The sequence below is a fragment of the Achromobacter sp. CF-sbj1-Ac2-l genome (assembly GCF_052698165.1).
In genome coordinates this window covers 1,010,573-1,122,811 of sequence record NZ_CP199855.1, presented here as the reverse complement: position 1 = coordinate 1,122,811, position 112,239 = coordinate 1,010,573, and the positions used below count along the sequence as shown (strand labels likewise).

Here is a 112,239-nt window from a genome sequence, read left to right as displayed (position 1 = left end):
GGCGACCGCATTCCGTCCGCGCGCGCACTGGCCAAGGACCTGGGCGTGGCGCGCGGCACCATCGAGATGGCCTATTCGCTGCTGCACGCGGAAGGTTATGTGCAGCCGCGCGGCCAGGCCGGCACCGTGGTCACCCCCGGCCTGCAGGCGCAGGCCGCGCCCCGGCCACTGCCGCCACCCGACAAGGCGGACCCCGACACCTGGCGCCAGCCGCCGACGCTGTTGCCGTTCCAGATGGGCCTGCCGGCGCTGGACGCCTTTCCGCGCAAGATCTGGGCGCGGCTCGGCGCCCGTCACCTGCGCGCCACGCAGGCGGCCGACCTGTCCTACCCGCCGGCCGATGGCCTGCCCGCGCTGCGCACCGCGATTGCCGCGCACCTGCAGGTCGCGCGCGGTATCCACTGCTCGCCGGCACAGGTGTTCATCACGTCCGGCTATCGCGAGAGCCTTAACCTGGTGATCCAGGCGCTGCTGCAGCCCGGCGACGAGGTCTGGGTGGAAGACCCTGGTTACCCGCCGACGCGCGAACTGTTGAAGCACTCGGGCCTGGCGCTGGCGCCGGTGGAAGTCGATGCCGAAGGCATCGTGGTGTCGCAAGGCATTGCGCAGGCGCCAGAGGCGAGCGCCGCGATCGTCACGCCCGCCCACCAGAGCCCGCTGAGCGTGACGCTGTCATTGACGCGCCGCCAGGCGCTGCTGGAATGGGCCGAGCGCAATCAGCGCTGGATCGTGGAAGACGACTACGACGGCGAGTACCGCTACGTCAGTCGGCCGCTGCCGGCGCTCAAGAGCCTGGACCGCCATGGGCGCGTGCTCTATGCCGGGACGTTCAGCAAGGTCATGTTTCCCGGCATCCGCCTCGCCTATCTGGTGGTGCCCGAGGCCCAGGTGCGGCGCTTCGAGGACGTGAACCGGGTGCTCGGCAACGGCATTCCGGGCCTGACCCAGGCGCTGGTCAGCGCCTTCATGCTGGAGGGTCATTTCGCGCGCCACATCCAGCGCATGCGGCGGCTCTATTCAGAGCGCCGCAACGCCACCGCCGCGGGGCTGGCCAAGGTCTTCGGCCCCGCCATGCCGATCAATCCGCAACCGGGCGGCATGCACCTGCTGGTGCGGATGCAGGGCCACCAGACGGACCGCCCACTGGCGCAGCGCATGGTCGAGCACGGCATCTACGCGCACGCCCTGTCGCGCTGGACGACCCGCGCGCCGTGCGGCGCCGGCCTGCTGATGAGCTTCACCAACATCGAGTCCCAGGAGCGCGCCGAGCAACTCGGCCGCCGCATCCTGGAACTGATGTAGCGACGGCACGCGCGCAACCGCCCGCGGACAAGGCGCCGCCGCCCCCTTCAATCCGGCTTACCTCAACCCAGCCTTATCCAGACCGAAAGCCGCGTCGGCGGAACCCGGTTCGGTGCGGAAGGCGACGTTCAGACGATTCCAGCCATTGATGCCCACCACCAGGAAGGTGAGGTCCGAGATTTCCTCTTCGGACAACTGGCCGCGGACCTGCTCGTACACCGCATCGGACACGCCGTGCGGGTGCAGCGCGGTCAACGCCTCGGTCCATTCCAGCGCGGCGCGCTCGCGCGGACTGAACAGCGTGGATTCACGCCAAATGGCGATGTGGTGCAAGCGCAGCTCGCGCTCGCCGCCGATCTTGGCCTGCTTGATGTGCATGTCCAGGCAGAAGCCGCAGCCGTTGAGCTGCGAGGCGCGGATCGTCACGAGATCATTGAATTCCCGGATGACGGCCTTCTTCTTCAGCGCGGCGCTGAAGTCGAGGTAATGCTTGGAGAGTTCGGCGGAAACCTGGAAGTAATTCAGACGCTGGGTCATGTCACGGACACCTTGTAGAGGGAATTGCGGACGACATCGCCGCACACCCACATAGTGCCGCCTGCAACCGCGGCGCAAAAGCGCCAAGAATCGCCATAGGGTCTGGGCCATGATGCCGCATGCCATGCGCTCCCTCGCGCCGCGTCCGCTTGCCCTGGCCGCAAATTACGGTATACTCTCGCCTCTTCGCAGTACAGCAGTATCCGCGCGGGAGTAGCTCAGTTGGTAGAGCGCAACCTTGCCAAGGTTGAGGTCGCGAGTTCGAGACTCGTCTCCCGCTCCAGCAGATGCGCCGTTTCACGAACGTCGCCGCATTGTTGGAACAACCGCCGGATCTCCCGACCAAAACGGATCGCCATCGGCTTGATCGGCGCCGCTTGCCTTCTCGACAGATTCCTGTCGCCTCCCCCGACATTGCCGTGATGTGCGCTTCGATGCCCGCATCGTCATTGCCCCGCATCCAGCCCGAGTGCACGATGCTGCCGCGCCGCCCGCAAGGTGCCGCGCTCGACACCATCTGGCAACTTTTTTTCTCGGACGCCCGGACAGACCCGCACAAGTCCTAAAAACTGTGTATAATCGCTGTCTTTGGTGGACACGGCCTCTTTCAAAAGAGACCGACAAAACAGGTTCATCAAACGCAGTGCCCACGCGGGAGTAGCTCAGTTGGTAGAGCGCAACCTTGCCAAGGTTGAGGTCGCGAGTTCGAGACTCGTCTCCCGCTCCAAATACAAAAAGGAAGCACCGGCCTATACCGAGCTTCCTTTTTTCTTGCAGTACTGGCGCAATGGCAGAGTGGTTATGCAGCGGATTGCAAATCCGTGTACGTCGGTTCGATTCCGGCTTGCGCCTCCAGTATTTCCTCCCCAGCATCTCGTTACCCATCCCTACGCCCAGTCAATCGTTTGATTGCTAAGGTGACGCCGTTTTCATTTGACGACGATCCCATGTACAACAATCAAACCTCGCGGCGCGCTTCCTCCACCCTGCTGGCGTTGTCCGCGGCCACGCTGATGACGTTGGCGCCGCTGGCCGCGGAGGCGGACTCCGACCGCCACCACCATCGCCATGGCCATGGTCATGGCCGCGGCGAGTATAAAGAGAAGTATTGGGACGGCGCCTGTGAAGTCGAGCGCAAGTGGAAGCGCAACGGCGACTACCGCGAAAAGCGCAAGTGCCGCGACGACTACCGCTACGGCTACGCCCCCCAGCCCGTGCTGGTGCCGGCCATGCCCGCGCCCGCCATCATCATCAACCCGCCCCCCATCATCATCCGCCCCTGACCATGGATGCCTCGGTGAAAGACGCCATCGCCCGCTGGCCCGACGTGCCTGCGGTGTTCGGCTGGCTGTCGCTGGATCCGCGCGGCCGCTGGCGTCTGCATCCGCAAGGGCAGGCCGCCGCGGGCGGGCCCGGCGAGTCCATCACCAATGCCCAGATCCAGGGTTTCATCGACCGCAATTACGAACGCGACGACGCAGGCCGCTGGTTTTTCCAGAACGGCCCTCAGCGCGTCTTCCTGCGGCTCGATGCCGCGCCATACGTGCTGCGTCTCGATGACGCCGGCCGCGCCCTGCTCACGCACACCGGCCAGGCGGTGAGCGCGGTAAGCGGCTGGTGGCTGGATGACGCCGGACAGTTGTACGCCATGGCGCCGCAGGGCCCCGGCGTGGTGCTGGACCGCGACCTGCCGCCCCTGATGGAGCGACTCGTCACGGAAGACGGCGCCGCCCTGCTGGACGCCATCGATCGCCTGGCCCCTGCGCGAGCACTGCGGATCGCGCTGCCGGGTATCTACGGCCCGGCGCCACTGCGCCTGATCGAACACGCCCAAGTGCCGGACGTCCTGGGTTTCCAGGCCAATCCAACCGCCTGATCCGGCGCGTTCGCGCAAGACGGCGCGCCAGCGGCAAGCCTCACGCCTCAGAACATGCCGTTGCTGTTGGCGGACTGTTCGGGAATTGGCTGCACCGCGTCCCAGTGTTCGACGATCTTGCCGCGCTCCAATCGGAAGATGTCGATGATGGCGTTGCCGCGCGTGCCCGGTTCGCGCACCGCGTGCACATGCAGGATCACATAATCGCCGTCGGTGAAGACGCGCTTGATCTCGCTTTTCGATTGCGGATATTTGTCGCGCAGGAAGGCGATGAACTTGCGGAACCCGTCGGGCCCGTCGGCCGCGTTGGGATTGTGCTGGATGTAGCGGTCGCCCAGATACTTCACGGCGGCGTCCGCGTCTTTCTGGTTCAGGCCCTTCTCATAGAAGGCCAACACGGCCGCCTTGTTGGCGGCCTCTTGTTCGGTCGAGGCCTGGACGGCGGGCGACAGGGCGGCGGCAAACAGGACTGCGCCGAAGACACGCGTGATGAACGACATGGAATCTCCAGAAAAGCCAAGGCGGCCGGCCCATTCTAGGTGCCGGCCGCCTGGCGGGCGATGCCCAATCCAGTTGACAGTTTGGTGCGCGACCCGGTCAGCCGCGACCGCTCTTGAGCAGCGCGAACTTGCCGTCACCCAGCAGCGCCAGGACCGCCGCGGCCACCGACAGGAACACCGGATATTCCCAACCGCCGTTGGGGTTGCTGAAGCCCCAGCCGTTGCCGAAGTGCACGGTGGAAGCGACGAACAACTGCACCGCCGCGATCACGGCGATCCAGCGCGGCCACACGCCCAGGATCAGCAGCGCGCCGGCGCCGATCTCGAAGAAGGTCACCGGATACGCCAGCCAGCCGGCAAAGCCGATCTTGGCGAAGAACTGCGCGGTGCCCGGCAGGGTGAACACCAGCAGCTTGGTCAGGCCATGGGCCAGGAACATCACGCCCAGCGCGATGCGGAGCAGGAGCGCGGCATAAGGCGCGGTACGGGTATCGATCATTGCATTCTCCGTGAGCGAATCGCCCAGAACGGGAAGATTCTTCATGGCCGCTATTCTTGCGATTCCAAAAACAAAGATAAACATGCAAAATCGCAACTTATTGTTCCCCATTAGGTAACAATCATGGACACCCACACTGCCATGCAGACCTTTGCCCGAGTCGTGGAACTGGGCTCGTTCGCGGCCGCCGCGGACAAGATGGGGCAGGCGCGCTCCGTGGTCACGCGCCAGATCGCATACCTCGAAGAAAAATACGGCGTGCGGCTGCTGAACCGCACCACCCGCAAGCTCAGCATGACCGACGCCGGCCGCGCCTTCTACGAGCGGGTGCGGCCGATCCTGGCGGAAGTGGCCGACCTCGAGCTGTCGCTGCAGGCCGAGGGCCAGGCGCCCAGCGGGCGCCTGCGCGTCAGCGCGCCGGTCTCGTTCGGCATCCTGCACCTGGGACCGGCCATCGCCGAATACCTGCTGCGCTATCCCGACGTCATCATCGACCTGGATCTGAACGACCGCGTCGTCGACCTGGTAGAGGATGGGTACGACGTCGCGGTGCGTATCGGCCCGCTGCAGGATTCGTCGCTGGTGGCGCGACCGCTGGCGCCGCAGCAGTTGCTGGTGTGCGCCGCGCCCGCCTACCTGGAACGCCATGGCGTGCCACAGACACCGGACGACCTGAAACAGCACCGCTGCCTGCATTACGCCTACGCCAGCACCGGCAACGAATGGCATTTCGAGAAGGACGGGGTCACCCACCTGGTGCGGATCAACGCCGCCCTGCGCGCCAACAATGGCGACGTACTCCGCACCGCGGCGCTGGCCGGGCACGGCGTGATCCTGCAGCCGGAATTCCTGGTGGGCGAGGACGTGCGCGCCGGCCGCCTGACCGCGCTGCTACAGGACTACGCCCACACCCCGATTTCCATGTACGCCGCCTATCCGCACCGGCGCTTCCTCTCGCCCAAGGTGCGTTCCTTCGTCGAACACCTGGAAGAACGCTTCGGCACCCGCGCGCCGATGGCGCCCGCGCGGCGCGCCAGCCGGCGCCACAGCCGTTAGAATCGTAGCCATGACCGCCAAATCGCCCCTCGAATACTTCCCCGCGCCGCGCCGTGCGAATTTCTGCAGCCAATGCGGCTCGCCCGTGAACCGCCGGGTGCCCGAGGGCGACAACCGCGAACGGGACATCTGCGACCACTGCGGCGCGATCCACTACCAGAATCCGCGGCTGGTGGTGGGCACGGTGCCGGTTCTGGACAACCGCGTGCTGCTGTGCCGGCGCGCCATCGAGCCACGCTACAACACCTGGACGCTGCCGGCCGGCTTCATGGAACTGGGCGAGAGCACCGCGCAAGGCGCCGGCCGCGAAACGCTGGAAGAATCCGGCGCACGCATCCGGCTGGGCGATATCTACACCATCATCGACGTGCCGCAGATCGAGCAGGTGCATGTCTTCTATCTGGCCGAGGTGCTGGGCCCCGAGCTGGATCCCGGCCCGGAAAGCCTGGAAGCCCGCTTCTACGACGAGGCCGACATTCCCTGGGACGACCTGGCGTTCCGCACCGTGGCGACCACGTTGCAACGCTATTTCGAGGACCGCAGGCGCGGCACGTTCGGCCCTCACCACTACACCCTAGAATCGCACCGTTGAAGCTGCCCTGGCTTGCCGCGGACACGCCGTTTCCACCGGCTGAATTCGCCCTGACGGATCCGGACGGCCTGCTGGCGGCCGGTGCCGACCTGTCCACGCCGCGCCTGATCCAGGCCTATTCGAACGGTATCTTTCCCTGGTATTCCGAGGGCGAGCCGATCCTGTGGTGGAGCCCGGATCCGCGCATGGTGCTGGCCTGTCGCGACTTCGCGCCCTCGCACTCGCTGCGCAAGCTGCTGCGCCAGATCGCCAGCCAAGAGCAGGAGGCCGCGCCGCGCATCGAGGTGCGGGTCGATACGGCATTCGCCACGGTGATGGCGCACTGCGCCGCGCCGCGCGATGGCCAGCCCGGCACCTGGATCACCGCCGCCATGCGGCAGGCCTACCTCGACTGGCACCGGGCAGGTTACGTCCACAGCATCGAAACCTGGATCGACGGCGAACTGGCCGGCGGCCTGTACGGCATCAACCTGGGCCGCATGTTCTTCGGTGAATCGATGTTCACGCGCGTGCCCAACGCCTCCAAGGTCGCGCTGGCCTACCTGGTGCGCTACGTCAGCGCGCAGGGCGTGCAATGGATCGACTGCCAGCAGCAGACCCGCCATCTCGCCAGCCTGGGCGCGCGGCCGGTGCCGCGCTCGCGCTTCCTGGAGCACATACGCGCCGCCACCGCGCAACCGCCGCTGACCTGGGGTCCGGGACGGCTGGACAGCGGGGGGCGGCTGCTGCCCCTGGCGCCGGGCGCCCCGGCCTGACGGCCTCCCCGCCGGGTGGCGCCGCGCGCCGCCCTCCCCGCACATCACCGGCCGTGTTAGGCGTTAATATGTAGTGGTCCCCGTCACGGACTTGGCGCCGGACGCCGGGATTCCACATGAGCCAGCTCAAAGAATTACCTTTCTCCACGCTGCAGTTCTACGCGACCGCTCCCTACCCTTGCAGCTATCTGCCGGGACGCCAGGCGCGGTCGCAGGTCGCCGCACCCGGCCACCTGATCAACGCCGGCACCTACTCTCAGTTGGTCGAGCAAGGGTTTCGACGCAGCGGCCTGTTCACCTACCGCCCGCACTGCGACAACTGCCACGCCTGTGTGCCGGTGCGGGTCGACACCGCCAGCTTCGCGCCCAACCGCAGCCAGCGCCGTGCGTGGCGAGACCATCGCAACCTGCAGTCGTTCGTGGCCGAATTGGCCTGGTCGCCAGAACACTATCGGCTCTATACCCGCTACCAGCAGGGGCGCCATCCCGGCGGCGGCATGGACGAGGACAGCCGCACGCAGTACGCGCAGTTCCTGCTAACCAGCCGCGTCAACACCCGCCTTGTCGAATTCCGCGATCCCGCGGGGGTGCTGATGATGGTCTCGATCATCGACGTGCTGGACGACGGCCTGTCGTCCGTCTACACCTTCTACGACCCCGACGTGCCGGGCAGCCTGGGCACCTACAGCATCCTCTGGCAGATCGAGCAATGCCGCACGCTCAATCTCCCGTGGCTCTACCTGGGCTACTGGATCGCCGACAGCCAGAAAATGTCGTACAAGGCCAGCTTCCATCCCGCCCAGTATCTGGTCGACGGCGCCTGGGGAGAGCCGCCCGCGCCCGCCGCGTCCGGTCCCCAGGCCTGATCCGCGACCGAGCCTGGCCCGCAGGGCGGGCCAAAGACGCTTTACAATCCCGCTCCATGTCGATCCTCTTCCACGCCTATCCCCTGGCCCGCCCGGCGCTGTTCGCCATGGACGCGGAAACCGCCCACGAAGTCACCTTGTCGGGACTGCAGCGGGCCTATGACTGCGGCGCCACGCGCAAGCTGCTGCACGCCCAGCCCAAGGCGCCCTGCACCTTGATGGGCATGCGGCTGGCCAACCCCATCGGACTGGCGGCGGGACTGGACAAGAACGGCGCCTATATCGACGCGCTCGGCAATCTGGGGTTCGGTTTCGTCGAGGTCGGCACGGTAACTCCCCGGGCACAGCCGGGCAACCCCAAGCCGCGCATGTTCCGCCTGCCGCGCGCCAACGCGCTGATCAACCGCCTGGGCTTCAACAACCAGGGGCTGGACGCGTTCCTGGCCAACGTGCAGCGCAGCCAGTGGCGCAAGCAGGGCGGCATCCTCGGCCTGAACATCGGCAAGAATGCCGACACCCCGATCGAGCGCGCGGCCGACGACTACCTGATCGGCCTGGCCGGCGTGTACCCGCACGCCGACTACGTCACGGTGAACATCTCATCGCCCAACACCAAGAATCTGCGCGCCCTGCAAGGCGGCGACGAATTGTCGGCCCTGCTGGCGCAACTGGCGGACAAGCGCCGCGCACTGGAAGACCAGCACCAGCATCGTGTGCCGATGGCGGTCAAGATCGCCCCCGACCTCACCACCGAACAGATCGACGCCATCGCCGACGCGCTGCCGCGCCATGGCATCGACGGCGTCATCGCCACCAATACCACGCTATCCCGCGACGCGGTCACCGGCCTGGCGCACGCCGAGGAAGCGGGCGGCCTGTCCGGGGCGCCGGTGCATGAACTGTCGCTGGCGGTGATCCGCAGGCTGAAGGAACGCCTGGGCGACAGCCTGGCGATCATCGGCGTGGGCGGTGTGCTGTCGGGCCGCCAGGCCCTGGAGAAAATGCAGGCTGGCGCCGACGCGGTGCAGCTATATACCGGCCTGATCTACCGCGGCCCGGCCCTGGTGGGCGAGTGCGTGCGGGCCGTCGCCCGCTGAACGCCGGCGCGCCCCGGAAAACGGGCAAAAAAAGAGGCCACCCGAAGGGTGGCCCTAATTCCAGCTCTGCTCTGTCACTCAACAGTACTACATTACTGCGATTTGCGCAGCATCACGCGCCAAATACTCAGGCGCTGCGACGGCTACGGCTGGCAACCTTGGTGGCGGCGTCGGCGGCATCCGTCGCGGCCTTGAAGGTTGCGTTGGCGGCGGCATTCAGGTTCGACTCGGCGACCTCGGCGGCCTGCTTGGCGGCCTTGGTCAGGGAATCGTAGGCGCTGTTGGCGGTGGCCAGCGAGGACTTGATCAGGGCGACCGCGCTTTCCGAACCCGTCGGCGCGTTCTTGGAGAACTGCTCGACGGCTTCGCTCAGTTGCTGCTGGCCTTCGGCGATCTGTTCTTCGGTCAGCTTGACCAGATTGCCCTGCACGCCAGCGACGATGTCATACACGTGCTTGGTGTAGGCCAGGGCCTTTTCGGCGCCCGGCTGCAGCAGGCCGGAGGCGAACGCCGCGGCTTCCTGCGGGTCCTTCACTTCAGCGGCTTGCTGCGACTTCTGGGCGACTTCGTCCAGGGTGGCGCGCACGACCTTCAGATTCAGCTCGACCAGCTTTTCGAAGCCGGCGAACACGGCCGACTGGGCGGCCACGAAAGTGTTGATGCTGGCTTTTTGACGGTCCAGGACTTGTTGCGGGATAGCGCTCATAGAATTGCTCCTTTTAGGGGTAGCCGGAGGCTGTCCGGCGAGTAAGGATGGTGTCTGCGACGAAATAAGGAACGTGCGCGGAAACTGGTACTACAAGCTACCGCCGGCCCGTTTGATGCACTGCACAATTGATATTCTACGGGCCTAAAAAACCTTGTCAAGCAATATTGGTGCAACGCAACAACTATTTGCACATTAACAGTGCAGGCGCCGGTGCAGGATTGATCCAACTCAAGCATTTCCCATGATTCGGGAAATACCGGACATGACGGCGTATCAATTCTTTTCTACACTGCTTGCACGCTGATGACAGATAAACACAAACGATAAGTCAGCGGTCAAAAACACATCGCAGCAAGCAAAACCCTGCAATTGGAGACTTCATGACCCTCATCCCCCGCACGCTTTCGGCCCTGCTCGCGGCCAGCGCCATGCTCGCGGCCGGCGCCGCCCACGCGGAATTCCCGGAACGCCCCATCAACATGGTGGTGCCTTTCGCCGCCGGCGGTCCGACGGACAACGTCGCGCGTTCGCTGGCTGAAGCCATGCGGCATTCGCTGGGCCAGACCGTCGTGGTCGAAAACAAGGGCGGCGCGGGCGGCACGATCGGCACCACGCAGGTGGCCCGCTCGCAGCCGGACGGCTATTCCGTGCTGCTGATGCACGCCGGCTTCTCGACCGCGCCGTCGCTCTACAAGAACCCGGGGTACGACCCCTACAAGAGCTTCGAGCCGATCGGCCTGGTGGTCGACGTGCCCATGACCATCATCGCGCGCTCCGACTTCCCGCCCAACAACATCCAGGAACTGGCCGACTACGTCAAAAAGAACAAGGACAAGGTCTCGCTGGCCAACGCCGGCATCGGCGCCGCCAGCCACCTGTGCGGCACCATGCTGGTCGAGGCCCTGGGCGTGCAACTGCTGACCATCCCCTACAAGGGCACGGCGCCAGCCATGAACGACCTGCTGGGCAAGCAGGTCGACCTGTTGTGCGACCAGACCACCAACACCACGCAGCAGATCGACAGCGGCAAGGTCAAGGCCTACGCTGTCACCAGCCTGCAGCGCGTGCCCACCCTGCCCAAGCTGCCGACCATGGACGAGTCCGGCTTCAAGGGTTTCGAAGTGGGTATCTGGCATGGGATGTGGGTGCCGAAGGGCACGCCCAAGCCGGTGGTCGACAAGCTGGTCAAGAGCCTGCAGGCTGGCCTGGCGGATCCAAAGTTCCAAGAACGCATGAAGCAACTGGGCGCCACGGTGCTGACCGCCGACGCCAACCCGCAGGCCCTGGACGCCAAGGTCAAGCAGCAGGTCCCGCAGTGGGCCGAGCTGTTCAAGAAGGCCGGCGTCGAACAGCAGTAATTCAGGGCGGGCCCCGCCGGGCGGGGCCTGCGCTGTGCATCGCGCCTGGCGGATAGTTTCGCCACGGCCATGAAAAAGCCCCTCGGTTGCTGAAACCGGGGGGCTTTTTCATGGCCGCGGCAACGCAGGCGATCAGGTGCGCATCGCTTCCGCCGCCATACCCAGGCCGTTGAAGCCGCTGGATACCGAGGGCTCGTAGCCCAGCGCCTCGGAAATGCTGGCGGCCGTATCCACCAGGGCCTTGATCCAGTCGTCCTGCAAGCGTTCGGCGGGCGCCGAGATCGACAGACCGGCGACCAGCTTGCCGGTGTCATCGAAAATGCCCGCCGCGATGCAGCGCACACCCAGCTCCAGTTCCTCGTTGTCGCGGGCGTAGCCATGGCGACGCACCAGCGCCAGCTCGCGTTCGAGGCGGTCGAGATCGGTCAGGCTGTTGCGCGTATGGCCGGCCAGGCCGGTGCGCAAGGCGTAGGCGCGCACCTGGCGGGCGTCGCCGGTGGACAGGAACAGCTTGCCGGTGGAGGTCAGGTGCAGGGGCGCGCGGCCGCCGATGGCGCGCACCACTTGCATGCCCGAGCGCTCGCTCCAGGCGCGGTCGATGTAGACGATTTCGTCGCCCTGCTGCACCGACAGGTTGATCGTCTGACCCGTGAGCTTGTGCAGCGACCGCATCGCCGAAATGGCCGCCTCGCGCACATTCAGCCGCCCCTTGACCAGCGAGCCCAGCTCCAGCAGGCGCATGCCCAACTGATACAGGCCGTTGTCGACACGTTCGACATAGCGTCCCACGACCAGGTCGTTCAGGATGCGGTGCGCGGTCGAGGCATGCAGGCCGGTGGTCGCGGACAATTCCTTGAGCGTGACGGGTTCGGGCTGCGCGGCCAGCGCATCGAGCAGGCGCATGGCGCGCTCGATGACCTGAATGGCGATGGGACTGCCCGAAGCGCCATCGGCCTCGGCGTCCAGGGCATTACGGGTGGAAGAAGGACGGGACATAGGAAAGGAAGGGCAAGCGCGGCGCCACCGAAAGAGACCAGACTTGCGGCAACGCAGCAAACAGTTCTTTCCCGTATTGTGAAATTTACCGGGCCGTTTGGCAATCGTTTTTTGGCCTTGGAAACGGGGACATGCCCCGTTTTCCTTAGCGCTCCCGATTCAACCCGCGGGTGGCGCCAGCTTGCCTCCCAGGCGCAGCACTTCGGCCCGCAGGAACGCCAATGCCTCGGCCGCCGCCTCGGGCTCGCCCTTCACGCCCAGGTCGATGTGCGGCGTGCCGCCGGCTTCGCCGACGCTCGGCAGGCTGAAGGCGCGCACCCCGGGCCAGCGGCTCTCGACGGTTTGCATGGCCGGCGTGATGCGCGATTCCGGCATGCTGAACACCAGGAACGAATGCTCCGCGTGGCGGCGCGTATGCTGCAACGCACGATAACGCGTATCGAGGGTCCATTCGAGCATCGGCCAGGCCATCACGGGAAAGCCTGGCACGAAGGTATGGTCGCGGATGAAGAAGCCCGGAATCCTGTTGTACGGATTGGGCACAATCTCGCAGCCCTCGGGAAACACGCCCATCTGCAGCCGCTGCTGGTTCTCGGGCGCGCTCATGTCGGCCGTGCCCTGCCCCTTGGCCGCCATTTCGGCGGTGCGCAGCGCGATCGCCTGCTCGGCCTCGGGATGCAGGGCCAGCGGCAGGTCCAGGGCCGCCGCGGCGGCCTGGCGGGTATGGTCGTCCGGCGTGCCGCCGATGCCGCCACAGGAAAACACCACGTCGCCGGTGGCGAAGCTGCGCCGGTAGGCGGCAACCAGCACGTCACGGTCGTCGGGCAGGAACTCCGCCCAGGCCAGTTGCATGCCGCGCGCGCCGAGCAGCTCGACGACCTTGGAAAAGTGCTTGTCCTGGCGGCGGCCCGACAGGATTTCGTCGCCGACGATGATGAGGCCGATACGGCGGGAGGCGGATTCTGCAGCCATGTCCGGTTCCAGAGATTGGCGGTTGAATGAAGGCGAAGGCGCCGCGTCAGGCGACGTCGATGGTGCGTTCCTGGCGCAGCCGCTGGAGCGCGTCCAGGCCGTAGTGCGCGTAGACCAGTGCCGAGAACACCGGCAGGATAATCCAGGCAGGCGGCAGCAGGTTCAGCAACGAACAGATCAGGCCGATGATCCAGAAGCCGCCGTTGTGGCGCTCCAGGATGAGCTTGCGCTCGGCCGGGCTGGCGTGTTCGACGATGGCGTCGACCCGCATCATGCGCGAAAAGGCGAAGGTCCACCAGAAGATCGGCAGGATCAAGGCCATCGGCGGGACCAGCCACAACGGCATGGTGAACAGCCAGCCAAGCACGAACGCGCCCGATACCCAGATCGCGTTCCAGACGCTGACGGAGGTCGCCAGCTTGCCCTGCCGGCTGAGGCCGGCGTACTCGCGGTGGCCCACGTGGCGCAGCACCAGCGGCATGACGAAAACGGCGGCGATCGCCAGGCCCAGCACGCCCGACAGCGGCAGCAGGATCGACACCGCGATCACCGGCACCAGGTAGATCTTGAGCGAGAACAGCCCCATCGCCAGCAGCCATTCCTCGGTGCGGTTGATGAAGTCCCAATGCGAGGCCTGGGCGGCAAGCCAGTCGGTCAGGGGCGTCCAGAACAGCCAGAACAGCAGCACCACCCCGACCAGCGCAATCAGGAACGGCAGCAGCACCGCGAACAGCATCGTTGGATGGCATTGCGACACCAGGGCGCGCTTGAACGCCAACCCGACGCCGGTGGCGGCACGGGCGAAGCGGCCGGCTTCGGGCGGCGGGGAATCAGTGCGCAAGGCGGTCATCGCAGGACGAAAGGAAGGTGGTCATCCCGGGTATGATAGTCAAACACGCCCCCCTGCGCTCGTATGACATTACTTGTACCCGGCTCCGACCTCACCGCCCTGCGCGCCCAATTGGCGGCCTCGCCCGATGCCTGGCTGGTCGCCTGTTTCTGCGCCGCCTGGTGCGACACCTGCGAGGAATACAAACCCAAGCTGCGGGCGCTGTCCAGCGCGCTGCCGCAGCATGTCTTCGCCTGGATCGACATCGAGGATCATGCCGAATTGCTGGGGGAAGTCGACGTCGAGAACTTCCCGACTCTGCTCATCCAGATCGGCGGCCGCGTGGTGTTCTACGGCCCGATGCTGCCGCACATCGGCCATCTGGAACGTCTGTTGGAAAGCCTGGACGAACGCAGCGCGGCGGTCACCTCGGCGCTACCCGACCTGCCCCGCCTGCTCGCCGCCTGACGGCCACGCCGGGCCGGACATCCACGCCCCCCGGGGAGGCTCGGCCCAATGCGTCGTTATTGCTGCAACAAGGCGCCGATGGCTTGCGCCGCCCCACGCAGCAGCGGCACGATCTCACGCACCCGGGCATCCGTCATGCGGTTGTGAGTCGCGGCGACCGTGACAGCGGCCAGCAACAGGCCACTCTCGCCATACACGGGGACACCCAGCGCGCTGATGCCGGGCACCGCGCGGTTGGCGATGTGCGCGTAGCCAACCTTTGCCACCAGCGCGCAATGCGCGCGGACGTCGTCGGCGTCCAATTCCCCATATGCCCCGAGCCGCGGCGCAACGGCCTCGATGATGCGTTTCTGTTCCGCGGCCGGTAACGCCGCCAGCAGCGCCAGGCCGCCCGCGCTGACCCCCAGGGGTTGGCGGCTGCCCAGCGGCAGCGCCGGCGTCTGCACGGGATAGGTCCCCTGGATGCGATTGATGCAGACGGCGTCGTCGCCGCTGCGCACAAACAGGAACGTCGTATCGCCCGTCACGCGGGCAAGGTCCGCCAGGGTGGCCGTGCTCAGGTCGCGCAGATTGAAACGATGCGCCGCCGCCAGGCCCAGCTCGAACACCAGGGGACCCAGCCGGTAACGACGGGTCGCGGCATCCTGCACCGCCATCCCTTGCGCGACGAGCGCTTTCAGCAGCCGATGCATGGTGGGCCGCGTCAATTGCGCGGCCTGCGCCAGATCGACCAGCCGCAGGCCGACATCGGCCTGGCGCGCCAACAGTTTGAGCACCAGCACCGCCCGGGTAATGCCTTGGGCGCCATCGACCCGCGCGAGGGAATCATTCATACCATTCCAATTAGTGGAATTATTTTCGGTTGTGTTGCGAGTGAATTTATCGCAACGCTAGCATTTATCGCCAGTTGCAGGAGTATTTCACTGAATCATTGATCTCCATTCAATTCCAAATAATGGAATAAAACGTGAACTGCTCCCGCGTGTTTCCTCACATGGAGCCTGCCGATGAATCACCCCTCGCCCGTCTGGTCCGCTCGCGATCGCGTCGCCTACGAGCCGATTACCCAACGTCGCCCATTCGTCCTGCCCGACGGCGCGCGCGTTGCCGTCTGGACCATCGTCAACGTGGAAAACTGGCTGCCGCAACACGCGATGCCGCGCGCCGTCCTGCCTCCGCCGATGGGACAGCCGTTGCTGCCGGACATTCCGAATTGGTGCTGGCACGAGTACGGCATGCGCGTCGGCTTCTGGCGCTTCCTCGAGACCTTGGGCGCGCGCGGGCTGAAGGCCACGTTGGCGGTCAATGGCACCGCCTGCCGCGAATACGCCCAGGCTTGCCAGGCGGCGCTGGCGGCCGGCTGGGAATTCATGGGCCACGGCCATGTGCAGCAACCGATGCACCGGGTGGCGGACCAGGCCGCGGCGATCCGCGACACGATCGCGGCCATCCGCGATGTCACCGGCCGGGCGCCGCGAGGCTGGGAAAGCCCCGGCCTGACCGAGACGGATGACACGATCGATCTGCTGGCCGCCGCCGGCATCGAATACGTGGCCGACTGGGTGCTGGACGACCAGCCGGTGCCCATCAGGACACGCACGGGAAACATGCTGTCGGTGCCCTACACCGTCGAACTCAACGATGTCGTCATCTCCGCCGTGCAGCAGCACCGGTCCGAGGAATTGCTGATCCGCGGCCGCGACCAGTTCGACCAGCTCTACCGGGAAGGGGCGAGCATCCCGCGGGTCATGGCGATCTCGATCCACCCTTATCTGACGGGCGCGCCGCATCGCATCCGCTACCTGGCCGAGCTGTACGACCACATCCTGTCGCACCCGGATGTGTGTCTGTGCACCGGCGGCGACATTCTCGATATCTATCGGAATCAAGCCGACCAACCCGAGCAGGCCTAGCCCGGAGCCGAACATGGACCTTCCCCGCGTTCTCCTGCTGGCCACCGGCGGCACGATCGCCATGACGCCCGGCGCCGATGGCGGCATCGCGCCCGCATTGGACGCCCATGCCCTGGTCGCCGCCGTTCCGGACCTGGCCGCGGTGGCCAGCCTGGAGGTCATCGCATTCTCCAACAAACCCGGGGCGTCCTTGACGCAGCAAGATCTCGCACGGCTGGCGGCGTTGATCGACGAAGGATTCGCGCGCGGCTGCCAGGGCGCGGTGGTGGTCCAGGGCACCGACACCATCGACGAGACTGCCTTCGCCCTGGAATTGCTGGCGCGCCGCCCGCTGCCCATCGTCGTCACCGGAGCGATGCGCGGCGCGTCGGCGCCAGGCGCCGACGGCCCCGCCAATCTGCTGGCGGCGGTCACCGTGGCCGCCGCCCCCGCGGCGGCCGGCATGGGCGCGCTGGTGGTGCTTGGCGACCAGGTGCACGCCGCCCGCCATGTGCAGAAAGCGCATACCACGCTGCCGTCGGCCTTCCATTCGCCCGGCCGGGGACCGCTGGGCACGCTTTGCGAGGGGCGCCTGCATCTGCACGCCCGACTGACGCCGCTACCCGCGCTGCTGTCTCCGCGCCCATTGCAGGAAGCGCCCATCGCGTTGCTGCGTATCGGCCTGGACGACGACGGCAGATTGCTGCCCGTGCTACCTGACCTGGGCTTTCGCGGCACGGTCATCGAGGCGATGGGGGCCGGCCATGTGCCAGGCCACCTCGCCCCGCTGCTAGGCGACCTGGCGGCGCGGATGCCCGTCGTGCTCAGCACCCGAGTGGCCGCCGGTCCGGTGCTGCGCGCCGCCTATGCCTTCCCCGGATCGGAAAAGGATCTGCTGTCCCGCGGGCTGATCCATGGCGGCGCGCTGGGCGGCCTGAAGGCGCGCCTGCTGCTGCGCCTGCTGCTCGCCACAGGCGCTTCCCCGGAGGCGCTGCCCGCCGAATTCGCCCGACGCTGCGACGCGCTCGCCTAGGGCCCATCGACATTCAAAGGAGACTGCCATGCAAACGCGCCGCTACGCGCTCGGGATGTTCGCCGTACTGCTTTTCTCATATGTCATCAACGCCATCGACCGGCAGCTGTTTTCGGTCCTTGCCACCGATGTACGCAACGCCCTGGGCCTGACCTTGCCCCAGGTCGGCCTGGCGTCGACGGTCTTCACGCTGGGCATGGGCCTGGCCGGCATACCCACCGGCTATCTGCTGGGCAAGGTGTCGCGCAAGTCCGTCACGCTGATCGGGCTGGTCATCTTTTCCGTGGCCACCTTCCTCACCGCCTATGCGAAAGGACTGCCGGACCTGCTGGCCTACCGGTTCATTTCCGGCCTGGGCGAAGCCATGCAGCTGACGGCGCTGCTCGCCATTGGCACGAGCTACTTCCTGCGGCACCGGGCGGTCGCCGCGAGCTCGCTGAATTTCACATTCGGCATTGGCGCCATCATCGGTCCCAATCTCGGCGCGGCGATCCTGGCCGCGAGCCACTGGCAGATGCCCTTCATCGTTTTCGGCCTGTCGGGCATCATCGCCATCATCCTGATCGTGCCACTGGTCAAACCCTGGTTCAGCGAAGCGCAAGCGCTGCCGACGCAGGTCGAAGACACCGCCAGCCCGGCGGCCGGGACAAGCCTGTGGGCGCGCACGCCAGTCATGCTGGCCATCGCGACCGCGTTCGCCGGTCTGTCGATCTATGGCTATCTGGGCTTGTATCCCACCTACCTGCGCGAAGCCCTCGGTTTTAGCCCCAAACAGGCGGCGGGCGCAGTGAGCTTCTACGGCCTGGGCGCCCTGCTATCGCTGCTGGGAGGCTGGCTCGGAGACCGCTACGACTACCGCAAACTGTTGTTCGGGTCGCTGCTGCTGTCGGCGTTGGCCGGAGGACTGCTGTTCACCGACCTGGAGAAATCGCTGAGTGCGCACGCCGCCATGTCGTTCATCTTCGGCGCCGCCATCAGCGGCATGGTGTATGCCAACCTGTCGGCCGGCATCATCAAATCCGTCAGCCGGGCCAAGGCGGCGCAGGCCTCGGGCCTGTTCGTGGCCAGCCTGTATGTGCCCGCGGCCTTCGCCGGGTATTTGCTGGGCCAATTGAAATTGACGCTGGGTTGGACTCAGGCCGGCATTCTCCAGGTAACGGGCTGCGCGATCCTTGCGGCCTTGCTCTCGATCGCGGCCGGCGTGCGGCGCCCGGATCCGATCCCCACAACGACGGCAAGCGCCCCATGAACGTCGCATCACCGTTGTCTTGAAATAAAAAAGCGTCCATCGAGGACGCTTTTCCTTTGGCGCGGGCCGCATCGGCGATGCGGGCGCGCGGCGCTGCCACTACTTGCGGCTGCCGCCCAGCAGGACGGCGATCTGGCGCTTGGGCGCAGACGAGTTGCCGCCCTGGCGCGGCGCGTCGGGCTCTTCGGCCGGGGCCGACGACGTCGACGGCTCGTAGGGCTTGAGGAAGAAATCGTCCACCGGCTGGCGCGACGAACCGCCGCTCGAACGGCGTTCCGACGAACGGCCACGCTCGCGGCCGCCTTCGCGCGGCGACGCGGCGCGCTCTTCGCGGCGGCCATGGCCATGATGGCTGCGCGCGACCAGGTCGGCGGGCAGCTCCAGCGTGCCGCGCGGCACTTCGCGCTTGATCAGCTTTTCGATGTCGAGCAGGAAGCGCTCTTCGTCGCCGGTGAACAGGGCGATGGCTTCGCCCGTGGCGCCGGCGCGGCCGGTACGGCCGATGCGGTGCACGTAATCCTCGGCGTTGTAGGGCAGGTCGTAGTTGATGACGCAAGGCACGCCGGCCACGTCCAGGCCGCGCGCCGCCACGTCGGTGGCGACCAGCACTTCAAGTTCGCCGGCCTTGAAGGCTTCGAGCGCCTTCATGCGGTCGGCCTGGGTCTTGTCGCCGTGGATCGATTCGGCCTTGACGCCGTCGCGCTCGAGCTCGCGCGCCAGGCGCGCCGTGCCGATCTTGGTGTTCGAGAACACGATGACCTGCTTGAGGCCGCGCGACTTCACCAGGTGCACCACCGCGGCGCGCTTCTGGTCGCCCGACATCTTGTAGGCGATCTGCGTGATGGTGTTGGCCGTGGCATTGCGCGCCGCGACTTCGATTTCGACCGGGTGGTTCAGGTACGAACGGCCGAGCTTGCGGATTTCGTTGCTGAAGGTGGCCGAGAACAGCAGACCCTGGCGCTGCGCGGGCAGCAGCCGGATGATGCGTTCGAGATCGGGCAGGAAGCCCATGTCCAGCATGCGATCGGCTTCGTCCAGCACGAGGATACCGACCTGGCTCAGGTTCACGTTCTTCTGCTCGACGTGGTCGAGCAGGCGGCCGGGCGTGGCCACCAGCACTTCGCAGCCACGGCGCAGCGCTTCCTTCTGCGGACCGATATCGACGCCGCCGAAGACCACCGCGGAACGCAGCGGCGTCTGCTTGCTGTAGCGCTTGACGCTTTCGTAGACCTGGTCGGCCAGCTCGCGCGTGGGCGTGAGGATCAGCGCGCGCACCGGATGGCGGGCGGGGGAGGCGCTGGTGTTGGCCAGCGGCATCAGGCGATGCAGGATCGGCAGCGTGAAGGCCGCCGTCTTGCCGGTGCCGGTCTGGGCCGCGCCCATGACGTCGCGCCCCTCGACCACGACGGGAATGGCTTGCGCCTGGATCGGGGTGGGCGTGGTGTAGCCGGTTTCGGCGATCGACTGCAACAGCAGGGGATGCAGCCCGAAGTCGGAGAACGTGGGCGTCGGCGCGGGCGCTTCGGCGGTGGGTGCTGCGGATTGAGTGGATTCAGTCATCAGGGTTAGGCAAGTACCGGGACCAGTGAAAAAGAACAAAACGAGAGTGCTGCAAGCACTGCACTGCATATGCATCGGGACAACCGGAACGCGCGCCACGCTCGCGCGGCCACGTGCGAACCACCCGAAGCGCAAGCGCGTCGCGGGCAATCGGCACCCTGCCTTGCAGGCCAGGTGGCGCATTCTGGTTTCGATACTTATGAGGGCAGTACCAGGCCCGGATTGCTGTGGATAACTTAATTTTAGCGCAGCCGGACGCCGGGGCGGTCAAGCCACTGCCGGGGAGCGACTCCTTTGGCCTGACGGAAGCTCTTGCTGAAATGGCTCAGGTTGCCGAATCCGGTGGCCAGCGCGGCGTCGGTGACGCTGTAACCGGCCTCCAGCATGGACGCCGCGGCGTCCAGCCGGACCGATTTCAGATAGGCGTGGACCGAACGGCCGGCGACCTGGCGAAAGCCGGCCTTGAGCTTCTTTTCGCTCAGGCCAACCTCGCGCGCCAGCCGCGATACCGTCCATTCCTCGCCGTAGCGGGCTTCTATCAGGCGCCGCGCCTGCGCCAGCAGGCGCCGTTCGCGCGGCGCCACCGGCGGCTCCGCGGCCGCGTCGCTCATGGTTTCCAGCACGATGGCCAGGGCTTCGAGCGCCTTGGCGCGCATATACAAGCGGCGCGCGGTGGCGTCTTCGTGGCGGCAGTCCAGTACGTCCGCCGCCAGCCGCAACAAGCCTGGCGGCGCGGGAAAGCCCGCCATCAGCGATCCCGTGGCCGGCACGCTGTGATCGAGCACGAAAGCGCCGCGCAGCGCGGCCAGCGGCCTGCCGCCGGCGCGCAGCAGCCCGGCGGGTGAATAACGAATGTCCACCAGACGGACATTCTGCCTGCCCGGCATGTGAAACCAGCCGCGTGTCCCGCGCTCGCCGGTTTGCACCACGGCCATGCCCGGCCCCACCGCCAACGGCTCTCCCCCCTGGATCGACATGCGCGCACGGCCATCCAGGAAAACCGCGATGCAGAACATCGGCGGGCCTTCGGCGTTGACGTTGAGCCCGACCGCGGGCGTACCGCTCCAGACGGTCAGGGCCAGGTCGTCGTCACGCGACTCCATGCGCAGCATCGTCATCCACTCGGGCGGCATGGCCACCGCCGACAGCAACGGATGGTCGGCGCGCGCGATAGGCCCGGCGGCGGGGGGCGCGATAGCGCCGATGGCGAAATCCAAATTTAGACCCCGATTTGAACAACGGCGGCACCGAAAACGTCAGCGCGACGCCCATCAAACAACAATAATTCTCATTAATGATTCTACCGAAAGCCCGGGCCGACACCATGACGACTGCGTTCCCTTTCCGACACACCGCCCTGGCGGCCGCCTTGTGCGCCTTCGCGGCGCCCGCCGCGGCACAGTCCGTCAGCGAGCTCGCTCCCATCACCGTCACCGCCAGCAAGCAGGAACAATCGCTGCGCGACGTCAACGGCGCCGTGGTCGTCGTGCCGGCCGAGGCGCTGCAGGCCGCGCAGGTCGACAACACCATGCAGTTGTCGCGCGTGCTGCCCGGCGTGCAGATGTCCAGCAGCGGCTCGTTCCTGTACCCGGTGATCTCGGTACGCGGCATCACTTCCGCGCAGGACTTCTACAACCCCGCCCTGACGGTCTACGTGGACGGCGTGCCGCAATTGCCGACGTTCACCTCGCAACTGCTGACCGACGTCGACCGCATCGAGCTGCTGAAGGGCCCCCAGGGCACGCTCTACGGCAAGAGCGCCATGGGCGGCGTCCTCGACATCGTGTCGCGGCAACCGGGCGACGAACCCTATTTCCGCGCCAGCGCCGGCGTCGCCAGCCGGGACGGGTACCTGTTCAAGGCCAGCGGCGGCGGGCCGCTGGTCGACAACCTGCTGTACGGGTCGGTCACCGCCGTGGCGAACGACGCGCCCGGCCGGCTGGACAACGCCGCCACCGGCGCCAGCCACGTCGGCGGGGCCTCGGCCAATGCGGGCGCCGCGCGGCTGCGGCTGGCGCCCGCCGGCAGTCCGTGGGAACTGGGCCTGGCCGTCAGCGGCGAATGCACCCGCGCCAGCCAGGACGCCTACGTCCCGTTCGACGATCTCCATGCCAGCCACGCGCCCACTGCGCCGGGAATGCCGGCGTCGCTGGCGGATTTCTACCAGAAGCGCTGCGGCAACAGCCAGTCGCTGACCGGCCGCTACGACTTCGACGGCTGGCGCTTGAACGCGGTGGCGGCCTGGCAGGCCCTGCACTACGACCGCCACTACCCCATCGGCCCCAGCTACACCAGTCAGCCCGAGCGTTGGCGCCAGCAGGTGCAGGAGCTGCGCCTGTCCACCACCGGCAAGCGCGCCGTCGACGGCGTGTTGGGCCTGTATCGCCAGCGCGTCACCCAATCGCGCGCGGTGTTCAACCAGATGCAGGGGCCGATGCCGCTGGACACGCACCAGTCCGACTCGCGCAACACCAGCGAATCGCTCGCCGCCTATGCCGACGCCACCTGGCACGCCACCGACGCGCTCGACCTGTCGGCCGGCCTGCGCTATTCCCGCGACAAGGCCGCCACGCGCTATGACGGCCAGACGCTGGATTTCTCCACCTTCGGCCAGACGCCGTTCGGCGGTTCGGGCGCCAGTGCGGGCAATAGCGTGCTCGGCAAACTGTCGATCGGCTACCGGCTGTCGCCCGAGTGGCGCGTGTACGCCAACGCCGCGCAGGGCTACAAGCCAGGCGGCTACAACCTGGCGCCATCCAACCCCAGCGATGCCCGCCCCTATGGCAGGGAAAAAGGCCTGAGCTACGAGGTCGGCACGCGCCATGACGGCGACACGCTGCGCCTGGGCGCCGCCGTCTACCGCACCGACATCCGCGACGCGCAACTCTACGTCGGCGGATTGGGGCAGCAGCACCTGCAGAACGTCGGCAATACCCGCGCCACGGGCGTCGAGTTCGACCTGGGTTGGGACGTCTCGGCGCAGTGGACGCTGGGCCTGGACGGCTTCGTCAACCACACCACGTTCCGCAGCTTCAGCGATGCCTCCGCCTGCCAGGGCTGCGACGGCAACCGGGTGCCGTTCTCGCCGGGCTACGGCCTGACCGCCAGCGCCCGCGGCCGCTTCGACACAGGCATCGGGCGGCTGTCCCCGACCCTGGCCGTGCGGCGCATCGGCGCGCAGTTCTTCGATATCGCCAACACCCTGCGCCAGGACGCCTACACGCTGGTCGACCTCAGCCTGGCCTGGCGCATCCGACCGCAGGTCGAGGCGACGCTGTATGCCAACAACCTCACCGACAAGCGCTACCGCGCCTTCGCCTTCGCCGGCGGGCCGATGGGCAACTTCGCCCAGCTCGACCCGGGCCGGACGGTCGGCCTGAACCTCGCCTTCGAATACTAGGATCGGCTTCATGCGCCCAGACGTGCCCGCGCGCCTGCCGACGGCGCAGGTGATCGCCGCCATCGGCGGCATCTGCATGGCCCAGAGCCTGGTGAGCGGCATCGCCTTCCAGGGCGTGCCCGCGCTGCTGCGCGACGGCGGCGCGCCGCTGGCCCAGATCGGCCTGGCCAACCTGGCGTTCCTGCCTTGGGCATTGAAGTTCCTGTGGTCCCCCTGGATCGAACGCTACCGGCTGCCGGCGGGGCAGGCCGAGCGGCGCACCCGCCGCATCGTGCTGCCCGGGCAATGGTTGCTGGCCGCGCTGCTGTTCCTGCTGGCGGGCCTGGGCCAGCCCTCCATGCCCGTGCTGCTGGCCATCCTGGGCCTGATCTCATTGACCGCGGCCACGGTGGACATCGCCGGCGACGCGTTCGCCGTCGAACAGTTGGCAGAGAACCGGCGCGGCTGGGGCAACGCCACCCAGGTCGGCTCCAGCTACCTGGGCATGTTCCTGGGCGCCGGGCTGTTCGTCGTCCTGGCAGGCAGCCACGGCTGGCGCGTGGCGGCGGCCACCATGGGCGGACTTGTCCTGCTGTTGACGCTGCCATTCGCGCTGGTGCGCGAGCCGGCGCGCGCGGCCCACCCGTCCGCGCACCGTCCCAGCCTGGCGCATGCGCTGGGCCGTCGCGACGTGCGCCTGGGCCTGATCATCACGATCGTGTTCCAGGCCGGCTCCCGGCTGGCTTATGGCATGACGCCCCTGCTGCTGCTCGACCGCGGCGTGCCGCTGGCGTCGGTGGGCTGGATCAATGGCGCCGGCGCGGTCGTGGCGGGCCTGGCCGGCACCCTGCTCGGCGCCTTGATCCTGCAGCGCCTCGCGGCGGCGCGGGCGGTAGTCGTGGCCCTGGCCCTGCAGACCACGGCGCTGGCCATCTTCCTGGCCGCCGTGCTGGCGTCATCCTGGCTGCCGCATGCCGGCACGCAGTGGCTGGTGGCGCTGGCGTTGCTGAAAGCGGCGACGGCGGCAACCGGCTTCGTGGCCTTGTACGCGTTCCTCATGGGCCGGGCCTCGCCAGCGCAGGCCGGCGTCGACTTCACCCTGTTCCAGTGCGCGGACGCCATGATCGCCACGATCGGCGGCGTGGCCGCCGGCTGGCTGGCGCAGCACTGGGGCTATGGCGTCTGCTTCGGCGCGGCGGCGGCCTTCGGCGCTGCCGGGGTGCTCGCCCTCCCTGCCCTGATGCGGCGCCTGGCGCCGCCTTTTTCCCCGGAGAACGAACATGTCTGAACGCACCGTGGTTATCGCCGGCGCCGGTATTGCCGGGCTGGCCTGCGCCTGGTGGCTGACGCGGCACGGCTGGCGCGCCGTCATCGCGGAACGCGCCGCGCATCTGCGCGACGGCGGCTACATGATGGGCCTGTCCGGCCCGGGCCTGCTGACCGCGCGCCGCATGGACCTGGTACCGGCGCTGCGCGCGGTGGAGCGCGAGATCGGCGAAAACATCTACCGCGATCGCCGGGGCCGCGAAGTCATGCGGATCCGCTATCGCGAATTGTTGAAGGATCTGGACTGGATCACCTTGCGCCGCACGGACCTGGTGCAGGTCCTGCATGAGGCGGTGCGCGATCACGCCGAGATCCGCCTGGCGACCACTGTCGCCCACTGTGCCCAGGACCTCGGCGGCGTCGACATCACGCTGTCGGACGGCAGCCAATTGCGCGCCGCCCTCCTGATCGGAGCGGACGGCGTGCGCTCGGCGCTGCGCGCCCAGGTGTTCGGCGCCGACGATCTCCCGCTGTCCACGCTGGGCTATCGCTACGCCGCCTACGACACCGAGGACGACACCGGCATGGCGCGGGACTTCGTGTCCTACGCGGCGCCCGGCCACCAGGTGGAATACCACGGGCTCGGCGGCGGCCGCAAAGCGGCCTTGCACGTCTGGCGCAGCCATGAACACGGCTGGGTCGAGGCGCCGCAGCGGCTTGGCCTGCTGCGCGAACTGTCCCGCGGCACGCACGCGGAAGTCGGCCGGCAACTGGCCATGCTGGCGCAGGACACCCCCATCGTCATGGACGACCTGGCGCTGGTCGAGGTGCCCTGTTGGCATCGGGGCCGCATCCTGCTGGCGGGTGACGCCGCGCACAGTCTGTCCCTTATTTCTGGGCAAGGCGCGGGGATGGCATTGGCTGGCGCTTACGTGCTGGCCCAGGAACTGGGCCGGCTGCCGCTTGAAGAGGCGCTGGCGGCCCACGAACGGCGGCTGCGGCCCGTGATCAACAGCCTGCAGCAGCGCAGCCGCAAACTGGCGCCCGTCTACGTGCCGACCTCGGCATTCGCTTTCGGCCTGCGCAATACGGCCCTGCGGCTGCTGCCCAGGCTGATCCTGAAGCGCTATTTCCTCAGTGGCCTGAAGTCCGAAATGGAAGCGGCCGCCGCGCTGGGCTGACCGGCCTCAACCCGCCAGCCAGCGCAGGCCCCACAGCACCAGCATGCCGACCACGATGACCAGCACGGCGCTGCGGGTGCGCAGAAAGACCAGGATGGCCACGATGCCCGCCACCAGCTTGTAGTCAAAAATGGGGCCCAGCCCCGCCTTCCAGGGCAGCAGATCGGGCACCACGATGGCGGTGAGCGCGGCGGCCGGCGCATAGCGCAGGGCGCGCCGCACGCCATCGGGCAGCGGAATATAGTCGCCGAACAGCATGAAGCCGGCGCGCGTCAGCACGCTGCACAACGCCAGCAGCAGAATGGCGGAGTAGACATAGATTTCGGAAGGCCAGAGGGTCATGCGCGCGCCTTGAAGAAGCGTTCGGCCCACATGCCGGCCACCACGCCGGCGATGACCGCCGCCGCCAGGCCCAGCCGCAGCGGCAGCACCTGGCCGGTCCAGGCGACCACGCCCGCGGCCAGCATCGAGACCAGCATGGGCTTGGAATTGGCCAGCGGCACCGTGATGGCCAGCAGCGCCAGCACCGCCGCGAAATCCAGCGACCAGCCGGTGGGCACCATGGTACCCAGGTAGATGCCGACGATCGACGAGGTCTGCCAGACGAACCAGCCCGGGGCAATGGTGCCGATGAAGTACCAGAGCTGTTCACGGGTGCCACGCTCGGCGGCATCGCCGAAGCGCGGCATGAACAACACGAAGCCCATGTCGGTGGTGAAATAGCCCAGCCCCAGGCGCTTGGGCCAGGACAAGTGGCGGAAATAGGGTTGCAACGCCGCGCCGAAGATCAGGAAGCGCAGGTTGACCACGCAGCCGGCGGCGAAGATCAGCCACAACGGCGCACCGGTGGCGATCAGCGGCAGGGACGTGAGCTGGGCCGATCCGGCGTACAGCAACAGGGTCATCGCCAGCGCCATGGACTCGGTCAGGCCCGACTTGACCATGGCCACGCCGGTCACCAGGCCCCACGTCGCCGTGGCGATGAGGGCGGGCACGATGGCATGCACGCCGGCGCGGAAGGCGGCCACGCGCTCCTGACGGACCTCCCGGGGGTCTTCGGTTTCGGGAAACGCTGACTCAGAGGACAACGGCGAGCCCCTGGGGATTCGAACGGAACGACATGGACACTCTGTGGGGAAGGAACCGCACGACAAGCTGCTCGCCCGCCGGGCCTGCGGACTCCCGCAGGCACCGTGCCGGTGCACGAATGGACCATTATTGTAACCTCGTCGCTTGATACAATACGGCCCTCAGGTTTATTGAGGGAGCAGACCATGTCGATGGCTGACCGCGATGGCTTCATCTGGTATGACGGCAAGCTCGTGCCCTGGCGCGACGCGACCACGCACGTCCTGACGCACTCCCTGCACTATGGCCTGTCGGTATTCGAAGGCGTGCGCGCCTACCGCTCCGAGATCGGCACCGCCATCTTCCGCCTCGAAGACCACACCAACCGCCTGTTCAACTCGGCGCACATCTACCAGATTCCCATGCCGTTCGATCGCGACACGATCAACGAGGCCCAGCGAATGGTGGTGCGCGAGAACCAGCTCGAATCCTGCTACCTGCGCCCGCTGGTGTTCTACGGCCCCGAAAAGATGGGCGTGTCGCCCAAGGGAGCCAAGGTGCACGTGGCGATCGCCGCCTGGCCCTGGGGCGCCTATCTGGGTGAAGAGGCCCTGTCGCAGGGCATCCGGGTTAAGGTGTCGTCGTTCGCCCGCCAGCACGTCAACGTAACCATGCCGCGCGCCAAGGTTGCCACCACCTACGCCAACTCGATCCTGGCCAACACCGAGGCCCTGCAGGACGGCTACGACGAGGCCCTGCTGCTGGACACCGAAGGCTTCGTGGCCGAAGGCTCCGGCGAAAACCTCTTCCTGGTCAAGGACGGCGTGCTGTGCGAACCCGAGATCGCCTCCGCCCTGACCGGCATCACCCGTTCCACCATCCACGCCCTGGCGGCCGATTTCGGCCTGCGCGTGGTGACCAAGCGGCTGACCCGGGACGACGTCTATATCGCCGACGAGGCCTTCTTCACCGGCACCGCCGCCGAAGTCACGCCGATCCGCGAGGTCGACAACCGCCAGATCGGCTCGGGCCGGCGCGGCCCCATCACCGAGAAGCTGCAGAAAGCGTTTTTTGACATGGTGAATGGCCGCAACCCGAAGTACCATCACTGGCTGAGCAAAGTCTGATCCACGCCGCCCTGCCCAACAGGGTGACATTACTGCCCCAACCTACCGATTTACCGGTATTTTTTATTCAGGAAATTCCATGACCGCCGCTGCCCCGGCCGCCGCCCCCCACGAAGTCATCGAAGTCGGCGCCGAAGACCTGCCTGTGTTCTGTCCGGGTCCGAAGGCCCCGCTGTGGAGCATGCACCCGCGCGTATTCCTGGACGTCGCCCGCAACGGCTCGGCGCGCTGCGCCTACTGCGGCGCCGAGTACAAGCTCAAGCCCGGCACCGTGCTGCACGGCCACCACTGAGAATCGCCGCTCAACAGCCATCCGCCCCGCCATCATGTTCGCCACGCCCGAAGAAGCAGAACACGCGTTCTACGAAGCCCTTGAGCAGGGGGACACCGTCCGCCTGATGCAAGTGTGGGCGGACGACGAGGAAGTCGTCTGCATCCACCCGGGAGGCCTGCGCGTCGTCGGCCACTCGGCTGTGCACGAGTCCTGGCAACACGTGCTGGCGAACGGTCCCCTGCACATCCGGCCGCTGCGCCCGCTGGTCATGCTGAGCATGATGTGCGCGGTGCACGTGCTGGTCGAGCAGGTCGCGGTGCGCACACGGGAAGGCACGCAGTTCGCCAACTGCTACGCCACCAACATCTATCACAAGGGCCCCACGGGCTGGCGCATGGTCATGCACCACGCCTCGTCGGCGCCCACTGAAGCCGGGGTGCTCGACTTGCACGACGTGCCCGACATGCTGCACTGATCCGGGTCGACTTTGGCTGCTGCACGTTTCGACACAACGCCCTGCCCTGTTCCGTCCTGGCTGCCCGGAGGCGATGCCCAGACGGTGTACGCCGCGCTGTTCGCGCAGTACCACCGCATCGCCTTCGTGCGCGACCGGGTGGAGACGCCCGACACGGATTTCGTCGACTTCGACTGGACCGGGCCGGGGCTGTTCCCGCACAAGGCCGCCAACGGCGCGCCCGTGAGCGGTCAACAGCCCGTGGCCAACGGCAAGACCGCCGCCGCGCGCTGGATGACCGACGCCGACTGGAAGTCGCTGCCGCAGACGGCCGACACGCCCGCGCTGCTGCTGTTCCACGGCCTGGAGGGCGGCAGCAACAGCCGCTATGCGCAATCCATCGCGCACCATTTCCGGGCGCGCGGCTGGATCGTGGTCATCGCGCACTTTCGCGGTTGCTCCGGCGTGCCCAACCGCCTGGCGCGGGCTTACTACTCGGGTGATTCAGCCGAGGTCGGCTTCCTGCTGAACACGGTACGCAACCGCATCCCGCATGCGCGCTGGCACGCCGTTGGCGTATCGCTGGGCGGCAATGCGCTGCTGAAATACCTGGGCGAGCACCAGGAGGACACCGGCTGGCTGACCGCCTGCGCGGGCGTCTCGGTGCCGCTGGACTTGGTGGCCTGCGGCAAGACGTTGTCCACGGGGTTCTTCAACCGCAAGGTGTACACGGGCCACTTCCTCAAGACCCTCAAGCACAAGGTGCTGGAGAAGGCCCATCGCTACCCCGGCGCCATTGACGTGATGCGCATCGCCCACGCGCGTGACCTGCGCGACTTCGACGACGCCTACACCGCGCCGATGCACGGGTTCCGCAATGCGCTGGACTACTGGACGCGGGCGTCCAGCAAGCCGTGGCTGCCGCGCATCTCGGTGCCCACGCTGGTGCTGAATGCGCTGAACGATCCGTTCATTCCGGCCAGCGCGCTGCCCAAGCCGGACGAGTGCTCGCCCACCATCCTGCTGCACCAGCCCGCCGATGGCGGCCACGCCGGCTTTCCGACCGGCGCCTTTCCGGCCCATTTGGGCTGGCTGCCGCAACGGCTCGGGCGCTTCTTCGAGACCGGGCTGTAGGCGCCGGAAGGCGTCGGCGGCCCGTCCACGGCGTCAGCCCGACTTGAAGCGTTCCAGCAGTTGGCGTTCTTCGGCCAGCTTGTCCTTGACTTCCTTGATCTGCACGTCGATTTGCGATTGCTCGTAGAAATCGCTCGACATGCCGCGCGCCTGCTGCAACTGTGATTCCGCCGCCGCGAAGGCGCCGGTCAGGACGTAATAACGCGCCAGGTCGCGGCGCGCCTGCACCGGCTTGCCGGTGCGCTCCTCGCTGTGCGCCAGCATCTGGTAGAGGCTGGGCTCGTCGCTGCCCCACTGCTTGATCTTGGCCCGCAGGTAGTCCTGGGCCTCGGCATGGCGGCCGTTGCTCTGCAACGCCGAGGCGTAGGCGATGCCCAGCGCGCGCTGTTCGGGCCAGCGCTTGGTGGCGGCCTGCGCCAGGTCCAGCGCGCGCCGGTTGTCCTTGCGCGCCAGCGCGATGTCGACGGAGAGCCTGGCCATCTGCGCCGACTCGCGCCCGTCGGCCGCGGCCAGGCCCAACTGGCGCTCGGCCTCGTCCAGGTTGTTGCGCTGGAACGCCTGCAACGCCAGCCCGTAGTAGGCGGCGGAGCGGCGCACCCCGGACAGGGCCTGGGCCTCGTCCTGCAGTTGCTGCGTGGCCGAACGCAGGCTGACCGCGTCGCGGCCCTGCACCACGCGCATCTTGGCGCGCACGTACCAGAAATCGTCGCTGTCGACGTGTCGCGAGGGCGGCAGCGAGCGCACGCGGTTCTGCACGTCGGACATCCGCTCGATAGACAGCGGGTGGGTGCTGGCCCAGGAGCCGCCGCCCGCCCCTTCGTTCAGGCGCGAGGCGTTCATCAGGCGCGAGAACATCTGCGCCATGCCTTCGGCGTCGTAGCCGGCCTTGGTCAGCATGGTGAAACCGGCCCTGTCGGCCTCGCGCTCGGCGTCGCGCGAAAAACCCAGCTGGCGGTTGATGGCGGCGGCCTGGCCGAACGCGGCCACGCCCATCGCCAGGTTGCCGCCGCCGCCGGCCAGCGCTGCCAGCAGCGCACCCGCCAGGCTGGCCAGCATGACCATGCTGTTCTGGCTCTGCTGCGTCATGCCGCGCGCGATGTGGCGCTGGACCACGTGGCCGATTTCGTGCGCCAGCACCGCCGCCAGTTCCGATTCGCTGCCCGAGGACACGATCAGCCCGGTGTTCACGCCGATGAAGCCGCCCGGCATGGCGAAGGCGTTGATCTCGGGATCGCGCACGCCGAACATCTCGACTTCGGGCACCGCGCCGGGCGCGAAGGCCGCCAGTTTGCGCCCCATGGTGGTGAGATATTGGCTCAGTTCGGGGTCATCGACATAGGTCGGGTCACGGCGCCCCTGCGACATGATCGCCTCGCCCAGGCTGCGTTCCAGCATCGGCGAGAGCTCCGCGGAGGAAGCCGCGCCCATCGAGGGCAGGCCCACGGGCTGGGCCCAGGCCGTGACCGGCAGGGCCGGCGCGGCCAGGGCGACACAGAGTCCGGCGATCGCGCCCCGCTGCGCAATCGAGCAAATGGATGGCATTTTTCTGCGATTCATGAACCTATGATAGCGATGCGCTTAAAATGTTTCATCGATTGCCCCTTATGAGGTTTAAATGCGCCCCGTCCGTAAAGCCGTTTTTCCTGTCGCGGGCATGGGTACGCGCTTCCTGCCCGCCACCAAGGCGATGCCCAAGGAAATGCTTCCCGTCGTCGACAAACCGCTGATCCAGTACGCAGTCGAAGAAGCCGTCGCCGCCGGCATCACCGACCTGATCTTCGTTACCGGCCGCAACAAGCGCGCCATCGAAGACCATTTCGACTCCGCTCCCGAGCTCGAATCCGATCTCGAAAGCAAGGGCAAGCATGAGCTTCTGGCAATGGTGCGGGGCATTCTACCCGCCCACGTCAATTGCCTCTATATCCGCCAATCGGCGCCGCTGGGTCTGGGCCATGCCGTGTTGTCGGCCGCCCCGGCCGTGGGCGATGAACCCTTCGCCGTGCTGCTGGCCGACGACCTGATCGACGCCGATACGCCGTCCATCAAGCAACTGGTGGATGTGGCCGTGGCCCGCAGCGCCAGCGTGCTGGGTGTGCAGGATGTCCCGCGCGAAGACACGCGCAAGTACGGCATCGTCGCGGCCCAGGCCGACAGCAGCCATGCCGACGGCCGCACCGAGCGCGTGACCCACATCGTGGAAAAACCCGACCCCGCGGATGCGCCGTCGACGCTGGCGGTGGTGGGCCGCTACGTGCTGGAAGCGGCGATCTTCGACCACCTGCGCTCGACCAAGCGCGGCGCCGGCAACGAGATCCAGTTGACCGACGGCATCGCCTCGCTGATGCGCGAGCGCGCCGTGTACGCGCACCGCTACGAAGGCACGCGCTACGACTGTGGCAACAAGGCCGGCATGTTCGAGGCCACGGTGGCGCTGGGCCGGAAGTACCACGGCCTGCTGCCGCAATAAGGCGGCCGGCGCCCGCCGGCCAGACCCGACGCGAGCGCCCCTGCGGCGCTCGCGACGCTTTTGGAGCGGCGCTCAGGCGGAAGCCGCGCGGCGCCCCCGGGCGCGCGCCATGGCGTCGCGGTCGGCCTTGCGCAGGCGACCCTTGGCCGACAGCCGCATCAGGGTCCCGAGGGCCACCATCAGGCCGATCACCTCGACCAGCGCCGCCGGGATCCACATGGTCAGCCCGCCGATCGTCTGGTCGGTCTGCGCGGACATGGCAATGGCGCGACCGCACAATTCGAACAGGGGATAGATGTCGCTTTCTGTGAAGGCGATGACCGCGCCCGCCACCATCTGCGGCAGCATCGTCAGGATCGGCGAGATCACCCGGCCGCCCGGCGTCATCGCGGCCGGCGGGGCGGGACGGCGGTCCAGGATCAGGTTCCAGTACATGAAGCCGCTGATGACCACGGACCAGTTCATCAGCCGGTACAGCCGCCAGTCGAGCATGGAATAGAACTGCACCGACGGAATCAGCCAGACCAGCACCAGGAACACGAACAGGGCCGGCACGAAGATCTTGTTGGTCAGCACCGCCACGGTGGCCCGGCCTGCGCCGGTGCGCAGGAAATCACGCAGGCGGATGCGCCACGACATCGGCAGCCCGGCGCGCATGACCTGGCCGGGGAAGGCCGCCATCACCAGCAGCGGGCCGAGGTGATGCAGCACCAGGTGCTGGATGCGGTGGATGAAGAACATGCGCTCGGCGTAATAGTCCAGGCGCGTGTGCATGGACAGATACAGCAGCACCATGCCCAGCCAGAACAGCGCGCGGCGCGCGCCCGTCACGTGGTGCACGCGCTGGCCGCGCACGAACAGCACGATGGCCACCAGGAAGGAGGCCACCAGCGTGGGAGAGAACTCCCAGGGTATGAGCCATTCGAGACTGTCCATGCGGGTCATCCGGAAAATGCCGACGGGGGCGTGGCGGGCCGTAACACGCAGCCGGGTCGATTGTAGTAGACCCGGCCGCCCCCTGTACGGCTCAGAACCGGTGCGAAATACCCGTACCGAAGCGCGACGTGTGGGAATGGCCAGGGTCGAACTGGTTGTCCAGGGTGTAATTGGACGCGTAGCCGGCGAACGCATAGAGCGTGGTGCGCGGCGACAGGTCATACGTATACCCCAATGTCACCAATTGCGCATTGCGCGCGCTCGAACCATCCTCCCATTTCCAGTCGGGACGCGCCAGCGACCACTGCACCACCACCGTGCCGTGGCCGACCGGCATGCTGGCGCCCAGCAGCCAGGCGTCGACGGTGCCGCCGCGCGCAAAGGCCGCCGGCCCCAGGTTCCGGCCCAGGTTGTCCGGATCGCCGCCGTCCAGGCCAACGTAGCCGTTGCGCTGGCGCGACCATCCCGCCGACACCTTGAACACCTCGAAGTCGTAGGAGGCGCCCAGTTGCACCGCCTGCGGCCGGCCGTTGCTGCCCTCGACCGGCTCGGCCAGGCGCAGTTGGTCCCAGGTGGCGACCGCCAGCAAGGGGCCGTCCTCGTACTTCAGGCCGAGGCTGAGGGCGCGGTTGTTGGCCGCGGTCTTGAAGCGGTCGCCGTCGTCGGCGTCGAAGGAATAGCCGACGCCCGCCTGGAAGCCCTGCCAGGTCGGCGTGTAGTAGTTGACCAGGTTGCTGAACTGGTAGTTGTCCGAGGCCTTGAAGGTGGCGCCCATGCCCATCTCCTTCCAGGAGGCCAGCTCCAGCGCATTGCCGTAGGTCTTGCCGACGGTGTACTGGCGCCCCAGGCGCAGGTCGCCGTAGCTGTCGTGGGCCAGCCCGACCCAGGCGCCGTAGTTGAACAGTCGGTCGTCATCGGCGCGCTTGCCGGTGGACGGGTCGAAGCCGCTTTCAAGCTGGAAACGGGTGCTCCAGCCGTCGCCCAGGTCCTCGGTGCCGCGCAGGCCCCAGAGGGAATCGGTCAGGCCGCCGTTGAGGATGCCATTGTGGGTGCCCTGTCCGGAGGTGTGGGTGGTGGCGATGCCCGCATCCACCACGCCGTAGAGCTGGACGCCCGGGCCATCGCCGGCCGCACAGACCGTCAGGGGAAGGCTGGCCGCGCCCGCCACGAGCGTCGTGGCAACAGTCGAGATTTTCATGCTTATCTCCAGAATCCGGGGTGGCACCGCCACCGCCGGTGGTATTGAATCGACGGCGGGCGCCTGCCCACCGCCAGGTGTATCAATAGTGACTATTGCCAGCCGTAGCGGCGCACCCACACGCCCTTGAGCAATTGGGTCAGCACGCAGTAGCTCAGCAGGATGCCGGCCAGCCAGGGGAAGTAGCTCCACGGCAGCGCCTGCAACTGGAAGTACTCGGCCAGCGGCGAGAACGGCAGGAACAGGCCCAGCCCGACCACCATGACCGTCATCAGCATCAATGGCCATGCGGCGCGGCTTTGCAGGAACGGGATCTTGCGTGTGCGGATCATATGCACGATGAGCGTCTGCGACAACAGCCCTTCGACGAACCAGCCGGACTGGAACAACGTCTGGTGCTCGGGCGCATTGGCCTGGAATACGTACCACATGAGCGCGTAGGTGGTGATGTCGAAGATGGAGCTGATGGGGCCGAAGAAAACCATGAAGCGGCCCAGCCCGGCGGGATCCCACTGTTGCGGCTTTTTCAGAAGCTCCTCGTCGACATTGTCGAACGGGATCGCGGTCTGCGAGATGTCGTACATCAAGTTCTGCAACAACAGGTGGATCGGCAGCATCGGCAGGAAGGGCAGGAACGCGCTGGCCACCAGCACCGAGAAGACGTTGCCGAAATTGGAGCTGGCCGTCATCTTCAGGTACTTGAGCATGTTGCAGAAGGTCTTGCGGCCCTCGATCACGCCGTCCTCCAGCACCATCAGGCTCTTTTCCAGCAGGATGATATCGGCGGCCTCCTTCGAGATATCCACCGCCGAGTCCACCGAAATGCCCACGTCGGCGGCGCGCAGGGCCGGCGCGTCGTTGATGCCGTCGCCCATGAAGCCCACGGTGTTGCCCTGGGCCCGCAACATGCGGACGATGCGCTCCTTGTGCGCTGGCGTCAGGCGCGCGAACACATTGGCCTCGCGCACCGCCACGGCCAGCCGGTCGTCGTCCATGGCCTCGATGTCGGCGCCCAGGCAGACCTTGCGGACCTCGAAGCCGACTTCGCGGCAGACCTTCTGCGTCACCAGTTCGACGTCGCCCGTGAGCACCTTGACCTCGATGCCGGAGCCGCGCAGCGCGGCCAGCGCCGGGCCGGTGGATTCCTTTGGAGGATCGAGGAAGGCGATGTAGCCGACCAGCACCAGTTCGGCCTCGTCGGCCACGCCATAGGCTTGCTGGGTCGGCGGCAGCTCGCGCACGCCCACGGCGATCACGCGCAGTCCGTCACGGTTCAGGTCGGCGGTGACGCGACGGATGTCGGCGCGGCGCGCGTCCGTCAGCGGATGCACGTCCTTGCCGATCCGCAGGCGGCTGCAGACGGAGAGCATTTCCTCCAGCGCCCCCTTGCATATCAGTTCGTGGTGCTCGCGGCCGTTCTCGGTTTCGCTGACCACCACCGACATGCGGCGGCGCGAGAAATCGAACGGAATCTCGTCGATCTTGCGGTAGCGCGCGGCCAGGTCCAGCTTGCGCTCCACCTCGGCGTGACGCAGCACGGCCACATCGAGCAGGTTCTTCAGGCCGGTCTGGTAGTAGCTGTTGAGATAGGCGTAGGCCAGCACGTCGTCACTGGTGGCGCCATACACGTCGGTGTGGCGTTCGAGCACGATGCGGTCCTGCGTCAGCGTGCCGGTCTTGTCGGTGCAAAGCACGTTCATGGCGCCCAGGTTCTGGATCGCGTCCAGGCGCTTGACCACCACCTTGCGCCGCGACATCCGCACCGCGCCCTTGGCCAGCGTGGCCGTGACGATCATCGGCAGCATTTCCGGCGTCAGGCCGACCGCGATCGCCAGCGCGAACAGCAGCGCCTCGAGCCAGTCGCCCTTGGTGAAGCCGTTGATCAGCAGCACGATGGGCGCCATCACCAGCATGAAGCGGATCAGCACCCAACTGACCCGGTTGATGCCCTGCTGGAACTGCGTCGGCATGCGCGAGGTCTGCGTCACGCGCCCGGCCAACTGGCCGAAGTAGGTGCCGGCGCCGGTGGCCACCACCAGGGCGGTGCCGGAGCCGCTGACCACATTGGTCCCCATGAAGGCCATGTTCTCGAGTTCCAGCGCGTTGGCGGTCTCGACGCGCTGCATGGCGTACTTCTCGACCGGCAGCGATTCGCCAGTCAGGGCCGCCTGGGCCACGAACAGATCCTTGGCGCTCAGGATGCGGCAGTCGGCGGGGATCATGTCGCCCGCGGAAAGCAGCACCACGTCGCCCGGCACCAGTTCGGCCAACGGCACCTCGATCTGGCGCGAGCCCGAAGCGTGCAGCGTGGCGCCGAAGAAGCGCCGCGCATCGCCCTCGCCCATGCCGGCGGCGTCGCTGCGCAGCACCGTGGCGGTGTTCTGCACCATCGCCTTCAGGGCCTCGGCGGCGCGGTTGGAGCGGCGCTCCTGCACGAAGCGCAACAGTGTGGAGATCACCACCATCGAGCCGATGATGATGACGCCCTTCCAGGACTGGTCGTCGGGCTCGGCCATGTACACGTCGGTGACCCACGACAGCGATGCCAGGCCGGTCAGCAGCAGGTTGAAGGGGTTGCGGAACGATTGCCACAGATGGGCGTACCAGGTCAGCGGCTTTTCGTGGTCGACTTCGTTGGCGCCATAGCGCGCGCGGGCCTCATCGGCCTGGACTTCGGACAGGCCGCCGCGGCCGCTGCGGAACATCGAGAACAGCGCATCGAAATCCATGCGCGCCACATCGAGCATGCGACGGTTGGCGCGGCGCGCGGCATCAGAAGAATCGGCCGCGGTGGCAAGTTGCGCGCCGCCCTGCTCCAGCATGGGGGAACGCCGAAAATGGCGCCCCGATCGCCGCAGCCCGGCCGCGGAGGAAAAGAAGGTCTTCAGGAATTTGAACATCGGAGTGTTCCAGTTATTGGTGTTGTTCTGGAAGACACGGGCTGCCCGCCGCCATGCCTTTGCGCGGGCAGCACGGGGCCGCGGCCCGCGCAAAGCAGGCCGTTTCCGCCACGTACAGGCGTGCGCAGGCACCGGGGCGATGTTGCCGGTGTCCGGATCGCGTCGAGGCGCGCCGGGTGCGGAAGGCGGAACGGGAAACTAGCGGAAGAACCGGGGCCGGCGGAACCGGCGCGCGCGGAGCGGGCCTGGCCGGGGGTTCAGGGCTGCGGATTCCGTACAGACCGGGTGACTATCCGGCCAGTCGGCTCGCAAGGGAGAGGACGGGTCAGACAGGCAGGCCGGCGCCGCGCACAAGGCGCAATCGAGGCTCGGGGTCTAAGGCACTGGGCATGGTCTCTCCTGGATTGGCGGACGGCGGCGTCAGGCCGCCAGCGGTTGCGCGCCGAAATGCACGTGACGCACAGCGGGGTTGGCGCTGAGCCGGCGGGCTTGCGACATCAGTTCGCCGCGCAGCTCAGGCGGGCAGTTCACGGTGATGCAGGCCGAAGCCATGCCGGGGTCGCGGCCCTGGTCGATCTGCACTTGCGACACGTCGAGTCCGGCCGCGCTGAAGTCAAGGCAGATCTGCTTGCGCAGGGCGCCCAGTTCATCGCGCGGGCAGATGACCGTCAGGCGCGAAGTGCCGCGGCGGCGGCCCATGGCGGTGGCGCGGTCCACGCCGGCGCGGCGCAGGAACAAGTCGAAGAAACGCATAGCGGCCTCCATTGCGTAATGGGGAGCGGCTTTCGCGCATACGCGCGCACGCAGGCACACGGCGCATGGCGGGCGGGCACGAAAAAGGCGTGCACGAACGCGGGCGCTGCGACTAGCGGCGGTTCTGGCGGTTTACGTTGGGGAGAATCCCGGCAAGCCGTGGGCTTGCGCTGCTGCCCGGCAAGAAGCCCGGGGCTTGGGATACAACCGCAACCTGCTCAACAGGCTGCGGCAGATGGAGTTCTGCGTGGTCCTGTCAAACAGCGACGTCGATGCAAGATCGACTACTTTCGCCGGAATCGGTATTCACGAAGACTGCTCCTGGGATGGATAACGGGCAAGATTTTACGCGGGTTTCCACTGATGGACAAGGTTTCTGGGCAGAAAAAGCCTCTTCGGTGCAAAAAAGGCGCGGGGCGGTTGCGTCCCGCGCCTTCAAACCCTTCCCGACTCGTCAGGCGTAGAAGTGCCAGCCCAGGTAGGCCGCGAACAAGGCGTAGAAACCACCCACCGCGGATAGCGCCGGCACGCTCATGCCGGCGCGACGGAAGCGCAGCCACAGCAGGCCGATGGAGAGCATGGTGAACAGGCCGGCGGCCAGCAGCGGGCCGTCGAGCAGCCAGGGCGTCAGGAAGATGCCGAGCGCGCTGGGGATGGTGGCCTGGATCATCATGGCGCCGGAGATGTTGGCCAGCGCGAGGCGCTCCTTGCCCTGGCGCACCCAGATCAGCGCGTTCATGATCTCGGGCAGTTCGGTGGCGACGGGCGCCAGCAGCAGCGCGGCCACGTGCGGCGAGGCGCCCATGGCAATGCCGAGCACCTCGATCTGGTTGACGAACACGTGCGAGGCGCCGGCGATCACGACCAGCGCCAGCAGCGTCTGGGTCGCGGCCCAGAACATCGACGGATTGTCGTCGCGCGGCCGCAGCTTGAGCGGCTCGAGGTCTTCGCAGTCAATGCAGTCTTCGTCGTTGCTCAGTTCGCGCTTGATGTACAGGCCGTACGTCGCCAGGAACAGGATGCCGAGCCAGGGCTTCCAGGCAAAGGCCAGCAGGCCGAGCCCGACCTTGAAGACGAAGATGCCCATGAACCAGGCCTGGTCGCGGGCCAGCCGGCGCTGGTCCGCGTTGATACAGTCGGCTTGCGCGGGCTGGCCGCGACGCGCACGCCACAGGGCCAGGCCGACCACGGCGTAGGCCAGCGTCGCCAGCACCAGCGGCCCGCCCATGGCTGCGCCAACGCCGATATCTTTCTGTTCGGGCGTGTCGCCGAACACCACGGCCATGAAGGTCACTGCGCTTTCCGGCAGGGCGGTACCGAAGGCGGCCAGCACGGTGCCGGTCGCGGTGGCGCCGAGCTGGAAGCGGTGTCCGACCCATTCGACGCCATTGACGAAGAATTCGCAGGCGAGGTAGATCACCGCCGCAGACAGGAAAAACAGGAAAAGGGTGAGCAACATATAGACGAGCCGGACGAGCAGAAACCAATTGGCGCGACATTGCGGCTCGCCCGGCCAGGGTGAACGCAACGCGGCCAAAGGTCTCGCCTGGCTGATCCATGCGCGGGCGGGCCGCGACATGGAGACCGTTAGCGCCATGGAGTTCTGGCTACCGCTACGCGGCACCGAACCACCAAGTCTGTTGACGCTAACTCCTTTGGGGACAAAGGATGGCTACTCCCCAATGACAGTGCCGCGATTGTAGCAGCCCGTCCGTGACAGTCCAGTGAATCCATGCGTCGGGCGCGGGAATGCCGCCAGACTGTCGCATCGGCGGCACGACGGGTAAAGTAAACGGCACCACAGCTTCCCGCCGGGCCTTGCGCCCCCTTGCCCATGAGCCTGCCTCCCACCGATATCGCTCCCTTCGCCGCCCGCCGCCAGCGCCTGATGGCGCGAATGCGCGCCGATGGCGGCGGCATCGCCGTCCTGGCCACCGCGCCCGAAGCCATCCGCAACCGCGACGCCGAGTACCCCTACCGGCACGACAGCGACTTCTTCTACCTGACCGGCTTCACCGAGCCCGGCGCCTGGCTGGTGCTGATCGCGGGCGCCACCGACCGCGCGCTGCTGTTCTGCCGTCCGCGCCATATCGAGCACGAGATCTGGGAAGGCCGGCGCTTCGGCCCGGAGGCCGCGGCCGAGCATTTCGGCTTCGACGACGCGCACGCGCTGGACGCGCTCGACGAACTGCTGCCCCGACTGCTGCTGGACCAGCCCACCCTGTACGCGCCCCTGGCCGGCGACAAGCGTACCGACGGCCGCCTGCACCGCTGGCTGGCGGCGGCGCGCGAGGCCAGCCGCGGCGGCCATCAGCCTCCCACGCGGCAACAGGACATCCGGCCGATCCTGGCCGAAATGCGGCTGATCAAGGACCCCAGCGAGATCGCCGCGATGCGGCGGGCGGCCAAGATCTCCGCCGGCGCCCATGCGCGCGCCATGCGAGCAACGCGCGCCGGCATGCGCGAATACGAACTGGAAGCGGAGCTGTTGTATGAATTCCGCCGCCATGGCGCGCAGGCAGTGGCCTACAACAGCATCGTCGCGGCCGGCGCCAATGCCTGCGTGCTGCACTACCCTGCCGGCGAGGCGGTGCTGCGCGATGGCGACCTGGTGCTGATCGACGCCGGCTGCGAGGTCGACAGCTACGCCAGCGACATCACCCGCACCTTTCCGGTCAACGGCCGCTACAGCGGCCCGCAGCGCGCGCTGTACGACCTGACGGTGGCGGCGCAGGAGGCCGCGGCCCAGGCAACCGCGCCCGGCCGCGGCTGGAACGACGGCCATGAAGCCGCGGTGCGGGTGCTGGCCCAGGGCATGCTGGACCTGAAACTGCTGAAGGGGTCGCTGGACGGCGTGATCGAGTCGGGCGACTACAGCCGTTTCTACATGCACCGCACCGGCCACTGGCTCGGCCTGGACGTGCACGATGTGGGCGACTACCGCCAGCCGGGCGGCGCAGCCGGCGCGGAACGCCCATGGCGCAAGCTGGAAACCGGCATGATGCTGACGATCGAGCCGGGCATCTATGTGCGTCCGGCCGACGATGTGCCCGAGGCCTACTGGAACATCGGCATCCGTACCGAGGACGACGCGCTGGTGACGGACGAGGGCTGCGAGCTGATCACTCGCGGCGTGCCGGTGCAGGCCGGCGAGATCGAGGCGCTGATGCGCGAATGAGCGAGCGGCGCGCGCAGGCCGGCATGGCGTCGGCCGCGCTCGTGAGGGCGGCCCCGGACCTACAGCGTCAGGCCGTCCAGCCAGCCCATCGCCACCCAGACGTAGACCACCACCATCGCGATCGCGAACATCGACACGGTGGCGCCCACCAGGCAGGCCAGGATGGCCACCAGCACCGGCCCCCAGCCGGTCCTGGGGGACGGCGGCAATCCGGGGTTGTAGCGGCGGTCGAACTTCTCGTCGGGCATCAGCGAGAACACCGCGCTCTCGATGAAGCCGTCGATCATGGGAATGAACACCAGGAAAAAGGCCGGGTTGTCGTACCAGACCGGGTAGTAGCGGAACGCGCAGAACAGGCTGAGCAGGGACAGCGTCGTCACCAGCCAGGCGTAACGCCGGCCCAGGTACCACCAATGAGCGCCGAGCCAGCCGAACAGACAGGCCAGCAGGCCGACAGCGACCTTGCCGCGAGGGCGGCGCGGGATTGCGGCGGACAGCGAAGAAGAAGCCTCGAGCTGCGTCATATCAATCAACCGGTGAAGGGTCCCGGGCGCCAAGCCGCGCCGGCAGACTCGGATTGTAGTGGACAGGTAAAATCGCGACATGACTATCTCCGCCTTCGACATTGCGATTCTCGGCGCCGGCCCCGTGGGGCGTGTCCTGGCGTTGATGCTGGCGCGCGTGGCGCCGAACCCCTCCCGCATCGCCCTGCTGCAAGGCGCCAGCCCGGCCGCCGCGACGCCAGCCGCCGCCATTCCCGCGGCCGATCCGCGCGTGCTGGCGATGAACCATGGCAGCCGGGTGCTGCTCGAATCGCTGCACGCCTGGCCCGCCAAGGCGGCGGACATCCTCAATATCCACGTTTCCCAGCGCGGCCGGCTTGGCCGCAGCGTGATCCGCAACACCGATTTCAACGTGCCACAGCTCGGCTGCGTGGTCGCCTACTCGGCGCTGCACGCCAGACTGGAGGAATGCGTGGCCGCCAGCGGCGTCACGCTGCTGTCCGGTCCGCCAGCCGTGGTCGACGGCCAGGACGCCGACGGCGTGCGCATCAGCCAGGGCGACACCGCCCTGGCCTGCCGCATCGCCGTGCAATCCGACGGGGCCGGAGGCAGCGACGTGCGCCGCGACTACGGTCAGCACGCCCTGCTGACCACCACCCACGCCAGCCTGCCGCGCCGTGGCTGGGCCTGGGAACGCTTCACCGCCGAAGGGCCGCTGGCACTGCTGCCGCATCCGCAGACGGCGGACGCCTATTCGGTGGTCTGGTGCAGCGCGCCCGGGCGCGCGGCCGAACTGGCGGCGCTGAACAACACCGCCTTCTCGCACGCGCTGACGGCGGCCTTTGGCGACCGCCTGGGCCGCCTGACGTGCCAGGCGCCGCGTCATGTCTTCCCGCTGGCGCTGAGCGCGCGCCGCGGCCTGGTGCAGGGCCGCGTGGCCGTGATCGGCAATGCGGCGCAGACGCTGCACCCGGTGGCCGGCCAGGGACTCAACCTGGGACTGCGCGACGCCGCCCGGCTGGCCCAGTCCCTGGGCGGCTGGCTGGCCCAGCCGAACGCCAGTCCCACCCAGGCGTTGCAAGACTTCGCCCGCGCGCGCCAGGTCGACCGGCTAATCACCGCCGGCGTCACCGACCTGATGCCGCGCATCTTCGCCACCGGCCTGGCGCCGGTAGAACACGCCTGTGGCCTGGCCTTGCTGGGCCTGGATCTGGCCGCGCCGCTGCGGGCGCCGTTGGCGCGCCATCTGCTGCAGGGTTTCCGGGCCTGATCCTCCCCTTTTTTCGTCGGCCTGTTACCAAGCTGTTGCGGACGAAAAAAGAGGGTTCGATCGAGCCGGTTAAAATGTGACCATGCGCATCGGCCCGTGGACTCTCCCCAACAACGTTCTGGTCGCGCCCATGGCGGGCGTGACGGATCGTCCTTTCCGACAGCTCTGCAAGAAATTGGGGGCCGGCTACGCCGTCTCGGAGATGGCCGCCAGCAACCCCAAGCTGTGGGACAGCGTCAAGACCTCGCGGCGCCTGAACCACGACGGCGAGATCGCCCCCATTTCGGTGCAGATCGCCGGCGCCGACCCCGCCATGATGGCCGAGGCCGCCGTATTCAACGCCAACAAGGGCGCGCGCATCATCGACATCAACATGGGTTGCCCGGTGAAAAAGGTCTGCAACGTGGCCTCGGGCTCGGCCCTGCTACGCCACGAAGACCTGATCGCCCGCATCCTGGACGCCGTGGTCGAGGCCTGCGCGCCGCTGGGGGTGCCGGTCACCCTCAAGACCCGCACCGGCTGGGACCGCGACAGCCGCAACGCCCTGCGCGTGGCCAGACTGGCCCAGGACGCCGGCATCGCCGCCCTGACACTGCATGGACGCACCCGCGCCGACCTCTATACGGGCGAGGCGGAATATGACACTATCCGCGCCGTCCGCGCCGAGCTGAAAATCCCGCTGATCGCCAATGGCGACATCGACTCGCCCGAAAAGGCCAGGCGCGTCCTGGATTACACTGGCGCCGACGCGGTCATGATCGGCCGGGCGGCCCAAGGGCGTCCCTGGATCTTCCGCGAGGTCGACCATTACCTGCGCACGGGCGAAACACTGGCCCCACCCAGCTATGGGGAAATGCGCGAACTGCTGCTCGAACATCTCGACGACCACTACCGCTTCTATGGCGAACACACCGGCGTACGCACGGCGCGCAAGCACATAGGGTGGTATCTGGACGGCCTGCCGGGCGCGGACTCGTTCCGCGACCGCATGAACCTCATCGACAACACCCGCGACCAGTGGCGGGCGGTGTCGGAATGGTTCCTCAATCTTTCCCGTGACGGCAACCCCAACCCGGCGCCTGTCGCGAAAGCCCTGCTGGCGGCATAACCGCCTCACCACCAACATAAAAATATCTGTACTCCGATGAGCAAGAAAGATGTCCTGGAAGAATGCGTGCGCGCCAGCCTGGAGCGCTATTTCGAAGACTTGGGCGAATCCGAGCCCCACGACATGTGGGACATGGTGATGCGCTGCGTGGAGCGCCCGGTCCTCGAAGTGGCGTTGGAACGGTCCGGCGGCAACCAGTCGCGGGCATCCGAAATGCTGGGCATCACGCGCAACACCCTGCGCAAGAAACTGCTGGCCCATAACATCCAGGTATAGCGCATCGCCGCGCGGGCGGGCCGGCTGGCGCGCCCCGCATGACAGATTTCCCATCCCGACCTGAAGCGAGACAGGCGCCCGCGCCCCACTCCCGTCCCTCACCATGAAAATCGAAACCGCCCTGCTTTCGGTGTCCGACAAGACCGGCATCGTTGAATTTGCCCGCGCCCTGGCCGCGCGCGGCGTACGCCTGCTGTCGACCGGCGGCACCGCCAAGCTGCTGGCCGAGTCCGGCCTGACCGTCACCGAAGTGGCCGCCCACACCGGCTCGCCCGAGATCCTGGATGGCCGCGTCAAGACGCTGCACCCGAAGATCCACGGCGGCCTGCTGGCCCGCCGCGACAGCGCCGAGCACATGGACACCATCAAGGCGGCCGGCATCGATCGCATCGACATGCTGGTGGTCAACCTGTATCCGTTCCGCGAAACGGTGGCCAAGCCCGACTGCACCTTCGCCGACGCGGTCGAGAACATCGACATCGGCGGCCCGGCCATGCTGCGCGCCGCCGCCAAGAACCACGGCACCGAGGCCGGCGGCGTGACGGTGGTGATCGACCCGGTCGACTACTCGCGCGTGCTGTCCGAAATGGACCAGGGCGGCGGCACCTCGTACGGCCTGCGCCTGGCGCTGGCCGCCAAGGTCTACGCCCACACCGCGGCCTACGACGGCGCCATCGCCGCCTACCTGACCAGCCTGACCGACGCCGAACCGGCGCAGGACGCCGTGCCGGCGCGCCAGGAATGGCCCGGCACCCTGACCCTGCAGGTCAAACAGGAACAGGCCCTGCGCTACGGCGAGAACCCGCACCAGACCGCCGCGTTCTACGTCGACGCGCAGCGTCCGGCCGGCCTGCTGGGCAACTACCGCCAACTGCAGGGCAAGGAACTGTCGTACAACAACATCGCCGACGCCGATGCCGCCTGGGAATGCGCGCGCAGCTTCGAGGCGCCCGCCTGCGTCATCGTCAAGCACGCCAACCCCTGCGGCGTGGCGGTCGCGGCCGACACGCTGGGCGCGTACCAGCAGGCCTTCAAGACCGACCCGACCTCGGCCTTCGGCGGCATCATCGCCTTCAACCGCCCGGTCGACGCCGCCACCGCCGAAGCCGTCAGCGCCCAGTTCCTGGAGGTGCTGCTGGCCCCGGCCTATGACGGCGCCGCGCTGGCCATCCTGGCCGCCAAGAAGAACGTGCGCGTACTGGAAGTGCCGATGGGCACGGGCCAGAACGCCTTCGACGTCAAGCGCGTCGGCGGCGGCTGGCTGGTGCAAAGTCCGGACGCCTACAACGTGCCGCGCGACGCGCTGAAGGTCGTGACCAAGCGCCAGCCCACCGAGCAGGAAATGAACGATCTGGCGTTCGCCTGGAAGGTCGCCAAGTACGTCAAGTCCAACGCCATCGTGTTCGTCGGCGGCGGCATGACGCTGGGCGTCGGCGCCGGCCAGATGAGCCGCATCGACTCGGCCCGCATCGCCTCGATCAAGGCCGAGAACGCCGGCCTGACGCTGAAGGGCTCGGCGGTGGCGTCGGACGCCTTCTTCCCGTTCCGCGACGGCCTGGACGTGGTGGTGGCCGCGGGCGCGACCTGCGTGATCCAGCCCGGAGGCAGCGTGCGCGACGACGAAGTCATCGCCGCGGCCGACGAGCATGGCATCGCCATGGTGCTGACCGGCACCCGCCACTTCCGCCACTGATGCGCGTCCTCGGCATCGATCCCGGCCTGCGCCGCACCGGCTTCGGTGTGATCGATGCCGACGGCCCGCGCCTGCGTTATGTCGCCAGCGGCACCATCGTGGTGCCGCCGGCGCTGACGCTGTCCGAACGCCTCAAGGTCATCCTGGACAACCTGCGCCAGGTGGCGCGCGACACGCAGCCCGACGTGGCCGCGCTGGAAATCGTCTTCCTGAACACCAATCCCGCCTCGACCCTGCTGCTGGGCCAGGCCCGCGGCGCGGCGCTGTGCGCGCTGGCCGACAGTTCGCTGGCGGTGCACGAGTACACCGCGCTGCAGATCAAGAAGGCCGTGGTCGGCACCGGCCGCGCGGCCAAGGAACAGGTGCAGATGATGGTGCAGCACCTGCTGGCGCTGGACGGCACCCCCGCCCCCGACTCGGCCGACGCGCTGGCCTGCGCCATCTGCCACGCCCACGTCGGCCCCTTGCAGGACCGGCTGACGGAATTGGGCACGCGCCTGAGCCTGAGCGGCAAGACCCGCCTGCGCAACGGCCGCCTGCTCGGCTGAGCCCCGCGCCCCCGCTTCGCGCGGACCCGTATAGAATCCCCGCATCCGCCGCGACTGACGCGGCCCCCCTCTTTTGCCAGGCCATTGCCACCATGATCGGACGCATCACCGGAACCCTGATCGAGAAACTGCCGCCCACCGTCTGCGTGGACGTGAACGGTCTGGGCTACGACATCGACGTGCCCATGAGCACGCTGTACTCGCTGCCGGAAACCGGCGCGCGCGTCACGCTGTACACGCACCTGACGGTGCGCGAAGACGCCCACATCCTCTACGGCTTCGCCACCGCGGGCGAACGCAGCGCCTTCCGTGAACTGATCAAGGTCAGCGGCATCGGCGCGCGCACCGCGCTGTCGGTGCTGTCCGGCCTGTCGGTGGCCGACCTGGCCCAGGCCATCACGTTGCAGGAATCGGGCCGCCTGACCCGCGTGCCCGGCATCGGCAAGAAGACCGCCGAACGCCTGCTGCTGGAAATGCGCGGCAAGCTGGGCGCGGACATCGGCGCCACCGCGCATCCGGTGCAGGATAACCAGTCCGACATCCTGAACGCCTTGCTGGCGCTGGGGTACTCCGAGAAGGAATCGTTGTCGGCCCTGAAGACGCTGCCCGAAGGCGTGGGCGTGTCGGACGGCATCAAGCAGGCCTTGAAGGCGCTGGTGCGCTGAACAGGCCCGCGGCTCGGTTCCGGGCCACAAGCGCCCGGGCGAAGCCCGCGTGACGCGGCGCCGGCTAACGCGCCTGCGCCAGGTAGCCGGGCGCCACCGCTTCCAGTCCCGTCGGCACCACGTTCAATTCGGGCGCCATCGGCGCGCCGCAGATATTGTCGTGGCGCAGGGAATCCAGGTTGTCGCGCGACATCAGGGGCTGGCCCGGCAGGCACTCGAACAGCATGGCCTGCATCCGCCCAAGCCCCATCGGCAAGCTGACCACCGGGCGCGGGTTGCCGCCCCAACCGGCGCACAGACGCGCGATCTCGCCCAGCGTGTAGACCTGCGGGCCGCCCAGTTCATAGGTCTTGCCCCAGGTGTGGGTGTTGCCCAGCGTCGCCAGCATCGCCGTCACCACGTCGCCCACGAACACCGGCTGCATGCGCACGTGTGCGCCGGCCAGGGGCAGCACGGGCAGCCAACGCGCCAGGCGCGCGAACATGTTGGTGAAGCTGTCGTCGGCCCCGAACACCACCGACGGGCGGAAGATCGTCCAGCCGCCCTCGCGCCAGTCGGCCAGCTCCTGCTTGATGGCGGCCTCGCCGTCGCCCTTTGAACGCTGGTACATGCTGGCGCCGTTGGAGTCGGCGCCCAGCGCGCTGACGTGCAGCAGGCGGTGCGCCCCCTGGCGGCGGCAGGCGCGCGCGATGCGCTGCGGCAGGTGCACATGGGCCCGCGCGAAATCGGAGCCATAGGGCCGGCCCGAATTGCCATGCAGGATGCCCACCAGGTTGACGACCGCGTCACAACCGCTCACCAGGCGGTCGAGCGCGTCGTCGTCATGCACGTCGCTGGCGAGCAGGGTGACGGTGGGCAACATCTGGAGTTCTCGCCCCTGGCCATAACGGCGGGTGGGCACCAGGATCTGGTGCTGCCCGCCCGCCAGCCGGGCGATGAGATGACGGCCGATGAAGCCAGTGCCGCCGATGACAAGGATACGCATGGAGCAGCCCCTGTTCTTCAGGATTCAGGCCCGATTCTGCCCTGCGTGCGCCGCCTCCGCAAGCAGGCGGCCAAAGCGCCGGACGATATCCCGCCGGCGCCTCGCCTCCGGGTCAGCCCGCCAGCAACTTGCCGTAGGCCGGAAGATCGACGTTGCCGCCGCTGATGATGACGCCAACGCGCGCGCCCCGCACCGGCACCACGCCCTGGAGCACGGCCGCGGCCGCCAGGCAGCCGGTGGGTTCCACCACCATCTTCATGCGTTCGGCGAAGAACTTCATGGTCGAAACCAGTTGGTCATCCGTCACCGTGACGATGTCGCGCACGTACTTCTGGATGAGGGGGAAGGTCAGGTTGCCGAGATGGGTGGTGGCGGCGCCGTCGGCCAGCGTCTTGGGCGCCTGGATACGGACGATCTCGCCCTTGCGCAGCGACTGCTGGCCGTCGTTGCCGGCTTCCGGCTCGACCCCGTAGACCAGGCAGCGCGGGCTGAGCGCGAATGCCGACAGCGCCGACCCCGACAGCAGGCCGCCGCCGCCCAGGCACACGAACAGGTAGTCCAGCTCGCCCACGTCCTCGAACAGTTCCTTGGCCGCGGTGCCCTGCCCCGCGATCACGTCCTCGTGGTCGTATGGCGGGATCAGCGTGGCGCCGGTCTCGGCCTGGATGCGGCGCGCGATCTCTTCGCGGTCCTCGGTGTAGCGGTCGTAGGTGACGATCTGGCCGCCGTAGCCTTCGGTGGCGGCGCGCTTGGCCGCCGGGGCGTCCAGCGGCATGATGATGGTGGCCTTGACGCCCTGCAGCCTGGAGGCAAGGGCGATCGCCTGGGCGTGGTTGCCCGACGAGAACGTGACCACGCCGGCGGCGCGCTGCTCGGGCGTCAGGCGGGCGATGGCGTTGAAGCCGCCGCGGAACTTGAACGCGCCCATGCGCTGGTAGTTCTCGCACTTGAAGAACAGCGAGGCGCCGGCGATGGCGTCGGCCGTGGTCGAGGTCAGCACCGGCGTGCGGTGCGCATTGCCGGCCAGGCGCTCGCTGGCGCGCGCGACGTCGTCGAATGAGGGCAGTTCGGGCAGCATGTAAACAGTCCTTTGTACGCGAAGAAAGTCGGATTTTATTTGCCGAACAGGTCGCCGCTGCTGCTGGCCGCGCCGGCGGGAGGCGTCAGGCCCAGGTGGCGCCAGGTGGTCAGGGTGGCGGTGCGGCCGCGCGGCGTGCGTTGCAGGTAGCCGTGCTGGATCAGATAGGGCTCGATCACGTCCTCGATGGTGTCGCGTTCTTCGCCGATGGCCGCGGCCAGGCTGTCCACGCCCACCGGGCCGCCATCGAACTTGTGGATGATGGCTTCGAGCAGCTTGCGGTCCATCAGGTCCAGGCCCTGCGGATCGACTTCCAGCATGGCCAGGGCGCGGCCGGCGACGTCGGCGTCGATGGTGCCGCCGGCCTTGACCTCGGCGTAGTCGCGCACCCGCCGCAGCAGGCGGTTGGCGATACGCGGCGTGCCACGGGCGCGGCGCGCCACTTCGGCGGCGCCGTCAGGCGTGATGCCGGCATTGAGCAGGCCGGCGCTGCGGGTGACGATGCGGCCGAGGTCGTCGGCGTTGTAGAACTCCAGCCGCGAAACGATGCCGAAGCGGTCGCGCAGCGGATTGGTCAGCATGCCGGCGCGGGTGGTGGCGCCGACCAGCGTGAATGGCTGCAGGTCGAGCTTGACGCTGCGCGCGGCCGGGCCCTCGCCGATCAGGATGTCGATCTGGAAATCCTCCAGCGCGGGGTAGAGGATTTCCTCGACCACGGGCGACAGCCGGTGGATCTCGTCGATGAACAGGACGTCGTTCTTTTCCAGGTTGGTCAGCAGCGCGGCCAGGTCGCCCGGGCGCTCGAGCACGGGGCCGGAGGTCTGGCGCAGTTGCACGCCCATTTCATGCGCGATGATGTGAGCCAGCGTGGTCTTGCCCAGGCCCGGCGGGCCGAACAGCAGCACGTGGTCCAGCGCCTCGCCGCGCTTGCGGGCGGCGGCGATGAAGATCTCGAGCTGTTCGCGCGCGCGCCGCTGGCCGACGTATTCTTCCAGCGCCTTGGGCCGCAGGGCGCGTTCGATCGACTCCTCGTTGGGCGACGCCGGTTGGGGCGCGACGATGCGAGGCGCGTCGGGGCGGGAGGAAAGCGAATCGGACTGGATGGCCATGGTGCGGGAACGACTGGATACTGAGCGGGATGCTGCATCGTACCGTAACCGCTGGGCCCGGGGCGGGGTCCGCGCCCAAAACGCCCCCGGGGCGGAATCAGGCGCCGTCCACGACCGGCAGCTTGACCCGCACGCACAGCCCGCCCGACTCGGCCTGCAATAGTTCCAGCGAACCGCCGTGCGCGCGCGCGATGGCCTCGGCCAGCGCCAGCCCCAGGCCGACGCTGCCGGTGCGGGTACGGGCGTCGTCCAACCGGCTGAAGGGTCGCAGCGCCTCCAGGCGCCGCTCCGGCACGATGCCAGGGCCATGGTCGGAGACATCCAGCACCGCGTAGCGGTCCTCGCGCCGCAGGCCGATGTCGACGGGCGGCGCGCCATGGTTCAGGGCATTGCCGATCAGGTTGTCGAGCAGGCGCCCCAGCGCCACTGCGTCCCCGTGCACGACCAGCGCGTCATCGCCGCCCGCGGTCTTGAGCGTAACGTCGGTGCCGGCGCCGCGCCAGGCATTGACGCGCTCGGTCAGCCAGTCGGGCAGCGCCATTGACGCATAGCGGTAGGCAGCCGGATCGGTGCCGCGCACGAAGCCGATGAACTGGTCGACCATATGCTGCATGTCCTGCAGGTCGGTGCGCAGGCCTTCCTTGAGGGCCGAATCGTCGGCCAGCTCGATGCGCAGCCACATGCGCGACAGCGGTCCCTTGAGGTCGTGCGGCAGGCCCGACAGCAGCGTGCGGCGCACGGAATCGGATTCGGACAGCGCGTCCAGCATGGCGTTGAAGCGTTCGCCCAGCACCCGGGTCTCGTGCGGACCGGAAGGCTCCACCCGCTGCGGCTGGCCCGCGGCCAGGCGGTCGGCGGCGTCGGCCAGACGGGTGATGGGGCGGGTGATGTGCCAGGAAAACCCCACCGCCAGCAACAGCAACAGGCCCAGGCCGCCCAGCCAGGCGGCGATGAAAGGCGTGGCCACGGGCGGGTCCAGACGGTCCAGCGGGATCACCAGCCACTCCCGCAGGCGCGGCGCATCCTCGCTGGCCGGGTTGGGCGCCAGCGAGATGAAGATCTCCGGCGTGGGGCCGCGCGACAGCGCCACCCGGGTGCCATCGTTCAGGCGCTCGTTGAGCTGCTGCACCAGCCCGCGCAGGTCGCGGCGGATGTCGTCGGGTTCGGGCTTGTAGCGGCGGATGTGCTCTTCGCGTTCACGCTCGCGTTCGGCGTGGCGTTCTTCGCGTTCGACTTCACGCTCGTCGCCGCGCATCTCGGGCGGCAACGGCGGCCCCTGGATCTGGGCGCTCGGTGGTGGCGGCGGCGGAGGCGGCGGATGCTGCGCATTGCGCGGCGGCGGCCGGCGGCCATTGAAGCGTTGCAGCTTGGCCTCGGCGGGCAGCACCCGCGACCACAGGCGCCACTGGTTCTGCGAGGCGGCGCGCACGAAGTCGGCGCGATCTTCGGCGGGCACTTGCGACACGGCGGCGCGCAAGGTGCGGATGGTGGTGGTGATGTAGCCGATGGCCACGTCTTCCATGAACTTGTGGCGGAAGTACGAGACCGTCACCAGCGTCGCCGCCTGTGTCAGCAACACCGATCCGAGAATCAGCAGGATCAGCCGCGCCCGCAGCGAACGGGGCACCAGAAAGCCGGCGGAGAAGCGCATCAGGGCGAGAACCGGTAGCCGATGCCCCAGACGGTCTGGATCCAGCGGGGTTGCTTGGGATCGTCCTCGATGACGCGGCGCAGGCGCAGGATGGCGATGTCGATGGCGCGATCGTTGCGCTCGCCGGCGTCGTCGTCGCGCGCCAGCGCCAGCAGGCGTTCGCGCGACAGCGGCTTGCCGGCGTTGCGCACCAGGGCTTCGAGCAGGTTGATTTCGCCGCCGGTGAGCTTGACCACGGTGCCGTCGCGCGACAACTGGCGGGTGGAAGGGTCGAAGAGGAAGGGACCAAACGCAACCGGGGCGTCCTTGGTCAACGCGGAAGGGCCGCGCTTGCGCCGCAGCACTGCCTCGATGCGGGCCAGCAGTTCGCGCGGATCGAAAGGCTTGCCGACGTAGTCGTCGGCGCCGGCCTCCAGGCCGATGATGCGATCGACGGCCTCGTCGCGGGCGGTCAGCAGGATGACGGGGATGTCTTCGCCCTGTTCGCGCAGGCGACGACAGGCGTCGGCGCCGTCGCCGCCGGGCAGCATGCGGTCCAGCACCAGGAGGTCCGGGGCGTAGCGGGTGATGCGCGACGGCAGGTCGCTGGCGTCCGGCGCGAGCAGCGTGTCGTAGCCGTGGCGGTTCAGGTAGTCGGCCAGCAGTTGCCGCAGGGCCGGATCGTCGTCGACGACCAGCAGCTTGGTGTGGTGATTGTCCATGGATGCCATAGTGGAGCCGACCGCCTCTGGCGGCAAGAGCCGGGAAATCATCTGAAATATACCTGTTGCACGATGTTTGCCGGCGATGCCGACCCGTTGCCGCCGACATCGCCGCCAGCCGGGACTGGCCCTAAAATACTGGACATTGCCCCGCATACGCTGGTCCGGTTTACTAAAAATCGTTTACAGCTGGGGCAACGTCCCCTTTCTACACTGTTGGTTATGGTCGCCCCTGCATCCTGGCGCAGGCGGCTGCTGCACACGGCGTTGACGGCTGGCCTGGCCAGCCCGTTGATCCCCGCGTCCGGCGCGCCCGCCGCCCCCTCGTCTCCCCCGCCGGCCCCGGCCTATGTGGCGCGCGGCATCGGCGCCCTGTCGCCGGTGCAGCCGGTGCCGGTGCGGCCCGCGCCCTCGATGGCGTCGCGGGCGGTGCCGCTGGACCCGACACCCTGCGACCTCCAGGGCGCCGAGCCGGCCATGGACACCAGCGTGGCGGGCGGCGGCGAGGACGAAACAATTCCGGGGACGGGACCCAGCCTGTCGGGGGATGCTGCGGCTGGCCCGCTCGGGTGCGAAGCGACCCAGACGGCCGCGGCGCCCGCCGATGCGCCGGATTACTCCTTCGACCTGGAAAGCGGGGACATACCTCGGGTGCCCGTGGTCGTGATCTCCGGCGTATCGCGGCCGAGCCGCCCCTGGTTCGCCTCGGTCAGCGGCCAGGACGGCCTGCGCTACGGCGGCGACCGCAACTGGGTCTACCGCAACACCACCGGTCCGTCATTTTCGGTGGGCAACATCAACGCCAATGCGCCCGCCTGGGGCAGCAGCGCGCCGGTCGGCGGCCTGCAGATCTCCAACCTGCCAAGCACCACGGCGCCGCTGGCCGAGGGCAGCTTCGGTTATTCGTCCTCACTCGGCCGGCTCAACCGCATGGATCCGTCGGCCACTTCCGGGGCGGTCGACTATGGCGCCTCGGTCGGCAACAGCACCGTGCGCTACGGGCTGACGCCGGTGCTGACGCTTGAAGGCCAGATGCAGAGCGCGCCGTCGCTGACCACCCGCGGCATGGGCACCACCTACGCCGCCGGCGACTACGGCACCTTCCAGGCCGGCGCCACCCAGAGTTCGTTCGATGCCGCCAGCGCCTGGCGCTACCGCTTCGGCTACAGCGTGGACGTGGCCGACGCGGTCAACCTGGGCTACACCAACGAGCAGATCGGCGCCGGCTTCGGCGACCTGTCGACCTATTCCGGCGGCGTGGCCGCGGCCCCGCAGACCCGCAACACCCTGACCGCCGGGGTGCCGATCACCGGCTGGGGCACGCTCAGCGGCACCTATTCGGGCCTGCACGAAGGTTCGGCGCTGGCCGAGCAGCGGGTCGGCCTGAGCCACAGCATGTTCGTGGCGCCCAAGGTCAAGCTGGCGGTGGGCGCCGACCGCGACATCATTTCGGGCAATTACGAGTGGCGCGCCAACCTCAGCATGCCGGTGGACACCTTCATGCGCGGCACCTGGCTGAGCTGGTGACGCGGCCGGGCCGGTGGACGAAAATGCCCCCGCGCGCCCGGGTCGCCGGATTTGCGGCTTAAAATCCCCGCCATGATGCTCACGGCCTACCCCCATGTCTGACACGCGCGCCCGCGGAGTCCTGCAGCGCGTTTTCGGTTACGAATCCTTCCGCGGCGACCAGCAAGCCATCGTCCAGCAAGTCATCGACGGCGGCGACGCGCTGGTCCTGATGCCCACCGGCGGCGGCAAGTCGCTCTGCTACCAGATCCCGTCCCTGGTGCGCGAAGGCACCGGCATCGTCGTCTCGCCCCTGATCGCGCTGATGCAGGACCAGGTCGACGCGCTGACCGAGCTGGGCGTGCGCGCCGCGTTCCTGAATTCGACCCAGGAATGGCGCGTGGCCCGCGACGTCGAACAGGCCTTCCTGGCCGGCGAGCTGGACCTGCTGTACGTGGCGCCCGAACGCCTGCTGACCGACCGCTGCCTGCAACTGCTGGAACGCGGCAACATCGCCCTGTTCGCCATCGACGAGGCCCACTGCGTGTCGCAATGGGGCCACGATTTCCGGCCGGAGTACCTGGGCCTGTCGATGCTGCACGAGCGCTGGCCCGACGTGCCGCGCATCGCGCTCACCGCCACCGCCACCGCCGAGACCCGTAACGAGATCGCCCAGCGCCTGTCGCTGACCGACGCGCACCACTTCGTCTCCAGCTTCGACCGCCCCAACATCCGCTACCGCATCGTCGAGAAGAACGAGGTGCGCAAGCAGTTGCTGGACATGATCCGCACCGAGCACGAGGGCGAGTCCGGCGTGGTCTACGCGCTGTCGCGGGCACGCGTCGAGGAAACCGCCGAATTCCTCTGCAACCAGGGCATCGACGCCATGCCCTATCACGCCGGGCTCAGCCCCCAGGTGCGCGCCGCCAACCAGGCGCGCTTCCTGCGCGAGGACGGCGTGGTCATGGTCGCCACCATCGCCTTCGGCATGGGCATCGACAAGCCCGACGTGCGCTTCGTGGCGCACATCGACCTGCCCAAGTCGGTCGAGGGCTACTACCAGGAAACCGGCCGCGCCGGCCGCGACGGCCTGCCCGCCACCGCCTGGCTGGCCTACGGCCTGCAGGACGTGGTGCAGCAGCGCCGCATGATCGACGAATCCCCCGGCGACGACGCCTACCGCCGCCGCCTTGGCCAGCAACTGGACGCCATGCTGGGCCTGTGCGAAACCGTGGAATGCCGCCGGGTGCGGCTGCTGGCGTACTTCGGCCAGCACATCACGGCCTGCGGCAACTGCGACGTCTGCCTCGACCCGCCGCAGGCCTGGGACGGCACGGTGGCGGCGCAGAAGGTGCTGTCCGCCGTGTACCGGCTGTGGAAGGAACGCGGCCAGCGCTACGGCGCCGGCCACATCATTGACATCCTGCGCGGCAAGGTCACCGACCGCACCAAGCAGCACGGCCACGAAACGCTCAGCGTGTTCGGCGTGGGCGAAGACCTCAGCGATACCGCCTGGCGCGGCGTGCTGCGCCAGTTGCTGGCGCAGGGCCTGCTGACCGTCGACAACGAAGGCTACGGCACGCTGGCCCTGACCGAAGGCAGCCGCGCCGTGCTCAAGGGCGAGCGCCAACTGATGCTGCGGCGCGAATCCGAAAAGAAAGCCCGCTCCGGCAAGACCGGCGGCAGCCGCGCCAAGGCCGCCGCGATCGACCTGCCCGCCGAACTGCAACCGGTGTTCGAGGCGCTGCGCGCCTGGCGCGGCGAAGTGGCCAAGAGCCACGGCGTGCCGGCCTACGTCATCTTCCACGACGCCACGCTGCGCGAAATTGCGCTGGCCCAGCCCGACTCGATGGACGCGCTCAGCCACATCAGCGGCGTCGGCGCGCGCAAGCTGGAAGCCTACGGCGAGGAAATCCTGCAGCGGGTGGCGCGGCCGGTGCTGTAAGGCCGGGCTTGGCGCGGCATCCCTGGGAGCCGGGGCGGCCGACGGCGGCGGCGCGCCACAGTGGATGGCATGGCCATCCGCCGTCGCCTCACCCCCGGCGGCATCAAGGCGACGGCGGCGGCAACAGCGGCACGGGCGCGCGCTCCTTGCCGAACACCGAGCGATAGGCCAGGATGTTGAACACCAGCACCACCGGGATCCCCACCACCGCGCCGGCCATCACCAGGCGCATCGAGCCCAGCGCGCCAGCGCCGTCCCACAGCGTCATGTCGTCCAGGATCAGATAGGGGAACAGGCTGTAGGCCAGGCCGCTCAGCATCAGCAGGAACAGCGCCACGCACAGCACGAACGGCAGCCAACTGAAGCGGTCGGCGCGGCCCGGCAGGCGCGCCAGCAGCATTTCGGCGGCAACGAAGCCCGCCAGCATCAGCACCCATACGGTGGCCGCGAGGCTCAGGTGGGCGATGTTGCTCCATTTGTAGAAGATGCCGGCGTTGGCCAGGCCCAGCGTGACGGCGATGGCGACCATGCCGACCGCGGTCCAGCGGATCGCGTGCCGCGCCCAGTTGGCCGCGCGGCGCTGCAGCTCGCCGTCGACCCGCATCACCAGCCACGACGCGCCCAGCAGCACATAGGCGGCCACGGCGCACAGGCCGACGAACAGCGCGAACCAGCCATAGCCGGCGTCGGATTGGTAGCCAGTGGCAATGCGCCCTAGCAGCATGCCCTGCCCAAAGGCGGTCATCAGCGAACCGGCCCAGAAGGCGAAGATCCAGCGCGGCTTGGCCTCGTTGCGGGCGCGGATGCGGAATTCGAAGGAGACGCTGCGCAGCACCACGCCCAGCACCATGAAGGTGAGCGGCCCGTAGAGTTTGCCCAGCACCGCGCCCCAGGCGAATGGAAAGGCGGAAGCGAACAGCCCCATGCCCAACAGCAGCCAGAATTCGTTGGCGTCGCGCCAGGGGCTCAGCAGGCTCATCATGCGGCCGCGTTCCTGCTCGGGCGCGAGCTGCAGCAGGATGCCCACGCCCAGGTCGAAGCCATCCAGCACCACGCCGGCAGCGACCACCACGAACAGCAGGCCCATGAACGCCAACGGCATCCAGAAGGAAGGATCATCGGGACTGAGCCCCTGCGAGGCGGCGAGCATGGCGATCATGGCGTTCCCCCGCCCAGTTTGCGCACCGGCACCACGCCGTAGCGCGCCGCATGGAACAGCATGCCGGCGAAGGCGGCCAGCAGCAACGCGTACAGAAGGCCGTACCCGACCAGGCCGTACAGCACGGTGCTGGAAGACATGGGGCCCAGCACCTCGGTCTGGGTGATCGTGCCGTTGACCGCGAAGGGCTGCAGGCCGATGATGGACACCCACCAGGCGGCCACGACGGCGATACCGCCGGAAAACATCATGCCGCACAGCACGCGCTGCCACCATTGCGGGACCGCCGCGACATCCATGCCGCGGCGCCAGGTCAACAGAAGCGTGACCCATGACACCGCCAGCATCAGCAGGCCCAGCCCCGCGGCCACCCGTAGCGACCAAAAGGTGAGCGCCACCGGCGGCAGCATGCCGGAATACTTGTCCAGCCCCTGGTAGGTGCCGTCTTCATTGCGGTGCAACCACATGCCGCCAGCGTTGTTCCAGGTCCAGTCGGCCACGTTGACATGGTTGCGGGCGTCCGGCCAGCCGAACAGCACCAGGCGCGGCTCGGCGCCGCTTTCCCAGTAGCCGGCGGCGGCGGCGGCCTTGGCGGGCTGGTACTGCGCCACCATCTGGCCGGCGCCCGAGGCCACCGGCAATTGCAGCACGGAAGCCAGCGCGGCGATCGCCAAGCCGGTCTTGAAGGTGCAGCGCTCGCCGTCGTCCAGCGGACGGCGCAGGGCCTGCAGGGCGGTCACGCCCATCATCAGGAAGGCGGCCGCCAGGGCCGAGCCCACCACCACCACGGCCATGCGCCAGCCGACCGAGGGGTTCAGCACCACCGCCACCCAGTCGTAGACCTGGTAGCGGCCATCGACCAGCACGGCGCCGTCCGGCGTCTGCATCCACGATTGCAGCGCCAGCACCCAGAACAGCGCCACCAGTTGCCCCACGGCCACCATCAGCACCGCCAGGGTGTGGGCGCCGTCGGACACGCGGCGCTGGCCGAACAGCATGACGCCCAGGAAACACGACTTGAGGATGAAGACCGACAGGATGCCGTAGCCCAGCAGCGGACCGGCGACGTTGCCGATCTTGTCCATCAGGCCGGCCCACAGGCTGCCGAGCTGGATCAGCACGGGCACGCAGGCGGCCAGTGTCAGCACGAAGGACAGGGCGAAAATGCGCACCCAGAAGCGGTAGGCGGCGGTCCAGCCGCCCTGCCCCGAGACGCGGGCGCGTATCTTGAAAAACAGCAGGACCCACGCAAGCGCCAGGGCCACGGCCAGGAACAGCGCCAGGAAGCTCAGGCTGGCCACGAATTGCGCGCGGGCCAGGGAAAGGGTGGAGATATCCATGATGGCCCGTAGTGTAGAGCCAGTTACACGACAATGGGGGCCAGTTTGAAACCGCTTGCAGCGAGCCAAAAATGGCTTGTCCCGGGAACGTGGCAAAATTGACGCTTTGTCGCTGCTTTTTCCTATTCTTTCAAGAATGACCTCCGCCACGACGCCGACCCCCGCCGCATCCAATTTCCTGCTCAACATCGTCGAAGACGACCTGCAAGCCAACCGCTTCCAGGGCAAGCGTTGGGCGGGCAAGCCTGGGCCGGCCTCCGTGCAGCAGCAGGGCGAACCCGATCCGGCGAAGATCCGCACCCGTTTTCCGCCGGAGCCGAACGGCTATCTGCACATCGGCCACGCCAAGAGCATCTGCGTGAACTTCGGCCTCGCCCGCGACTTCGGCGGCGTCTGTCACCTGCGCTTTGACGACACCAACCCCGAGAAGGAAGACCAGGAGTACGTCGACGCCATCATCGAGGCCGTGCACTGGCTGGGCTTCGACTGGAAGGCCGACGGCCGCGACAACCTGTATTTCGCCAGCGACTACTTCGGCTATATGTATGAGTTCGCCGAGGCGCTGGTCGAGGCCGGCCACGCCTACGTCGACGAACAGAGCCCCGACGAGATCCGCGCCAACCGCGGCACCCTGACCGAACCCGGCGTCGACTCGCCCTGGCGCAACCGCCCGGCCCCCGAGTCGATCACGCTGCTGCGCGAGATGCGCGACGGCAAGCATCCGGACGGCAGCCTGGTGCTGCGCGCCAAGATCAACATGGCGTCGCCCAACATCAACCTGCGCGACCCGGTCATGTACCGCGTGCGCCACGCCACTCACCACCGCACAGGCAACCAGTGGTGCATCTACCCGATGTACAGTTGGGCGCATCCGGTGGAGGACGCGCTGGAAGGCATCACCCATAGCGTCTGCACGCTGGAGTTCGAGGACCAGCGCCCGTTCTATGACTGGATCCTGGAACGCCTGGCCGAACTGGGCAAGCTGGCCCGGCCGCTGCCGCACCAATATGAGTTCTCCCGCCTGAACCTGAGCTACGTGGTCACCAGCAAGCGCAAGCTGCTGCAACTGGTGCGCGAAGGCCACGTGGATGGCTGGGACGATCCCCGCATGCCGACCATTTTCGGCCTGCGCCGCCGCGGCTACACGCCGGCCTCGATCCGCCTGTTCTGCGACCGCACGGCAGTGTCGAAGTCGGATTCGCGCATCGACTACAGCCTGCTGGAGCAGGCCGTGCGCGACGACCTGGACCCGATCGCGCCGCGCTCGGTGGCGGTGCTGGATCCGCTCAAGCTGGTCATCACCAATTACCCGGAAGGCCAGACCGAGATCTGCACGGCGCCGCGCAATCCGCACGATCCGGAGGCCGGACTGCGTGAGTTCCCCCTGTCGCGCGAACTGTGGATCGAGCGCGATGACTTCCGCGAGGAAGCGCCGAAGAAGTATTTCCGCCTGTTCCCGGGCAACCTCGTGCGCCTGAAGTATGGCTATGTGGTGCGCTGCACGGGCTTCACCAAGAACGAGGCCGGCGAAGTGGTCGAGGTGCAGGCCGAGTACCTGCCGGAGACGCGCAGCGGCACGCCGGGGGCGGACAGCGTCAAGGTCAAGGGCAATATCACCTGGGTCAGCGCGGCGCATGCGGTGCCGGCGCAGATCCACCTGTACGACCGCCTGTTCGCGGATCCGCGGCCGGACGGCGGCGACAAGGATTTCCTGGCCTGCCTGAATCCGAATTCGAAGGAGACGGTGACGGCGTGGCTGGAGCCGGGCACGGTGGCGGCGCCGGGGGCGACGTGGCAGTTCGAGCGGCTGGGGTATTTCACGGCTGACTTGAAGGAGTCGACGGTGGAGAAGCCTGTGCTGAATCGGGTGGTGACGTTGCGGGATTCTTGGGCGCAGGGGTGAACGTGGGTTGCTCTGCCGAGTGATGCAAAAGGCGCCTTCGGGCGCCTTTTTTCATGGCCAGCAGGGAGGGTTCTTCGTAGGCCGCGCGAGGCGCTACCGGTGTGGAGACATGGAGTGCTGCTGGACCTTGGGGTTCTGGAGAGGGTTGCGGGGCCCGCCAAAATCGGCCGCGCGGGCGGCCGGTTTTGGCATACGTGGTGTCTGGCGTCGGGGCGATGGGCGCTGCGCGGAGGGGGGCGTGGTGGTTGCTTGGGGGCGGGGACGCCCCCCGCCCTCTTTCAGTCCAGTTTGATGTTGGCGGCTTTTACTACGTCGGCCCACTTGGCGGTTTCGCTTTTCATGTAGGCCTCGAAGTCGGCGGGGGTGCCGCCCAGGGGTTGGCTGCCTTCGTCTTCCAGGCGCTTGATGACGGCGGGTTCCTTGAGGACGGCCTGCATGCGGGCGTTGAGCTGGTTGACCATGTCGGCGGACATGCCGGCGGGGCCGACCAGGCCGGTCCAGGCGGAAGCTTCGAAGCCGGGGTAGCCGGATTCGGCGACGGTGGGGACGTCGGGCAAGGCGGCCAGGCGAGCGTTGGAGGTGACGGCCAGGGCGCGCAGCTTGTTGGCGGCGAGCAGGGGGAAGGCGGTCTGCGGGGTGATGAAGTAGAGGTCGGTCTGGCCGCCGACCAGGTCGGTGACGGCGGGGCCGGCGCCCTTGTAGGGGACGTGCAGGAACTCGACGCCGGCGCGACGCGCGAGCATGACGCCGGACATGTGGCCGATGGTGCCGTTGCCGGCGGAGGCCAGACGCAGCGAGGCGGCGGGTTTTTTCCTGGCGTCATCGACGAGGTCGGCCAGGGTCTTGTAGGGCGAGTCGGCGCGCACCACCAGGACCACCGGCTGGGCCGCCACCAGGCCGACCAGGGTGAAGTCCTTCTTCGGGTCGAAGGGCATCTTCGGGTACAGCGCAGGGTTGATCGCGAGGTTGGCGGCCTGGCCCATGCCGACGGTGTAGCCGTCGGGCTGGGCGCGGGCCACGTAGTCCATGCCGATATTGCCGGTGGCCCCGGGCTTGTTCTGCACCACCAGGTTCCAGCCGGTGGCCACGCCCAGGCGCTCGGCCAGCAGGCGGCTGACGACGTCGGTGCCGCCGCCCGGCGGCATCGGCACGACCAGGTTGATGGGGCGTTCAGGATAGGCGGCGATGGCGGGCGCGGCGCCGGCCAGGGTGGCGACGGCGATCGCGGCCGCGGCCAGGCGGCGCGGCATGAGGCGCGAAAGGACTTGCATGAGGTTGTCTCCAGATGGGATGCGTAGCGGAACGGCCGGGGCCGGCCGGGTCAGTTCACGGGCCCGACGACGCCCGCTTCGGTCAGGGCCGCGATCTGCGTCGCGCTCAGCCCCAGGGTTTCCAGCAATTGGGCGCCATGCGCGCCCAATGCCGGGGGATCGATACGTACGCCGGGGCGGCGGCCGCCCAGCGTGATGGGCAGCAGCGGCACCTTGGCATGCGCGTTGCCCGCACCGCTGCCCGCACCGTCTTGCGGCAGGGCGATCTCGGCCAGGCCGCCGGTGGCGGCCAGGTGCGGATCGTCGAACAGGTCCTGCGGCTTGGCGATGGGCGCGTAAGGCAGGCCGTGCGCCTCGAAGCGGGCGGCGATGGCGGCGGCCGGCTCGGACGCCAGGCGTTCGCGCAGGATCGGCATGAGCCAGGCGCGGGCCTCGACCCGGTCGTTGTTGCCCGCCAGGCGCGCGTCGGCGGCCAGGTCGGCAAAGCCGAAGGCGTCGCAGAACAGTTTCCACTGGGTATCGGACACCACGGCCAGGAAGATCTGCTCGCCGTCCTTGACGGTGAAGACGTCGTACACCGCCCACGCGGAGATGCGGCTGGGCATGGGCGCGGCCGGCTTGCCGGTGACGGCGTACTGCATCATGTGGTGGCCGACCAGGAACACGTTGTTCTCGAACAGCGCGCTCTGCACTTCCTGGCCGCGGCCGGTGCGCTGGCGCTCGAGCAGCGCGGCCATGGCGCCCATGGCGCCGAACATGCCGCCCATGATGTCGTTGACGGCCGCGCCCGCCCGCAAGGGGCGTCCTTCGGGGCCGGTCATGTAGGCCAGGCCGCCCATCATCTGCACCACCTCGTCGAGCGCGGTGCGGTGCTGGTAGGGACCGGGCAGGAAGCCCTTGTGCGAGACGTAGATCAGGCGCTCGTTCAGCTTCGACAGCGTGGCGTAGTCCAGCCCCAGCCGGGCCATGGTGCCGGCCTTGAAGTTCTCGCTGACGATGTCGGCGGTGGCGATCAGCTTGAGCACCAGTTCGATGCCGCGCGGATCCTGCAGATTGACTGGCAGGCTCTTCTTGTTGCGGTTGAACATGGTGAAGAAACCCGCGCCCGAGCCTTTCAGGCGGCGCGTGTTGTCGCCCTGCACCGGCTCGATCTTGATGACCTCGGCCCCCAGGTCGGCCAGCATCATGCCGCAGGTGGGGCCCATCACCATGTGGGTGAATTCGACCACCCGCACGCCTGTCAGCGGCAGCGCCGGTTCGTCGCTGGCTGGATGTGCGTCATGCGTGCTCATGCGGCCTCCCGCGCGTAGGTGAATCCTTTCGGCAGGCCCGCGTCGGGCACGTGACCGTACAACGGTTCGCCCGGCAGCCCGTCGCGCAGCGCGGCGCGGGCCGCCATCAGCGCGTCGACGTCGATGCCGGTATCCAGTCCCATCGACTCCAGCAGGAACACCAGGTCCTCGGTGACGATGTTGCCGGTGGCGCCGGGCGCGTAGGGGCAGCCGCCCAGGCCGCCCTGGCTGGCGTCGAAGGTGTCGACGCCGGCTTCCAGCGCCGCCACCACGTTGGCCAGCCCCTGGCCGCGGGTGTTGTGGAAATGGGCGCCGCCGGCGCGCGCGCCGAGCTCGGCGCGCAGCGCCCTGAACAAGCGACGCACCTGCGCCGGATTGGCGTAGCCGGTGGTGTCCGACAGCCCGACCTCGTCAACGCCCAACTGTGCCATGGCCACCGCCATGCGCAGCGTGTCGGCTTCCGGCACCCGGCCGGCCAGGGTGCAGCCGAAGGCGGTGGACAGCCCCGCCTCCAGCGTCACGCCAGGAAAGCGGGCATCGCGCAGCGCCACCACCGCCGCGACTTCGTCACGCATCTGCCCGTGTGTCTTGCGCACGTTGGCCAGGGAGTGGGCCTCGCTCACCGACACCGGCAACGTGACCTTGGCCGCGCCGGCCTCGAAGGCGGCCTGCGCGCCGCGCAGGTTGGGGGCCAGCGCCGCGACGTGCAGGCCGGGCAGTTCGCGCGCGCCCACCACCACTTCGGCGGCATCGGCCATCTGCGGCAGCAGCTTGGGCGGCACGAACGAGCAGACCTCGATTTCGCGCAGGCCGGCCGCCGCCAGCGCGCCGATCCAGCGCAGCTTGGCGGGCGTGGGCATGACGGCGGCGATGCTCTGCAACCCATCCCGGGGGCCGACCTCGCTGACTAGAATCTGGGGCATTGACTTTCTCCTTATCGTTCTATAAGATAGAACTTCGTTCTATAAATTATTCCCCATCCGGATTCCGGGTGTCAACCCTGCCTGCCCGAAAGGCCGTTTCGCCATGCCGAGAAAAGCCAGCCAGCCCTCCCTCGCCGACCAGCACGCCGCGCCCGGCGGCGCCGCCGCGGTCGATCGCGCGCTGTCGGTGCTGTCCGCCTTCCGCGCGGGCGACGCCTCGCTGTCGCTGGCGGAACTGGCCGAGCGCACCCAGCTCTACAAGAGCACCGTGCTGCGCCTGCTGGCCTCGCTGGAACATGGCCGCCTGGTGCAGCGCACGGCGGATGGCCAATACGCACTGGGCGCGGAGATCGCGCGGCTGCACGCCGTGTATGCGGCGTCGTTCTCGCTGGAAGGGGTGGTGATGCCGGTGCTGCGGGAACTGACCCGCGTGACCCGCGAAAGCGCCGCGTTCCACGTGCGCCAGGGCGACCATCGCCTGTGCCTGTATCGGGTGGATTCGCCGCAGCCGGTGCGCGACCACATCAAGGCCGGCGACCTGCTGCCGCTGGAACGGGGCGCGGGCGGACGCGTGCTGATGGCCTTCGCCGGCGCGGCCGGCGAGCCGTACGAGAACATCCGCCACAGCGGCGTGGTCGTGCTGGAGGGCGACCGCATGCCCGAGTTGTCCGGCATCTCGGCGCCGGTCTTCAATGAAACGGGCGCCCTGGCCGGCGCCGTCACGCTGACCATGCCGACGCCTCGGCTGCAACGCGAGCATGCTGCGCTGGTGGTGGCCGCCGCCGCCGAAGCCACCCGCAACCTGGGGGGTTTTTACCCTTGGCCGACCGATTGAACGGGGCCTGGGCGGGTTATCATGCCCGACATTCCGCAGACGGTTGCGCGCGCCCCTTCCCGGCGCCCCGAGCCGCCAGCCCCAACCAAGATGAACACTGAATCCCTAGCCCTGGACTTCAAGAGCGCCACCCTGTATGCGATCCGGGTGGTCCTGCACAGTGCCGACCCCGAACGCCTGAACGCCGCGCTGGCCAAGCGCATGGCCGACGCCGGCAGCTTCTTCGAGAATGAGCCCGTGGTGATCGACGCCAGCCGCGTCGAGGACGCCATCGACTGGGCCGCGCTGGTCGCCGCCTTGCGCGGGCACAACCTGCCCCCTATCGGCGTGGTGGCCGAAGGCGCCAACCTGGCCGCGGCCCGCGCCGCCGGCCTGACGCCGGTGGAGCTGTCGACCCCGGCCGCGCGTCCGGCACAGGTGATCGACACCGCGCCGCCCAACGACGTCGCCACGCCGGTGCCGTCGGTGCCGGCCGCCGCCGTCGAGATCGCGCCCGCCCCCACGCCCGCCGCCGAAGCGCCGGCCGATAAGGCAACGGCAAAGGCAACCGAAAAGACGGCCGATCAATCCGCGGACAAGACTGCCGGCAAACCCGCCGCCGAGCCGCTGCCCGAGCGCGCCGCCGCCAGCACCACGTCGGCGCCGAGCCCGACGCCGGCCGCGCCGCAATCGTCGTCGGCGCTGGTCATCACCCGGCCGCTGCGTTCCGGCCAGCGCGTCTACGCGCGCCACACCGACCTGGTCGTGATCGGCATGGTCAGCCAGGGCGCCGAGGTCATCGCCGATGGCAACGTGCATGTGTACGGACCGCTGCGCGGCAAGGCCATGGCCGGCGCGCGCGGCGACACGTCGGCACGCATCTTCACCACGCACCTGGATGCCGAGTTGCTGGCCGTGGCCGGCGTGTACCGCGTGGTCGAAGACAAGCTCGACCGCTCGCTGCACAACCAGCCCGCGCTGGTACGGCTGGATGGCGACACCCTGCGCATCGAGGCCCTGAAAGCCTGAGATGCCCTGCCCGGGATCCATGCCGGCCGGACTGGCGCAAGACCGCGCCAGCGCGAAACGGTCCTGCAACGCAATACTCTGTCAGTCTCGAACGGGCCGTGCCCGTTCAACACATTCTGTAAGAAGCCTTACACGGGCTTTTTGCTTTACGATAACGCGATTTATTCGAACATAAGGGTTTGATCGTCATGACACGCATTGTTGTGGTGACTTCCGGCAAAGGCGGCGTGGGTAAAACCACGACGAGCGCCAGTTTTTCCGCGGGCCTCGCGATGCGGGGCCACAAGACCGCTGTCATCGACTTCGACGTCGGCCTGCGCAACCTCGACCTCATCATGGGCTGCGAGCGTCGCGTGGTGTATGACTTCGTCAATGTGATCCAGGGCGAAGCCACGCTGAACCAGGCGCTGATCAAGGACAAGCAGCTTGAAAACCTGTTCATCCTGCCCGCCTCGCAGACGCGCGACAAGGACGCGCTGACGCAGGAAGGCGTGGAAAAGGTCATCAACGACCTGAAGGAAATGGGCTTCGACTACATCGTCTGCGATTCGCCCGCCGGCATCGAGACGGGCGCGCTGATGGCGGCCTATTTCGCCGACGACGCGCTGGTCGTGACCAACCCCGAAGTCTCGTCGGTGCGCGACTCCGACCGCATCCTGGGCATCCTGGCGGCCAAGTCCAAGCGCGCCGTCGAGGGCGGCGAGCCGGTCAAGGAATTCCTGCTGCTCACGCGCTACAACCCCAAGCGCGTGGTCGACGGCGAAATGCTGTCGCTGGGCGACATCGAGGACATCCTGCGCATCAAGCTGATCGGCGTCATCCCCGAGTCCGAAGCCGTGCTGCAGGCCTCGAACCAGGGCCTGCCCGCCATCCACCTGAAAGATACCGACGTGTCCGAGGCCTACAAGGACGTCGTGGCCCGCTACCTGGGCGAAGACAAGGCCCTGCGCTTTACCGACTACGAAAAGCCGGGTTTCCTGAAACGCCTGTTCGGAGGCAAGTAAGCAATGTCCTTCCTGTCGTTTCTGCTTGGTCAAAAGAAAACATCCGCTTCCGTCGCCAAGGAACGGTTGCAGATCATCCTGGCCCACGAGCGGGGCCGTGGCGATTCGCCCGACTACCTGCCGCAGTTGCAGCAGGAACTGATCGCCGTGATCTCGAAATACGTGAAAATCAACCCCGAGGACATCAAGGTGCACCTGGAACGCCAGGACACCCTCGAAGTGCTCGAGGTCAAGATCGAGATGCCGCAAAGCGAGTCCTGACGCGTTCTCCGCGCGCCGCTGGCCGGCGCCGGATGCGCGCGCAACGCACGCAAAAAAACGCCCGGCGATGAACTGACCCCCAGAAGTTGGACAGTCAGCTAAAGCCCGAAGGCCTGAGCTCGGTATTGCACCGGGCTCAGGCCTTTTAGCTTGAGCTTGATGCGATCGTGATTGTAGTAACGGATGTACTGTCGAATGCCGGCTTGCAACTGCTCGATGCTTTCGAAGCGATTCAAGTGGAAGAACTCAGCCTTGAGCGTGCCGAAGAAGCTTTCCATAGCGGCATTGTCCAGGCAGTTTCCCTTGCGTGACATGCTTTGCGTCACCGATCTATCTGCCAGCATCCGCCTGTAGTTCTGCTGCTGGTACTGCCAGCCCTGATCGGAGTGCAGCACTGGACGCTCCGTCGGCAGCAGCCGCGCCAGCGCCTTCTTCAGCATGCTGCCCACGAGCTTGAACACCGGCCGGCGGCTGGTCTCGTAGGCCACGATCTCGCCGTTGTATAGGTCCATCACCGGCGACAGGTACAGCTTCTCGCCACGTACGTTGAACTCGGTCACATCGGTGACCCACTTTTGGTTCGGACGCGCCGCCTCGAAGTCGCGCGCCAACACGTTGGCCGCCACGTGGTGTGATTGGCCTCGGTAGGACCGGTACTTCTTGGCGCGCACCAGCGACTTCAAGCCTAGCGCCTGCATCAGCTTCTGCACGGTCTTGTGGTTCACTAGCTCACCGGCCTGGCGCAAGACCGCCGTAATCCGGCGGTAGCCGTAGCGGCCCTTGTGACGGGCGTAGACCGCGCTGATGCGCTGCTTGAGCTCGGCGTACGGGTCCACGGCTCCGAACGACTTCAGGTGGTAATAAAACGTGCTGCGCGACAGCTTGGCGACGCGTAGCAGTAGTGCCAGCGGATGCTTGGGCCTTAATCCTTGGACCACTTGCGCTTTCCAACCAGCGCCCGGGTCTTCTCCGCTTCGATCAAGGCCTTCATTTTTTTTAGGTAATCGTTCTCCGCGCGCAGATAGGCCAGCTCTTGCTCGAGTTCTTCCTTGGTCATGTCCTTGGACACCGGCTCTGGGGGGTACTTATGCGGCATGCTTGCTCCTCGGCGCTTGCGCGCCAGCGCCTCTATACCCCCAGCATCATACTGGGCGCGCCATTTCGTAATGTGCCCTGTATGACGAATCCCCAGCAACACCGCTGCCTGCGTGTCCGACAGACCTTCGCGCCGGATCTTGATCAGCACCGATTGTTTGAAGGCCGCGCTGTACGAGCCAGATTGCCTGCGCAACCCGTTAACGCCATGCGCTCGAAAACTCCCGACCCAGCGCCGCACCATTGAGTGCGGCACTTCGTATCGGCGCGCCACCGATTTGAAGCCGTCCGTGCCTTGCAGGTACGCCTGCACCACTTTGATCTTGAATTGCTCTTCATACTTCGCCATGTAAAAACCCCCGAAGGTCGGATCAATATCCAACTTTCGGGGGTCAGTTCACGATGCCGGGCGTTTTTGCGTGTGGGCTCGGCACGCCAGCCGACGCTGGCGACTGCCTCGTCCGCGGCTTAGTGCTTGCCCACCTGATCGCCGATGACGCCACCGATGGCGGCGCCACCCACCGTGCCGAGAATGCCGCCGTTGGTGATGACGGCACCCGCCACACCGCCGAGCGCCGCACCGCCCACCGTGCTTTTCTGGCGATGGCTCATGCTGTCCCACGACGAGCAACCCGCCATGGCCGCGGCCATGGCAACAGCGACACAGATTTTGGAAAGAGATGCGATTTTCATGATGAGGCTCCTATTCTTGTCCCCGGGGTCGCACCAAGATCCAGACGCGAGCGCACGATGCCCCTTGTGGGTTTAGAGCCTTCAGGATCGCAAAATATCCCGCCCCGCGCTGTGAAGTTTGCCCAGGAATTGTGTCAAACGGCGAGGGAATCCTTGCGCTTCCCAGGGACAGTGTTGCTGGAACGGGCCGCTATTTGACCAGACGTAACACGTCGCGGAAGCGTGCATGCTCGCAAGTCTCCATCCACTCGAAAATGGCCATTTCCGACGTGACGATCTCGGCGCCGTGGGCGCGCGCGCGGCGCAGCGCGGCATGATGGTCGGATGGCTTGCGCGAGCCCGCCGCGTCGGCCACCAGCACCGCCTTGTAGCCCAGCTCGGTCAAACCGATGACGGTCTGCAACACGCAGATGTGGGCTTCGCAGCCGGTCACCAGGACCGTCTTGCGCGCCGCCGGCAGCCAGGCCTCGAAGCCACGCTCGCGCGCGGCGGAGAAGCGCATCTTCTGGAACGTGGACTGCACCAGTTCGGCCAGCGGCGCCACCGTGACGCCCAGCATCTTGCTGTGATGTTCCGTCGCGACCACGGGCACATCCAGCAGCCGAGCGGCCCGCGCCAGCTTGGCGTTGGCCGCCAGCACCGCGTCGCCGTCGTGGATCACGGGCATCAGGCGGCCCTGCATGTCGACGATGAGCAGCGTGGAATCGGAGGCTTGCAGCAGCATGGGGGGTCTCCTGGGGTTGAAGGCGGTATCGACGATACGGTATGACCATCACGCCAAACCGCTTCATTCAATGATATCTCGGGGGATCAACCGCCAGGCTCAAGGTGTTGGCGAGTGTCCGCAGCCGTTTGTCCCTGGTCCATAGCGCAGCGCCAAGTGTCAGTCGCGTGGACGCCAACAAGTGTAAATCCACATAGCCGATGCCCTTTCCAAACAATTTCTCGCTATGAAGAAAGTGCATGACTTCGTCATGACTCGCACGCACGACTTGAGGCAATAGCGACATCGCGCCCAATACGACATCACGTCGGCCCAACGAACCCAGCGCCAATTCACCCGCGATGAACGGGTGCATCAATACACTTTCTTCCTCCAGCAAGCGCACCAGATATGGCTCGCCGTCGGATAAATGGTCTACCCAGATGGAAGTGTCAACCAGGATCATTGCAGGTTTCCGTCTGCCGCCGCGGGATAGGCTTCAACTTGGGCGAACTACCACCAAGCTTGGCCAACCGCTTCGCGGCCTCTTTCTGCACGAGCTGGGTCAACGCTCGCGTTACGAGCGCCGATGTCTCCTGGACGCCGGTATAGGTACGGGCCAATTCGAGCAGGTCGTCATCGAGCGTCACAGTCGTACGCACACTGGCCTCCTTGCAATGACTGGAGCAAAAATTCGCATCAAATGATGAACTTTTTGATTCTATCATCCGAAAAAAAATCCCGGCGCGCAATGGCCGGGATTTTCGGACCGCCTGGCAGGCCGGCTTACTTCAGCGCCTTGTAGCGCAGGCGCTTGGGCTTGGCGCCCTCTTCGCCCAGGCGGCGCTTCTTGTCGGCTTCGTACTCCTGGTAGTTGCCGTCGAAGAACACCACTTGCGAATCGCCCTCGAAAGCCAGGATGTGCGTGGCGATACGGTCCAGGAACCAGCGATCGTGGCTGATGACCATGACGCTGCCGGGGAACTCCAGCAGCGCGTCTTCCAGCGCGCGCAGCGTTTCGACGTCGAGGTCGTTGGACGGTTCGTCCAGCAGCAGCACGTTGCCGCCGGCGATCAGCGTCTTGGCCATGTGCAGGCGGCCGCGTTCACCGCCCGACAGCTGGCCGACCACCTTGTTCTGGTCGCCGCCCTTGAAGTTGAAGCGGCCCAGGTAGGCGCGCGAGGACATCTCGAACTTGCCCACGGTGATCACGTCGGCGCCGTCGGCGACCGCGTCGAACACGGTCTTCTTGTCTTCGAGCGCGTCGCGCGACTGGTCGACGTAGGCCAGCTTGACGGTCTGGCCGATCTTCACTTCGCCCGAATCCGGTTGCTCGCGGCCCGCGATCATGCGGAACAGCGTCGATTTACCGGCGCCGTTGGCGCCGATGATGCCGACGATGGCGCCAGCCGGAATCTTGAAGCTGAGGTTGTCGATCAGCAGGCGGTCGCCGTAGGCCTTGCTGACGTTGTTGAACTCGATGACCTCGTTGCCCAGGCGCTCACCCACCGGAATGAAGATTTCCTGGGTCTCGTTGCGCTTCTGGTATTCATAGGACGACAGTTCCTCGAAGCGGGCCAGGCGCGCCTTGGCCTTGGCTTGGCGGCCCTTCGGGTTCTGGCGCACCCACTCCAGTTCCTTCTTGATGGTCTTCTGGCGGGCCGATTCGGAAGCCTCTTCCTGCTTGAGGCGATCTTCCTTCTGCTCCAGCCACGAGCTGTAGTTGCCCTTCCAGGGAATGCCGTAGCCGCGGTCCAGTTCGAGGATCCATTCGGCGGCGTTGTCCAGGAAGTAGCGATCGTGGGTCACGCCCACGACGGTGCCCGGGAACTTGTGCAGGAACTGTTCCAGCCATTCGACGCTTTCGGCATCCAGGTGGTTGGTGGGCTCGTCCAGCAGCAGCATGTCGGGCTTGGACAGCAGCAGGCGGCACAGCGCCACGCGGCGCTTTTCACCGCCGGACAGGTTGCCGACGATGGCATCCCAGGGCGGCAGGCGCAGCGCGTCGGCGGCGATTTCCATCTGGTGTTCGATGTCGTCGGCGCCGCTGGAGGCGGCGGCCGCGATGATGGCTTCCAGCTCGGCCTGCTCGGCGGCCAGCGCGTCGAAGTCGGCGTCAGGCTCGGCGTAGGCCGCATAGACCTCGTCCAGGCGCTTCTTGGCGGTGACCACCGCGCCCAGGCCTTCCTCAACCGCCTGGCGCACCGTGTGCTCGGGGTTGAGCTGCGGTTCCTGCGGCAGGTAGCCGATGTTCAGGCCCGGCATGGGGATGGCTTCGCCTTCGATCTCGCGATCCACGCCCGCCATGATCTTCAGCAGCGTCGACTTGCCCGAGCCGTTCAGGCCCAGCACGCCGATCTTGGCGCCAGGAAAAAACGAAAGCGAGATGTCACGCAGGATCTGCCGCTTGGGCGGCACGATCTTGCCGACGCGGTTCATGGTGTAGACGTATTGGGCCATGGGCTCGTATAGGGAAAGAAAGCTGATGAATCGCTGATTGTAGGCCGGAACCCGGACAGGCGTGCGGGCGGGGTCCGCGCGCGGGTGGCAAGGCTATATTTACGGCTTGTGTCCGTTCCATGACGCCTTTCGCGGCGCCCTGCCCACCCCGATGACCGAAGCCGACCTGCTGGCCCGCACCCCGTTTCCCGCCACCCGCGACAGCCTCGCGGCGCAATTGCGCGAGGGCGGCCTGCGCCCCGGCGCCACGGTGCTCGTGCACACCTCGCTGCGCGCCCTGGGCTGGATCGCGGGCGGTCCCGTGGCGCTGATCCAGGCCTTGCTCGATTGCGTCGGTTCCGACGGCCTGGTGGCCATGCCGGCGCACTCCTCCGACCTGACCGATCCCGCGCAATGGCAGGCGCCGCCGGTGCCGGCCGCCTGGCTGGACACCCTGTGCGAGCACATGCCGGCCTACGATCCCGCCATCACCCCCACGCGTGGCATGGGCGCGGTGGCCGAACTGTTCCGCACCTGGCCCGGCGCCGTGCGCAGCCTGCATCCCACCTGTTCGTTCGCGGCCGTCGGCGCCGGCGCCGACGCGCTGACCGCCAACCACCGGCTGGACGACCCGCTGGGCGAAACCTCGCCGCTGGCAAAGCTGCTGCGCGCCGACGCCGAGATCCTGCTGCTGGGCGTCGGCTTCGATGTCTGCACCATGCTGCACCTGGCCGAACAACGCGCCTGGCCGACACGGGCGCGCCAGCCCGAGGCCTCGCCCATCATCGAGCACGGCCGGCGTGTCTGGAAGCGTTATGACCAGCCCGCGCTGCTCGACTCCGACCATTTCCTGCCGGTCGGCCAGTCGTTGATCGACGCCGGACTGGCGCGGCGCTTCGCGCTGGGCGCGGGCCACGGCCTGCGCGTGCCGGCCAGGGTGGCGGTGGAACACGCCCAGCGGTACTGGCACGGCAAGCCCGTGCCCGACTGAGGCGCGTGGCGCCCTACGAGGCTGCCCGCGCGCGGCGGGCCCCGGCGAAGGGCGCCCGCATCTGCGCCAGCATCACGCCGGCCAGCGCCATCGCGCCGCCAACGATGTGGAACAGGTGCGGTTTCTCGTCCAGGAACAGCGCCGCGATCGCCACGGTGGCCACCGGCATCAGGTTCAGGAACACGCTGGCGCGGGCCGGCCCCAGGTGGCGCACGCCCTGCATCCACAGGAACGGCGCGAACAGCGACGGGAACAGGCCGGCATACAGCACCAGCGGCAGATTATCGCCATTGAGCGGCGAGGCGGGCGCCATCAGAAAGGCGGGCAACTGGAACAGCACGCCGAACGCCACCTGCACGTACAGCGACACCCATGGCCCGGCCGGCAAACCCCAGCGCCGCAGCAGCACGCCGTACAGCGCGTAGGCCAACGCCGCCACGCCCATCAGCACATCGCCATGGTTCGCGCCCACCGACAACAGGCGCGCCGGATCGCCTTCGCCGATCAGCAACGCCAGCCCCGCCAGCGACAGCAGGCCGCCCAGCAGCGCCATCAGGGAGGGACGCTCGCGCAACACCACGGCGCCGACCGCGATGGTCAGCAACGGAATCATCGCGGTGATGATGCCCATGTTGGTGGCAGTGGTGCTGCCGGCCGCGACGTAGGCCAGGCCCTGGTACAACGCCATGCCCAGGCCGCCCAGCACCGCGAACTTGGGCAGGTACGGCCACAGCGCGCGCCGCTGGCGCCAGGCGGCCGGCAGCGCGAACGGCGTCAGCAGCAGCCCCGCCAGCGCCCAGCGGTAAAAGCCGATGGCGGCCGGCGCGATCACGCCGGCCGCCATCTTGGTCACGATCATGTTGACCGACCAGATCAGCGCCGCCAGCAGCGGGAACAGCAGATAGCGGGCGGGAGTGGGCGAAACATCGACGCGCGTCATGGGGATAAAACCAAAAGCAGATAACGGCCGGCCAGTGTAGGACCTGTCCGACTCGCTGTATATAATGAAAAACCGACAACCACCAGCGAACTTCGGACATGGACCTCGCCGCCGCCCCGCCCAGCCTTGGCCCGGGCCGCCCCTATCCGCTGGCCTGCCGCATCCTGCACTTCCTGCCGCACTCGCGCATACAACGCCACAGCTCGCCCTGGGGCGAACTGAATTTCGCCCTGTCCGGCATCATGGAAATCGGCATCGAGGACAGCACCTACCTGTCGCCGCCCCACTACGCCATCTGGATACCGCCGCACGTCTCGCACTGCTGCCAGAACCAGGGGGAAGTGCACTACGCCTGCATCGACATCCCGGCCGCCGCCTGCGCCGCCCTGCCCGCCAGGCCTTGCACGCTGGAGATCAGTCCCGTCATGCGCGCCATTCTGGCCGACTTCGAACGGCGCGGCATCGCCTATCCAGATACGCCGGACGACCGGCGCCTGGCGCAAGTGGTCATCGACCAGATCCGCGTCGCCCCGGTCTACGCCAGCTACCTGCCGTCCACGACCGAACCCGTGCTGGCCCCCATCCTGACCGCCCTGCAGCGCCAGCCCGGCGACAAGCGCGGCGCCGCCTACTGGGCCGCCACCGCCGGCATCACCGAACGCACCCTCCTGCGCCACTGCCAGCAACACCTGGGCATGTCGTTCAACGAGTGGCGCCAACGCTTGCGCGTGGTCAGCGCGCTGGAAATGCTCGACGCCGGCCAGTCAGTACAGGTGGTATCGCGCGAACTCGGCTACAGCACGCCGTCCGCCTTCATCGCCATGTTCCAGCGCCTGACCGGCCAGTCACCCGACAGCGCCCGCAAGCGCGCCCCGGCGGCCGCCTGAAGGCCGCGTAATCCAAGCGCCCGATGCAAGCCGCGCGCGATCGCGAGACAATAGCGTCTGCATTTTCTTCGTAACGCCGTCCCCGCGGCATCATCGCGCCAGGAACCCCCATGTCCGCCTCCGCCACGCCCCCGCCTTCCCTGACCCACTTCAGCGCGACCGAGCTGGACATGCTCGCCAAGACCGCCGACGCCCTCAGCGCCTACCTGGGCAAGCCCGTCCTGGCCGAAGTGGTGCTGGGCGAAGAAGGCACCGAATGGGTCACCTATGGCGTGCCCATTGACGAAAACGCCGAGCCCGACGAAGAACAGACCCACGTCCAGCTCGGCGGCCCCGGCGCCCGCCTGCTCGGCAACCGCGGCGGCCTGCCCCCGACCGGCGACGACACCTACGACTGCCTCTACCTCTGGGCCATCCAGATCTCGCTGAACGAAGGCGAACGCTTCATCAAGCTCGACCACGACGGCGAGGAATCCGCCTGGTCCGACAACCTGGAAGATGTCCTCCCCTTCGCCCTGACCGAGGAACCCCTGCCCGACCCGGATGAGGAAGACGAGGAAGACGACGACGAGGACGAGGACGACGCCCACGACCACGCTCACGACCACAACGATCCGGGTCACCGCCACTGAACCGGAAGGCAGGCGGCAGGCCCCAATGAGCCGCCCGCCACCAAGCAAAAAGGGCTTCCCAAAAGAAGCCCTTTGCCAAAACCACTCTCCCGCGACACCGCCCCGCCAAAAAAGCGGGCAAGCGAGCAAGCCAGCACCACCTCGACGCCCCACCCCTCAGACGCTGCAACGGGCCGCCCGCGCGGCCCCGTTGCAGCTGCCCCGCAAGACCCTCTCCCCCCACGACGGTGCCGGCAAACACGCCAAGCACACCAGTCGCCCCAGCACCCGTCATGAGCCGCTGACGCAAGTCTGTCGCGGCGGGCGGCGGGGTGTGCGGGGCGTGTAGATGCGCCCAAGGGAATCCGTAGATACCGTCTTGGCCGTCAAGTAGAAAAAGCGTAGTCAGGTCTGTAAGGCTGCCGCGTCTTGAGCACACCGAAGCACAGATGTACCACCTTGCGCATGCAAGCACCCAGCGCCGACATCTTGGTCTTGCCCGCCGCCAGCAGCCGTTGATATAACGCCCGCACATGGGGGTTGTGTTTGGAAGCAACAACGCCGGCCATATACACCTTGGCCCGTACATCAGCGGGACCTGCCTTGGACATGCGGCTGCGCCCGCGTAGCGACGTGCCCGACTGTCTCCGCACCGGCACCAGGCCTAGATATGCCGCCAGATCCTCGGCGCACTTGAACTGGTGCATGCGCATCGCTCGCAGCATGGTTCTGGCCACCTTCGGGCCGACCCCGGGGATGGAGGACAACAGCTTGGTGTCGTCCTTCAGGTCAGGGTGCCGGTCGATGTGGTCATCGATGGCCTTCTCCAGGCGAGCGATCTCCTTGTCATAGAAGCTCAGGGTGTCACTGATCGAACGCTCCACCAGCTCCGAGGCCGAACTGGCCTCGATCTTCTCTTGGCGGTTCATCGTGCGCAGCCGATCCTTGGACAGCGCGTCCAGCTGGGTAATCAAGGCGCGTAGCTCGCGCACATGTGCCGGCGGGGGCTGCCAAGCACCAGGCCTCATCGCCACGCCATAACGAGCCAACACCAGGCTATCGAGTGCATCTGTCTTGGAGCGCATCGCCATTGCCCGACTGAAGTCGTGCACGCTGGCCGGGTTGGCGATCGACACCGCGATGCCGCCGTCATGCAGCGTCGTGGCGGCCTGCTCGTGATACGGGCCCGTGGCTTCCAGCACGGCATGGGCCTGGTCGGCTCCCACCCCGTGCTTGGCGCACCATCGAACCAGTTCGTGCACTCCGTCCCGACTATTAGGCACAACCTTGCTCTTGCGCTTGTCGTTCTCTGGATCCAGCAACAACGTGCAGTCCAGCTTCAGCTTGGAGACATCAATACCCAGATAGATCATCGTTCATACCCCCTCATACAAGAAAGTATGCCAACTGCGCCCACTTACCTTGTGCATGCAGGGTCAATCAGCCCTAGGCTACCGTCCAGTGTCCGCGATGGCGTCAGAGGTGAGAGACAGGGGTTTGGTCTACGGAACAGGGTTAAGTCCCTCGGGAGCCAAAGAAACTCACCTGCCTCTCATGGAATGGTAGCTAACCATCCCAGGGATCAAGATACAAGGGAGCCGAAGGCGGACGAGGTTGAGCACGGGGAAGTCCGGAGCGAAGGCTCCGGACCGCAATCGTAGCCCCGCACACCCCGCCGACCGCCGCGACAGACGCCTCAAGAACCCAAACAACCCGCAGGACTAAGACAGCAAAAGATCACCCCGCAATCCGCCCCTCCTCCACCGCATGGCAAGCCACCACCGCCCCCCCCGCCATCCGCCCCACCGGCGCCTCCCCCCTGCACCGCTCATTCGCATGCGGACACCGAGGATGAAACGTGCACCCCGACGGCGGATTCAACGGATTCGGCACTTCCCCCGCCACTGCAGTGCGCGGCTTGCCGGCCCCATCGATATCCGGAATCGCCGCCAGCAGCATCCGCGTATATGGATGCCGCGGCCGCGCGAACAGCTCATCGCGCGGCGCCACCTCCACCATCCGCCCCAGGTACATCACCCCGACCCGATCGGCCACGTGATGCACCACCGCCAGATTGTGCGAGATGAACAGATAGGTCAGCCCCAGCTCGCGCTGCAGGTCCTTCATCAGGTTCAGCACCTGCGCCTGCACCGACACATCCAGCGCCGAGGTCGGCTCGTCGCACACCAGGAACTCCGGATTCACCGCCAGCGCCCGCGCGATCGAAATCCGCTGGCGCTGCCCACCCGAGAACTGGTGCGGATAGCGGCCCTGGTCGGCCGGATCCAGCCCCACCTGACGGAGCAGCTCGCCGACTCGCGCCGTGCGCTCGGCCGGCGTCATCTTCGTGTGCGTCAGCATCGGCTCGGCGATGATACGGCCGACGCGCCAGCGCGGATTCAGGCTCGCGTACGGATCCTGGAAAATCATCTGCAGCCGCTTGCGCAGCTCGCGCCCGCCCGGCTCCGCCATGCGCGACAGCGGCTGGCCGTCGAAACGGATATCGCCGCGCGTCAGCCCATACAGCCCCACCAGCATGCGCGCCACCGTCGACTTGCCGCAGCCCGACTCGCCCACCAGCGCCAGGGTCTCGCCGCGATTGATCTCGAACGACACGCCATCGACCGCGCGCAGCATCACCCGCGGCTTGCCCGCCAGCTTGCGCTCCAGCCAGGGCGGCGACACATCGAACCAGCGCGCCGCGTCCTTCACCTGCACCAACGGCGTGCTCATGGCGTCACCTCGACTTCGCTTTCATGCAACCAACAGGCCGCTCGGGACGTGCCCGCCGGCATCAATTCAGGCCGATCCTGGCCGCAACGCGGCAGGCGCCGCCCGCAACGCGGATTGAAGGCACAGCCCGGAGGAATCGCGTTCAGCCGCGGCATGCTGCCGTCGATCTGCACCAGCCGCTCGGCATGTCCTTGCAGCGACGGGATCGATCCCATCAGCCCCATCGTGTACGGATGGCGCGGCTGGTGGATGACGTCGCGCACGGGGCCGATCTCGGCCACGCGTCCCGCGTACATCACCGCCACCCGGTCCGCCGTTTCCGCGATCACGCCCATGTCGTGCGTGATCAGCATCACCGCCGTGCCCTGCTCGCGGCACAGGCGCTTGAGCAGCTCGATGATCTGCGCCTGGATCGACACGTCCAGCGCCGTGGTCGGCTCGTCCGCCACCACCAGCTTGGGCTCGGCCGCCAGCGCCAGCGCGATCACCACGCGCTGGCGCATGCCGCCCGAGAACTGGTGCGGGTAGTGATCGATGCGCTCGCGCGCCGCCGGGATGCCGGTGGCCGCCAGCAGCTCGACCGCGCGGTTGCGCGCCTGCGACCAGCTCATGTCCAGATGCGTCACGATGGTCTCGGCCAGTTGCCGGCCCACCGTGTACAGCGGATTCAGGGAGGTCAGCGGGTCCTGGAACACCGCGCCGATCTCGCGGCCGCGCACGCGGCGCATCTGCTCGTCGGGCAGGTTGTCGATGCGCCGGCCCGCCAGCAGGATCTCGCCGCCGGCGATGCGGCCAGGCGGTTCCAGCAGGCCGATGATGGACGCGCCGGTCAGCGACTTGCCGGCGCCCGATTCCCCCACCACGCCCAGGACTTCGCCCGCCTGGATCGAAAAGGACACGTCGTCCAGGGCCAGCAGCGTGCCGCGACGCGTGGGGAACTCCACGCGCAGGTTGCGGACTTCAAGTAATGCGCTCATAGGTATTTCTCAAATTCGTGTTCCACGTACAGCGCCCCCGAGGCCGATGAAATGCCGACGGGGCCATCGGGATGCCGCGGAGCCGGCTTCGCCGGTCCGCCAGCATGCCCCCTTGAGGGGGAAGCGCGCAGCGCTTCGGGGGTGGGCCATCACCCTAAGCGCGGGTTGAGTGCGTCGCGCAGCCAGTCGCCCAGCAGGTTGACCGACAACACCAGCAGCACCAGCGCCGCGCCCGGGAAGATGGTGATCCACCATTCGCCGGAAAACAGGAAATCGTTGCCGATGCGGATCAGCGTGCCCAGCGACGGCGCCGTCGGCGGCACCCCCACTCCCAGGAACGACAGCGTCGCCTCGGTGATGATGGCGGTCGCCAGGTGCACGGTGGCCAGCACCAGCACCGGCCCCAGCACGTTGGGCAGCACGTGGCGGAACATGATCACGGGCGAGGCCACGCCGATCACGCGCGCCGCCTGCACGTATTCGCGGTTCTTCTCCACCAGGGTCGAGCCGCGCACCGTGCGCGCGTACTGCGGCCAGCCGGCCAGCGCGATGGCGCCGATCAGCACCGGGAACGCGATGATCTCGTGCAGCTCGCGCGGCACCGCGGCGCGCGCCACGCCGTCGATCAGCAGCGCGATCAGGATCGCCGGGAACGACAACTGCACGTCGGCGATGCGCATGATGAAGGCATCGATGCGCCCGCCCGCGTAGCCCGAGATCAGCCCCAGCACGATGCCGATCAGCATCGACAGCAGCACCGAAGCCAGGCCGATCAGCAGCGACACGCGGGTGCCGTACAGGATCGCCGAATACAGGTCGCGGCCCTGGCTGTCGGTGCCCAGCAGATAGGTCGACTGGCCGTTGGGCGACCAGGCCGGCGGCAGCAGCGCGTCCAGCAGCTCGACCTTGGTCAGGTCGAACGGATTGTGCGGCGCCACCCAGCCGGCCCCGAAAGAGCCGATCAGCAGGGCCGCCAGCAGCACGGTGGCGACGATGGCCACGGGCGCCCGGCGCCAGGCCCAGGCAATGTCGCTGTCCCACCAGCGTTTCAGAACGGCACGCATCAGTGGCCACCTCCGCCGCGGGTCAGCCCGGAGCGCAGGCGCGGGTCCACGACAAAATACAGAAGATCGACGATCAGGTTGATCACCACGAACACCAGCGCGATCAGGCACAGGTACGCGGCCATCACCGGCACGTCGGCGAATTGCACCGCCTGGATGAACAGCAGCCCCATGCCGGGCCACTGGAACACCGTCTCGGTCACGATGGCAAAAGCAATGATGCCGCCCAGCTGCAGGCCGGTGATGGTGATGACGGGCACCATGGTGTTCTTGAGCGCGTGGCCGAAATGGATGGCGCGCCGCTTCAGGCCGCGGGCGCGCGCGAACTTGATGTAGTCCGAACGCAGCACCTCCAGCATTTCGGAGCGCACCAGCCGCAGCACCAGCGTCATCTGGAACAGCGACAGCGTGATCGACGGCAGGATCAGGTGCTTCCAGCCATTGGCGGTGAACAGGCCGGAGGTCCACCAGCCCAGCGCCACGGTATCGCCGCGGCCATAGCTGGGCAGCCAGCCCAGTTGCACCGAGAACACCAGGATCAGCAGGATGCCGATCAGGAAGGTCGGCAACGACACGCCCAGCAGCGAGCCGGCCAGCAGAAGCTGCGACAGCAGGCTGTTGCGCTTGAGCGCGGTGTAGACGCCCAGCGGCACGCCCACCACCAGCGCCAGCAGGGCCGCCACCAGGGACAGCTCCAGCGTGGCCGGCAGGCGCGACTTGAGCAGGCTCGAAACGGGTTCGCTCTGGCGCAGCGAAATGCCGAAATTGCCCTGCGCGGCGTTGGCCACGAAATGGCCGAACTGGACGATGGCGGGCTCGTTCAGCCCCAGGCGCTCACGCAGCTCGATGCGCTCGGCATCGGTGGCGTCCTGCCCCAGCATGATGGTGACAGGGTCGCCGACGTATTGAAAAAGTACGAAGGCCAGCAGCGCGACGGTGAGCATCACCGCTACGGCCTGCAACAGGCGACGCAGTATGAAAGCAAACATAGGCGGGAAAGGCAAAACGGCGAAGCCCCGCGGGGCTTCGCTGTCTGGTTAGCCGGAAGGGCGGGGTCAGTCGACCTTGACCCAGTCGGCAACGAGGCGGTTGTCCGCGCGGTGGATCACCGACACGTTCTTGCGCATGGCCCAGGGAATGACCTGGTCATGCAGCGGGATGTGGCCGAATTCCTGGGCGTGGACTTCCAGCACCTTGCGGATGTCGGCGTCGCGCTTGGCCGCGTCGGTTTCGGTCTTGATGCGGTCGATGATCGCATCCAGGTCCTTGTTGCTGTAGTTGCCCAGGTTGTACATGCCGTCCGCGCCCTCGCCCTTGGTGCGGATCAGGTTCTGCAGCGTGTACATGGCGTCGAACGTCGGCACGCCCCAGCCGAACAGGTAGGCGCTGGTGTCGGAGTTCTGCACCTTGGGGAAGTAGGTCGAACGCGGCATCGCGTTCATGGTCGCCTTCACGCCCACCTTGGCCCACATGCCGACCACCGCCTGGCAGATGGCCTCGTCGTTGATGTAGCGGTTGTTGGGACAGTCGAGCGTGAAGTTCAGCGTGCCGTCATAGCCGGCGTCCTTGAGCAGCGCGCGGGCCTTCTCGGGATCGTAGGGCACGCGCTTGTGCAGCGACTCGGCCCAGCCGTGGACCTGCGGCGCGATCATGGTGCCGGTGGGCGCCGACAGGCCGCGCATCACCGCGCGCTTGATGGCGTCGACGTCGATGGCGCGGTACAGCGCCTCGCGCACGCGGATGTCCTGGAACGGGTTCTTGCCCTTGATGTTGGAATACTGCAGCTCGGGACGCTTCTGGTCCAGGCCCAGATAGATGGTGCGGTATTCGTTGCCCTCGACCACCTTGGCCGACTGGCGCAGGCGGTCCAGATCCTGAGCGGCCGGATCGAGCACGAAGTCGATCTCGCCGGACAGCAGCGCCGCGGTGCGCGTGGCGTTCTGCTTGATCGGCGTGAACACCACTTCGGTCACGTTGCCGACCTTGCCGGCCTTGTTCCACCAGTCCTTGTTCTCTTCGAACACGGTGCGCACATCGACTTCGCGCGACTTCAGCTTGTACGGGCCGGTGCCGTTGGTGTTGCGCGCGCCGAAGGTCTCTTCCTTGTTGACGAAGTCCTGCGGCTTGGCGATGTTGTTCTTCTCCGACCAGGCCTTGTTCATGATGAACACGTTGGGCAACTGGCGCAGCAGCACCGGGTTGGGCGCGGTGGTCTCGATCTCGACCGTCAGGTCGTCGATCTTGCGCGCTTCCTTGATGCCGGTGGTGTACGCCTTGTAGTTCGAGGTGGGCGCCATGGCGCGATGCACCGAGAACACCACGTCGTCGGCCGTGAAGGCGGCGCCATCGTGGAACTTGACGCCGGGGCGCAGCTTGAAGCGGTACAGCGTGGGCGAAACCTGCTCCCACTCGGTCGCCAGGCGCGGCACCACCTTGAAGTCCTTGTCGTAGTCCACCAGCGGTTCATAGACATAGCTGTTGGCGGCAATCGTCATGCCTTCGTTCTGCGAGTGCGGATCGAAGGTGAGGATGTCGCCCTGGGCGGCCCAACGGAAGGTCTTGGCCTGCCCGATCGAGGGCACGGCCACGGCGGCGGCGATCGCGATGGCAATCAAAGTGCGGCGCATAGGTTCAACTCCTGACTGTAGTCTGAATACCGGCGCGATATTGCCTAGCCCCAAGACCCGCGTCAATTAAGGGTTTATGCGTACCGGAGGGGGTTTTCAGAGGGAGAACATATTTAGGGACGTATAAAAATATGACAAAAAAATCGCTGGCCCTGTATATAAACAGCGTTCGGTCGGGCCACCCCATCCCGACACCCCAGACCGGGGGCTCGTTTGCCGCCCTGCCCGCGCGCCGCCCTATTCGTCGGCGTCCAGCGGCAGGTCTAGCGGCACGTGCTCGGCCATCAGGCGGCGCAGCATGTCAATCAGCAGGACCGCCTGATCCTCGCCGAACGGCGCCAGCACCGCCTTCTGGTGCTGCATGGCCTGCTCGCATAGCGCGGCGATCAGATGGCGGCCCTTGGTGGTGATGACCACGCGCGTCTGGCGGCGGTCGGCGCGCACTTCGGTGCGCGTCACCAGCCCTTCGGTTTCCATGCGCTGCACCACCTTGCTCAAGGTCGGTTGCTTGGTGATGGCCAGCACCGCCAGGTCGCCGATGGTTTCGCCAGCGCTGCCTTCCAGGCTGGCGAGCACCCGCCATTCGGTCACCGACAGGCCGGCCGCTTTCACCTGCTGATGAAACTCCGCCGAGATGCGCTGGCTGGCCTGCGCCAGCAGATAGGCCAGGTAGTCATCGACGAACCGCGCACCGCCGTCCTGGGTACCGCCGCCGTGCTTGTCCGACCGCATGTTGTTCCGCTCCCACGCATCAATATTGAATAGGCGACCCGAGGCCGGCAGGCGCATTGCACCACGTTGGCGCGCGCCTGCGCCATGACACGGCGCAATGCTGTTGCGCAGCACAGGGTATACCCCGAATCGCGACCCGTTTTTGCACCATCAAAGCGCGTTTTCACGAGCACTCGGATAGAGAACAACCAGTATATACACCCTTGTTTTCGCATGATATTTTTTTGATTCCATGAAATTTCATCTTTTTTGTTGACAGCTAAAACGTTGACTCCTAAAGTATTTTTCAGAGCAAAATTTCGTGACATGGGCGTGCTGCGCGGCAGCATGACTTCGGGACCCGGATGCCGGTCCGCGTGGAGGAGTTCGAGATGGCTGAAAGGTCTTTCAAGAAAGAAGTCCAGCAGTTGCGCATCGGCGCGGGCGAAGAATTCCGCGGCGAGGGGATTCTCGCGGTCACCAAGGCGCTGCTGCAATCCGGCGTGGGCTATGTCGCGGGCTACCAGGGCTCGCCCATCTCGCACCTGATGGACGTGCTGGCCGACGCCAACGACATCCTGCAGGAACTCGGCGTGCACTTCGAGGCCAGCGCCTCGGAAGCCACCGCCGCCGCCACGCTGGCCGCCTCGGTCATGTACCCGATCCGCGGCGCGGTCACCTGGAAATCCACCGTCGGCACCAACGTCGCCTCCGACGCGCTGGCCAACCTGGCATCGGGCGGCGTCACCGGCGGCTCGCTCATCATCGTCGGCGAAGACTACGGCGAAGGCTCGTCCATCATGCAGGAACGCTCGCACGCGTTCGCCATGAAGTCGCAGATCTGGCTGCTCGATCCGCGTCCCAACCTGGAAAGCATGGTCAAGGCGGTGGAAGACGGCTTCGCGTTGTCGGAGGCCAGCAAGACGCCGGTGATGCTGCAACTGCGCATCCGCGGCTGCCACGTGCACGGCCGCTTCATCGCCAAGGACAACCAGCGGCCGGCGTTCTCGCTGGCCCAGGCGCTGGAAAGCCCGGCGCGCGACACCAGCCGCATCGTGCTGCCGCCCGCGTCGTTCCTGCACGAGCAGGAAAAGATCAAGGAACGCTGGCCCGCCGCCATCCGCTATATCAAGGAACACAAGCTCAACGAGCACTTCGACGGCGACCAGGACGATATCGGCCTGATCCTGCAGGGCGGCCTGTACAACGGCGTGATCCGCGCCCTGCAACTGCTGGGCCTGGCGGACAACTTCGGCAACAGCCGCATCCCGCTGTATGTGATGAACGTGGCCTACCCCGTGATCGAGGACGAGGTCATCGACTTCTGCCGCGGCAAGCGCGCCGTGCTGCTGCTCGAGGAAGGCCAGCCCGATTATCTGGAGCAGGCCCTGCACGCGGTGCTGCGCAAGGCCGGCGTCGACACGCGCCTTGCCGGCAAGGACGTGCTGCCGATGGCGGGCGAATACACCACCCAGGTGATGCGCGACGGCCTGCGCGCCTTCCTCAAGCGCGAACGCCCCGAATCGCTGCAGACCCATCCGGCCGTGGCCGCCGACGCCGCCGCCGAAGCCACATTGCAGGTCACCGAGATCACGCGGCCCAAGCCCGCGCCGCGTCCGGCCGAACAGCCCATCACCTTCCACAAGCACGTCGCGGAACTGGCCGCTGTGGTGCCGCCGCGCCCGGCCGGCTTCTGTACCGGCTGTCCGGAGCGGCCGATCTTCTCGGCCCTGACGCTGGCGCAGGAAAAGCTGGGCCAGCACCATATTTCCTGCGACATCGGCTGCCACCTGTTCTCGATCCTGCCGCCGTTCAACCTGGGCGCGACCACCATGGGCTACGGCCTGGGCGCCTCCAGCGCCGCGGCCTTCAACGTGCCGGCGGCCAAGCGGCCCATCTCGATCATGGGCGACGGCGGCTTCTGGCACAACGGCCTGGCCTCGGGCATCGGCAACGCGGTGTTCAACAAGTACGACGGCGTCATCGTCATCGTCGACAACTTCTACGCCTCGGCCACCGGCGGGCAGGACATCCTGTCCTCGCGCGCCGAGAATCCGGACCGCTCCACCAACAATCCCATCGACCAGGCCGTGCGCGGCGTGGGCGTGAAGTGGGTGCGCACGCTGGACCGCACCTATGACGTGGCCAAGGTGCGCGCCACCATCGAGGAAGCGCTGACCACCGACATCAAGGGCCCCAAGGTCATCATCGCCCAGTCGGAATGCATGCTGAACAAGCAGCGCCGCATCAAGCCGCTGTTCAACCAGGCGGTCAAGGCCGGCAAGCGCGTGGTCAAGGAACGCTTCGGCGTCGACCCCGACGTCTGTACCGGCGACCATGCCTGTATCCGGCTGTCCGGCTGCCCGTCGCTGACGGTCAAGGACAGCGGCGATCCCCTCAAGGAAGATCCGGTCGCCCACGTCGAGAGCAGTTGCGTCGGCTGCGGCAACTGCGGCGAAGTGGCGCACGCCGCCGTGCTGTGCCCGTCGTTCTACCGCGCCGACATCGTCCACAACCCCAGCGGCCGCGACCGTTTCCTGGCGCGTGTGCGCCAGGGCGTGATCGGCTACCTGCAGCGCCGCCGCGAAGCGCGCCTGGCCAAATTCGCCCTGTGAGGACCCGCCCCATGAACCCGGTGGCATTGCAGCAAGGCACTCCCATCAAGATCGCCATCCTGGCCATGGGCGGCCAGGGTGGCGGCGTGCTGGCCGACTGGATCGTCGACATGGCCGAGCACGCCGGCTGGTGGGCCCAGACCACCTCGGTGCCGGGCGTGGCGCAGCGCACCGGCGCCACCATCTATTACCTGGAGCTGCTGCCCGAGTCCGACGTGGCCCGCGCCGGCCGTCCGCCCGCGCTGGCGCTGATGCCCACGCCGGGCGACGTCGATCTGGTGGTAGCGGCCGAACTGATGGAAGGCGGCCGCGCCATCCAGCGCGGGCTGGTGACGCCCGACCGCAGCGTGCTGATCGCCTCGTCGCACCGCAGCTACGCGGTCAGCGAGAAATCGGCGCCCGGCAACGGCATTGCCGATCCCAACAAGGTGCTGGAAGCCGGCCGCGCGGCGGCCCGCCGCTTCCTCTGCTTCGACCTGCAGGATCTGGCCGACCGCGCCGGCAGCGTCATCAGCGCCAGCCTGTTCGGCGCCGTCGCCGGCAGCGGCGCGCTGCCGTTCTCGCGCGACGACTTCGAGGCCACCGTGCGCCGCGCCGGCGTCGGCGTGGACGCCAGCCTGCGCGCCTTCGCGCTCGGCTTCGAGGCCGCCGACCAGGCGCCCGCGCAACCGGCCGCGATCGACCTGACCCGGCCACAGCCGGTCGTGCCCGAACGCGCCGCCAGCCCGGCGGCGCAGGCGCTGCTGGACCGCATCACGCGCGATTTCCCCGCCTGTGCGCAGCCGATGTTGACGGCCGGCGCGCGCCGCCAGATCGAGTTCCAGGACCTGGCCTATGCCGAGGACTACCTGGCCCGCATGGCCGCGATCCGCGAACTCGACGCGCGCCACGGCGGCGAATCGAAGCAATGGGCGCTGACCTGTGCCGCCGCGCGCTACCTGGCCACCGCCATGGCCTATGACGACGTGATCCGCGTGGCCGACCTGAAGACGCGCGGCAGCCGCTTCGAGCGCGTGCGCGCCGAAGTCGGCGCCAAGCCGGACCAACTGGTCTACACCACCGAATTCATGCATCCGCGGCTGGAGGAAATCTGCGGCACGCTGCCGGCCGGGCTGGGCCGCTGGCTCGAACGGTCGAAGGCCTTCGGCGGCTTCGTCGAACGCCGCCTGGGCAAGGGCCGCCGCATGCAGAGCGGCACGCTGGTCGGCTTCCTGATGCTGTACACGCTGGCCGGCATGCGGCGCTTCCGCCGCCGCACGCTGCGCCACCAGATCGAATCCGAGGGCCTGACCCAATGGCTCGACCTGATCGCCAGCCTGGCGCCGCGCGACTACGACCTGGCCGTCGAGACCGTCAACTGCCGCCGCCTGGTCAAGGGCTACAGCGACACCCACGCGCGCGGCGGCGGCAAGTACCGCCAATTGATCGCGGCCGCTGCCCAACTGGCGGGCCGGCCCGATGCCGCGGCTTCGCTGCGCGCCTTGCGCCAGGCTGCGCTGGCCGACGAGAAATGCGGCCCCATGGAACGCCAACTGGCCGAGAAACTGGCCGCCTGACATCGAGATAGAGACGAACGCCGTGCAAACCCTGAAACTCATCGTCCGTGAAGTCCGCCAGGAATCGCCGCTGATCCGCTCGCTGCGCCTGGCGCGCGAAGACGGCGGCGCCCTGCCCGCCTTCGGCCCCGGCGCCCACCTTAAGGTCAGCGTGCCGGGCCTGCGCGAACCGCGCTGCTACTCGCTGGTGCAACTGACGCCGGAAGCCGGCCGCTTCGCCGAACCCGTCGAATACCGCCTGGGCGTGCGGCTGGAAGAAGCCAGCGCGGGCGGCTCGCGCCACATGCATGGCCTGGCGGTGGGCGACACGCTCAGCGTCGAAGGGCCGAAGAACGATTTCCCGCTGCACGAGGGTCCGGCTGGCGACGAACCGGTGGTGCTGATCGCCGGCGGCATCGGCATCACGCCGGTGGCGTCGATGGCCGCGGCGCTCAAGTCCGCCGGCCGCGCCTTCGAACTGCACTACAGCGGCCGCAGCCGCGACCAACTGGCGTTCCTGCCGGAATTGCAGGCGCTGGCCGGCGACGCGCTGGTGCCGCATGCGGACGACGACGCTTCCTGCCGCTTCGACCTGAAGGCGCTGCTGGACGCCGCCAGCCCGCGCCAGCACCTGTACGTCTGCGGCCCCAAGGGCCTGATCGACGCCGTCATCCAGGAAGCGCGCGCCCGCCACTGGCCCGACGCCCACATCCATTTCGAGCTGTTCGCGACCGCCGCGCCGCAGGCCGGCGACCAGCCCTTCGAGGTCGAGCTGCGCCAGTCCGGCCGGGTGCTGACGATTCCCGCCGACAAGACCATCGTCGACGTCATGGAAGAAGAAGGCTGCGACCCGATGTACGACTGCAAGCGCGGCGAATGCGGCGTGTGCCAGGCTACCGTGCTGGAGGGCGAGCCGGACCACCGCGACTACTACCTGTCGGATACCGAGAAAGCCAGCGGCAAGATCATCCAGATCTGCATCTCGCGCGCCAAGTCGGCGCGCCTGGTGCTGGACCTGTAGGGCCGGGCGCGACAAGAGGAGACTCCCATGGCCAAATACCGCGACAACCCCGACGCCATCCGCGCCCTGCTGCGCGAGACCGAGGTGCACAAGGACCTGTTCATCGACGACGAACTGTTCGACCTGGAGATGGAACGGCTGTACGCCAACACCTGGGTCTACGTCGGCCACGACAGCCAGGTGCCCAACCCCGGCGACTACATCACCACCACCGTCGGCAACCAGCCGGTGGTGATGGTGCGCCACAGCGACCGTTCGGTGCGCGTGCTGCACAACCGCTGCCCGCACAAGGGCACCATGGTGGCGGGCGACGCCTGCGGCAACACCGGCAAGTTCTTCCGCTGCCCGTACCACGCCTGGACCTTCAAGACCGACGGCAGCCTGCTGTCGATCCCGCTGAAAAAAGGCTATGAGAACACCGGCCTGGAGCAGTGTGAGGCCAGCCAGGGCATGGCGGCGGTGAAAGACGTGCGCAACCATCGCGGGTTCGTGTTCTGCCGCCTGAACCCGAACGGCCAGTCGTTCGAAGACTTCTTCGGCGACGCGCTGTCGACGCTGGACAACATGGTCGACCGCTCGCCCGAGGGCCGGCTGGAAGTGGCCGGCGGCGTGCTGCGCTACATGCACCGCTGCAACTGGAAGATGCTGGTCGACAACCAGACCGACACCTGCCATCCGATGGTGGCGCACGAGTCGTCGGCCGGCACCGCGGTCAAGGTCTGGGAACAGGCCCCGGCCGGCACGCCCAAGCCGATGGCGGTGGAACTGTTCGCGCCATTCATCTCGCCCTACGAGTTCTTCGAGAACATGGGCATCCGCGTCTGGGAAAACGGCCACGGACACACCGGCGTGTCCGATTCGATCCACGCCGCCTATTCGGGCATTCCGGGTTACTGGGAGTCGATGGTCGCCGCCTATGGCGAGGAACGCGCCCGCCAGATCCTGGGCGACGTGCGCCACAACACCGTGTACTTCCCCAACATCATGGTCAAGGGCCCGATCCAGACCCTGCGCGTGTTCAAGCCGATCGCCGCCGACCGCACCCTGGTGGAGTCGTGGACCTTCCGCCTGGTCGGCGCGCCCGACCTGCTGCTGGAACGCACTCTCATGTACAACCGCCTGATCAACGCGCCCACCTCGGTGGTCGGCCACGACGACCTGGAGATGTACGAGCGCGCGCAGGATGGCCTGCAATCGCGCGCCCGCGACTGGGTCAACGTCGGCCGCCTGTACGACCCCGCCGAAATCGGCCAGAAGAACGTCACCACCAACGGCACCAACGAATGGCAGATGCGCAACCAATACCGCGCATGGGGCCGCTACATGACGGAGCAGGCATGAGCTTGAGCGACCGCGACCTGATCGATTTCGTCTACGCCGAGGCGCGCCTGCTCGACGAGTTGCGCTTCGAGGACTGGCTGGATCTGTACACCGAGGACGGCCACTACTGGATGCCGCTGGCCCACGGCCAGACCGACGCCCGCCTGCACGCCTCGCTCATGTACGAGGACAAGCTGCTGCTGCGCGTGCGGGTCGAGCGCCTGGCCGGCCAGCGCACCTTCTCGCAGCAGCCCAAGAGCCGTTGCCATCATCTGCTGCAGGCGCCCACGGTCGAACACGACCATCCCGATTCGGCGCCGGACCAGGGCCGCCACGTGGTGCGCACCGCCTTCCATTACGTCGAGACGCGGCAGGACGCGCAGACGCTGTACGCCGGCTGGGCCACGCATCACCTGGTCGAGCAGGACGGCGCGCTGCGTATCCGCCTCAAGCGCGTCGACCTGGTGAACTGCGACGCCGCGTTCGGCAACATCCAATTGTTCATGTAGGAGCGGCTTGTGAGCACCACCGTCCACCAGGCTTTCCTGGACACCGCGGCCCGCCACGGCGCCCGGCCCTTCCTGTGCATCCTGCCGGAAACCGCCGACATCTACGGCATCGGCGCCGGCGAACTGGGCTATGCGCAGGCTGCCGCCGCCATCGAGACGCTGCGGACGGCCTATGCCCGCGCCGGCTACGGCCACGGCCACCGCGCCGGCCTGCTGCTGGAAAACCGCCCCGCCTTCTTCCTGCACTGGTTCGCGCTGAATGCGCTGGGCGTGTCGGTGGTGCCGATCAACCCCGATCTGCGCGCGGCCGAACTGGAGTACCTGACCGGCCATTCCGAAATCGCGCTGGCGGTGGCCCTGCCCGAGCGCCACGCCGACCTGCTGGCCGCCGCCGAGCGCGCCGGCCGGCCGCTGCGCGTGATGGGGCCGGACGACGCCCCGCCCGCCGCGCCCTTCCCCGCGCCGCTGGCGGGCGAGCCGGATGAACTGACCGAGTGCGCGCTGCTGTACACGTCCGGCACCACCGGCCGTCCCAAGGGCTGCATCCTGCCGAATCGCTATTTCCTGCACGCGGGCGGCTGGTACGCCCGCATCGGCGGCCTGGCCGAGCTGCGCCCCGGCGAGGAGCGCATGCTGACGCCGCTGCCGCTGGTGCACATGAACGCCATGGCCTATTCCGCCATGGCCATGGTGCTGACCGGCGGCTGCCTGATTCCACTGGACCGCTTCCATCCCAAGACCTGGTGGGACAGCGTGCGCGAATCCGGCGCCACCGTGCTGCACTACCTGGGCGTGATGCCGGCGATCCTGATGAAGGCCGAACCGTCGGCGCGGGACAGGCAGCCAGCCATCCGATTCGGTTTCGGCGCGGGCGTCGACCGCAAGCTGCACCAGCCCTTTGAGGAACGCTTCGGTTTTCCGCTGCTGGAAGCCTGGGCCATGACCGAAACCGGCGCCGGGGCCGTCATCATCGCCAACCAGGAGCCGCGCCACATCGGCAGCAGTTGCTTCGGCCGCGAAGAGGACGACGTAGAGGTGCGCATCGTCGCCGACCACGGCGGCGAGGCCGCGGCCGGCGAGCCGGGCGAGCTGCTGGTGCGCCATGCCGGCGATGACCCGCGCTACGGCTTCTTCGCCGGGTACCTGAAGGACGCCGAGGCCACTTCGCAGGCCTGGGAGGACGGCTGGTTCCACACCGGCGACATCGTGCGCCGCGAGGCCGACGGCGCGCTGCGCTTCGTCGACCGCAAGAAGAACGTGATCCGCCGCAGCGGCGAGAACATCTCCGCCGTGGAAGTCGAAAGCGTGCTGCTGCAGCATCCGCTGGTCAAGGCCGTGGCGGTGGCCGCCGTGCCCGACCCGGTGCGCGGCGACGAGGTGCTGGCCTGCGTGGTGGCGGAAACCGCGCCCGCCGACGCCGCCGCCCGCGCCGACGCGGCCCGCGACATCGTGCAGTGGAGCCTGCAACAACTGGCCTATTACAAGGCGCCCGGCTACGTCGCCTTCGTCGACAGCCTGCCGCTCACCACCACCAACAAGATCCAGCGCGGCGAAATGAAGGCGCTGGCGCCGACGCTGCCCGGCAGCACGAACTGCGTCGACACCACCGCGATGAAGAAGCGCCAGGAGCCGGCCCGATGACCCCGCCGCGCGCCCGCTACGACGGCGTGGTGGCGGCCCTGCCCGTCAGCATTCCGTACGAGCGCTATTCCACCCATGCCGCGCATTGGTGGCTGGGCCGCGCGCTGGGCGCGCTGATCCGCCAGGCCGGCATCGCCAAGACCGACGTCGACGGCCTGTGCGTGTCCAGCTTCACGCTGGCGCCGGACACCGCCGTGGGCCTGACGCAGCACCTGGGCATGAGCCCGCGCTGGCTCGACCACATCCCCATGGGCGGCGCCAGCGGCGTGGCCGCGCTGCGCCGCGCCGCGCGCGCGGTGCAGGCGGGCGACGCCGGCATCGTCGCCTGCATCGCGGGCGACACCAACCAGGTCGACTCGTTCCGCAACACCGTCAGCCAGTTCTCGCGCTTCGCCCAGGACGCGGTCTACCCCTATGGCGCGGGCGGCCCCAACGCCAGCTTCGCGCTGCTGACCGCGCACTACATGCGCAGCACCGGCGCCACTCGCGAGGACTTCGGCAAGGTTTGCGTGGCGCAGCGCGACAACGCGCTGCGCTATCCGCACGCGCTGATGAAGAAGCCGCTGACGCTCAAGCAATACCTGGACGCGCGCGTCATCACCGACCCGATCCACCTGTTCGACTGCGTCATGCCCTGCGCTGGCGCCGACGGCTTCCTGGTGATGAGCGAAGACCGGGCGCGGGCGCTGAACCTGCCCTACGCCCGCATCCTGTCCACCATCGAGCGCCACAACGCCTGGATCGAGGACCCGATCCAGACCCGCGGCGGCTGGACCATGGACATCGACGAACTCTACGGCATGGCGGACGCGGCGCCGGCCGACATGGATTTCCTGCAGGCCTACGACGACTACCCCGTCATCAACCTGATGCAGATGGAGGACCTGGGCTTCTGCGCCAAGGGCGAGGCGCCGCAATTCGTGCGCGCCAACACCTTCACCATCGACGGCAGCTTCCCCTTCAACACCAACGGCGGCCAGTTGTCGGTGGGCCAGGCCGGCGCCGCCGGCGGCTACCTGGGCATGGTCGAGGCGCTGCGCCAGTTGACCGGCACGGCCGGCGGCACGCAGGTGGCCGACGCGCGCCTGGGCCTGGTCAGCGGCTTCGGCATGATCAACTACGACCGCGGCCTGTGCACCGCCGCGGCCATCCTGGCCAGGAGCGACGCATGACCGAGCCGCTAGCCAAGCCGCCGCGCAAGAATCCCGTGGCGCGCACGCGCCAGCCCACCCTGCCGCCGGGCGCCCGCAGCCGCGCCGCCCTGGGCCTGACGGCCGCGGCCGCCGAAGGCCGCTTCGAGCTGCAGACCTGCGCCGACTGCGGCGCGGTGCAGTACCCGCCGCGCGAAGTCTGCGGCCATTGCCTGTCGGAACACCTGCCCTGGCGGCCGGTGGACCCGCATGGGGAACTGCTGGTCAGCACCACCCTGCACCACAGCAACGACCTCTATTTCCGTGAACGCCTGCCGTGGCGGGTGGGCACGGTGCGCATGGACGCCGGCCCGTCGGTCGTGGCGCACGTGCACCAGGATTGCGCCGACGGCGCCCGCGTGCGGCTGGCGCTCAAGCTCGACCGCGGCGGCCAGGCCGTGATGATCGCCCTGCCCGAAAGGAATACGCCCAATATGGAAGACGACAAGACCCTGCGCGAGACCTCGTGCGATCCGAAATTCCGCCGGGCGCTGGTCACCGACGGCAAGTCGGCGGTGGGCCAGGCGGTGGCGCGCGCCCTGCTCGACGCCGGCTGCCCGACCGTGTTCCTGGGCGACCCGCAGGCCTGGCGCCGCGACGCCGGCTTCGACGCGCTGGCGGCCGATCCGCGGGTGCAGGCGCTGGCGCTGGACGTGACCGACAGCGACTCGGTCGAACGCGCCGCCGCGTCGATCGGCGGCAAGGTCGAGATCCTGGTCAACACCGCCGACCTGGAACGCGAAGGCGGCCTGCTCGGCCGCAAGGACGTCAACACCGCGCGCGACGCCCTGGACGTCAATGTGCTGGGCCTGATGCGGCTGGCGCAGGGTTTCGGGCCAGCGCTGTGCGGCCGCGCCGCCGACGGCGTCAACAACGCCACGGCCTGGGTCAACGTGCTGTCGATCTACGCCCACGTCAACCTGCCGGCGCGCGGCATGTGGTCGGCCTCCAAGGCCGCCGCGCTGTCGCTGGCGCAATGCCTGCGCGCCGAAATGCGGCCGGCCGGCGTGCGCGTGGTGAACGTGTTCCCCGGCCCGGTCGACCACGAATGGGAGCAGCGCACGCCGCCCCCGCGCGTGGCGCCCACGGCCATCGCGAGCGCCATCGTGCGCGCGCTGAAGGATGGCGTCGAGGACGTGTACGTCGGCGACGTGGCCCAGGAATTCCGCGCGCGGCTGGCGGAGAACCCCAAGGGACTGGAACGGGAACTGGGCGCCTGACGCCCCGACACGAAAACCAAAGGAGCAACAGATGAGCCAACCCATACTTGCCCAATTCATGACCGAACTGGTGTCGGGCCGCATCCGCCTGGTGGACCTGACCGAGACGCTGACGCCCGAATTTCCCACCATCGTGCTGCCGCCGGAGTTCGGCCAGGCCTGGCCGTTCCGTATCGAGGAGATCTCGCGCTATGACGAGCGCGGCCCCGCTTGGTATTGGAACAATTTCTCGTGCTCCGAGCACACCGGCACCCACTTCGATGCGCCGGTGCACTGGGTCACCGGCAAGGACCAACCCGACAACACCGTCGACACCATCCCGGTGGAGGCCTTCATCGCCGGCGCCTGCGTCATCGACTGTTCGGCCGAGGCGCGCGACAACCCGGACTTCCTGCTGACCATCGACTTCGTCAAGAAGTGGGAGGAACAGCATGGCCGCATCCCGGCCCGTTCCTGGGTGCTGATGCGCACCGACTGGTCCAAGCGCGCCAAGCCGGCCGAATACCTGAACATGCAGGAAGACGGCGCGCATTCGCCCGGCCCCGACGCCGAGGTGGTGCCGTGGCTGATCAAGGAACGCGACGTGCACGGCTTCGGCACCGAATCGGTGGGCACCGACGCCGGCCAGGCCCATCACCTGAATCCGCCCTACCCCTGCCACTACTTCATGCACGGCAACAACCGCTACGGCCTGCAGTGCCTGACCAACCTGGACCAGCTGCCGCCCACCGGCGCGGTGATCTTCTCGGCGCCGCTCAAGATCCGCAGCGGCTCGGGCAGCCCGCTGCGGGTGCTGGCGCTGGCGCCGCGCGCCTGAGCGGCCATCAAGAACAACAGAACACAGGGGGATTCACCATGACGCAAACCAACGTCGCCATCGTCACCGGCGGCAGCGCCGGCATCGGCGCAGAAATCTGCCGCAGCATGCTCGACGCGGGCTACGAGGTGATCTCGATGGCGCGCCGCGCCGCCGACTTCAGCCACCCACGCCTGCACAACGTGCAGGTCGACCTGCTGGACGCCGACGCCACGGCCCAGGCCGGCGCCGAGATCGCGGCGCGCTTTCCGGTCAGCCATGTCATCCACAACGCCGGCGTCATCTGGCCCAACCTGCTGCCGCAGGTGACCCAGGAGGAACTGCACGGCCTGACCCAGATCCACCTGGGCGCGGCCATCAGCCTGGTGCAGGCGGCCTTGCCCGGCATGCAGGAACGCCATTTCGGCCGCATCGTCATGATGTCCTCGCGCGGCGCGCTGGGCCTGCCCACCCGCACCGCTTATTCCGCCACCAAGGCCGGCATGGTCGGCATGGCGCGCACCTGGTCGCTGGAACTGGCGCCCCATGGCATCACCGTCAACGTGGTGGCGCCCGGCCCGATCCAGACCGACATGTTCTACGAAGTGATCGAACCCGGCAGCGAACGCGAAAAGCAGCTTGCCAACGGCATCCCGGTCAAGCGCCTGGGACGCTCGGACGACGTGGCGCGGGCGGTGATGTTCTTCGCCGACCCGGCCAACAGCTTCGTCACCGGCCAGACGCTGTTCGTCTGCGGCGGCGCCAGCGTCAGCTCCATCACCATCTGACCGGCGTCCCACGCATCCGCTTCGGGTTTTGACGGATAGGTAAGCACGCAGACCGCGTCTACAGTGCAGTGCCAGAAAGTTGAAACCAAAAGCAATTTCCGCGGTATCCGTTTTCTCCGTTTTCCAGCCGCACCCACTCTGCCCCCTATCCGGAGGTTTTGCCATGCTGTCGAAGAAACTCCCCCTGGCCGCCGCCGTGCTGGCCACGCTGGTCTCCCTGCCCGTCCTGGCCCAGGTCAAGGTCGGCGTGGTCACCTCGTCCACCGGCCCCACCGCGCTGGTCGGCATCCCGCAAAAGAACACCGTGCCGCTGCTGCCCAAGAAGATCGGCGACCTGACCGTGGAATACATCTCGCTGGACGACGCCAGCGATTCCACCAACTCGGTCACGGCCTTCAAGAAGCTCATCACCGAACAGAACGTCGACGCCCTGATCGGGCCGTCGGGCTCGCCCAACGCCATGGGCGTGATCCAGTTCGCCGCCGAGGCCGGCGTGCCGATGCTGGCGCCGGTCGGCACCGCCGCCGTGGTGCTGCCGATGAACGAGCAGAAGAAGTGGGTCTTCAAGACCACCCAGAACGATGACATCATCGCCCGCGCGCTGGTCGACCACATGGCCAAGACCGGCATCAAGACGGTCGGCTTCATCGGCCTGAACGATCCGTATGGCGAGAACTGGTACAAGGTGTTCTCCGGCCTGGCGGCCGAGAAGGGCATCAAGATCACCGCCAACGAACGCTACCTGCGCTTTGACAGCTCGGTCACCGGCCAGGCGCTGAAAATCCTGGCGGCCAAGCCGGACGCCGTGCTGGTGGCCGCTCCCGGCGCCGCCAGCGTGCTGCCGCAGGCGACGCTGTTCGACCAGGGCTACAAGGGCAAGTTCTACCAGACCCACGGCGCCGCGCTGCCCGACTTCCTCAAGCTCGGCGGCAAGAAGGTCGAAGGCACCGTGCTGGCCGCCAGCCTGATGCTGGTGCTGCCGGAAATGCCCGACAGCAACCCGTCCAAGAAGGTCGCCAGCGACTACATCGCCGCCTACGAAAAGCTCAACGGCTCCAAGCCCGCCACCTTCGGCGCCAACGTCTACGACGCCGGCCTGCTGCTGGAGAAGGCCATTCCGCTGGCCGAGAAGGCCGGCAAGCCGGGCACCAAGGAATTCCGCAGCGCGCTGCGCGACGCGCTGGAGCAGACCCGCGAGCTGGTCGGCACCCAGGGCGTCTACAACATGAGCGCCGCCGACCACAGCGGCTTCGACGACCGCGGCCGCGAACTCATCACCGTCAAGGACGGCAACTGGACGCTGGTGAAGTAAACCGAAATAGCCCCCCCCCGAAGCGCTGCGCGCCTCCCCCCCAGGGGGCATGCCTGCGGACCGGCAGAGCCGGCTCCGCGGCATCCCGATGGGCAGGGTTCAAGCGGAGATAAAACCGCTGCAATGTTTTTCCGTTTTATCCGGAAGTACCGATGAATGCTCAGATCGCCCTGATACTCGGGCAGGATGGCATCACCAATGGCGCCATCTACGCGCTGCTGGCCTTGTCCATCCTGCTGGTCTTTACCGTTACCCGCGTGCTGTTCATCCCCCAGGGCGAGTTCGTCGCCTTCGGCGCGCTCACCATGGCCGCGCTGCAGGCCGGCAAGCCGGTGCTGCTGGTGTGGCTGCTGCTGGCGTTCGCGCTGGCCGAAGCCGTGGCCGACCTGATGGCGCGCGCCAGGCGGCCGGGACGCCGCGCGCCGCTGTGGCGCATCATCGCCAAGGTGGTGTATCCGCTGCTGCTGGCCGCGCTGTTCTACCGCCTGCCGCTGGCGCAGTTGCCGATGGCCGTGCAGGCGCTGCTGACGCTGCTGCTGGTGGTGCCGATGGGTCCGCAGCTTTATCGCCTGTTCTACCAGCCGATCGCCTCGGCCTCGACGCTGGTGCTGCTGATCGTGTCGATCGCCGTACACCTGGCGCTGGTGGGCCTGGGCCTGCTGGCCTTCGGCGCCGAAGGCGCGCGCACCGCGCCGTTCAGCGACGCCAGCCTGGCGCTGGGTCCGGTCAACGTCAACAGCCAGGCGCTGTGGGTGGTGGCGGTGTCGGCGCTGCTGATCGTGGTGCTGTACCAGTTCTTCGAGCGCTCGATGTACGGCAAAGCATTGCGCGCGGCCGCCTTCAACCGGCTCGGCGCGCGCCTGATGGGCATTTCGCCGGTGTTCGCCGGCAAGGCCACGTTTTTCCTGGCGGCGCTGATCGGCACCGTCTCGGGCATCCTGATCGCGCCCATCACCACCATGTATTTCGATTCCGGCTTCATGGTCAGCCTGAAGGGCTTCGTCGGCGCCATCATCGGCGGCCTGGTGAGCTACCCGCTGGCCGCCGCCGGCGCCGTGCTGGTCGGCTTGATCGAGGCTTTCTCCTCGTTCTGGGCCAGCGCCTACAAGGAGATCATCGTCTTCACGCTGATCATTCCCGTGCTGCTCTGGCGTTCCCTGAAAAGCCACCACGTCGAGGAAGAAGAAGAATGACCCCGCGCCACCTCGTCCTCGTGTTCCTGGCGCTGCTGGCGGCCGCGCCGCTGGCGTTGCCGCCGTTCTACGTCACGCTGCTGAACTACATCGGCCTGTACGCCATGGTGGCGCTGGGGCTGGTGCTGCTGACCGGCGTGGGCGGCCTGACCAGCTTCGGCCAGGCGGCCTTCGTCGGCGTCGGCGCCTACACCACCGCGCTGCTCACCACCCGCGCCGACGCCCTGCCCGCCTGGCTGGCGTGGTTGGGCGCCTCGCCCTGGCTGACGCTGCTGGCAGGCCTGCTGCTGACCCTGGTGGTGGCCTACCTGCTGGGCGCCATCACGCTCAAGCTGTCCGGCCACTTCCTGCCGCTGGGCACCATCGCCTGGGGCCTGTCGCTGTACTTCGCCTTCGGCTCGGTCGAGGGCCTGGGCGGCCACACCGGCATCCCCGACGTGCCGGCCATCCACCTGTTCGGCTGGGCGCTGACGCAGGGCGATGAGATCTACTACCTGATCTGGGCCTTCCTGCTGGTGGCCATGTGGTCGACCAGCAACCTGCTCGATTCGCGCGAGGGTCGCGCCATCCGCGCCCTCAAGGGCGGCCGCGTCATGGCCGAATCGATGGGCGTGGACACGGCCCGCTCGCGCATGGTGATCTTCATCATCGCGGCGTTGCAGGCCTGCGCCTCGGGCTGGCTGTACGCGCACATGCAGCGTTTCGTCAATCCGAATCCGTTCGGCCTGCAGATGGGCATCGAGTACCTGTTCATGACCGTCATCGGCGGCGCCGGCCAGGTGTGGGGCGCGCTGGTCGGGGCGGGCGTGTTCACGGTGCTCAAGCAATGGCTGCAGGACTGGCTGCCCAAGCTGCTGGGCCAGACCGGCAACTTCGAGGTGATCGTGTTCGGCTTCGGCATGGTGCTGCTGCTGCACCGCTTCCGCGGCGGCCTGTGGCCGGTGCTGGCGCGCTGCGTGCCGGTGCGCAAGCGCCAGCGCCAGATCGACAGCACGGCCGAGCCGCTGCCGCGCAAGCCCATGCCGCCGCGCGGCGAAGTGGTGCTGAAAGCGGTCGACGTGACCCGCAAGTTCGGCGGCCTCGTCGCCAACAACGCCATGAACCTGGAGATCCGCGCGGGCGAGATCCTGGCGCTGATCGGCCCCAACGGCGCCGGCAAGAGCACCATGTTCAACCAGATCTCGGGCGTGGACACGCCCACCTCCGGCCAGGTCACGCTGCTGGGCCAGCCAGTGGCCGGCGCCGGCGCGCGCCGCATCGCCCGCCTGGGCCTGTCGCGCACCTTCCAGCACGTGCGCCTGCTGGGCCGCATGAGCGTGCTGGAGAACGTCGCCATCGGCGCCCACCTGCGCGGCCATCGCGGCGTGCTGCCGGCGGCCTGGCGCCTGGACCGCGCCGAGGAGGCCCGCCTGCTGGCCGAGGCCGCGCGCCAGGTCGAGCGCGTCGGCCTGGGCAAACACCTGCACGACGAGGCCGGCTCGCTGGCGCTGGGCCAGCAGCGCATCCTGGAGATCGCGCGGGCGCTGGCGTCGGATCCCTGCATCCTGCTGCTGGACGAACCGGCCGCCGGCCTGCGCTACCAGGAAAAATGCGAACTGGCCGAGTTGCTGAAAAAGCTGAGGGCCGAGGGCATGGCGATCCTGCTGGTCGAGCACGACATGGATTTCGTGATGGGCCTGGTCGACCGCGTGGTGGTGATGGACTTCGGCGAGAAGATCGCCGAGGGCCTGCCGGCGGAGATCCAGCACAACCCCGCGGTGCTGGAAGCCTATCTGGGCGGAGTGGAATGATGAGCGCGAAACTGCTGGAAGTGCGCGACCTGCGCGTGGCCTACGACAAGGTCGAGGCCGTCTCGGGCGTCAGCCTGTCGGTGGACGAAGGCAAGATCGTCACCGTCATCGGCCCCAACGGCGCCGGCAAGACCACCCTGCTGTCGGCCATCATGGGCGTGCTGCCCTCGCGCGGCGAAATCGTGTTCGGCGGCAAGCGCCAGGAACACGCCGAGATCGAGGAAATGGTGGCGGCCGGCATGAACCTGGTGCCGGAGAAACGCGAGCTGTTCGCCGAGATGTCGGTGGAAGACAACCTGATGCTGGGCGGCTTCGACCGCTTCCGCCGCGGCCTGCGCGACCAGGACCAGACGCTGGCCGAGGTCTACGACCTGTTCCCGCGCCTGCGCGAACGCCGCGCGCAGTTGTCGGGCACGCTGTCCGGCGGCGAACGCCAGATGCTGGCGGTGGGCCGCGCGCTGATGGCCAAGCCGCGCCTGTTGATGCTGGACGAACCCAGCCTGGGCCTGGCGCCGCGCATCGTGCGCGAGGTGTTCCGCATCGTCGAGCAGTTGCGCGGTATGGGCGTGTCGATCCTGCTGATCGAACAGAACGCGCGCGCCGCGCTGCAGGTGGCCGATTACGCCTACGTGCTGGAAACCGGCAGCTTCACGTTGGAAGGCCCCGCCGCCCAGGTCGCCGAAGACCCGCGCGTGGTCGAGGTCTACCTGGGCCTCGGCCACGCCGCGTCAGCCCCGGCATAGCCTCGCATGGCGGCCCGGGTGAACGCCCGGCCACCCCTCATGCCACGCCGCGCCGCCGGTCGCGGCGGTACAGCGCATAGCCCAACGGCCACATCACGCCCACCATCAGGCGCGCCCATGGGTTTGTCAGGCGATAGGCCTGCAGCGCCGTGGGTACGCCGGAGTGCTTCAGATGCAGCCGGAAGCGCGTATAACGGGCCGCGGCCATGATGAATTCGCGCGGCCGAAAGCGGAAGAATTCCAGGTGGTGCTGTAGCATGTCCCAGGCCAGCAGGTACAGGCCCTGGGCGTTGTTGGCCACCGACGTCGTGCTCTGGCTCAGGCCGCCCGGCGTGTCGTGGTAGGTGCGCACCACTTGATTGATGAAGCGGCTGAGGTAACCGGCCCGCGCGATCGCCCACCACACCAGGCTCTCGGGCACGAACCCCGCCACGTTTTCCGGAAACGGATACTTCTTGAGGACGTCGGTGCGCATGCAACCGAATTTCTCGCCCTTGATGCGGTAGCGGAAATACACGTCCACCGCCGTGCTGTCGAACACGTCCTGCGGATAGCGGTCGCCCACGATGCTGCCGTCGGGCCGGGCGCACAGGCCGGTCACCGCCACGTATGAATCGCGCCGCGCCGGCGGGATGGCCTCCCACGCCGCCTTGAACGTCGCCAGCGCCTCGGGCGGCATCTCGTCGTCGCTGTCGAGCGCCACGATCAACTGGCCATGCGCCTCGCGCACGCCCCGGTTGAAGGCGGTTTTCTTATGCTGGTTGTTCTGCCAGATGTAGCGAATGGGGAAACGGGCCCGCTGCTGCCAGTCGAGCACGGCTTCGTGGGTATTGTCGGTGGAGCCATCGTCCACGATCACCCACTCGAAATCCCGGAATGTCTGGCGGGATAGGGATTCGTACACCCTGTGCAACGTCCCCGCCCGGTTGTAGGTGGGCGTCAGGACGGTGAAAAACGTCGGCGTATCGATCATGCGAACTGGGCCCCTTGGCGATTCCGGATAACCGCTGCGGTCTTGGTATGGTGTGTTCGCCTGAAGTTTAGGGGATATGCCCGCGGCAACTGATGGCATGGCATGCAAATTTGCAATCAAATCTGACAAGGCGCGGATTCTCGGACTGATTCTGGTCCGCGGCGCCGACGTTGGGACTCGCGCCGGAGTGGCGTAAACTCGGGCGGCCCACACCGGAACGCCTATGGAAGCCCCGACCGTCCAGCTCAACGACATCGCCCTGTTTGTAGAAGTGGCCAAGCGCAAGAGCTTCAGCCTGGCCGCCCGGGCGCTGAACATGCCCACCTCGACGCTGTCGCGCCGTATCAACGAGCTGGAACGCGCGATCGGCCTGCGCCTCATCAACCGCAACACCCGCCGCCTGGACCTGACGGAAGCCGGCGCGGCCTACATGAGCCGCTGCCAGGGCCTGATCGACGAGGCCCGCCTGGCGCACGAACAGTTGCAGGCGCTATCGGGCGGCCCCTCGGGCAATCTGCGGGTGTCTATGCCCTACAGTCTGGCGATCTGGCTGCTGCCGGAAACGATCAACGATTTCACGGACCGCTATCCCGAGGTGGAGTGCGAGTTCGACCTGAGCATGATGACGGCGTCCGACGCCCAGGGCACGCCGTTCGACATCGTGCTGCGTTTCGGCCGCAACAGCGACTATCCGGTGACGAACGCCGACCACGGCAATGGCAATGGCGCTGCGCCGGCGCCCCGCAGCGACGGCGCGGTGGTGCAGGAACTGGTGGCGCTGAACAACTATCTTTATGCGTCGGACCGCTATCTGGAACGTTTCGGGGAACCGAAGACGCCGTCGGACCTGACGCAGCATCAATGCCTGCGCACGACGATCGACGACGCCCATTCGCACTGGACGCTGCACAATGGGCGGGTGAGCGAGCAGGTGCCGGTGAAGGGGCATCTGGCGGCAAACAACATGAGCATCGCGGGGACGCTGGCGGGGCTGGATCTGGCGATCACGCGGATGCCGCATTGCCAGGCGCTGGATCCGATCATCAAGCGCAATTCGTTGCGGCGGGTGTTGCCGGGGTGGTCGGTGGATCCCATTTCGATCTACGTGGTGTATCCGTCGAGTATTCAACCGGCCAAGACGCGGGCGTTCATGGATTTCATTCGGCCTAAGTTGGGGCCGGCTGAGTAGTCGTTTTTTTCTGGACGATGCGGGGTTCTTGCGCCGCGCGTGGCGGGATCGGCGGGGGATGGCGGGGCTACGATTGCGGTCCGGAGCCTTCGCTCCGGACTTGCCTAGGCGGCCCCCCCCTTCCTCATCTTCGTCCAGGCCTTCGGCCTTCCCTTCAGATTCCGTCGGGCGCATCTACACGCCCCGCCATCCCCCGCCGATCCCGCCACGCGCTCACGATGAGACTTAGCGTCTGGCGTTGGGGCGGTCGGCTTGCTTGGCGTGCTGGCGACTATCAGGAGTGGAGCGGAGGATCTTGCGGGGTTCGCCTCAAACCGGCCGCGCGGGCGGCCTTTTGAGGCTTACGCGGTGTCTTGCGTCGGGATGATGGCGCTCTCGCGTGTGCGAAGGGGCCAATCAGCTGGCCTGTCGATGCATGTCCTGCATACGGAGCGGACCGAAAGGGGGCTTACCAAGCCAAATGCGTCCCTATTTTTTAACGTTCCCGGCCCTCCAGGCAAGCCGCCCAAATTGGCGCCCTCGCCACTTTCAGGCTAGAATGCCGAGTTACCCAATTTCCCCGCCAGCCCAGTTTCCGGTTGTGCGGCCGGGTCGAAGACACCCGCAAGCCAAGCTTGAAGGCGGCTTCGCCCCGCTAATTCGATTTCCGCAAATTCAACAGGAGAATCAACATGGCTGAACGCAAACGCGTGCGTCGCAACACCCTGGAACGCCGTTGCCTGGGCAAGGCCTTCAAGCGCTTGTTCGTCAAGTCGCCCAAGGGTGTGTTCAAGATGCTGGAAAAGATCAAGCGCGTCTAAATGACCCGCCCGCCGCGCCAGGTTCCTGGCATGCGGCCCGATCGAAAAAATCCCCGCTGGTGCGAACCGGCGGGGATTTTTGTTTGGGCGGCCGGGCACGCCAGCGCTAGACAAACGGCCCGGAGAAACTGGCGGGAGGGCGGCCCGCGCGGTGCCGGCAGGTCATTGTCGACGGGTCGCCCATGGCGCCGGCGGTGGGTGCCGGCCCCAATCGTTGGCACCCCCTTCAGCCCCAGGCCTCAACCCCGCAGCTTCGCCAGCACCTGCTCGGCGCGGGGCAACGGGTCGACCGCGCCATAGCCCAGCGTCGACAGCGCCGCCGCCACGTTGGCATAGCGCACCGCGTCGGCCCAATCGTCGCCCTGGCAGCGGCGCGCCAGCAGGCTGCCGGCGAAGCAGTCGCCGGCGCCGGTGGCGTCGACCGCGTCCACGCGCAGGGCCGCGACCGGCGTGCGGGTCTTGCCGTCGTCGATGATGGAGCCGTCCTTGCCCAGCTTCAGCACCACCACGCCGGTGGCGCCGGCGTCGCGGATCCAGTCGAGCGTGCGTTCGGGGTCGTCGTTGCCGGTCAGGTGCTGCATGTCGTCCATGCTCGGCAGGAACAGGTCGGCGTGGCACAGCGCTTCGCGCAGCACGGCGCGGGCGCGGTCCAGCGGCCACAGGCGCAGCCGCAGGTTCGAGTCCAGGCTGACCTGCACGCCGGCCGCGCGGGCGCGGGCGATGGCGGCGAAGACCGTGTCGCAGGCGCTGGTGCTGATCGCCAGGCTGATGCCGGAGACGTGCAGGAAGCGGGCGCGTTCGATCAGGCCGCCGTCGAGGCTGGCGGGCGTCATCAGGCTGGCGGCCGAGCCGCGGCGCAGGTAACTGAAGGCGTGGCCGTCGGGGCCGTGCTGCACGAAGTACAGGCCGGTGTGCGCAGTGGCGTCGACCTCGACGCCCGAGGTGTCCACGCCCTCGTCGCGCCACAAGGCCAGGAACTGCGCGCCGAAGGCGTCATCGCCGACGCGCGTCAGGTAGGCGCAGCGCGCGCCCTGGCGGGCGGCGGCGATGACGGCGTTGGAGGTGTCGCCGCCAAAGCCTTGCAGGTATTGGCGCTGGTCCTGGCTGGTCTGGTTCAGTTCGACCAGCGGTTCGCCTAGCGCGACGATATCGAAATCAGCCATGGGCGGCCTCGCGGGTGCGGGTGATCTGCGCCACCAGGGCGGCCGTGTCGCGCGCGGCGAAGGCGGCCTTGTCATAGAGGTTGCTGCCGATGCCGACCAGGCCCGCGCCGGCGGCGAAATACGCGGTCATGTTCTCGGCGGTGACGCCGCCGGTGGGGCAGAACACCGTGTCCGGATACACCGATTTCAGCGCCGCCAGGTGCTTGGGGCCGCCGGTGTCGGCCGGGAACACCTTGACGACATCGACGCCAGCGCGGCGCGCGGCCAGCACCTCGGTGGGCGTGAAGGCGCCCAGCAGGCAGAGGGCGTCGGCGGCATGCGCCAGGTCGACGATTTCGGTGGCCAGTGCGGGCGACACCAGGAAGTCGGCGCCGGCCACCAGGGCCTCGCGCGCCTGGGTTTCATCCAGCACCGTGCCCACGCCCAGCAGCAGCGCGGGGCCGTGCTTGTCGCGCAGCGCGCGCACCAGGTCGGTCACGCCCGGAATGGTCCAGGTCAGTTCCAGCGTGGTGCAGCCGGCGGCCACGGCCACCTCGGCGGCGTAGGCCGCCGTGGCGGCATCCTGGTAGCGCAGCACGGGCACGACCCGGGCGGCGAGCAAGGCGTCGAGTTTCGAGGCACGGGGAGCAGCGGTCATGGCATTCCTTTCGGGATGGATCGTTCAGGCGCCGCCGGATGGCAGCACGGCGAGTTTGGCGGCGGCCGCATCGCGCAGCCGCAGCAGGGGTTCGATATAGGCCGATTGCGGATCGTCGCTGCGCCGGAACATCAGCGTGCTGACGCTGACGCATGCGACCGGCTGGCCGCCGGCATCGCGCAGCGCCACGCCGTAGCAGACGATGCCGGGCTCGTTTTCCTCGTTGTCCAGCGCGTAGCCGCGCGCCGCCGTCTCGGCCAGCGCCGCGCGCAGCGCGGGCAGGCTCGCCACGGTGCCGGGCATGCGCGATTCCAGCGGCAGGTCGCGCAGCAGGTGTTCGCGCGCCGGCTCGTCCAGCGCGGCCAGGTAGGCCTTGCCGACCGCGCTCGAATGCAGCGCCACCGCCGCGCCCACGCGCGAGGCCATGCGCACCGGGCCCGGACTTTCAAGCTTGTCGATATAGATCATTTCGGCGCCGGCCGGCACCGCCAGGTGCACGGTCTCGCCGGTGGCGTCGCGCAGCGCCTGCAGGTCGGCCGCCAGCGCGGCGCGCAGGTCGAACTGCGACCAGGCGCGGCTGGCCAGGGCCAGGAGGCGCGGCCCGAGGCGATAGGCACCGTCGGCTTCGGCCACCATGCCCTGCTCGGCCAGCGCCGCCACAATGCGGTAGACGGTCGGCCGCGGATAGCCGCTGCTGCGCGCCAGCGCCGCCGCCGTGGGCGGCCGCGGCGCGTCGGCCACCGCCTGCAACACCGTCATGAACTTGGCGAACGCGGCCGCGCCCGCCACCTTGGATTCCGACACAACCGCCCCCACCTCGGGTAGATGCCCTGCGTTAACAACGCGCCCGCGGAAAGCACTCGGCAAACCGCGCTAATTTCAGACGAATCTGCGATACTGTTTATTTGTACAGCTTCGTCGCGCATGTTTGACCACATTGTGGACACATGCCTCACGATATAGGCAATTATTCCATATCGCCGCGCCCGGAACCAGCCATTGGCCGTCGTCCGGGGCCGCCCCCTCCCTCAGGCTACGATACCGTCCATGAGCTCCCAAATCCGCATCGTTGGCGCCCGCCAGAACAATCTCAAGAACCTGGACCTGACCATCGCCACCGGCGAACTGGTGGTCGTGACCGGCGTGTCGGGGTCCGGCAAGAGTTCGCTGGCCTTCGACACCCTCTACGCCGAGGGCCAGCGCCGCTACGTGGAAACCTTCTCGCCCTATGCGCGCCAGTTCCTGGACCGCATGGACAAGCCGCAGGTGGATCGCATCGAAGGCATCCTGCCGGCCATCGCCATCGACCAGACCAATCCGGTGCGCAGTTCGCGCAGCACGGTCGGCACGATGACCGAGCTCAATGACCACATCAAGCTGCTGTTCGCGCGCGGCGCGCGCCTGCACTGCCGTGGCTGTGGCAAGGTGGTGCAGCGTGACACCCCCGAATCGATCCACCGCTCGCTGGCCGAACGCTCGGCCGCGGCCGGCGATCCGCGCCTGGTGGTGACCTTCCCCATCGCCGTGCCGGCCAACTTCACCGAAGACGAAGTGCGCGGCTTCCTCGAGCAGCAGGGCTACACCCGCGTGCACGCCGAGGAAACCGCCGTGCCGAACGCCACCGCGCCGGCCAAGGGCGCCAAGAAGGAAAAGGGCAAGGCCAAGGCCGCCACCGAGGAGCGCCGCATCCTGCACGTGATCCAGGATCGCTTCCGCTTCGCCGGCACCGAACGCGAACGCGTGATGGAAGCGCTGGATACGGCATTGCGCATGGGCGCCGGCCATCTGGCCGTGTACGTCATGGACGCCGAGGGCGCCGACGCGCACATCTGGAAGTACAGCGACCGCCTGCACTGCGCCGACTGCAACATCGAATACACCGACCCGCTGCCCAGCAGCTTTTCGTTCAACTCGCCGCTGGGCGCCTGCGAGGCCTGCCGCGGCTTCGGCCGCGTGATCGGCATCGACTTCGGCCTGGTCATCCCGGACGAGAACAAGACCCTGCTGGAAGGCGCCATCAAGCCCTGGACCACGCCCTCGTACAAGGAATGCCAGGACGATCTGCAGAAGTACGCGCCGCGCGCCGGCATCCCGCTGGGCGTGCCGTGGAAGAGCATGAGCGAGGAGCACAAGCGCTGGGTGCTGTACGGCACGCCCGACTGGAAGGGCGGCAACGACGCCTGGAAGCACCAGTGGTACGGCGTGCAGCGTTTCTTCGACTGGCTCGAGACCAAGTCGTACAAGATGCACGTGCGCGTGCTGCTGTCCAAGTACCGCAGCTACACCCCCTGCCCTACCTGCAACGGCGCGCGCCTCAAGCCTGACGCGCTGCTGTGGCGCCTGGGCACCAAGGCCGAGGCCGACAGCGTGCTGCCGCCGGAAGACGGCCGCTACAAGCGCTTCATGCCGGTCGGCGCCAACTGGAGCCGCGAGCAGCTCGACAACCTGGACGGCCTGTCGATCCATGACGTGATGCTGCTGCCCATCGAACGGGTGCGCGCGTTCTTCGACAAGCTGTCGTTCGAAGGCGCGCTGGACGCCGCCACCGACCTGCTCATGACCGAGGTGCGCGCGCGCCTGAAATTCCTGTGCGACGTCGGCCTGGGCTACCTGACGCTGGACCGCCAGAGCCGCACGCTGTCCGGCGGCGAGGTGCAGCGCATCAACCTGACCACCGCGCTCGGCACCTCGCTGGTGAACACGCTGTTCGTGCTGGACGAGCCGTCCATCGGCCTGCACCCGCGCGACATGCACCGCGTGGTCGAGGTCATGCACCGGCTGCGCAACGCCGGCAATACGCTGGTGGTGGTGGAGCACGACCCGCAGGTCATGGTGGCCGCCGACCGCATCATCGACATCGGCCCCGGCCCCGGCGAACGCGGCGGCCAGATCGTGTTCGACGGCACGCCGGCGCAGTTGCGCGCGGCCCGCACGCTGACCGGCGACTATCTCGGCGGACGCCAGCGCGTCGAAGCGCCGCGCCCCATGCCGGTGGCGGCCAACACGCCGCGCCTGCTGCTCGAAGGCGTCAGCGCCCACAACCTGAAGTATGTCTCGGTCGAGCTGCCGCTGGGCCGGCTGGTGTGCGTGACCGGCGTGTCCGGCTCGGGCAAGTCGACGCTGGTGCAGGATGTGCTGTTCCCCGCCCTGCTCAAGCAGAAGGGCAAGCCGTCGGAAGCGCCGGGCGCCTTCGAGCGCCTGCTGGGCGCCGAGCAGATCGCCGACGTCGTCATGGTCGACCAGACCCCGATCGGCAAGACCGCGCGTTCCAACCCGGCCAGTTACGTGGGCGCGTTCGACGCGATCCGCAAGCTGTTCGCGCAGGCGCCGCTGGCGCGTGAACGCGCCTACACCGCCGGCACCTTCAGCTTCAACGGCGGCGACGGCCGCTGCCCCACCTGCGGCGGCACCGGCTTCGAACACGTCGAGATGCAGTTCCTGTCCGACGTCTACCTGCGCTGCCCCGATTGCGACGGCAAGCGCTTCCGCCCCGAAGTGCTGGAAGTGCGCGTCGAGCACCTGGGCAAGAGCGCCTCGATCGACGAGGTGCTGGAAATGACCGTGAGCGAGGCGCTGGAGTTCTTCAAGGGCCTGCGCGACGTGCAGACCGGCCTGGCGCCGCTGGCCGACGTCGGCCTGGAATACGTGCGGCTGGGCCAGCCGGTGCCGACCCTGTCGGGCGGCGAGGCGCAGCGCCTGAAGCTGGCCGGCCACTTGGCCGAGGCGGCGCGCAGCGGCATCTCCACCGCCAAGGTCGCCAAGAAGGGCAGCCTGTTCCTGTTCGACGAACCCACCACCGGCCTGCACTTCGATGACGTCGCGCGCCTGATGCGCGCCTTCCGCAAGCTGCTGGCCGCGGGCCACACGCTGCTGGTCATCGAGCACAACCTGGACGTGATCCGCGCGGCCGACTGGCTGATCGACCTGGGCCCCGAAGGCGGCGACGCCGGCGGCCTGGTGATCGGCGTCGGCACGCCGCAGGACCTGATGGCCAACCCCGCCTCGCACACCGGCGCGGCGCTGCGCGACTACGAGGTCAGCATCCTGCCGGCCGACGTGGTGGTCAGCAGCGACATCGACGCGCAGGAAGCCGAACAGGCCGGCCTGACGGCCCGCATCGCCGAGCCGACCGCCGCCTATGGCGCCGGCGAAGGCACGCCGCTGCAATCGGTCATGCGCAAGCGCCGCCAGGACAACATGGCGATCGAGATCCGCAATGCGCGCGAGCACAATCTGAAGAACGTCAGCGTCGAGATCCCGCGCGACAAGTTCACCGTGATCACCGGCGTGTCCGGCTCGGGCAAGTCGACCCTGGCCTTCGACATCCTGTTCAACGAAGGCCAGCGCCGCTATCTCGAATCGCTCAACGCCTACGCCCGCGCCATCGTGCAGCCGGCCGGCAAGCCGGATGTGGACGCCATCTTCGGCATCCCGCCGACCGTGGCCATCGAACAGCGCACCAGCCGCGGCGGCCGCAAGTCGACCGTGGCCACGATGACCGAGATCCACCACTTCCTGCGCCTGCTGTACGTGAAGCTGGGCACGCAATACTGCCCGGACTGCAACGTCGCGGTGGAGCCGCAGAACACCGACCAGATCGTGGCGCGCCTGCTGCGCGAGCGCAAGGGCGAGCACATCGGCCTGCTGGCGCCGCTGGTCACCGCGCGCAAGGGCTACTACACCGACCTGGCCAAGTGGGCCGGCTCCAAGGGCCACACGCACCTGCGGGTCGACGGCGAATTCATCCCGGTGGCGCCGTGGCCGCGCCTGGACCGCTACAAGGAACACACCATCGAACTGCCGGTGGCCGACGTGGTGGTCGACCCGGCCAACGAGGCTGACCTGCGCGCCGCGGTCAAGAGCGCGCTGGAAAACGGCCAGGGCGTGATGTCGGTGGTGTGGCCGGTGGACAAGCTGCACGAGGCGCTGAACAGCGAACTGCAGCAGCAGCATTTCTCGGTCAAGCGCGCCTGCCCCTCGTGCGGCACCAGCTTCCCCGAGCCCGACCCGCGCCTGTTCTCGTACAACTCCAAGCATGGCTGGTGCACCGGCTGCTTCGGCACCGGCCTGCAACTGCAGGGCTTCGACGAAGAGCAGACCGGCGAGGAAACCGCCTGGAACGCCTGGTACGAAGGCGAGGCCAAGGTCTGCACGCAGTGCGACGGCCAGCGCCTGAACCGGGTCGCGCGCGCCGTGCGCTGGCGCGACAAGTCGATCGCCGAGCTGGCCTCGCTGCCGGTGTCGGACGCGCACACCTTCTTCACCGGGTTGGTGGCGCGCGGCCGCGAAGGCGAGATCGCCCGCGACATCCTCACCGAGATCCGCGGGCGCCTGAACTTCATGCAGGAAGTCGGCCTGAACTACCTGGCGCTGGATCGCGCCGCCCCCACCCTGTCGGGCGGCGAGGCGCAGCGCATCCGGCTGGCGGCGCAGTTGGGTTCGAACCTGCAGGGCGTCTGCTACGTGCTGGACGAGCCAACTATCGGCCTGCACCCGCGCGACAACCGCATCCTGCTGGACGCGCTGGCGCGCCTGGAAGGCAACGGCAACACGCTGGTGGTGGTCGAGCATGACGACGACACCATCCGCCGCGCCTCGCACATCATCGACATCGGCCCCGGCGCCGGCATCCGCGGCGGCCGCGTGGTGGCGCAGGGCAGCGCGCAGGACCTGATCGACGCGCCCGAATCCGTCACCGGCCGCTACCTGGCCAAGCCCTTGCAGCACCCGCTGCAGGGCCGCCGCCCGGTCGAGGCCGACACCCCCATGATCGAGATCAAGGGCGCGCGCCTGCACAACCTGCGCAGCGTCGACGCCAAGATCCCGGTCGGCCGCCTG

General features: G+C 67.7%; 103 protein-coding genes, 3 tRNA genes and 1 riboswitch (2 of these 107 only partly in view). Of the genes, 59 read left to right on the top strand and 47 right to left on the bottom strand.

The window, feature by feature from the left end:
* Positions 1-1,302, top strand: the 3' portion of a protein-coding gene (gene pdxR / locus ACUDCK_RS05185; RefSeq protein WP_054501746.1) for a MocR-like pyridoxine biosynthesis transcription factor PdxR. The gene continues 114 nt to the left of window position 1, outside the view; 1,302 of the gene's 1,416 nt are visible here — the last part of the coding sequence; the start codon falls outside the window, past its left edge; its stop codon occupies positions 1,300-1,302.
* A gap of 57 nt (positions 1,303-1,359) precedes the next feature.
* On the opposite strand, the gene ACUDCK_RS05180 is transcribed toward pdxR, so the two are convergent.
* Positions 1,360-1,839, bottom strand: coding sequence for a carboxymuconolactone decarboxylase family protein (locus ACUDCK_RS05180; protein WP_054501747.1), 480 nt, complete (start codon positions 1,837-1,839; stop codon positions 1,360-1,362).
* Between the two features lie 207 nt (positions 1,840-2,046).
* Between ACUDCK_RS05180 and ACUDCK_RS05175 the strand changes: the two genes are divergently transcribed.
* From ACUDCK_RS05175 to ACUDCK_RS05150, 6 genes are all read left to right on the top strand, one after another.
* A tRNA-Gly gene (locus ACUDCK_RS05175) sits at positions 2,047-2,122 on the top strand.
* 4 nt (positions 2,123-2,126) lie between these two features.
* A complete protein-coding gene (locus tag ACUDCK_RS05170) occupies positions 2,127-2,405 on the top strand; it encodes a hypothetical protein (RefSeq protein WP_175167764.1) in 279 nt (92 codons plus the stop codon).
* Positions 2,406-2,490: 85 nt separating this feature from the next.
* Positions 2,491-2,566, top strand: a tRNA-Gly gene (locus ACUDCK_RS05165).
* 54 nt (positions 2,567-2,620) lie between these two features.
* Positions 2,621-2,694: transfer RNA gene (locus ACUDCK_RS05160), tRNA-Cys, on the top strand.
* Positions 2,695-2,786: 92 nt separating this feature from the next.
* On the top strand, positions 2,787-3,122 hold the full coding sequence (locus ACUDCK_RS05155; RefSeq protein ID WP_054501964.1) for a hypothetical protein: 336 nt from the start codon (positions 2,787-2,789) through the stop codon (positions 3,120-3,122).
* 2 nt (positions 3,123-3,124) lie between these two features.
* Entirely contained in the window at positions 3,125-3,715 is a 591-nt protein-coding gene (locus tag ACUDCK_RS05150) for a DUF2946 family protein (protein ID WP_144655823.1), read from the top strand.
* Positions 3,716-3,762: 47 nt separating this feature from the next.
* On the opposite strand, the gene ACUDCK_RS05145 is transcribed toward ACUDCK_RS05150, so the two are convergent.
* Together ACUDCK_RS05145 and ACUDCK_RS05140 are read right to left on the bottom strand one after the other, a co-directional pair.
* Positions 3,763-4,215, bottom strand: coding sequence for a nuclear transport factor 2 family protein (locus ACUDCK_RS05145; protein WP_064523871.1), 453 nt, complete (start codon positions 4,213-4,215; stop codon positions 3,763-3,765).
* Positions 4,216-4,312: 97 nt separating this feature from the next.
* Positions 4,313-4,714 (bottom strand): DoxX family protein, encoded by a 402-nt coding sequence (locus ACUDCK_RS05140; RefSeq protein WP_054501750.1) that lies wholly within the window; start codon positions 4,712-4,714, stop codon positions 4,313-4,315.
* Positions 4,715-4,837: 123 nt separating this feature from the next.
* Here ACUDCK_RS05140 and ACUDCK_RS05135 point away from each other — a divergent pair, with 123 nt between their 5' ends.
* The 5 genes from ACUDCK_RS05135 to ACUDCK_RS05115 all read left to right on the top strand — a co-directional run bounded on the left by ACUDCK_RS05135 (position 4,838) and on the right by ACUDCK_RS05115 (position 9,080).
* A complete protein-coding gene (locus tag ACUDCK_RS05135; protein WP_054501751.1) occupies positions 4,838-5,770 on the top strand; it encodes a LysR family transcriptional regulator in 933 nt (310 codons plus the stop codon).
* A gap of 10 nt (positions 5,771-5,780) precedes the next feature.
* A complete protein-coding gene (locus ACUDCK_RS05130; protein WP_054501752.1) occupies positions 5,781-6,362 on the top strand; it encodes an NUDIX hydrolase in 582 nt (193 codons plus the stop codon).
* Entirely contained in the window at positions 6,359-7,117 is a 759-nt protein-coding gene (gene aat / locus ACUDCK_RS05125; protein WP_054501753.1) for a leucyl/phenylalanyl-tRNA--protein transferase, read from the top strand. Before ACUDCK_RS05130 ends, aat begins: the two co-directional genes overlap by 4 nt.
* 116 nt (positions 7,118-7,233) lie before the next feature.
* Complete coding sequence (locus ACUDCK_RS05120; RefSeq protein WP_054501754.1) at positions 7,234-7,983, top strand: arginyltransferase; 750 nt, start codon at positions 7,234-7,236, stop codon at positions 7,981-7,983.
* 56 nt (positions 7,984-8,039) lie between these two features.
* Positions 8,040-9,080, top strand: coding sequence for a quinone-dependent dihydroorotate dehydrogenase (locus ACUDCK_RS05115; RefSeq protein ID WP_064523864.1), 1,041 nt, complete (start codon positions 8,040-8,042; stop codon positions 9,078-9,080).
* A gap of 127 nt (positions 9,081-9,207) precedes the next feature.
* Here ACUDCK_RS05115 and phaP read toward each other — a convergent pair whose 3' ends face one another.
* Entirely contained in the window at positions 9,208-9,786 is a 579-nt protein-coding gene (gene phaP / locus ACUDCK_RS05110) for a TIGR01841 family phasin (protein WP_054501756.1), read from the bottom strand.
* Between the two features lie 383 nt (positions 9,787-10,169).
* On the opposite strand from phaP, the gene ACUDCK_RS05105 reads away from it, so the two are divergent.
* Positions 10,170-11,147, top strand: coding sequence for a tripartite tricarboxylate transporter substrate binding protein BugD (locus ACUDCK_RS05105; RefSeq protein WP_049071679.1), 978 nt, complete (start codon positions 10,170-10,172; stop codon positions 11,145-11,147).
* A gap of 132 nt (positions 11,148-11,279) precedes the next feature.
* On the opposite strand, the gene ACUDCK_RS05100 is transcribed toward ACUDCK_RS05105, so the two are convergent.
* The 3 genes from ACUDCK_RS05100 to ACUDCK_RS05090 all read right to left on the bottom strand — a co-directional run bounded on the left by ACUDCK_RS05100 (position 11,280) and on the right by ACUDCK_RS05090 (position 13,965).
* On the bottom strand, positions 11,280-12,143 hold the full coding sequence (locus ACUDCK_RS05100) for an IclR family transcriptional regulator (RefSeq protein ID WP_054501758.1): 864 nt from the start codon (positions 12,141-12,143) through the stop codon (positions 11,280-11,282).
* A 159-nt stretch (positions 12,144-12,302) separates the two neighbouring features.
* Complete coding sequence (locus tag ACUDCK_RS05095; protein ID WP_054501759.1) at positions 12,303-13,115, bottom strand: competence/damage-inducible protein A; 813 nt, start codon at positions 13,113-13,115, stop codon at positions 12,303-12,305.
* 46 nt (positions 13,116-13,161) lie between these two features.
* Positions 13,162-13,965: an EI24 domain-containing protein gene (locus ACUDCK_RS05090; RefSeq protein ID WP_064523861.1), complete on the bottom strand. Its 804-nt coding sequence runs from the start codon at positions 13,963-13,965 to the stop codon at positions 13,162-13,164.
* Positions 13,966-14,028: 63 nt separating this feature from the next.
* On the opposite strand from ACUDCK_RS05090, the gene ACUDCK_RS05085 reads away from it, so the two are divergent.
* The gene (locus ACUDCK_RS05085) at positions 14,029-14,412 is read left to right on the top strand and encodes a thioredoxin family protein (RefSeq protein WP_175167765.1); all 384 of its coding nucleotides are present in this window, start codon (positions 14,029-14,031) and stop codon (positions 14,410-14,412) included.
* 56 nt (positions 14,413-14,468) lie between these two features.
* Here ACUDCK_RS05085 and ACUDCK_RS05080 read toward each other — a convergent pair whose 3' ends face one another.
* A complete protein-coding gene (locus tag ACUDCK_RS05080; protein ID WP_054432929.1) occupies positions 14,469-15,245 on the bottom strand; it encodes an IclR family transcriptional regulator in 777 nt (258 codons plus the stop codon).
* A 174-nt stretch (positions 15,246-15,419) separates the two neighbouring features.
* Between ACUDCK_RS05080 and ACUDCK_RS05075 the strand changes: the two genes are divergently transcribed.
* From ACUDCK_RS05075 to ACUDCK_RS05065, 3 genes are read left to right on the top strand one after another with little or no spacing between them, the layout of a single operon-like run.
* Entirely contained in the window at positions 15,420-16,325 is a 906-nt protein-coding gene (locus ACUDCK_RS05075) for a polysaccharide deacetylase family protein (protein ID WP_175167766.1), read from the top strand.
* A 13-nt stretch (positions 16,326-16,338) separates the two neighbouring features.
* Complete coding sequence (locus ACUDCK_RS05070; RefSeq protein ID WP_175167767.1) at positions 16,339-17,337, top strand: asparaginase; 999 nt, start codon at positions 16,339-16,341, stop codon at positions 17,335-17,337.
* Between the two features lie 28 nt (positions 17,338-17,365).
* Positions 17,366-18,586, top strand: a complete 1,221-nt coding sequence (locus tag ACUDCK_RS05065) for an MFS transporter (RefSeq protein ID WP_244976923.1) — start codon at positions 17,366-17,368, stop codon at positions 18,584-18,586.
* Positions 18,587-18,685: 99 nt separating this feature from the next.
* Here ACUDCK_RS05065 and ACUDCK_RS05060 read toward each other — a convergent pair whose 3' ends face one another.
* Positions 18,686-20,146, bottom strand: a complete 1,461-nt coding sequence (locus ACUDCK_RS05060) for a DEAD/DEAH box helicase (protein WP_156330720.1) — start codon at positions 20,144-20,146, stop codon at positions 18,686-18,688.
* Between the two features lie 242 nt (positions 20,147-20,388).
* Entirely contained in the window at positions 20,389-21,363 is a 975-nt protein-coding gene (locus ACUDCK_RS05055) for a helix-turn-helix transcriptional regulator (RefSeq protein ID WP_231132886.1), read from the bottom strand.
* A 107-nt stretch (positions 21,364-21,470) separates the two neighbouring features.
* On the opposite strand from ACUDCK_RS05055, the gene ACUDCK_RS05050 reads away from it, so the two are divergent.
* From ACUDCK_RS05050 to ACUDCK_RS05040, 3 genes are read left to right on the top strand one after another with little or no spacing between them, the layout of a single operon-like run.
* On the top strand, positions 21,471-23,546 hold the full coding sequence (locus tag ACUDCK_RS05050) for a TonB-dependent receptor (RefSeq protein ID WP_175167768.1): 2,076 nt from the start codon (positions 21,471-21,473) through the stop codon (positions 23,544-23,546).
* 10 nt (positions 23,547-23,556) lie between these two features.
* On the top strand, positions 23,557-24,813 hold the full coding sequence (locus ACUDCK_RS05045; RefSeq protein WP_054501763.1) for an MFS transporter: 1,257 nt from the start codon (positions 23,557-23,559) through the stop codon (positions 24,811-24,813).
* The gene (locus ACUDCK_RS05040) at positions 24,806-25,972 is read left to right on the top strand and encodes an FAD-dependent monooxygenase (RefSeq protein WP_175167769.1); all 1,167 of its coding nucleotides are present in this window, start codon (positions 24,806-24,808) and stop codon (positions 25,970-25,972) included. The genes ACUDCK_RS05045 and ACUDCK_RS05040 overlap by 8 nt, the downstream gene beginning before the upstream one ends.
* Positions 25,973-25,978: 6 nt before the next feature.
* Here the strand turns inward: ACUDCK_RS05040 and ACUDCK_RS05035 are convergent, their stop codons facing one another.
* Entirely contained in the window at positions 25,979-26,314 is a 336-nt protein-coding gene (locus tag ACUDCK_RS05035; protein ID WP_006393180.1) for an AzlD domain-containing protein, read from the bottom strand.
* On the bottom strand, positions 26,311-27,060 hold the full coding sequence (locus ACUDCK_RS05030; protein ID WP_054501765.1) for an AzlC family ABC transporter permease: 750 nt from the start codon (positions 27,058-27,060) through the stop codon (positions 26,311-26,313). Before ACUDCK_RS05030 ends, ACUDCK_RS05035 begins: the two co-directional genes overlap by 4 nt.
* Before the next feature lie 186 nt (positions 27,061-27,246).
* On the opposite strand from ACUDCK_RS05030, the gene ACUDCK_RS05025 reads away from it, so the two are divergent.
* The 4 genes from ACUDCK_RS05025 (at position 27,247) to ACUDCK_RS05010 (ending at position 30,029) form a co-directional block, all read left to right on the top strand.
* Positions 27,247-28,167 (top strand): branched-chain amino acid transaminase, encoded by a 921-nt coding sequence (locus ACUDCK_RS05025; RefSeq protein WP_054501766.1) that lies wholly within the window; start codon positions 27,247-27,249, stop codon positions 28,165-28,167.
* A gap of 79 nt (positions 28,168-28,246) precedes the next feature.
* Complete coding sequence (locus ACUDCK_RS05020; RefSeq protein ID WP_054432911.1) at positions 28,247-28,459, top strand: zinc-finger domain-containing protein; 213 nt, start codon at positions 28,247-28,249, stop codon at positions 28,457-28,459.
* 34 nt (positions 28,460-28,493) lie between these two features.
* On the top strand, positions 28,494-28,916 hold the full coding sequence (locus ACUDCK_RS05015; protein WP_054501767.1) for a YybH family protein: 423 nt from the start codon (positions 28,494-28,496) through the stop codon (positions 28,914-28,916).
* Between the two features lie 12 nt (positions 28,917-28,928).
* Positions 28,929-30,029, top strand: a complete 1,101-nt coding sequence (locus tag ACUDCK_RS05010; RefSeq protein ID WP_054501768.1) for a YheT family hydrolase — start codon at positions 28,929-28,931, stop codon at positions 30,027-30,029.
* A gap of 33 nt (positions 30,030-30,062) precedes the next feature.
* Here ACUDCK_RS05010 and ACUDCK_RS05005 read toward each other — a convergent pair whose 3' ends face one another.
* Positions 30,063-31,586 carry a M48 family metalloprotease gene (locus tag ACUDCK_RS05005; RefSeq protein WP_054501769.1) on the bottom strand — a complete coding sequence of 508 codons (1,524 nt, stop codon included), beginning with the start codon at positions 31,584-31,586 and terminating at the stop codon, positions 30,063-30,065.
* A gap of 58 nt (positions 31,587-31,644) precedes the next feature.
* Between ACUDCK_RS05005 and galU the strand changes: the two genes are divergently transcribed.
* Entirely contained in the window at positions 31,645-32,496 is an 852-nt protein-coding gene (gene galU, locus ACUDCK_RS05000; RefSeq protein ID WP_054501770.1) for a UTP--glucose-1-phosphate uridylyltransferase GalU, read from the top strand.
* A 72-nt stretch (positions 32,497-32,568) separates the two neighbouring features.
* Here galU and ACUDCK_RS04995 read toward each other — a convergent pair whose 3' ends face one another.
* The 5 genes from ACUDCK_RS04995 to ACUDCK_RS04975 form a co-directional block, all read right to left on the bottom strand.
* Positions 32,569-33,441: a cytochrome c oxidase assembly protein gene (locus ACUDCK_RS04995; protein ID WP_116793588.1), complete on the bottom strand. Its 873-nt coding sequence runs from the start codon at positions 33,439-33,441 to the stop codon at positions 32,569-32,571.
* An 82-nt stretch (positions 33,442-33,523) separates the two neighbouring features.
* Positions 33,524-34,630 (bottom strand): porin, encoded by a 1,107-nt coding sequence (locus tag ACUDCK_RS04990; RefSeq protein ID WP_064523852.1) that lies wholly within the window; start codon positions 34,628-34,630, stop codon positions 33,524-33,526.
* A gap of 92 nt (positions 34,631-34,722) precedes the next feature.
* Complete coding sequence (mgtA, locus tag ACUDCK_RS04985; protein WP_175167770.1) at positions 34,723-37,530, bottom strand: magnesium-translocating P-type ATPase; 2,808 nt, start codon at positions 37,528-37,530, stop codon at positions 34,723-34,725.
* 420 nt (positions 37,531-37,950) lie between these two features.
* Complete coding sequence (locus ACUDCK_RS04980) at positions 37,951-38,283, bottom strand: hypothetical protein (RefSeq protein ID WP_026382636.1); 333 nt, start codon at positions 38,281-38,283, stop codon at positions 37,951-37,953.
* Between the two features lie 454 nt (positions 38,284-38,737).
* Positions 38,738-39,742 (bottom strand): sodium:calcium antiporter, encoded by a 1,005-nt coding sequence (locus tag ACUDCK_RS04975; RefSeq protein WP_054501967.1) that lies wholly within the window; start codon positions 39,740-39,742, stop codon positions 38,738-38,740.
* 43 nt (positions 39,743-39,785) lie between these two features.
* A riboswitch (yybP-ykoY riboswitch) is annotated at positions 39,786-39,983 on the bottom strand.
* Positions 39,984-40,117: 134 nt separating this feature from the next.
* On the opposite strand from ACUDCK_RS04975, the gene ACUDCK_RS04970 reads away from it, so the two are divergent.
* The gene (locus ACUDCK_RS04970) at positions 40,118-41,461 is read left to right on the top strand and encodes an aminopeptidase P N-terminal domain-containing protein (RefSeq protein WP_054501773.1); all 1,344 of its coding nucleotides are present in this window, start codon (positions 40,118-40,120) and stop codon (positions 41,459-41,461) included.
* 59 nt (positions 41,462-41,520) lie between these two features.
* Here ACUDCK_RS04970 and ACUDCK_RS04965 read toward each other — a convergent pair whose 3' ends face one another.
* A complete protein-coding gene (locus tag ACUDCK_RS04965; protein ID WP_054501774.1) occupies positions 41,521-41,985 on the bottom strand; it encodes a TM2 domain-containing protein in 465 nt (154 codons plus the stop codon).
* 79 nt (positions 41,986-42,064) lie between these two features.
* Between ACUDCK_RS04965 and ACUDCK_RS04960 the strand changes: the two genes are divergently transcribed.
* The 6 genes from ACUDCK_RS04960 (at position 42,065) to ruvA (ending at position 47,524) form a co-directional block, all read left to right on the top strand.
* Positions 42,065-43,234 carry a UbiH/UbiF/VisC/COQ6 family ubiquinone biosynthesis hydroxylase gene (locus tag ACUDCK_RS04960; RefSeq protein ID WP_175167771.1) on the top strand — a complete coding sequence of 390 codons (1,170 nt, stop codon included), beginning with the start codon at positions 42,065-42,067 and terminating at the stop codon, positions 43,232-43,234.
* Positions 43,235-43,316: 82 nt separating this feature from the next.
* Positions 43,317-44,342: a tRNA dihydrouridine synthase DusB gene (gene dusB / locus ACUDCK_RS04955; RefSeq protein ID WP_054501776.1), complete on the top strand. Its 1,026-nt coding sequence runs from the start codon at positions 43,317-43,319 to the stop codon at positions 44,340-44,342.
* 36 nt (positions 44,343-44,378) lie between these two features.
* Positions 44,379-44,618: a helix-turn-helix domain-containing protein gene (locus ACUDCK_RS04950; protein WP_006217670.1), complete on the top strand. Its 240-nt coding sequence runs from the start codon at positions 44,379-44,381 to the stop codon at positions 44,616-44,618.
* Positions 44,619-44,721: 103 nt separating this feature from the next.
* Positions 44,722-46,311, top strand: a complete 1,590-nt coding sequence (gene purH / locus ACUDCK_RS04945) for a bifunctional phosphoribosylaminoimidazolecarboxamide formyltransferase/IMP cyclohydrolase (protein WP_049071647.1) — start codon at positions 44,722-44,724, stop codon at positions 46,309-46,311.
* Entirely contained in the window at positions 46,311-46,859 is a 549-nt protein-coding gene (gene ruvC / locus ACUDCK_RS04940) for a crossover junction endodeoxyribonuclease RuvC (RefSeq protein WP_049071645.1), read from the top strand. The genes purH and ruvC overlap by 1 nt, the downstream gene beginning before the upstream one ends.
* Before the next feature lie 92 nt (positions 46,860-46,951).
* Positions 46,952-47,524, top strand: a complete 573-nt coding sequence (gene ruvA, locus ACUDCK_RS04935; protein ID WP_006393160.1) for a Holliday junction branch migration protein RuvA — start codon at positions 46,952-46,954, stop codon at positions 47,522-47,524.
* A gap of 64 nt (positions 47,525-47,588) precedes the next feature.
* Here the strand turns inward: ruvA and ACUDCK_RS04930 are convergent, their stop codons facing one another.
* The 5 genes from ACUDCK_RS04930 to ACUDCK_RS04910 all read right to left on the bottom strand — a co-directional run bounded on the left by ACUDCK_RS04930 (position 47,589) and on the right by ACUDCK_RS04910 (position 53,048).
* Entirely contained in the window at positions 47,589-48,509 is a 921-nt protein-coding gene (locus ACUDCK_RS04930; protein ID WP_054501777.1) for a complex I NDUFA9 subunit family protein, read from the bottom strand.
* A 112-nt stretch (positions 48,510-48,621) separates the two neighbouring features.
* Entirely contained in the window at positions 48,622-49,587 is a 966-nt protein-coding gene (locus ACUDCK_RS04925) for a threo-3-hydroxy-L-aspartate ammonia-lyase (protein WP_054501778.1), read from the bottom strand.
* Between the two features lie 35 nt (positions 49,588-49,622).
* A complete protein-coding gene (gene ruvB / locus ACUDCK_RS04920) occupies positions 49,623-50,696 on the bottom strand; it encodes a Holliday junction branch migration DNA helicase RuvB (RefSeq protein ID WP_175142076.1) in 1,074 nt (357 codons plus the stop codon).
* Between the two features lie 97 nt (positions 50,697-50,793).
* Positions 50,794-52,347: a sensor histidine kinase gene (locus ACUDCK_RS04915; protein WP_054501780.1), complete on the bottom strand. Its 1,554-nt coding sequence runs from the start codon at positions 52,345-52,347 to the stop codon at positions 50,794-50,796.
* The gene (locus ACUDCK_RS04910; protein ID WP_006388986.1) at positions 52,347-53,048 is read right to left on the bottom strand and encodes a response regulator; all 702 of its coding nucleotides are present in this window, start codon (positions 53,046-53,048) and stop codon (positions 52,347-52,349) included. Before ACUDCK_RS04910 ends, ACUDCK_RS04915 begins: the two co-directional genes overlap by 1 nt.
* Positions 53,049-53,270: 222 nt before the next feature.
* Between ACUDCK_RS04910 and ACUDCK_RS04905 the strand changes: the two genes are divergently transcribed.
* Positions 53,271-54,575, top strand: coding sequence for a fimbrial protein (locus ACUDCK_RS04905; RefSeq protein ID WP_144655805.1), 1,305 nt, complete (start codon positions 53,271-53,273; stop codon positions 54,573-54,575).
* A gap of 94 nt (positions 54,576-54,669) precedes the next feature.
* Entirely contained in the window at positions 54,670-56,499 is a 1,830-nt protein-coding gene (gene recQ, locus ACUDCK_RS04900) for a DNA helicase RecQ (RefSeq protein WP_445659292.1), read from the top strand.
* Between the two features lie 103 nt (positions 56,500-56,602).
* On the opposite strand, the gene ACUDCK_RS04895 is transcribed toward recQ, so the two are convergent.
* A complete protein-coding gene (locus tag ACUDCK_RS04895) occupies positions 56,603-57,658 on the bottom strand; it encodes a cytochrome d ubiquinol oxidase subunit II (protein WP_054501782.1) in 1,056 nt (351 codons plus the stop codon).
* The gene (locus ACUDCK_RS04890; RefSeq protein ID WP_054501783.1) at positions 57,655-58,998 is read right to left on the bottom strand and encodes a cytochrome ubiquinol oxidase subunit I; all 1,344 of its coding nucleotides are present in this window, start codon (positions 58,996-58,998) and stop codon (positions 57,655-57,657) included. The genes ACUDCK_RS04895 and ACUDCK_RS04890 overlap by 4 nt, the downstream gene beginning before the upstream one ends.
* 136 nt (positions 58,999-59,134) lie before the next feature.
* On the opposite strand from ACUDCK_RS04890, the gene ACUDCK_RS04885 reads away from it, so the two are divergent.
* The gene (locus ACUDCK_RS04885; protein WP_175167772.1) at positions 59,135-60,901 is read left to right on the top strand and encodes a glutamine--tRNA ligase/YqeY domain fusion protein; all 1,767 of its coding nucleotides are present in this window, start codon (positions 59,135-59,137) and stop codon (positions 60,899-60,901) included.
* A gap of 278 nt (positions 60,902-61,179) precedes the next feature.
* Here the strand turns inward: ACUDCK_RS04885 and ACUDCK_RS04880 are convergent, their stop codons facing one another.
* Genes ACUDCK_RS04880 through ACUDCK_RS04870 form a run of 3 tightly spaced genes read right to left on the bottom strand, consistent with a single transcriptional unit; the run spans position 61,180 to position 64,387 of the window.
* On the bottom strand, positions 61,180-62,172 hold the full coding sequence (locus ACUDCK_RS04880; protein WP_080977322.1) for a Bug family tripartite tricarboxylate transporter substrate binding protein: 993 nt from the start codon (positions 62,170-62,172) through the stop codon (positions 61,180-61,182).
* 50 nt (positions 62,173-62,222) lie between these two features.
* Positions 62,223-63,464 (bottom strand): CaiB/BaiF CoA transferase family protein, encoded by a 1,242-nt coding sequence (locus ACUDCK_RS04875; RefSeq protein WP_144655801.1) that lies wholly within the window; start codon positions 63,462-63,464, stop codon positions 62,223-62,225.
* Entirely contained in the window at positions 63,461-64,387 is a 927-nt protein-coding gene (locus ACUDCK_RS04870; protein WP_175167773.1) for a hydroxymethylglutaryl-CoA lyase, read from the bottom strand. The genes ACUDCK_RS04875 and ACUDCK_RS04870 overlap by 4 nt, the downstream gene beginning before the upstream one ends.
* 103 nt (positions 64,388-64,490) lie before the next feature.
* On the opposite strand from ACUDCK_RS04870, the gene ACUDCK_RS04865 reads away from it, so the two are divergent.
* The 4 genes from ACUDCK_RS04865 (at position 64,491) to minE (ending at position 67,495) form a co-directional block, all read left to right on the top strand.
* On the top strand, positions 64,491-65,222 hold the full coding sequence (locus tag ACUDCK_RS04865) for an IclR family transcriptional regulator (RefSeq protein ID WP_054501785.1): 732 nt from the start codon (positions 64,491-64,493) through the stop codon (positions 65,220-65,222).
* A 90-nt stretch (positions 65,223-65,312) separates the two neighbouring features.
* Positions 65,313-66,230, top strand: coding sequence for a septum site-determining protein MinC (minC, locus tag ACUDCK_RS04860; RefSeq protein ID WP_054501786.1), 918 nt, complete (start codon positions 65,313-65,315; stop codon positions 66,228-66,230).
* 188 nt (positions 66,231-66,418) lie between these two features.
* Positions 66,419-67,234, top strand: a complete 816-nt coding sequence (gene minD, locus ACUDCK_RS04855; RefSeq protein ID WP_006388978.1) for a septum site-determining protein MinD — start codon at positions 66,419-66,421, stop codon at positions 67,232-67,234.
* Positions 67,235-67,237: 3 nt separating this feature from the next.
* Positions 67,238-67,495, top strand: a complete 258-nt coding sequence (gene minE, locus ACUDCK_RS04850) for a cell division topological specificity factor MinE (RefSeq protein WP_006393143.1) — start codon at positions 67,238-67,240, stop codon at positions 67,493-67,495.
* A 98-nt stretch (positions 67,496-67,593) separates the two neighbouring features.
* On the opposite strand, the gene ACUDCK_RS04845 is transcribed toward minE, so the two are convergent.
* The 6 genes from ACUDCK_RS04845 to ettA form a co-directional block, all read right to left on the bottom strand.
* Positions 67,594-68,939 (bottom strand): IS3 family transposase gene (locus tag ACUDCK_RS04845; RefSeq protein ID WP_374700840.1). Its coding sequence is split into 2 segments (ribosomal slippage): positions 67,594-68,472 and positions 68,475-68,939, totalling 1,344 coding nucleotides; the frame shifts between segments, so codons are not numbered across the junction.
* 119 nt (positions 68,940-69,058) lie between these two features.
* Complete coding sequence (locus ACUDCK_RS04840) at positions 69,059-69,283, bottom strand: glycine zipper 2TM domain-containing protein (protein WP_006388976.1); 225 nt, start codon at positions 69,281-69,283, stop codon at positions 69,059-69,061.
* Between the two features lie 190 nt (positions 69,284-69,473).
* Positions 69,474-70,007 carry an isochorismatase family protein gene (locus ACUDCK_RS04835; protein ID WP_175168418.1) on the bottom strand — a complete coding sequence of 178 codons (534 nt, stop codon included), beginning with the start codon at positions 70,005-70,007 and terminating at the stop codon, positions 69,474-69,476.
* A gap of 67 nt (positions 70,008-70,074) precedes the next feature.
* On the bottom strand, positions 70,075-70,452 hold the full coding sequence (locus ACUDCK_RS04830) for a type II toxin-antitoxin system VapC family toxin (RefSeq protein ID WP_175168416.1): 378 nt from the start codon (positions 70,450-70,452) through the stop codon (positions 70,075-70,077).
* A complete protein-coding gene (locus ACUDCK_RS04825) occupies positions 70,439-70,714 on the bottom strand; it encodes a type II toxin-antitoxin system VapB family antitoxin (protein ID WP_211485706.1) in 276 nt (91 codons plus the stop codon). The genes ACUDCK_RS04830 and ACUDCK_RS04825 overlap by 14 nt, the downstream gene beginning before the upstream one ends.
* Before the next feature lie 58 nt (positions 70,715-70,772).
* Complete coding sequence (gene ettA, locus ACUDCK_RS04820) at positions 70,773-72,446, bottom strand: energy-dependent translational throttle protein EttA (RefSeq protein WP_175168413.1); 1,674 nt, start codon at positions 72,444-72,446, stop codon at positions 70,773-70,775.
* 106 nt (positions 72,447-72,552) lie between these two features.
* Between ettA and ACUDCK_RS04815 the strand changes: the two genes are divergently transcribed.
* Positions 72,553-73,416: an aminoglycoside N(3)-acetyltransferase gene (locus ACUDCK_RS04815; RefSeq protein ID WP_244976984.1), complete on the top strand. Its 864-nt coding sequence runs from the start codon at positions 72,553-72,555 to the stop codon at positions 73,414-73,416.
* 13 nt (positions 73,417-73,429) lie between these two features.
* Here ACUDCK_RS04815 and ACUDCK_RS04810 read toward each other — a convergent pair whose 3' ends face one another.
* A complete protein-coding gene (locus ACUDCK_RS04810) occupies positions 73,430-74,356 on the bottom strand; it encodes a DMT family transporter (RefSeq protein ID WP_175168411.1) in 927 nt (308 codons plus the stop codon).
* Positions 74,357-74,454: 98 nt separating this feature from the next.
* On the opposite strand from ACUDCK_RS04810, the gene ACUDCK_RS04805 reads away from it, so the two are divergent.
* Together ACUDCK_RS04805 and ACUDCK_RS04800 are read left to right on the top strand one after the other, a co-directional pair.
* Positions 74,455-75,243 (top strand): AraC family transcriptional regulator, encoded by a 789-nt coding sequence (locus tag ACUDCK_RS04805; RefSeq protein WP_054501790.1) that lies wholly within the window; start codon positions 74,455-74,457, stop codon positions 75,241-75,243.
* A gap of 110 nt (positions 75,244-75,353) precedes the next feature.
* On the top strand, positions 75,354-75,875 hold the full coding sequence (locus ACUDCK_RS04800; RefSeq protein WP_064522718.1) for a hypothetical protein: 522 nt from the start codon (positions 75,354-75,356) through the stop codon (positions 75,873-75,875).
* Positions 75,876-76,240: 365 nt separating this feature from the next.
* On the opposite strand, the gene ACUDCK_RS04795 is transcribed toward ACUDCK_RS04800, so the two are convergent.
* The 7 genes from ACUDCK_RS04795 to ACUDCK_RS04765 form a co-directional block, all read right to left on the bottom strand.
* Complete coding sequence (locus tag ACUDCK_RS04795; protein ID WP_445659291.1) at positions 76,241-77,227, bottom strand: IS110 family transposase; 987 nt, start codon at positions 77,225-77,227, stop codon at positions 76,241-76,243.
* 364 nt (positions 77,228-77,591) lie between these two features.
* Positions 77,592-78,587: an ABC transporter ATP-binding protein gene (locus ACUDCK_RS04790; protein ID WP_054501791.1), complete on the bottom strand. Its 996-nt coding sequence runs from the start codon at positions 78,585-78,587 to the stop codon at positions 77,592-77,594.
* Positions 78,584-79,564 (bottom strand): ABC transporter ATP-binding protein, encoded by a 981-nt coding sequence (locus ACUDCK_RS04785; RefSeq protein ID WP_054416502.1) that lies wholly within the window; start codon positions 79,562-79,564, stop codon positions 78,584-78,586. The genes ACUDCK_RS04790 and ACUDCK_RS04785 overlap by 4 nt, the downstream gene beginning before the upstream one ends.
* A gap of 149 nt (positions 79,565-79,713) precedes the next feature.
* On the bottom strand, positions 79,714-80,628 hold the full coding sequence (locus tag ACUDCK_RS04780; RefSeq protein ID WP_054501792.1) for an ABC transporter permease: 915 nt from the start codon (positions 80,626-80,628) through the stop codon (positions 79,714-79,716).
* Positions 80,628-81,617 (bottom strand): ABC transporter permease, encoded by a 990-nt coding sequence (locus tag ACUDCK_RS04775; RefSeq protein WP_006388963.1) that lies wholly within the window; start codon positions 81,615-81,617, stop codon positions 80,628-80,630. Before ACUDCK_RS04775 ends, ACUDCK_RS04780 begins: the two co-directional genes overlap by 1 nt.
* A 66-nt stretch (positions 81,618-81,683) precedes the next feature.
* Positions 81,684-83,255 carry an ABC transporter substrate-binding protein gene (locus ACUDCK_RS04770; protein WP_049071609.1) on the bottom strand — a complete coding sequence of 524 codons (1,572 nt, stop codon included), beginning with the start codon at positions 83,253-83,255 and terminating at the stop codon, positions 81,684-81,686.
* Positions 83,256-83,492: 237 nt separating this feature from the next.
* Entirely contained in the window at positions 83,493-83,987 is a 495-nt protein-coding gene (locus ACUDCK_RS04765; RefSeq protein ID WP_054501795.1) for a MarR family winged helix-turn-helix transcriptional regulator, read from the bottom strand.
* 371 nt (positions 83,988-84,358) lie between these two features.
* On the opposite strand from ACUDCK_RS04765, the gene ACUDCK_RS04760 reads away from it, so the two are divergent.
* From ACUDCK_RS04760 to ACUDCK_RS04695, 14 genes are all read left to right on the top strand, one after another.
* Positions 84,359-86,581 (top strand): indolepyruvate ferredoxin oxidoreductase subunit alpha, encoded by a 2,223-nt coding sequence (locus tag ACUDCK_RS04760; protein WP_175168348.1) that lies wholly within the window; start codon positions 84,359-84,361, stop codon positions 86,579-86,581.
* A gap of 11 nt (positions 86,582-86,592) precedes the next feature.
* A complete protein-coding gene (locus ACUDCK_RS04755) occupies positions 86,593-88,137 on the top strand; it encodes an indolepyruvate oxidoreductase subunit beta family protein (protein ID WP_054501796.1) in 1,545 nt (514 codons plus the stop codon).
* 22 nt (positions 88,138-88,159) lie between these two features.
* A complete protein-coding gene (locus ACUDCK_RS04750) occupies positions 88,160-89,137 on the top strand; it encodes a PDR/VanB family oxidoreductase (RefSeq protein WP_175168347.1) in 978 nt (325 codons plus the stop codon).
* Positions 89,138-89,164: 27 nt separating this feature from the next.
* The gene (locus ACUDCK_RS04745; RefSeq protein ID WP_054416497.1) at positions 89,165-90,478 is read left to right on the top strand and encodes an aromatic ring-hydroxylating dioxygenase subunit alpha; all 1,314 of its coding nucleotides are present in this window, start codon (positions 89,165-89,167) and stop codon (positions 90,476-90,478) included.
* Positions 90,475-90,966 (top strand): aromatic-ring-hydroxylating dioxygenase subunit beta, encoded by a 492-nt coding sequence (locus ACUDCK_RS04740; RefSeq protein WP_049071602.1) that lies wholly within the window; start codon positions 90,475-90,477, stop codon positions 90,964-90,966. Before ACUDCK_RS04745 ends, ACUDCK_RS04740 begins: the two co-directional genes overlap by 4 nt.
* Positions 90,967-90,975: 9 nt before the next feature.
* Positions 90,976-92,607 (top strand): AMP-binding protein, encoded by a 1,632-nt coding sequence (locus ACUDCK_RS04735; RefSeq protein WP_054501798.1) that lies wholly within the window; start codon positions 90,976-90,978, stop codon positions 92,605-92,607.
* Positions 92,604-93,779 (top strand): thiolase family protein, encoded by a 1,176-nt coding sequence (locus tag ACUDCK_RS04730; protein ID WP_175168346.1) that lies wholly within the window; start codon positions 92,604-92,606, stop codon positions 93,777-93,779. Before ACUDCK_RS04735 ends, ACUDCK_RS04730 begins: the two co-directional genes overlap by 4 nt.
* A complete protein-coding gene (locus ACUDCK_RS04725) occupies positions 93,776-95,017 on the top strand; it encodes an SDR family NAD(P)-dependent oxidoreductase (protein WP_175168345.1) in 1,242 nt (413 codons plus the stop codon). Before ACUDCK_RS04730 ends, ACUDCK_RS04725 begins: the two co-directional genes overlap by 4 nt.
* Positions 95,018-95,048: 31 nt before the next feature.
* The gene (locus ACUDCK_RS04720) at positions 95,049-95,834 is read left to right on the top strand and encodes a cyclase family protein (RefSeq protein WP_020925011.1); all 786 of its coding nucleotides are present in this window, start codon (positions 95,049-95,051) and stop codon (positions 95,832-95,834) included.
* A gap of 38 nt (positions 95,835-95,872) precedes the next feature.
* Positions 95,873-96,601, top strand: a complete 729-nt coding sequence (locus ACUDCK_RS04715) for an SDR family NAD(P)-dependent oxidoreductase (protein ID WP_054501801.1) — start codon at positions 95,873-95,875, stop codon at positions 96,599-96,601.
* A gap of 163 nt (positions 96,602-96,764) precedes the next feature.
* Positions 96,765-97,913 carry an ABC transporter substrate-binding protein gene (locus tag ACUDCK_RS04710; protein ID WP_054501802.1) on the top strand — a complete coding sequence of 383 codons (1,149 nt, stop codon included), beginning with the start codon at positions 96,765-96,767 and terminating at the stop codon, positions 97,911-97,913.
* A gap of 152 nt (positions 97,914-98,065) precedes the next feature.
* Positions 98,066-99,106 carry a branched-chain amino acid ABC transporter permease gene (locus ACUDCK_RS04705; RefSeq protein ID WP_054416489.1) on the top strand — a complete coding sequence of 347 codons (1,041 nt, stop codon included), beginning with the start codon at positions 98,066-98,068 and terminating at the stop codon, positions 99,104-99,106.
* Complete coding sequence (locus ACUDCK_RS04700) at positions 99,103-100,896, top strand: branched-chain amino acid ABC transporter ATP-binding protein/permease (RefSeq protein WP_175168344.1); 1,794 nt, start codon at positions 99,103-99,105, stop codon at positions 100,894-100,896. The genes ACUDCK_RS04705 and ACUDCK_RS04700 overlap by 4 nt, the downstream gene beginning before the upstream one ends.
* Complete coding sequence (locus tag ACUDCK_RS04695) at positions 100,896-101,639, top strand: ABC transporter ATP-binding protein (RefSeq protein WP_445659290.1); 744 nt, start codon at positions 100,896-100,898, stop codon at positions 101,637-101,639. The genes ACUDCK_RS04700 and ACUDCK_RS04695 overlap by 1 nt, the downstream gene beginning before the upstream one ends.
* Before the next feature lie 37 nt (positions 101,640-101,676).
* On the opposite strand, the gene ACUDCK_RS04690 is transcribed toward ACUDCK_RS04695, so the two are convergent.
* Entirely contained in the window at positions 101,677-102,612 is a 936-nt protein-coding gene (locus ACUDCK_RS04690; RefSeq protein ID WP_054501806.1) for a glycosyltransferase family 2 protein, read from the bottom strand.
* 223 nt (positions 102,613-102,835) lie between these two features.
* Here ACUDCK_RS04690 and ACUDCK_RS04685 point away from each other — a divergent pair, with 223 nt between their 5' ends.
* A complete protein-coding gene (locus ACUDCK_RS04685; protein ID WP_054501807.1) occupies positions 102,836-103,801 on the top strand; it encodes a LysR family transcriptional regulator in 966 nt (321 codons plus the stop codon).
* A 671-nt stretch (positions 103,802-104,472) separates the two neighbouring features.
* A complete protein-coding gene (locus ACUDCK_RS04680; protein ID WP_006226408.1) occupies positions 104,473-104,601 on the top strand; it encodes a hypothetical protein in 129 nt (42 codons plus the stop codon).
* A 239-nt stretch (positions 104,602-104,840) separates the two neighbouring features.
* Here ACUDCK_RS04680 and ACUDCK_RS04675 read toward each other — a convergent pair whose 3' ends face one another.
* The 3 genes from ACUDCK_RS04675 to ACUDCK_RS04665 are packed head-to-tail and all read right to left on the bottom strand — an operon-like array spanning position 104,841 to position 107,205.
* Entirely contained in the window at positions 104,841-105,764 is a 924-nt protein-coding gene (locus tag ACUDCK_RS04675) for a sugar kinase (protein ID WP_175168343.1), read from the bottom strand.
* On the bottom strand, positions 105,757-106,401 hold the full coding sequence (locus tag ACUDCK_RS04670) for a bifunctional 4-hydroxy-2-oxoglutarate aldolase/2-dehydro-3-deoxy-phosphogluconate aldolase (RefSeq protein WP_175168342.1): 645 nt from the start codon (positions 106,399-106,401) through the stop codon (positions 105,757-105,759). Before ACUDCK_RS04670 ends, ACUDCK_RS04675 begins: the two co-directional genes overlap by 8 nt.
* Before the next feature lie 24 nt (positions 106,402-106,425).
* A complete protein-coding gene (locus ACUDCK_RS04665; protein ID WP_049071586.1) occupies positions 106,426-107,205 on the bottom strand; it encodes an IclR family transcriptional regulator in 780 nt (259 codons plus the stop codon).
* A 243-nt stretch (positions 107,206-107,448) separates the two neighbouring features.
* Between ACUDCK_RS04665 and uvrA the strand changes: the two genes are divergently transcribed.
* On the top strand, positions 107,449-112,239 hold the 5' portion of the coding sequence (gene uvrA / locus ACUDCK_RS04660) for an excinuclease ABC subunit UvrA (protein ID WP_175168341.1). The gene runs 969 nt beyond the window's last position; the window shows 4,791 of its 5,760 coding nt (coding positions 1-4,791); it begins with the start codon at positions 107,449-107,451; the stop codon falls past the right edge of the window.

Bases quoted from the DNA above. Each gene is read 5' to 3' on its own strand.
- ACUDCK_RS05180 (WP_054501747.1), bottom strand. From the start codon at position 1,839: ATGACCCAGCGTCTGAATTACTTCCAGGTTTCCGCCGAACTCTCCAAG.
- ACUDCK_RS05170 (WP_175167764.1), top strand. From the start codon at position 2,127: ATGCGCCGTTTCACGAACGTCGCCGCATTGTTGGAACAACCGCCGGAT.
- ACUDCK_RS05155 (WP_054501964.1), top strand. From the start codon at position 2,787: ATGTACAACAATCAAACCTCGCGGCGCGCTTCCTCCACCCTGCTGGCG.
- ACUDCK_RS05150 (WP_144655823.1), top strand. From the start codon at position 3,125: ATGGATGCCTCGGTGAAAGACGCCATCGCCCGCTGGCCCGACGTGCCT.
- ACUDCK_RS05145 (WP_064523871.1), bottom strand. From the start codon at position 4,215: ATGTCGTTCATCACGCGTGTCTTCGGCGCAGTCCTGTTTGCCGCCGCC.
- ACUDCK_RS05140 (WP_054501750.1), bottom strand. From the start codon at position 4,714: ATGATCGATACCCGTACCGCGCCTTATGCCGCGCTCCTGCTCCGCATC.
- ACUDCK_RS05135 (WP_054501751.1), top strand. From the start codon at position 4,838: ATGGACACCCACACTGCCATGCAGACCTTTGCCCGAGTCGTGGAACTG.
- ACUDCK_RS05130 (WP_054501752.1), top strand. From the start codon at position 5,781: ATGACCGCCAAATCGCCCCTCGAATACTTCCCCGCGCCGCGCCGTGCG.
- ACUDCK_RS05120 (WP_054501754.1), top strand. From the start codon at position 7,234: ATGAGCCAGCTCAAAGAATTACCTTTCTCCACGCTGCAGTTCTACGCG.
- ACUDCK_RS05115 (WP_064523864.1), top strand. From the start codon at position 8,040: ATGTCGATCCTCTTCCACGCCTATCCCCTGGCCCGCCCGGCGCTGTTC.
- phaP (WP_054501756.1), bottom strand. From the start codon at position 9,786: ATGAGCGCTATCCCGCAACAAGTCCTGGACCGTCAAAAAGCCAGCATC.
- ACUDCK_RS05105 (WP_049071679.1), top strand. From the start codon at position 10,170: ATGACCCTCATCCCCCGCACGCTTTCGGCCCTGCTCGCGGCCAGCGCC.
- ACUDCK_RS05100 (WP_054501758.1), bottom strand. From the start codon at position 12,143: ATGTCCCGTCCTTCTTCCACCCGTAATGCCCTGGACGCCGAGGCCGAT.
- ACUDCK_RS05095 (WP_054501759.1), bottom strand. From the start codon at position 13,115: ATGGCTGCAGAATCCGCCTCCCGCCGTATCGGCCTCATCATCGTCGGC.
- ACUDCK_RS05090 (WP_064523861.1), bottom strand. From the start codon at position 13,965: ATGACCGCCTTGCGCACTGATTCCCCGCCGCCCGAAGCCGGCCGCTTC.
- ACUDCK_RS05085 (WP_175167765.1), top strand. From the start codon at position 14,029: ATGACATTACTTGTACCCGGCTCCGACCTCACCGCCCTGCGCGCCCAA.
- ACUDCK_RS05080 (WP_054432929.1), bottom strand. From the start codon at position 15,245: ATGAATGATTCCCTCGCGCGGGTCGATGGCGCCCAAGGCATTACCCGG.
- ACUDCK_RS05075 (WP_175167766.1), top strand. From the start codon at position 15,420: ATGAATCACCCCTCGCCCGTCTGGTCCGCTCGCGATCGCGTCGCCTAC.
- ACUDCK_RS05070 (WP_175167767.1), top strand. From the start codon at position 16,339: ATGGACCTTCCCCGCGTTCTCCTGCTGGCCACCGGCGGCACGATCGCC.
- ACUDCK_RS05065 (WP_244976923.1), top strand. From the start codon at position 17,366: ATGCAAACGCGCCGCTACGCGCTCGGGATGTTCGCCGTACTGCTTTTC.
- ACUDCK_RS05060 (WP_156330720.1), bottom strand. From the start codon at position 20,146: ATGACTGAATCCACTCAATCCGCAGCACCCACCGCCGAAGCGCCCGCG.
- ACUDCK_RS05050 (WP_175167768.1), top strand. From the start codon at position 21,471: ATGACGACTGCGTTCCCTTTCCGACACACCGCCCTGGCGGCCGCCTTG.
- ACUDCK_RS05045 (WP_054501763.1), top strand. From the start codon at position 23,557: ATGCGCCCAGACGTGCCCGCGCGCCTGCCGACGGCGCAGGTGATCGCC.
- ACUDCK_RS05040 (WP_175167769.1), top strand. From the start codon at position 24,806: ATGTCTGAACGCACCGTGGTTATCGCCGGCGCCGGTATTGCCGGGCTG.
- ACUDCK_RS05035 (WP_006393180.1), bottom strand. From the start codon at position 26,314: ATGACCCTCTGGCCTTCCGAAATCTATGTCTACTCCGCCATTCTGCTG.
- ACUDCK_RS05025 (WP_054501766.1), top strand. From the start codon at position 27,247: ATGTCGATGGCTGACCGCGATGGCTTCATCTGGTATGACGGCAAGCTC.
- ACUDCK_RS05020 (WP_054432911.1), top strand. From the start codon at position 28,247: ATGACCGCCGCTGCCCCGGCCGCCGCCCCCCACGAAGTCATCGAAGTC.
- ACUDCK_RS05015 (WP_054501767.1), top strand. From the start codon at position 28,494: ATGTTCGCCACGCCCGAAGAAGCAGAACACGCGTTCTACGAAGCCCTT.
- ACUDCK_RS05005 (WP_054501769.1), bottom strand. From the start codon at position 31,586: ATGAATCGCAGAAAAATGCCATCCATTTGCTCGATTGCGCAGCGGGGC.
- galU (WP_054501770.1), top strand. From the start codon at position 31,645: ATGCGCCCCGTCCGTAAAGCCGTTTTTCCTGTCGCGGGCATGGGTACG.
- ACUDCK_RS04995 (WP_116793588.1), bottom strand. From the start codon at position 33,441: ATGACCCGCATGGACAGTCTCGAATGGCTCATACCCTGGGAGTTCTCT.
- ACUDCK_RS04990 (WP_064523852.1), bottom strand. From the start codon at position 34,630: ATGAAAATCTCGACTGTTGCCACGACGCTCGTGGCGGGCGCGGCCAGC.
- mgtA (WP_175167770.1), bottom strand. From the start codon at position 37,530: ATGTTCAAATTCCTGAAGACCTTCTTTTCCTCCGCGGCCGGGCTGCGG.
- ACUDCK_RS04980 (WP_026382636.1), bottom strand. From the start codon at position 38,283: ATGCGTTTCTTCGACTTGTTCCTGCGCCGCGCCGGCGTGGACCGCGCC.
- ACUDCK_RS04975 (WP_054501967.1), bottom strand. From the start codon at position 39,742: ATGTTGCTCACCCTTTTCCTGTTTTTCCTGTCTGCGGCGGTGATCTAC.
- ACUDCK_RS04970 (WP_054501773.1), top strand. From the start codon at position 40,118: ATGAGCCTGCCTCCCACCGATATCGCTCCCTTCGCCGCCCGCCGCCAG.
- ACUDCK_RS04965 (WP_054501774.1), bottom strand. From the start codon at position 41,985: ATGACGCAGCTCGAGGCTTCTTCTTCGCTGTCCGCCGCAATCCCGCGC.
- ACUDCK_RS04960 (WP_175167771.1), top strand. From the start codon at position 42,065: ATGACTATCTCCGCCTTCGACATTGCGATTCTCGGCGCCGGCCCCGTG.
- dusB (WP_054501776.1), top strand. From the start codon at position 43,317: ATGCGCATCGGCCCGTGGACTCTCCCCAACAACGTTCTGGTCGCGCCC.
- ACUDCK_RS04950 (WP_006217670.1), top strand. From the start codon at position 44,379: ATGAGCAAGAAAGATGTCCTGGAAGAATGCGTGCGCGCCAGCCTGGAG.
- purH (WP_049071647.1), top strand. From the start codon at position 44,722: ATGAAAATCGAAACCGCCCTGCTTTCGGTGTCCGACAAGACCGGCATC.
- ruvC (WP_049071645.1), top strand. From the start codon at position 46,311: ATGCGCGTCCTCGGCATCGATCCCGGCCTGCGCCGCACCGGCTTCGGT.
- ruvA (WP_006393160.1), top strand. From the start codon at position 46,952: ATGATCGGACGCATCACCGGAACCCTGATCGAGAAACTGCCGCCCACC.
- ACUDCK_RS04930 (WP_054501777.1), bottom strand. From the start codon at position 48,509: ATGCGTATCCTTGTCATCGGCGGCACTGGCTTCATCGGCCGTCATCTC.
- ACUDCK_RS04925 (WP_054501778.1), bottom strand. From the start codon at position 49,587: ATGCTGCCCGAACTGCCCTCATTCGACGACGTCGCGCGCGCCAGCGAG.
- ruvB (WP_175142076.1), bottom strand. From the start codon at position 50,696: ATGGCCATCCAGTCCGATTCGCTTTCCTCCCGCCCCGACGCGCCTCGC.
- ACUDCK_RS04915 (WP_054501780.1), bottom strand. From the start codon at position 52,347: ATGCGCTTCTCCGCCGGCTTTCTGGTGCCCCGTTCGCTGCGGGCGCGG.
- ACUDCK_RS04910 (WP_006388986.1), bottom strand. From the start codon at position 53,048: ATGGACAATCACCACACCAAGCTGCTGGTCGTCGACGACGATCCGGCC.
- ACUDCK_RS04905 (WP_144655805.1), top strand. From the start codon at position 53,271: ATGGTCGCCCCTGCATCCTGGCGCAGGCGGCTGCTGCACACGGCGTTG.
- recQ (WP_445659292.1), top strand. From the start codon at position 54,670: ATGTCTGACACGCGCGCCCGCGGAGTCCTGCAGCGCGTTTTCGGTTAC.
- ACUDCK_RS04895 (WP_054501782.1), bottom strand. From the start codon at position 57,658: ATGATCGCCATGCTCGCCGCCTCGCAGGGGCTCAGTCCCGATGATCCT.
- ACUDCK_RS04890 (WP_054501783.1), bottom strand. From the start codon at position 58,998: ATGGATATCTCCACCCTTTCCCTGGCCCGCGCGCAATTCGTGGCCAGC.
- ACUDCK_RS04885 (WP_175167772.1), top strand. From the start codon at position 59,135: ATGACCTCCGCCACGACGCCGACCCCCGCCGCATCCAATTTCCTGCTC.
- ACUDCK_RS04880 (WP_080977322.1), bottom strand. From the start codon at position 62,172: ATGCAAGTCCTTTCGCGCCTCATGCCGCGCCGCCTGGCCGCGGCCGCG.
- ACUDCK_RS04875 (WP_144655801.1), bottom strand. From the start codon at position 63,464: ATGAGCACGCATGACGCACATCCAGCCAGCGACGAACCGGCGCTGCCG.
- ACUDCK_RS04870 (WP_175167773.1), bottom strand. From the start codon at position 64,387: ATGCCCCAGATTCTAGTCAGCGAGGTCGGCCCCCGGGATGGGTTGCAG.
- ACUDCK_RS04865 (WP_054501785.1), top strand. From the start codon at position 64,491: ATGCCGAGAAAAGCCAGCCAGCCCTCCCTCGCCGACCAGCACGCCGCG.
- minC (WP_054501786.1), top strand. From the start codon at position 65,313: ATGAACACTGAATCCCTAGCCCTGGACTTCAAGAGCGCCACCCTGTAT.
- minD (WP_006388978.1), top strand. From the start codon at position 66,419: ATGACACGCATTGTTGTGGTGACTTCCGGCAAAGGCGGCGTGGGTAAA.
- minE (WP_006393143.1), top strand. From the start codon at position 67,238: ATGTCCTTCCTGTCGTTTCTGCTTGGTCAAAAGAAAACATCCGCTTCC.
- ACUDCK_RS04840 (WP_006388976.1), bottom strand. From the start codon at position 69,283: ATGAAAATCGCATCTCTTTCCAAAATCTGTGTCGCTGTTGCCATGGCC.
- ACUDCK_RS04835 (WP_175168418.1), bottom strand. From the start codon at position 70,007: ATGCTGCTGCAAGCCTCCGATTCCACGCTGCTCATCGTCGACATGCAG.
- ACUDCK_RS04830 (WP_175168416.1), bottom strand. From the start codon at position 70,452: ATGATCCTGGTTGACACTTCCATCTGGGTAGACCATTTATCCGACGGC.
- ACUDCK_RS04825 (WP_211485706.1), bottom strand. From the start codon at position 70,714: ATGATAGAATCAAAAAGTTCATCATTTGATGCGAATTTTTGCTCCAGT.
- ettA (WP_175168413.1), bottom strand. From the start codon at position 72,446: ATGGCCCAATACGTCTACACCATGAACCGCGTCGGCAAGATCGTGCCG.
- ACUDCK_RS04810 (WP_175168411.1), bottom strand. From the start codon at position 74,356: ATGACGCGCGTCGATGTTTCGCCCACTCCCGCCCGCTATCTGCTGTTC.
- ACUDCK_RS04805 (WP_054501790.1), top strand. From the start codon at position 74,455: ATGGACCTCGCCGCCGCCCCGCCCAGCCTTGGCCCGGGCCGCCCCTAT.
- ACUDCK_RS04800 (WP_064522718.1), top strand. From the start codon at position 75,354: ATGTCCGCCTCCGCCACGCCCCCGCCTTCCCTGACCCACTTCAGCGCG.
- ACUDCK_RS04795 (WP_445659291.1), bottom strand. From the start codon at position 77,227: ATGATCTATCTGGGTATTGATGTCTCCAAGCTGAAGCTGGACTGCACG.
- ACUDCK_RS04790 (WP_054501791.1), bottom strand. From the start codon at position 78,587: ATGAGCACGCCGTTGGTGCAGGTGAAGGACGCGGCGCGCTGGTTCGAT.
- ACUDCK_RS04785 (WP_054416502.1), bottom strand. From the start codon at position 79,564: ATGAGCGCATTACTTGAAGTCCGCAACCTGCGCGTGGAGTTCCCCACG.
- ACUDCK_RS04780 (WP_054501792.1), bottom strand. From the start codon at position 80,628: ATGCGTGCCGTTCTGAAACGCTGGTGGGACAGCGACATTGCCTGGGCC.
- ACUDCK_RS04775 (WP_006388963.1), bottom strand. From the start codon at position 81,617: ATGTTTGCTTTCATACTGCGTCGCCTGTTGCAGGCCGTAGCGGTGATG.
- ACUDCK_RS04770 (WP_049071609.1), bottom strand. From the start codon at position 83,255: ATGCGCCGCACTTTGATTGCCATCGCGATCGCCGCCGCCGTGGCCGTG.
- ACUDCK_RS04765 (WP_054501795.1), bottom strand. From the start codon at position 83,987: ATGCGGTCGGACAAGCACGGCGGCGGTACCCAGGACGGCGGTGCGCGG.
- ACUDCK_RS04760 (WP_175168348.1), top strand. From the start codon at position 84,359: ATGGCTGAAAGGTCTTTCAAGAAAGAAGTCCAGCAGTTGCGCATCGGC.
- ACUDCK_RS04755 (WP_054501796.1), top strand. From the start codon at position 86,593: ATGAACCCGGTGGCATTGCAGCAAGGCACTCCCATCAAGATCGCCATC.
- ACUDCK_RS04745 (WP_054416497.1), top strand. From the start codon at position 89,165: ATGGCCAAATACCGCGACAACCCCGACGCCATCCGCGCCCTGCTGCGC.
- ACUDCK_RS04740 (WP_049071602.1), top strand. From the start codon at position 90,475: ATGAGCTTGAGCGACCGCGACCTGATCGATTTCGTCTACGCCGAGGCG.
- ACUDCK_RS04730 (WP_175168346.1), top strand. From the start codon at position 92,604: ATGACCCCGCCGCGCGCCCGCTACGACGGCGTGGTGGCGGCCCTGCCC.
- ACUDCK_RS04725 (WP_175168345.1), top strand. From the start codon at position 93,776: ATGACCGAGCCGCTAGCCAAGCCGCCGCGCAAGAATCCCGTGGCGCGC.
- ACUDCK_RS04720 (WP_020925011.1), top strand. From the start codon at position 95,049: ATGAGCCAACCCATACTTGCCCAATTCATGACCGAACTGGTGTCGGGC.
- ACUDCK_RS04715 (WP_054501801.1), top strand. From the start codon at position 95,873: ATGACGCAAACCAACGTCGCCATCGTCACCGGCGGCAGCGCCGGCATC.
- ACUDCK_RS04710 (WP_054501802.1), top strand. From the start codon at position 96,765: ATGCTGTCGAAGAAACTCCCCCTGGCCGCCGCCGTGCTGGCCACGCTG.
- ACUDCK_RS04705 (WP_054416489.1), top strand. From the start codon at position 98,066: ATGAATGCTCAGATCGCCCTGATACTCGGGCAGGATGGCATCACCAAT.
- ACUDCK_RS04700 (WP_175168344.1), top strand. From the start codon at position 99,103: ATGACCCCGCGCCACCTCGTCCTCGTGTTCCTGGCGCTGCTGGCGGCC.
- ACUDCK_RS04695 (WP_445659290.1), top strand. From the start codon at position 100,896: ATGAGCGCGAAACTGCTGGAAGTGCGCGACCTGCGCGTGGCCTACGAC.
- ACUDCK_RS04690 (WP_054501806.1), bottom strand. From the start codon at position 102,612: ATGATCGATACGCCGACGTTTTTCACCGTCCTGACGCCCACCTACAAC.
- ACUDCK_RS04685 (WP_054501807.1), top strand. From the start codon at position 102,836: ATGGAAGCCCCGACCGTCCAGCTCAACGACATCGCCCTGTTTGTAGAA.
- ACUDCK_RS04680 (WP_006226408.1), top strand. From the start codon at position 104,473: ATGGCTGAACGCAAACGCGTGCGTCGCAACACCCTGGAACGCCGTTGC.
- ACUDCK_RS04675 (WP_175168343.1), bottom strand. From the start codon at position 105,764: ATGGCTGATTTCGATATCGTCGCGCTAGGCGAACCGCTGGTCGAACTG.
- ACUDCK_RS04670 (WP_175168342.1), bottom strand. From the start codon at position 106,401: ATGACCGCTGCTCCCCGTGCCTCGAAACTCGACGCCTTGCTCGCCGCC.